Genomic DNA, 115343 nt, shown 5'->3' on the forward strand with positions numbered 1-115343 from the left:
GTCATGGGTTTCTGCACAGAATCTCAGCACGCGGAGTTCTTGCGAGAGGTTCCTATGCTGGAGAACATGATCCTGGGCTCCGGTATCTCCTTGACTAAGTTCTGGTTCTCTGTCACCCGCAAAGAGCAGCGCACTCGCTTTGCGATTCGTCAGGTAGACCCAGTTCGTCAGTGGAAGCTTTCCCCAATGGATTTGGCGTCTCTGGACCGTTGGGAAGACTATACCCGTGCGAAGGAAGAGTCTTTCCGTTACACGGATACCAACGAGTCTCCTTGGATCACCATCAAATCCAATGACAAAAAGCGCGCCCGTATCAACGCGATGCGTTACATTCTTTCTAAGTTCGAATACACCGGCAAAGACCATGAGGTTGTGGGTGAGCCTGATCCTAAGTTGGTCAAGCGCGGTCGCGACCAGATCGGTGACTAAGAATCGGTTGATGCAGAGCGGTTTCTCGCTGTGGTGAGAGCGACTGTATCTAGGACGAAAAGCTCGAGCATTGTGGTGCTCGAGCTTTTCGTCTTTTTCGTCTTGTGCAGCGTTATTCCAGAAGACATGGGGCTCCCTCCCCACATGTCGAAGGTGTGTGGCTGCGTCTGTTTTTCGAAGATGGTTGGCCCCGCCGAGATCTTGAAAATGTGTCTACGTCCAAATCTCGATGGGATTACCTTGCCAGCGGCTGGATGGTGGAACGTGGTCTCCGCGCATCACCAAGGAGGCCGGTCCTACCGTGGCGTCCTTTGCGAGCCGGGAGGCCGGCAGTGCCACGGAGTGTGGTCCTAAGGTGGAACCTTCATCGAGGGTGACTGTGTCGAGGCTCATCACGCGATCTTGGAAGAGATGCGTTTGGACCACACAGCCCGGACCGACGGTTGCACCGCGACCAATGGTTACTAGATCGGCCTCAGGTAACCAGTAGGTGTCCAGCCAAGCACCTGTACCGACTGTGGCACCCAATGCGCGGAGGAATACGTTGAGGCTTCCAGTTCCCAGGGTGTGCGCTAAAAACCAGGGTCCAGCAACTGTTTCGACGAACTGATCCTGCAGTTCATTCAGCCATACGAACCAGCTCCACAGAACGTGGTCTCCGGGGGTGATGCGTTGCACGCACAGCCATTTCATGCACACGGTGATCGCAGCAGCGACAAAGCCAGCGGCAATGAGTACAAAACCGGAGAGGCAGAACACAGCCCACGGGCCCCAGTGCATCAGAATCCATTGCAGAGCTACTAGCACTCCAGCCATGATGGCTGCGGACACCATCGGAGCCAGTAGCCGGAGTGTCTCCACCAGGCCGCGCGCGCATTTGAGGGCGAAGGTGGGGTTGTATGTGCGAGAGTCGCCTTCGGCCTCCACCTCGACTCGACGCAACCTCTCCGGAGGAGAACCAATCCAATTGCTGCCGGCTTTTGTCTTCTTTGGGGTGGAGGACAGCACCGCAACCAGGGAGTTTTTCTTCAGAGTCCGGCTCGGACCGGCGATGCCGGAATTGCCTAAGAAGCTGCGTTTGCCCACGCGCGTATGGCCGGAAAGCATCCACCCGCCCCCGCCCAATTCATAGCCGCCGACCATGGTGTCATCTGCGAGGAAAGCTCCCGCTTTGACTTCCGCGAAGGCAGGGACCATCACTGCCGTGGAAATTTCCGCATCTTTGCCGATGCGAGCGCCAAGACTGCGGAACCACAGTGGAGTCAGCTGAGCCGCATACATAGGGAAAAGGTAGGTGCGAGCTGCGTCCATGAGACGTTCAATAGCCCAGATGCGCCAGCCGGTCGCGGAGCGTACAGGGACCACACCTGGTTTGATCCCGATGGATAGTATACGCACCGATATCCAGGTCAGGGCTGTGTAGATGGCAAAGCCGATGAGACCTCCTGGCAAAGCCCAGGCTATGGAGGTCAGGAGGATAGAGAGGAAACTTGTGACGTCGGGAGACAGGGTGGATATACCCCATGCGACGAACGCTGCGGCGGATCCTATAGCGATCAGTGGCAGCAGGGAAAGTAGCAGAGAGCTTAGACCGTATACCGCAATCCATAGCGGACGGCGTGCGGGAGCCTCAGATGGCCAGCGGGAACGTACCTTTCCCACTTTGACCGCGGGAGAACCTGCCCAGCGAGAACCACTCTTCACTTTCTTCTCGCCTCTGACGGCAGAACCTGCCTCAACGGAAGCCTTGGATCCGATACGTGCGCCGGGTAGCACTGTAGAACGAGCGCCGATGGATGCTCCCTTGCCGATGTCGATGCGTCCCACATGCAGTCGGTCGCGTTCTATCCAATAGCCGGACAGATCCACTTCTGGTTCTACGGAGCATTGGTCTGCGAGGGTCAGCAGGCCAGTGACGGGTGGCAGCGTATGTAGCTGCACGTCTGTGCCTACATCCGCACCGAGCCAACGGGCGTATGTGGTGATCCATGTGGCGCCAGAAATGTCTCGGGCACCACATGTGTCTGCGATGCGTTCGGCCGCCCAGATACGCAAGTGAACGGCACCACCGCGGGGATAATTTCCCTCTGTGATACCTGCGGTGACCGCTCGGATGAGAATGGCAGATAAGGGCAAGCGCCCCAGTGGGGTAGCGAAGATCAGTAGTGCAAGCGCGGCCCATAGCCATGACAGCCGGCCGAGATCCACTGGGGCGAAACCGGCGACGATCTCCACGCCGGATGCACTGAGTAGCCAGTTAGCGACCAATAGCCAGGCCACCCACTGAGCGCCGGCGAGGGTCATCGCTGGAATTTGAATGAGTGCTTGTACGACGCGGGTGGTTGCACTCACCGGAGTGATGCCAGGAAGCTCTGGCTGCATGGCTGCGTTATTGGCTATAGCTGAAGTGCCGCCGCGGCAAGAATCTATGTACTCTGCAAAAGCTCCGAGCCGAGAGTGGTCGTAGAGGTCACGGACGGAAATTTCCGGTACGCGTTCGCGCACGCGCGCGACCAGCGTAGCAGCTGCCAGTGAGGTACCACCAAGCGAGAAAAAATCCACGTCTGGGCCTAGAACAGTGGTGCCCAGAGCGTCGGAGAATAGTTCTGCGATCCAGCTCTGGGTGGGGGTGTCGAAATGCGACTCACCGCGAGAGGGCAAAGGCCAGGGCAGGGCTCTCTTGTCGACTTTTCCCGACGTGGTCACGGGCAAGCTATCCACAGCGCAGAGCCGTGGAACCATCGCGGAAGGGAGGTCTTCCTGGAGCTGGGCACGTGCGGTCTCGATATCGAAGTCATCGGCCGTGCCATGTTCGGGGGAGATGTAGCCGACGAGGACTTTGTCACCTCCACCCGTTGTTTGCACGACGACGGAAGAACTGCGGACGTTACTGAGGCGGGAGAGGCAGGCATCGACCTCGCCCAATTCGATCCGGCGACCGCCGATCTTGACCTGGTCATCGACGCGACCAACGAAATACAGGCCGTCTTCCTCCAAGCGCACATGATCACCGGACCGGTAGGCTCGGCCCCACCCCAGCTCCGGCATAGGGGCAAATTTCTCCGCGTCCTTTTGCGGGTCGAGATAACGCGCTAACCCGACGCCACCAATGATAAGTTCGCCCGTCTCTCCCATTGCGACGGGTTGATTGTCGGAATCCACAACTGCGAGATCCCAACCAGCCAGAGGAAGCCCAATGGAAACGGGCTTGATTCCATCCATGGTTGTGCCGCAGGCGACGACCGTGGCTTCAGTCGGGCCATAGGTATTCCACAGCTCTCGGGAACCGTTGGACAGCCTGGCGGCTAATTCCGGAGGACAGGCTTCACCACCGAAGATTAGTAAACGGACGGCATCGAGTGCTTCGTCCGGCCAGAGAGAAGCGAGTGTTGGCACGGTGGAGACGACCGTCACCGATTTGGAGATCAGCCAGGGGCCGAGGTCCACGCCGGAACGTACGAGGGAGCGGGGAGCAGGAACCAGGCATGCCCCATGACGCCAGGCTAGCCACATCTCTTCGCAAGAGGCGTCGAAGGCAACGGAGAGCCCAGCGAGGACACGATCTTCGGGGCCTAGTAGGTCCTCTTGAAGAAACATGTGCGCTTCAGCATCGACGAAGGCAGCGGCACTACGGTGAGACACTGCTACGCCCTTGGGCGTGCCGGTAGACCCCGAGGTGAAAATTATCCATGCATCGCAGTCCAGGGTGGGGCCGGTGTCATCGGTGCGGTCTGAGCGTGTGTGTTCAGTGAAACAGAGTCCGTCCGCCGTGTAGATAGCCTGCACCTCCGCTTCACCAAAAACGAGGGCTGCACGCTCATCTGGATCATCCGCGTCGACAGGGACGTAGGCAGCGCCCGCTGCGAGGGTGGAAAGGATGGCGATGTATAGATTGCGCTCGCCGGAGGGCATACGGATGCCGATGCGGTCGCCGCGGCGAATTCCGCGTGTGGTTAACCACTCGGCTGTCGTGAGTACTTCCTGCAGTAATTCGCTATAGGTGATCACGCCGTGGCCGTCATCGATCGCCGGCGCATCAGGATAGGTGTCAGCGGTGGTTCGAAGGATGTCGAGCAGTGTGCGGGCTGCAGGGGCCTGAGCGGATCGAAGATACTGCGAGGGAATAGGCACCGGGAATCATCGCCTTGGGGAAGAAGCCTTGCGGAACTAGTGGAGGAGTCCTCGTGGAAGGAGAGTGTGTGAGTGGGGCTGAGATAAGCGAACAGCCGCGCTCGGTATAGCGCGGCTCAGATCAGCTAGGAGGATTCTGGAGAATCGGCGGCAATGATGGACTTTGCTAGCTTTCGCAAGTGCTTGAGCTGCTTAGAAGTGGAATCATCGAGGGCTTTGTCTTCTGCCGCTGTGACTAACGGGCGCAAGTTCGCGTAGGCCTTGGAGCCTTTCTTAGTCACTGAGATGATTTGGCGACGACGGTCTTTCGGATCTTTAACCCTCTTCGCCAGGTTGCGTTTCTCTAGGGAATCGACGAGGCGAACCATGTCAGAACGGTCCACGCCGAGAATCTCGCCAAGAGTAGCTTGGGATGCTGCGTCACCAGCGACGAGACAGGATAAAACCCAATACTCACGGAGATTGAAACCTTCGGCCGACAGAGCTGCTTCCACGAATTCACGAGTGCGGCGCCGCAATCTTTCCAATTGGAAAGAAGGGGAGCTGAGAAGATCTGCCGGCAGTGCGAAAGTGTCTGACATAGGTCAAAACTTTACTCGCGGAATATGGGGGCTGTCTAATTGTAGGTGACACCCATTAATGAGGTTATTCTTGGGCTGGAGGAGCTTGATAGAGCGCTTCAATAAAGCACGTCAACGGGGTGGAGGCAACACTAACAAGGTTGGAGACAACACCAGAGGGTACTCCACCCACAGGAGTGCGTTCAGCTCATAAGCGCAGTGCTTAACTATCGCCCTCGACGATCGGCAGCCCCGCATCGCGCCACCCAGCAGAACCATTGGAGACATTGATGGAGTCGATGCCATTCATTTCGAGCCACTGGCATGCTCGAGCCGAGCGACCGCCCGATAGGCAGATCACATAGATATCCCTATCGAGATCAAGCTCGCCGTAGCGGGTTTGTAGCTCGGTTAGTGGGAGGTTAGTTGCACCCTTGGCGTGCCATTGTGCAAACTCATCAGCTTCACGCACATCGATGAGCTGAGCATCTTCGGGGACTTCGTTAGGCAATACGGATTCAAAATTACTCATGCTTGCACAGTGTAGTAGTCCCGAAATTCCACGTCTTAGGTCTCCTAGTAGAAAGTCCGGGAACAGTCTCCGTAGATAGTTTGGGAACAGTCCCCTCCCCCCGTGGGGGACTGTGGCCGACCCTGGATGGTGGGGCTGAGGGGTGTTACTTATAACGCTCGATGGAATCGTTGAGGATTTTCAGAGCTTCATCCTTATTCCCCCAGCCTGAGCCATTAACTTCCTTGCCGGGCTCCAGATCCTTGTAGTGAACAAAGAAGTGCTCGATTTCATTGCGGGTGAACTGATCGATGTCTTCGATGTCCTGGAAGTGGTCGAAGCGAACGTCATCGAGGACACACAGTAGCTTGTCGTCGCCACCGGCTTCGTCGGTCATTTTGAATACGCCGACTGGACGAGCTTTCACAATAACACCTGGGAAAACTGGTTCGGGCATGATGACCAGGGCGTCCATCGGATCGCCGTCCTCGCCCAGAGTGTGATCAATGAAGCCGTAGTCAGCTGGGTAAGCCATTGGGGTGAACAGGTAGCGATCCAAGTAGACCTTGCCAGTCTCATGGTCGACTTCGTATTTGTTGCGCGAGCCCTTGGGGATTTCGATTGTTACTTCGATGCTGTTGGTGCTCATGGGGTGGGCGCCATCCTTTTTCGCATTGGCTAGACAAACGTTGGACGTGACCATCTTATATGCACTCGGATGAAGTTGGTGAAGGGCGTTGTCAAAGGTCATACAGGAAGCGTTGTCAAAGGTCATACAGGAAGCGTTGTCGTAGGGGGAGAGGTGCTATGTCTCACGTACCGCTAGAGTGCTTAGTGTGAGTGAGAACAAAGCGTCGAAGAAGAAGTCGTTGACCTGGTGGCTGCTGTCTATCTGTGCGTTCATCCTGGTGGTCGTAGTCATTGCGGTTGGTGCTTTGTGGTGGAACTCCACCCAGAACTTCGATGTGAAACCTGCACAAACAGCGGAAGCTGTGGAACCAGTATTGGGGCCAGCTGAAGGTGGGGATGGTGCACCGAATGTTGTGGCCGCAGTTGCACGTACCTCGAAAGACAAGGATCTGGGCAAGCTATCCGCGGAAGTAACCGATGTGCTGACCGGGCAGGTTGTGTGGACTTCCGATGAGAACCGCCCTCTGGTTCCCGCTAGTTCCACCAAACTGTTTACCGCTGCGGCCGCACTGTTGGCTTTGCCGGCAGACGATCGCCAAGAAACCTACGTGGTTCAGCAAAAACCGGGTGAGTTGATTGTCGCTGGAGAAGGGGATGTAACGTTATCGAACACCCCCGGTGATGGTTTCTTTACAGATGCAGCCAGCGTTAAAGAATTGGCTGATTCAGTGAAAAAGAACCTGGGAGACCAGAAAATTACCCGCATTGTGGTGGATAATTCCGTGCGAGGTGGGGCGACTTTCAACCGAGCCTGGGATCGAGCTGATATCGCCGGTGGAAATGTGACGGATGTGGATTCTGTCATGCTCAACGCTGGTCGAATCCAACCGTTACAAGCCGATTCCGCACGTTCTACCACCCCGGCGGAAGACGTAGCAGCTTCTTTGGCCAACTTCTTAGGCGCCACCAATGCGGAGATCTCCGTGCAGGATAAGACCCCCGCCAGCGACATGCTTTTGGATACAACGGGTAGCGCTGTAGACCACCTGCCTGACGGCTTAACCTGGTTGGGAGGGGTGGAGTCCGCTCCGTTAAAGACACGGCTGCGAGACATGTTGATTAATTCTGACAACATCCTGGCCGAGGCCACAGGCCGTGAAATTGCCGAGAGCCAGGGAGCAGCCCGAGATTTCACAGGCGCCACTGAATCCACTCTCAAGGTATTGGCGGACAATGGTCTGGATGTAGGCAACGCAGTATTGACCGATAATTCTGGAATGTCTAACCGAAACCGCCTGACAGCGCATGACCTAGACGGAGTGCTATCGAACGAGAAACTGCGGGCATTGCTGGATATGTTGCCTGTTGCGTCGGCTGAAGGCACGTTACGTTCCCGGTACAATGATGGTTCTGGTGCGGAAGCATCTGCTGGCTGGGTACGCGCGAAAACAGGAACCTTGGATGGAGTCAATGCCCTCGCTGGCACAGTGACTACTAAGGAAGGTCGTCCATTGACCTTTGCTTTTCTGTCCAACGACGCGGAGACCACCCTGGGGCGAGCTGCTTTGGATCGTCTGGCTAACTCTCTGCGGAATGCTCAGTAGAAAACGTACGCGAAGTTGACTCACCGATCATCTCGCTCCGCAGTGTCCGCGGCGTCACATGTGCGCCGATGGATGGATCACTTGCGCGCAAATTATCCATCGGCTTATCGGGATCTGGCTACACCCAGCTGGGAGCCCCGCAGGGGGACAAATTCCGGCAGCGGCAACGCCGAGCAGGACATGAGCGGCATCAAGAGTGTGGTGGTGGGGCTTTCCGGCGGTGCTGATTCCCTTGCTTTGACCATTGGAGCTGTACGCGCCGGTCTTAGCGTCCACGCGGTGGTGGTAGACCATGGCCTCCAGGAGGGCTCAGATCGTGTTGCCCACAACGCTGCTGAGCAGGCCTGTAAAATTGGCGTGGCCGAGGCGGATGTCGTGCGGGTGCACGTGCCGGGTGCGGGGGAGGGGCCAGCGAGAGAGGCACGTTATAAAGCACTGGGCAGCATTGCTGCTGGCCGTCCGTTGTTGGTTGCTCATACGGCCAATGATGATGCAGAGGGTTTCCTCGTAGCCCTATCTCGAGGCTCGGGTACTCAGTCTCTGGCTGGAATGCGCTCCGTATCTCTACGTCACCCGGCCGTCACCTGTGGCGCCGCCTGGGTAGGTAGGCCGTTGCTGGCTGCATCGCGCGCAGATACGGAGGCCGAGTGCCTACGCAGCGGGTTGACATGGTGGGAGGATCCACATAACTACTCGCAGCAGTATCTGCGTTCTCGCGTGCGCCAAGAACTACTTCCTGTTATGGAGGAGATTCTGGGTTCTTCCGTTCGTGGCAATCTTGCTCGTTCTGCTCGGATGCTGCGCGAGGATGCCGACGCACTAGATGCGTGGGCTGTCGAGGCCCTCTCAGCGTGCACCATTGAAGATGAAGACCATCCTGATAACTCGGGTGAGGACGGGGCAATGCGGTTGAAGGACACGGTGGCGCAACCGCAGGGCAAAGCAATGCCACTGGATGAGGTGGCACGACTGGATGAAGGAACAAAAGCACAAGCGAGGATGCTGGCGGTGGAACGGTTAGCTACTTACCATTCCGCTGTGAGATACCGCGTGTACAAGCACTGGTTGAGCAAGCTGGCCGGTCCTCTCACCGCTTCGCATATTCATGCCATCGATGCGCTCGTTGTGCGATGGCGAGGTCAAGGGGCAGTCTCTGTCCCTTGGGCGCAGCACTGTCCTACAATGAACGAAGATCGGCGCGCCTCGCATCATTTGGTTGTGCGCCGTGTTGGCAAGACCCTGATTATTGACCATCTACTGCGACAGCCATACTCCGAGGGACGGTAACCACGAGATGTCGAACGACAATATGCACAGTGCGAAGAACTTCGAAGTTCCAGTCAATCGCTACGGCGATGACCTGGAAAGCGTCCTCATCACTGAGGATGAGCTGCGCACCCGTATCCAGGAATTGGCGGACGCCACATCAAAGCGCTTTCATGATGAAGAAGATGACCTGATTCTGGTGTGCGTGCTCAAGGGCGCTGCCTTCTTCATCACGGACTTTGCTCGAGCCATGTCAGTGCCAACACAACTGGAGTTCATGGCAGTATCTTCCTACGGAAACTCCACCAGTTCTTCAGGTGTGGTTCGTATCCTTAAGGACTTGGATCGCGATATTAAGGATCGAAACGTGGTCATTGTCGAGGACATCATTGACTCCGGTTTAACACTGTCTTGGTTGCTGAAGAATCTCCAAAACCGTGGTCCGCGCAGTTTGTCCGTTGTGACTCTGCTGCGTAAACCGGAGGCAGTCAAGGTGCAGATCGACCTTGCAGAGATCGGCTTCGATATTCCCAATGAATTCGTCGTGGGATACGGTTTGGACTTTGCGGAGCGCTATCGCGATCTACCATTCGTCGGTACGTTGCACCCACGGGTCTACGAATAAGAACGACATCTTGTCTGGGAAGGATTAACACCCAGATAGGCCTACACACATTTAAAAACGACAGGAACTATGGATAAGAAGAAAGTGCTGAGGATCGCCGCTATTGTGGCGGCCGTTCTCATTGCCATCTACACCTTTTCTGTTCTCACCGATAAGACGCGCGGCTACGAGGAAGTTCCCACCTCTGTAGCGATGCAGCAGCTGAACGACAAGAACGTCGATAAGGTGCAGATCAACGATCGTGAACAGCAAATCCAAGCTACGCTGAAGAACCCGATCGAGGTCGATGGCAAGGAAGGCATCGAGCAGATCATCGCCAGCTATCCGAACCGCGCCAGCGGTGACATTTTCAACGCGGTTAAGGCCAGCGATGCTACAGACTTTGATACCAAGGTCACGCACGACTCCATCCTGGGTTCTCTGCTCGTGAGCCTCGTGCCGATGCTCTTGATCTTCGGCTTGCTCATGTTCCTCCTCAGCCGGATGCAGGGCGGCGGGGGCATGAACGCCTTCGGCATGGGCAAGTCCCGCCATAAGGAGCTCAACAAAGATAACCCGGAGAACACCTTCGATGATGTTGCCGGTGCTGACGAGGCAGTTGAGGAACTTGATGAAATCCGGGATTTTCTGTCGGACCCTTCCCGGTACGAGAAACTAGGTGCGAAGATCCCTCGAGGCGTGTTGCTCTATGGCCCTCCGGGTACGGGCAAAACTTTATTAGCACGCGCCGTCGCGGGTGAGGCCGGTGTACCGTTCTACTCCATCTCGGGTTCCGATTTTGTGGAAATGTTCGTCGGCGTGGGTGCATCCCGTGTGCGTGACCTGTTTAAACAAGCGAAGGAGAACTCTCCGTGCATCATCTTCGTCGATGAGATTGATGCGGTGGGGCGTCAGCGCGGTTCCGGCATGGGCGGCGGTCATGATGAGCGCGAACAAACTCTCAACCAACTGCTTGTGGAAATGGATGGCTTCGGCGACCGCGAAGGCGTGATCCTCATGGCTGCGACTAACCGTCCCGACATTTTGGATCCAGCTTTGTTGCGCCCGGGCCGTTTTGACCGTCAGATCCCGGTGACGAACCCGGATTTGACTGGGCGCGAGCAGATCTTGCGAGTGCATGCCAAGGGCAAGCCGTTGGCCGATGATGTGGATCTCAAATCTTTGGCTAAGCGCACCGCAGGAATGTCTGGTGCGGATCTGGAAAACGTGCTCAATGAGGCAGCTCTCTTGACTGCCCGTGTGGACGGCAACGTTATTACCGGCGACGCACTGGAGGAAGCCACCGATCGCGTGATTGGCGGGCCGCGCCGATCCACCAAGATCATCTCCGAGACGGAGAAGAAGATTACTGCCTATCACGAAGGCGGTCACACCTTGGCGGCATGGGCTCTGAAGGATATTGATCGGGTCTACAAGGTCACTATTTTGGCTCGTGGCCGTACGGGCGGTCATGCGATGACTGCTCCGGAAGATGATAAAGGGATGTATAACCGCTCTGAGCTGTTTGCACGCTTGGTCTTCGCGATGGGTGGTCGTGCCGCTGAGGAGTTGGTTTTTGGTAACCCGACCACGGGCGCTTCTGCTGATATTGAGATGGCCACCAATACGGCTCGTTCCATGGTGATGGAACTGGGCATGAGCCCAAAGATCGGTGCTGTGAAGTATGGCATTGATAACGGTGACCCGTTCCGTTCCCAAGGCAGCAGTGGCTCCGAGTCCAAACCTTCGCCTGAAGTAGCTGCGGTTATCGACAATGAAGTACGCATGCTCATGGATAAGGCACAGACCATCGCTTATGAGATTTTGCGCGATAACCGGGAATACCTGGATAAGTTGGCGGAGAAACTGCTGGAGAAGGAGACGCTGCGTCGTCCGGACCTGGAAGCCATTTTTGATGGAATTGAGATCCGTGAAATCACTGACATCTTCCCAATGCAGGATGTGGCTCGTCCGAAGGACTTCCGTGAACCTGTGAAAACCCCGAATGAGCTAGCGAAAGAGCGTGGGGAGGAGCCTCCGAAGCGTAACGACTTTTTCTCTGCTGCGCGCAAAGCTCGTATTGAGCGACGCAAAGCTGCGCAGGAAAAGCAACTCCGTGAAGCCCGTGAGAAGGACAAGCAGCATGTGGGTGCGCATGCCGGTGCACAGAATACTCTTCCGGATAAGCCGGGCCATGACCATTTATGGGGTGGACGTGACTACGGAACCGGCTCTCCGAACAAGAGTGGCACTCCGAGCAGGGGTGGTGCACCAGGCAGCGACGCCCCACACCACAATGTGTCGCCCAATGGTGGCATAAAGCAAGAGGAACAGCGCGGTTTCCGTCTGCCAGATCACGAACAACCGGATCACCCGTGGACCACTGACGATGCGCCGACACGGCAGATCCCTAGCGTTCCCGATAAGCCCGCTGAGCAGCCTGAGAACCATCGCGGTACGGCGGACAATGATCACGGTAAGCATGCTAAGAACCCGCAGCAGAGTTTCCCCTGGGAACAGCCAGTGGATAAGCCTGCAGGTGATGAGTCCGCGTCATCTCTAAAAACAGAGGGAGGCGAAATCGGACAAGAACGCGGGGCTTCCCGTGGTGATAGTGGTGACGGTACCTACCGTGGTAGCTTGCGCAGTGGCCAGGCCATCAATGAAGGCGGCAAGCACACCGAGGGGCGTGGCCAGAGCATTGATGAACACACCAATCACAACGAGGGCGAGCAGAAGTGACCGACCGGCGAGAATTTGACCAGCAGCGCGCAGAAGCCGCCGTTCGCGAGCTCCTCCTGGCTGTTGGAGAGGACCCCGACCGCGAAGGGTTGGTGGAGACTCCGGCACGTGTGGCACGCGCGTACAAAGAGATGTTCTCCGGCTTGCACACAGATCCTACCGAGGTGCTGAGTAAAACCTTCAATGAGGATCATCGCGAATTGGTTCTCGTCCGCGACATCCAATTTTACTCCACCTGTGAGCATCACCTCGTGCCATTTTTCGGCACCGCGCACATCGGTTATATTCCTGGACGGGATGGAAAAGTGACCGGACTTTCCAAGTTGGCGCGCCTGATCGACGGGTTGGCAAAACGTCCGCAGGTGCAAGAACGCCTTACCAGCCAGGTGGCCGATGCGCTGATGGAACGCCTGGAGCCAGCTGGGGCGATCGTCGTGGTTGAAGCTGAACACATGTGCATGGCCATGCGAGGGATCCGTAAGCCGGGCGCTAACACTGTGACGTCGGCTGTACGCGGAATCTTCCAGACAAATGCTTCCTCCCGTGCAGAGGCCATGGCACTCATCCGCGGGAAATAGTCTGGAATCTAAATCTATGCAGAATCCACAGCCACGCGCCCAGCAGCCCACACAGGTGATGGGAATCCTCAACGTCACTGATGATTCCTTCTCTGACGGGGGAAAATACCCGGATACCCCCACTGCTGTGGCTCATGCCGTGACAATGGTGGGCGAGGGGGCGGACATCATCGATATCGGTGGGGAATCAACTCGTCCGGGTGCAACTCGTGTAGAGGTGGAGCAGGAGATGGCACGCGTAGTGCCGGTGATTCACGAGCTCAATAGCCGGGGGATCGTGACGAGTGTGGACACCATGCGAGCTTCCACCGCCGCGGCGGGAATTGATGCCGGTGCCAGCATTATCAACGACGTGTCTGGCGGTCTTGCGGATAATAGGATGCTTGCCGTTGCGGCTGATACTGGGGCGAAACTGTGCCTGATGCACTGGAATGCCAAACAGTTTCAAGGTGCAGAGGGATATCGGGATCATGGCCAGAATATTGTGGCGCATGTGAAGGAATGGTTACTGCGTCGAGTGGATGCAGCCCTCAGCGCCGGCGTGGAACATGGCAAAATCATCCTGGACCCGGGCATCGGTTTTGCTAAGTCCCCGCAGGACAATTGGGCACTGCTGCACGCCACAGGCGAGTTCGTGGAACTGGGATTACCGGTTCTCATTGGCGTTTCGCGCAAGCGTTTTCTTACAGCATTGCGGCCCAATCCTGATGGAACACCAGGTATTCCAGAGTCTGCTGATGATGCCACAGCCGCCGTATCTGCTCTCTCTGCTGCGGCGGGTGCATGGGGCGTACGAGTGCATAGTGTGGCTCCTTCACGGGCGGCAGTGGATGTCGCTTATTCTTGGGCAATGGGCACGGGTCCGGATGTGCCGGAAAGTTGGCGGGCGCGGCGTCGGGGTAATGCGACGGTGACTGGACACACCGGTGGTGATTCGCCAACAGACACCGCATCCTAGCCAGCGGATGACAAGGCGTGAGCAACAGGCGCCAAAACAGAGCCAACACATGCCAACACACAACGAGGAGTAGTACCGTGGCAGATCGCATCGAGCTCATTGGTTTGGAGGCCTACGGCTATCACGGGGTCTATGAGCACGAGAAGAAGGCCGGCCAGAAGTTCTTGGTCGATATGGTCGTCTGGACTGATTTTTCCGCGGCTGCAGCCTCCGATTCCATCGCGGACACCATCAGCTACGTAGATTTGGCTGACATCGCCGTTGAGTTGGTCAAAGGGCCGGGCAACGATCTGATCGAAACACTTGCCGCGAGCATTGCAGATCGGATTGTTGAGCTTAATGGAGTTCTCGCCACTGAAATCACTGTGCACAAACCCCAGGCTCCCATTGAGTATCCGTTTGCCGACGTGCGCGTGGTGGCTCGTCGCTCGTCGAAGGGGTGAAAGCCGATGACCCCTAGGTATCTTGCCGTCGTTGGTTTGGGGAGCAACATGGCCGGCAGCGCGGGGTGTGTTGAAGGACAGCTAGTCCGCGCATGTGAACAGATGGAGGCCGAAGGCACGGGACGTATTGTTCAACGCTCCCGCATGTTTGCTACCCCTCCGTGGGGTGGGGTGGAGCAGGAAGATTTCCGCAATGCGGTCATCGCCGTGGAGACCGCCTTGGATCCCTTGGCTTTCCTCCATGCTTGCCAGTCTATTGAACAGGCTGCTGAGCGGGTGCGTGAGCTACGTTGGGGGCCGAGGACTCTGGATGTGGATGTGCTTGCGATGTACCGTCTGTCTGAGTCAAGCGACGCCACGAGTGACCCCATCCCGGTGATCAGTGACGGACAATGGGGAGACGAGCTTATTATCCCCCACCCATATGCTCATCAGCGGGCCTTCGTGTTGGTGCCGTGGATGGACTTGGACTGTGCGAGCGATGCACGCTTCCCGCTTCATGGCCAGAGTGTGTCGTATTGGTTGGACACCGTACGGGAGGCCGATCCGAAGGAAGTTGAGGATGTCACTGCCGTGGAGGCATTGGCACTAGGCTGGGGAACACGATCATGAGGACTGGGGTACACGATCATGAGGACTCGCGATGAATGAAATGAAACCCACCCCTGTGGCTTCCCTGTGTTGGGCGGCTGTCATTGCTATGCCCATAGCGTGGATGGTGGTCTGGCGCTTTTATGGGGTGTTTCCGCGGATAGGAGTGGCTGGGAGCGTCTTGCTGTTCGTTGTGGCGATTGTGTGCGCGGTCGCTGGCGTCGTGATCAAGAAGAAGATAAACGATGGAGATATCGGCCATGATCGCAGCCAAATGAGCCCGGTGACTGTTGCGCAATGGATGGTGTTTGGGCAGTCAGTGGCATGGATCGGAGCGGTGCTGGGGGGAGTGTACGCGGGGATTGGTATCCACGTCATGCTTCATGTCGCGGAACTCAGTGCCGCTCAGGACGATGTGCCAGGTGTGCTGGCTGGGATCATTAGTGGAGTCAGTGCGGCAATAGCAGGGGCGTGGCTGGAACGTTCGTGTGTTGCTCCGCCTCTCGACCCGCCAATGGATGCTGTGGCGGGCTAGGAATGTAACGACGAGCTAGAGTCTGTTGTGTCTCTTGTTTCGGTGAACGTAAAGCACTGCGCCAGGTGAACGCGAGGGACTGTGCTCAAGGTGCAATTTCGAAATACTGAGCGGCATGAAGGGATGTTTCACTTCTCTCTTTTAACGGGGTAACAGGTAGGGTAGTGAGCATGAGTTTTCAGCCTCAACCGCAGCAATCGAAGTCCCGCCACAAGGATATGTCTCGGACTAATACCTCTAAGGAAGGTGGAATGTCCAAGCTGCTAATGGGCGGCCTCATTGTTTTGGCGTTGATCGCCAGCGTTTTGATGTTGTTCTTGGACTCTGAAGTGTGGCTGAAAATCGCCGTGATCGCTGCGCTATGGGCTGCTTTCCTAGGGGCTGTGCTGGTTAATCGCTACTCCAGCGCACTATCCGCAGAACGCGACCGCTCCCGCCAGCTGCAACGCACACATTCCGCAGAGCTGGCACGCGAAAAATCTCAGGCAAAAGAACGTGAGGCGCAGCTGAAATCCAGTTATGAGCAGCGTTTCCGGGATCAGCGGGACGAGCACATTGAGGCCTTACAGCAGGAGCTAGCCGCCATGCGGCAGCAATTATCCCTGTTGTCCGGTGGTAAATACGGTACCGAGGAGCAGACTTCGGTGCATGCCCGAGCGGAGCGCGTGCGTGAAATCGGCGGAGGTTCTGCGCGGAGCGCTCAACCAGCGGGTGCCACGGTGACTCCAAAGTCTGAGGCGCGGAAAGAAGAATCCCGTCAAGCGGGTGCGTCTTCATCCCAGCCAGCGGGTCGCAGTTCCGGCGGTCGCGCTCCCTCCTTCTCCACTGGTAGTTTCTCGGCCATCAAGTGGGATGGGCAGAACAAGGATGAAACCACAGAGCTGCCACTCGTCGTGGATACCACTGCGTTAGATGAGGATTCCTCTCGTCCAGCTTCTGAGCAGTCATCTCAGCAATCGTCTCAGCCTGCAGCTCGGTCTGGAGGATCTGCAAAGTCCAAAGGTGAGCGGCCCGCGTACACCCAGTTCGTTCCAGGTGGACAGCGGTCTAAGGAGGCTGCTGTGAACCATCACTCTGCACATCAGACTAAGGATGCGGCGAGTGGATATGTGGGCGGGCATCGCCGCAAGGATGAGGCGCACGAGGCTGATCAGCGCCGTGGTCGTCGTCGTGCAGACGAGGCTAATAACGGCCTGACCGTGGCAGAACTCATGGCTCGTTTCAAAAGGGGAGAGTAGGTGGGGAGACCCCGGGAATTGATCCACGCGAATTGGTCATGACTTTCCCGGGCTCAGCGCGCTACACCCCCGCGCCGGCTTTGATTTCCACACCTGAATTCGGTCTTTTTGTATGTTGGGGGAACTATGGATGTTATGCAGCAGCCACGATTGTCCGTGGGAATTATCAGCGCAGGTGCTGTGGGGACAGCTCTAGCCGAGAAATTTCTCCAGGCGGGGCATGTGGTGCATGGTGTGGTGGCGCCAAGCGATAGGTCGCGTAGACGCGCGGCGGAGCGTATTCCGCGGGTACCGGTCGTTTCTTTAGAGGACGCTGCTCAGGCCGCCCTCGTGATCATCGCGGTGCCGGATCCGCAGTTGGTAGAGGTCATTGATCAAGTGGCAGAGGTGACTCGGGATGGGCAGATTGTTGCCCATACGTCGGGAGCACACGGTTGTGCCGTGCTTCAACCGGTCACGGACACGGGAGCTATTCCATTGGCGCTGCATCCAGTCATGACCTTCGGAGGTTCCGAGGAGGACTGTGTCAATCTCACAGGGTGTGCCTGGGGTATCACCAGTGATTCGGAAGTAGGGCAGGCCGTTGCGGAGCTGTTGGTGGCCTCCCTGGACGGGGTGGCCATTTCTATTCCTGAGGATAAACGGGCTGCCTATCATGCCGCCGTGGCTTACGCAGCGAACTATGTGGTGACCTTGTTGTCCGACGCCCAGAGGATGCTCGATTACGTCCTCGCGGAGGGTACGGAAGGTGATGGAAAGAATTGTGGTAGCAGTTTTCCTCCTCCAATGAATAACCCGCATTCGGCCAGGTTGCTGCGTACGATTGTTCCTGCGGCAGTGAACAAAGCATTTGATCAGCGGATGTGTGGGATGACGGGGCCGGTTGCGCGCGATGATGCCCCAGCGGTCCTGAGGCATATCGATGCCTTGCGCGAGTTGGAGGACAACACTCACGGGATGAATTTCTCTGCGGCATACATTCCGATGGCGGAGCGTACGGCGCAGTTACTCCACTCTCTTGAGGTGGAGCGGGTGCTGGCAGAGTATACGAGGCGACTACGCTAACCCACATGGGAATCTCAGAATCTGGAACGTTCACCCGCGGTCAGGCCACAGTTTTTACGTCGATCGAGGAATTGGGTCAGCTGACCCGAGCAATGCGTAAGGCTGGCCGCCCCGTTGCGTTGGTCCCCACCATGGGGGCTTTACACGAAGGGCATCTTGCCTTGGTTAAGGCCGCGCATTCTATCCCAGGTGCACTGGTGGTAGTCAGTATTTTCGTCAATCCGTTGCAGTTCGCGGAGGGGGAAGATCTCGATGCTTATCCGCGCACGCTGGATGCTGATGTGGAGAAGTTGAAATCGGTCGGCGCAGATGCCGTTTTTGCCCCGAGCCCGCGCGAGATGTACCCGAATGGACCGCGAACCACTATTCATCCCGGTGAAGTTGGGCGCATTCTGGAAGGGGAGCACCGCCCTACGCATTTTGCGGGTGTGCTCACCGTGGTTAATAAACTTTTCCAAATTAGTCATTGTGATCATGCGTTTTTCGGCGAGAAGGACTACCAGCAGCTAATACTCATTCAGCAGATGGTGACGGATCTCAACATGGGCATCACTATTCATGGGGTGCCGATCGTCCGTCTACAGGATGGTTTGGCGCTGAGCTCGCGTAATCAGTACCTCTCCGATCAGGAGCGTGAAATTTCCTTAACGCTGTCCGCTGCATTAACCGCTGGGGCATTTGTGGCGGAGGAAGGCGCGGATAAGGTGCTGTCCATTGCCCGTGAGATCTTGGCGGCGTCGCCGGAGATTGAGGTGGATTATCTGGAGCTTAAGGGCGCTGATCTGGGTGAGGCACCGGAACGAGGTGAGGCGCGTTTGTTGGTGGCTGCGCGTGTGGGCTCTACCCGTTTGATTGACAATGTGTCCTTGCCATTGGGCATTGGATTTAAGAATATTGACGGGGAAGGTAACTCTGCCTCTCCTGTTCAATAGCAAAGAGGTGTCGCTATGATCGTCCCGGCCGGTGTGGAAAACACGCATGATTTCGTGGAATTGAGTGCCGGAGATTATCGCGCGAGTGTGTCTACGTTCGGCGGTGGTACGCGGATGTTGACGTACCGTGGCAGGTCTTTGCTCACTGGTTTTGAGGTAGGGCAGTTTCCACCTTTGTCTTCGGGGACGTTGTTAGCGCCTTGGCCGAACCGCACGGCTGAAGGTGTATTTTCCCATGATGGTGAGCTGTACAGCTTGGAGATCACCGAGCCTGGTCGAGCCACGGCGATTCACGGTTTTGTGGCGACGTCTGTGTGGGAAGTTGAGCAGCGTTCCGGCTCTGCTGTGGTTCTACGACTTAACTCCGAACGACGCCAGGGCTGGCCCTGGCCGTTGGAGATGCGCGTGCGGTGGTCTTTGGATGCTGCTACTGGTTTGCGTGCGGAGTTTTCTGTGGTGAATAGGGCGGATTCCAGTTGCCCCTTTGGATTGGGGTGGCACCCTTATCTTTCTGCCCATGGTGCTGCTTTGGAGGAATGCACTGTGTTTTTGCCAGTACGCACGAATCTCCCGTTGGATGGTGTGCGTAATCTTCCGGCTGGTCCGGAGATCCCGGCGGTGAAGATTCTGCCCACCGTAGACCAGGGTGTGCAGATGGCTGGGGTATGGCTGGATCATTGTTTTGGTGAAGTGGAGAGGACAGAGGGGAAGAGCGAGAAAAAGGGCTGTGAGGTGGCAAAGGGAGTCGATACAAATACAGGGGAGAGGCTCGGCGATGTTCCTCGTAGCACGGTGGTATTGACAAATGCTCAGGGGGATGGTGTGCAGTTGTGGGCTGATGAGCAGTTCGGTTGGTACCAGGTGTTTACGGCTGATCCGGCGCGGCGCGAAGGGTATCCCGGAGTTGGCCGTGCCTTGGCGGTGGAGCCTATGACATGTCCACCAAACGCTCTGCGCTCAGGTGTTGATTTATTGCGTCTCGACGCGGAAGAAGAGAGATATTTCACCTTCGGGGTTAGTAATTATTCAGCCTGAGCTGGAACGATAAAGAAGAAAAGGTGAAGCCGTCACCCCTGATAAGGCTTTGTTACTGTCTCAAACACATTTACAGGTTTAAGCTAAAATCTGAAAAGTTTTCCATGATAAGGAAAAATAGAGTTTCCCTCGGGACGACTCTCCCGAGAGATGTGTTTTGGGAGGTACCCAGTCATGACTGGTTTGCGCCTGGACGCGTCGTGGGTTGACTATGCATTGGTTGCCATCTACTTCGCGTTCGTCTTGGGAATCGGTTGGGCGGCAAAGTCCAAAGTTTCCAGTTCTATTGACTTCTTCCTGTCCGGCCGTTCGTTGCCTGCATGGGTTACCGGCTTGGCATTTATCTCAGCCAACCTGGGCGCGGTAGAGATTGTTGGCCACTCGGCAAATGGTGTGCAGTACGGATTTGAGACCATGCACTATTTCTGGATCGGTGCGATCCCAGCCATGGTCTTCCTCGGCATCGTGATGATGCCTTTCTACTACGGCTCTAAAGTGCGTTCCGTGCCCGAGTTCATGCGTCGACGCTTCGGCAACGGAGCGCACCTCGTCAACGGTGTGTCCTTCGCTGTGGCTCAGCTGCTCATCGCAGGTGTCAACCTATTGCTCCTTGCTAAAGTGGTGAACTCCCTTCTAGGGTGGCCGCTTTGGGTCACCTTGATTGTCGCCGCTGTGATCGTGCTGTCCTATATCACTCTCGGCGGTTTATCCGCCGCGATCTACAACGAGGTATTGCAGTTCTTCGTGATCATCGCGGCATTGCTTCCTCTCACCATGATCGGCCTGCACAATGTAGGTGGTTGGGCAGGACTCAAGACACAGGTTGTGGAGAGTCACTTCCATACCTGGCCGGGGACGGAGATCTCTGGTTTCGAAAATCCGGTAGTGTCTGCCGTCGGGCTTGTATTCGGACTCGGCTTTGTTCTCTCCTTCGGTTACTGGACCACCAACTTCGTGGAGGTTCAGCGCTCTATGGCTGCAGACTCGTTGTCTTCAGCCCGGAAGACCCCAATCATTGGCGCTTTCCCGAAGATGTTTATTCCATTCTTGGTCGTCATCCCGGGCATGGTAGCGGGTGCCACTGTTACCCCAATCATGGATGGCTCCGCTGAGCCAAACGACGCCATTCTCTACCTCATGCGTGACTTGCTCCCTAATGGTCTGCTCGGTGTGGCTATCGCTGGCCTCCTGGCTGCGTTTATGGCTGGCATGGCTGCGAATATTTCCGCCTTCAACACCGTGTTCTCCTATGACATTTGGGAGGCATATGTTGTGAAGAACCGCGAAGACGAGTACTACCTGAAGGTCGGTCGCTTGGCCACCATCGTTGCCACCGTCATCGCTGTATTTACTGCGTTGCTTGCCTCGAACTTCGGCAACGTCATGGACTACCTCCAAACACTGTTCGGTTTCTTCAACGCTCCACTGTTCGCCACGTTCATTCTGGGCATGTTCTGGAAGCGTATGACCCCAACTGCCGGTTGGACAGGCTTGGTCGCGGGTACCGGCGTGGCGATCATCTACTGGGTGATCGCTACTTTCGGTGGTACGGACATTGGGTTCTTCAACCTTCCTGGTCAGGGCACGGCCTTCGTTGCAGCATTCCCTGGCCTTCGTGGTGGACATCATCGTTTCCATCATCGTTTCCCTGGTCACCAAGCCAAAGCCAGATCATGAGCTGGTGGGCTTTGTGAAGTCCGTGACCCCGAAGGAAAACCTCACCGATCAAGCAGAGGCATCCCTGCCATGGTTCCGCCGAACTGTTCCACTTGGCCTTTTGTGCCTGGCCATGGTTCTGGTTCTCAACATCGTGTTCGCCTAACTATTCGCCACTAGAAGGAGTGACCAACAATGAGCAAGAACACTCACGCACATACGGCGAATAATTCCGCCGCTCCTGCAAACGCCGCAGAAATCGCGGACAAGATGACCGAGAACAAGGAAGTCGGACATCGCTCCCACATGGCCGGAGCCTTCGATATTCGCAATGTTATCGGCGCGCTGATGGGCCTTTATGGGGTTGTGTTGTTGATCAGCTATCTCTTCCTTGACCCGGGGCAATCGTGGGAAGGTCTGCCCAAGCAAGCCTCGTATAACTTGTGGGCGGGGATCGCCATGGTTGTTGTGGCTGCCGTGTTCTTCATCTGGAGCAAGTTGGCTCCGGTGAAGATTGATGAAGACTAACGCGGCATACCGCTGCGTGACAGAATAACGCGGCATACCGCAGCGTGATCTGGGTTGACATTACCAACTGACAACAAGTGCCCCCGTTATTTCCATCCGGAGGCACTGAAGCGACGGTTCTTTGTTGTGCAACGCGCCGTCACCCTCAAGGAGCGATGAAAAGTGTCCGAGCATGCATTTCGTGTTACATCGACCACCCTCGCCGATGGTCGCGAGTTGCTCTATTTCGACGATGAGCCAGCTTACGTTTCGGGTGATTGCATCCGTGAGCTGCATGATTCGCGCAGGTTGCCGGAGGCCACGACTGAGTCTGAGATGCGTCAGGATCCTTTAACCGGTCAGTGGTATGTCTACGCTGCGCACCGGATGAACCGCACGTTTATGCCACCGGCTAATGAGAATCCACTGGCTCCGACAAAACCCGGTGAACTCCCCACCGAGATCCCAGCGGATGACTACAACGTGGTTGTTTTTGAAAACCGCTTCCCGTCGCTATCCATGCATATGGAGGTACCGGAGGGTTATGCCCGTGAAGTGGATGGGGAACCATTGTTCGGCCGTCGGCCTGCGCTGGGACGCTGCGAAGTGGTGTGCTTTACGCCGGATGTCACGCACTCTTTCAAGGATCTTCCTTATGAGCGCGCTCGTACGGTGGTTGAGGCGTGGGCGCATCGTACAGAGGCTCTGTCTGCACTGCCGGGCATTCGATATGTTTATCCTTTTGAGAACCGAGGTAAGGAAATTGGCGTCACACTGCAGCATCCGCACGGTCAGATCTATTCCTATCCTTTTCTCCCGCCGCGCGCCGCTGAGGTAGCTGAGCGCGCCGCGGCGTTTCGTGAAATGACGTCGAAGGACTTATTCGACGCCATCCTTGCCGCAGAGAAGGCTTCTGGTCGTCGCGTGTTGGTCGAGGGTGAGCATTTCACTGCCTTCGTGCCGGCGGCGGCGAAGTGGCCTGTGGAGGTCATGCTCATGGCTAATCGTGCGGTTCCAGATTTTGCCGCGCTCACCGATGAAGAAAAAGATGAGTTGACCCGCATTTATCTAGATTTGCTTGGTCGTATGGATCGTTTCTTTGACGGAGTTGAGCGTACGCCGTATATCGCGTCATGGAACCAAGCTCCGGTAGGTGAGGGGCGCGAGAATGGCCGTCTTTACCTGCAGTTATATTCCATGATGCGCAGTCCCGGCCGGATGAAGTTCCTTGCCGGCTCGGAGTCTGGCCAGGAGGCATGGATTTCCGATACCACTCCGGAGCGCATTGCTGATCGATTCCGGGAGATCGCCCCGTAGGGGCGAACAGCGTTATAGCACTCTAAGTGGACAGAGACGACAGAGAGGAGAGTAGTACGTACAGGGCGTAGCGAAGCGGATAGTACGCAGGGAAACGGCAGAAGAGGATACGGAAGGTAGGCCAGTAACGAATGACTGAGAATTCCCGCGAGAACGTCTCCCGCCCGGAGGTCGGCGACACAAAAGGTTCCCCACTAGGTAAACAGAATGCCACCACAGATGCTCCCGATTCTGCATCCGTGATAGTGGAACCCCAATGGATCAACACTCGTTCTGAAGAGCAGGGCGAGGCTGATGCGCGTGCGTTATTCGAGGAAGAGTTCGGGGACACCCCCGCCGGTGTCTGGTCGGCGCCAGGCCGCGTGAACCTCATTGGAGAACATGTTGACTACGCCTTGGGCATTTCTATCCCATTTGCGCTTACTCAGCGTACCTATGTCGCGGCTCGCTTGAATGGGACGGATACATACCGGGTGGTGTCGCGTTATGCCCCACATACGGGTGAACCGGCGCAGAATGTCCGTGTGGAGATCCCTACTGGCGATGTGGGTGTGGATGATGAAGGTAAAGGTCACCCGTCACATTGGGCTGGCTATGCGCTCGGCGCCATTTGGGCGGCAAGGGAGGCCGGAGTGATTCCTCCCCTCTCGGCGCCTGCGGTTACAGAGGTTGACGCATCCGCACATACTCGTACAGACAGTGCGTGCGCCACCGATACCGAGGGCGCCCCGGCTGAAGCTTCCGGTGTTGTTTCCGAAAGGAGCGCATTCTCCGCAGGGATAGATCTTGCCATCGTCTCCGATGTCCCAGTTGGTGCTGGCCTATCCAGTTCTGCGGCTCTGGAGTGTTCGTCGGCATTAGCAGCCTACGACTTGTGTGCCTCCACCTTTGCTCATGGTGCCACGGCCGAATTATCGGATGAGGTTCGTAAGGGTTTGATGGCGGCGTCGATTAGGGCGGAAAACGAGGTTGTTGGAGCCTCAACAGGTGGACTCGACCAGCGTATTTCATTGTTTGGCCGGGCGGGGCATGCGTTAGCTATAGATTTCCTCACCGATGAAGCAACCCACGTTCCATTTGATATTGCAGCCAGCGGCAAGGCGATTCTGATCATCAACACCAATGCCCCGCATCAGCTTAATGACGGACAATATGCGTCGCGTCGCGCGGTGATTGACGGAGTGACAGAGCACCTGGGTGTGCGATCTTTGCGTCAAGCAGAGGATGCCGTGGCGCGCAGTGCCGCATGGGCTGAGGCGAACGTGCCAGGCGGTGTGAACGCTACCGAGGCAGAGGTCTCAGCATGGACAGATACCGTTGCAAAGCGGGTGCGCCACGTCGTCACCGAGATTGAACGCACCGCCCGGGCTGCCGACATGCTGCGCCAAGGTGATCTGGGAGCCTTTGGGCGAGCAATGTGTGCTAGCCACGAGTCTCTGCGCGATGATTATGAAGTCACAGTCCCTGAACTTGACCTTGCGGTTGATACCGCGATGGCATGTGGAGCCATTGGTGCGCGGATGACCGGTGGTGGTTTTGGCGGTTCGGCAATTGCTCTGCTCGACGTAGCCCTGGTGGAACAAACCGCACAGGCTATTGCGCAGGCCTTCGCGCAGGCCGATTTCAACGCTCCTGAGTTTGTGGTGGCGACGCCAAGCGATGGAGCACACCGCCACTAGAACAGTAGGTTCACTAGAGCGCTAGAGAAGTGAGAGGAGCACGAGAGAAATAGGAGTGCTCAAACCCTAGATTAGGAGTGCTCAAACCCTAAAAACAGTAGGAGCTGGAGGAGTACTCGGAACCGAGCGTGAGTTTGCCCCGCCAAGATTTACTCCCGGTGACCAGCCACTTCGTTCACGGGAGTGGTTAGGCGCTCCTGCTGAAGTGTGCTTTGTATGTATTCAGCAGAGGTTGTGTGCTCGTACTGACGAGTGTTTTCACTGAATGGAATTTTATCGAAGGCGGGGGTAAGGTTTCTGTCCGTGTTGCGCACCATGCTGAAATCCAAGATCCACCGAGCCACCGTCACGCAGGCGGACCTGCACTACGTGGGCTCGTGCACTATTGACGCGGACCTGATGGAAGCTGCGGACATCCTCGAGGGGGAGCAGATTGACATCGTGGACATTAACAACGGCAACCGCCTGACCACCTACGCCATTACAGGTGATCGAGGTACCGGCGTCATCGGTATCAATGGTGCTGCTGCCCGGCTCATTAACCCAGGGGATCTGGTGATCATCATTGGATATGCCCACTACTCCGAAGAAGACCTCCGGGACTATCATCCGCGCGTTGTTTTTGTTGACGAGCACAACAAGAAACTCGAAGAAGGTGAAGACCCAGCTCATGCGCCGGCTGGTTCTGGTTTGCTCGACCCTCGGCACGTCGATCATTCCGTAGATCGAACTTCGGAGAGTTAGCCTCGGACCCTAGGCGTTGGTGGCTAGTTGGGGGAGATGCTCCCAACGTCCGTCTGCCGCGAGTGGTGATGACTATTCTGGCAGAACTACTTGGTGGTGACTCGGCCTTTGCACAGCAGTTGTCGGATTAGCCTTTTTGCCCTGGGGGATGACCCGAAAGCTTGTACGTCAATTTTGATGAGCTAGTTAGCTAAGGGGTCTCGGTGATGTTATTGAAGGAAGGACAGGTCTACGCGAAGGATTCGACGCCGGTGGCAAAGTTTGTGCTCGGGCTGTTGGGCTCGGTGGCAGAGTTTGGGCGTTTCACTATTTGCGAGCACCAGATTGCAGGAATTGTACGAGTAAAAACACGGCGGCTACAAGGAGTGTGAGAAAGCGCTGACGGCAGAGCGGGGAATAAACATGGGAATTGTTGAAATCCTATTGATTATCTTGAGCTTGTTCTGTGTGGTTGTTGTTCCTAGATTGCTTATTGCAATCATCTACATGCTTCGAGGTGACAGGAAGTATGACAATGGCGGCTTAGGAGAAAAAGGTCCAAGACGTCACTGAGTGTCTTGCAGTTTTCGAGAGATTGAGGTGCATTTTGTTCTCTGTCTCTCTACGCCCTAGCATCGGTAGAATAGGGACGTGAATTGGTGATCCCGGCAGGCTCCTTGGCTTGGCGGGGTTTTCCTTTTTCGAGCCGAAAAGTGAGGGGCATGATGGCGTCAAAAGACTACCGAACGGAAGATCAGAAAGTCGCCGCTGTGCGCGCATCAATGAGCATGGCCGGCTATACGATGACGCCTGAGGATGAGGAGCGAGGGCGACACATCCTGCGGAGCGAAATCAGCGGTGATGAAGCAGCCCTGCAGATCCTGGAGAAGCGAAGACTAGGAAACAGTGAACGTGCCCAGTTCCTCCGCGAGCGGATTGAGAACAGCTGTCGGGATCCTAGGCGTGGGTAGATACTGCCAGCTTGACTACTGCTTGCGCCCTTTGCTCTCCCTGACCTTCAATCCTTTCTTTTCCTTGGTCTGCTTGTAGTAGTCATCGAGGCGACACTCGTGAACTTTGACTCTGCGGAATTGACGTAGCTGTGTGGTAACTCCGTCCACTGGCTTTTGGTAGCCGAACGCGCATTTCTTTTTTGGTTGAGCGCCGCAACTGCGGCACTCGATCTTGGCTTGTGCTGACTTGTAAAAGTCCGAGAGTTGGGTGGCTTCTTTTTCTGAAATGTGCCAATGGCAGGACAGGTCTGAGGTTCTTTTCCCTGGCCAGTAGACGACCTTTGCTTTGCATTGACGGTCTTGCCCTCTGGCGCATGAGGCCTGTTTGTGCTGTTCTTTTTGGCTAGTTTCTCATTGAGGCGATTTGAGGTAGACCTCTTGGTTAATTGCCGCCTGTTCGGAGAAGGGTAAGCATTCTTGGTCGAATTCTCGTGCGATGCGCACGGTTGAGAGGAATGAAAGGGGGATTGTTGGGCCTCGCCAGAGTTTTCCCTTACGCGTTGTGGCGCTGACGGGCGGGTTATCCTTAACCTTCACCATCTGCTTTGCAGAGGAATCGATTGCTGGCGGAAATTCTTCTTGCATATTTTTAAGGATTAGCTCGTCATGGGGGACGACAACGAATTCTGGTTCCTCTCTGTTGTATGTGGCTAGTGCTGCGTTGGCTCTCTGGAGAGCGTCAACGAGAACGCACAGAGACTCCAATAGCCCAAGCTCTGCAATGGTGAGTTTGTGGAGATCCTTTCATCCTTCACTCGATGGGTTGGAGAGGATCTCGATAAGAATCTCCCTATCTTCGGGAGAGTACTGCATTTGTCCGCTGTAGGGGTTGACTGTGCCGGTCATGTGGTGCGCCGTTCTTCTATCCGATGATACTTATAGTCTGTAGTCTTATAGTCATCGTCATCTAACGATGAAGATGAAGAGGTGAAGAAAGACAACGCCCTTGCTCTGCAGGCAGAATTTGGAAGAAGGCTCAGACAGGCGAGGATGGCAAGGGGGGTTCTCGCAGGAGTCTTCGGCAGAAGCTGCCGGCTTGCATCGCACCTAAATTGGGTCAGCAGAGCGAGGCGAACGTAATGTTTCACTGCTGAATATCGTGCTCCTTGGATCGGTGTTGGAGGTTGATCCAGGAAGTTTTCTGACTGGCCTGCGCATAGAGCAGTAGGAGGCGCGGAGGGGGCTGCCGCGCGAATCTTCGATTCACTGGCCCGTAAATAGGTGATGACTCCTGCGGAGCCGCCATAGGGTTCGGGGGATCGGCGCTCAACGCTAGGAGTCATCGGTGAGGGGAGCATCAGAGGGCGGGGATCACGCCATGCCCCCTCCTGAAGCAGGATAAACGATAGCCTGTATCCACGCAGCGTAAAGATCACGCTCCATTGAGCAAAGCTTTCACAGCCGCATCCAGTTTTACTGAAACGTTAGCTAGAGACAGCTCATTTCGCACGATGGCGCGAACTTTTTTGAATTTGTAGTCTTTTGTATCTACTTGTGACGCGATCAGCTCAGCCTCTTCGGCTAAGGCAACGATCTCCTGATGAAGAGCATTTTTCGGCGAGTACTTCGGGATGGGTAAACGCCAAACATTTTTATCGAAGTCTCGAGTACCGAAGAGCCCTCTTGATTGATATATAGAGACCATTTTTGTGGTCACTGGAGCATTGAGAATAGCTGACAGAAAACGGGCTTCACTAATGCCGTTGGCGGGCATCCAATACAGCTTGTGATCAATAATCGTGTGCGGGGTGGAGATTCTGGCTGCGGCTAGAGTGTTTCCTGATTTTGAGTAAACAACACGATGTTTCACTGCGTTTAACTGCTTGGATAGCGTGTTTTGATAATCCAGCCTCTCCATGAGGGAGAGCTTGCTTTGCTTCGTTTTATTCTTTTCCCACAGGTCTGTTGCTTGCGACCACCAGGAGCGTAGGCCATCGTCGGCGTTATCAATCTGTTCATCAGTGAGAATCCGCTGATCATTGATAGGAAGCACAGCACGCCAAGGCTTAAGAAGCCGAAACGGGACAACTGTTGAGCCAAGGTGTACGTCGAAGATATAACGAGAAGGGAGCGTGGCGGACAGGCTGGAGAGATTCTTCCAAGGTTTCTTCTCGTCTCCCGTGCGGTACGAAACCACCGTGGAAGTCCCCTGTTTCTTTCCGAGTTTGGACTGCGGCTCAGCGTTTTCCGTTACGAAGAAAAGCACGCGAGGAACGATAGTAGCTCCTTGCGTAACAGAACCGTGGTAGATAGACCGGTCGACGTCCTCGTTGCTCACGACGATGTTCTTCTCCTCAGCGATGGTGAGCGCTTCCTTCGTTTCAGACCAACCAGATGTGTTTCGGAGACCAGAGAAGACCTTTTGGTCGACGGGAATCCATGAAGTGGCTGATCATCCAGATCGAGCGTGTATTTCGTATGCCTGGTGCCGAACACAACAGCAGAAGGAACGGGGAAGAACCCACGCGGACGCATGTTATCGAGATCCCATAGCTCAGTGAACTCGCCGCGCAGATTAGATCCCCACAGGCCCTTGCGGAACCCGTGATAAGCCTTACGGCTTAACACCGTCAGCGGTGTGACAAAACCAAATGTTCCACCATCCTCGAGGAATTTTGCGACGCTTCGTGCAATAAATAGTGCGACAAGATCTTGGTGGGTGGCGACTTCTCTGCCTTCCCACAGGTTGTATTTCTGCGCGAATGCCTTGTACTTCTGCTGAAGATCAAAAGTCATGTAGCGATAGGCAACCCATGGAGGATTGCCGATCAAGACATCTACACGGCGTCCTGGCATGGATAGCCATAGTGGGCGGACTTGGTTGCGGGCGTAAAAGCCCCAGATAGAGTCGCGTCCTTCGGCGTTGAGATCACACAGCACATTGAATGTCTCTTCCAGCATGGCGTATTCACTGTGTTGGGTGGTGATACCGAAACGTTTCAAGATTGGCTCGGCATCTGGGCGAGTTGCGGTTGGATCTGTGTGTTCCTTCGCCCTATCGGTCATTGCACTGACAAGCTGATCGAAGGTGTCTGTATCGTCCATTGAGTCAAGAGGAAACGCCAATGTGCGTGCGATAGAGAACAACGCTCCCTCATGTTCGATCGCAGCTAGATCGACACCATCGGTTTCAATTTTGATAACGCTGTTCTCGTGGTCACCTGGCTGATACCACTGCATTGAGTCACCTAGGTGAACAGGAACCCATAGGTCATCACGGTTTTGGAGATGTTTGCCGAGGGCGAGTAGGTAGGTCACCCTTGCGAGCATGACGGAGACCGGGTGAATATCGAGCCCAAAGACATGGTTCTGGACGTGTTCGACGATACGAGGGGAATCCCGGCCGGCTTCTTCGGCGGCATTCGTAATCCGTCGGATGGCTTGGAAGATGAATGTTCCTGAGCCGCAAGAGGGGTCAAGTGCGGACTGGGACAGAGGGTCGGTGAGAACTTGTTGTGTGATGCCTTCAGCGAGCCAGTCTGGCGTGTAGTACTCACCCATGCCCTTGCGCACATCGGCGTTGATGACAGACTCGTAGAGGATCTTTAATGCGTCATGTTCAATGTCCGTCCAAGAGAACATTCCGATTCGTCGCACTGTACGGGTGAGTAGTTTTCGCCCCTCATCTGTCAGGAGAATCCAGTCGAAAAACCTGACTCGATGACGTTGTAGATGCCAGCCCATCGGAATTCTTCACCGTTTAGTAGCCATTCGGGATCCTGCAGAAGATCTTCCAGAGACAGTCCCATGACCGCGTGGCCAATGGCTGAGGCTTCCAACACAAGGAGTGTGTGATCGATGAACAACTTGTCGTCGTCGAACCCGGTGCCAAGCACGCTGCGCAGAAGTCGTGCCCATAGGTCGCGCTTCAAAGCCACCATAGGCTCATTGCGTACTTGTTTGTAGAGAGATAGAAGATAGGCAACATCTTGTTCATAGGCGGGAGACGAAGCGCCGAGTAGATTCTCGATGTTGCGCTGGGTTGGCTTTACATTATGGCGTGTAGCAAGCACAGCCTGGAGCCACTCGATGAGATCAATTCCTTTGCTAAGTGTGGTGAGCTCAAAGCTCGATCGCCGGGTGAACTGATTATCGGAGGGGGAAGTTTCAAAGAGCCACCAGTTGCGTCCATCGGTGAGGATGCCGTTGTAGCGTGAGCCGTCTTGCTGCATGCGTGTGTGGACATAACCGGCAAGTTGATTGATGTACTCAGCGTCTGCCTGCTCGTTAGTGAGTCTCTTCTTTACTTCAATAACAGTCGCGCCAGCCGCAATGTCGATGCGTCGACGGGAACCATCGGCAAGCTGTTCCTCCAAGCGAGGCGCTTCAAGGTTGAAGTCGTCCGAGGTAAGCAACAGCTTGATGTCGGATTGAATGTCTGCTTCGGTACGTCCTGTTTCTCCAGGGGTGGAGAGCCGCGTTAACAGTGCATTGTCTGCTTTTATAGTGATTCCCTTCCGAAATTTTATTGGTTATCCCATTGATCTAGCCATGAAGACAGGCGAAACGCTCCGCAAAGAATGGTCTCTCACTAAAGTGAGAAACACACATCGCTTCGCCCAGCGCTGGCCCGAGTAGCACGACAGATGCAAGCAGCAAAAACACTGGCGCCAGTATGCGACAGAACGCCGTGTGTCGAAGTGGTTGCGTGATGGTGATGTGGTGCTGACCCGTCGTAATGATTATGAGTTGGTCACTGCTACCGGTGAGCCGGTGCGTAATGGTCAGCGTTGGGTATTGCTCGTGAAGAGTTGGTCACGGCTGAGCAGTGGAAGCAGCAGATCGATTAGTATGAGCAGGTGCAGGGGGCAGAAGGATGCCATCGAGCAACAGGATCGTATCAAATCCGGCTATCACGGCCTGTCGGATCCCGAGCGTGAGCAGGCGGCGCCGGTGTTCGCTGAGTTGGAGGGTGCCGGTGTGTGGATTGACTTTGCTGAGCGGCGGCAGGGCAGGGTGTCCTCCCCACTGCCCCACCATCGGCGGCCGATGTGTACGCGGGTGCTCCGTATGGACAGTCCGCTGGTGCTGGTGTCTTCCCGCACGGGATAGAGGAACAACTCGGAGCTGTAGCTGACAAACGCGGAGCGGAGACCAACTCCCCTATCCCAGATGTCGGTCAGGCCAACTGCCTGGAACAGAGTACGGATGACGGTCTGGGGTTGTAGCCCTAAGTATCGAATCGGAACCACAGAAGGCTTGCTCAGAAGTCACCAAGCTGGGTAACAATAGACTAGTTTCATCAACCTGTCCACTAGGTATGGATAGTCAATATCGTTACTGATTAGCGTTACGCGGTGTAATCGCTAGGAGTATTAGGAACTCGGGTATCGCGTTCGTCAGGAAGAAGGTACGACGTAACGAGCGCGATAGTTTGGAAACCAATAAAGAAGAATATTGCCCAAGCGCCATCCTTCAGCCCTTCATCGAAGATGACAAGAAGTACAGACAAAGCGAGCGTAGTCAAAATGGATACCCTCAAAAAGTTCTTCGGCGATATGCGCTTACTATCGCGGCTAAACCTAACGAGAGCATAGTTTATTGCTACGAGCACGAAAGAAAAAATGACTCCGAGTGCAATTCCAGGAAAAGCTGTCATTGCTTTCTAACCTCAAACTTCAATCTAAACTTTGCCGCACCCACAGGTTATAGCTTTTCTTTTAGTGTTTCGTCGACAATATGCTGAGGGATGATGTTCGGCACATTTTTACCATCAAGCGGAATCAATGGAACTGACGTTGGTACCCAAGCCAACTCTTCATCCGAGAGATTGACAACAGGTGAATCTAGACCTATATCGTCGTTAAGTATCATAGACCTCGTTTGTGCAGCTCCTACAGATTTATCTGCTGTGAGATAATCTGTCCCTGCGTTGTTGAGTCGTGAATTTAAATTGCGAGAGAACTTTCCCCAAGAATAGCGAGCCAAAGTTTCTGAGTTAAGAGGTCCGGTCATGCTTGCTCCCGTTGCTGGTCCCCAAGCTGTAACGATTAGATAAACATTATTTTTTGTCGGGTCGCTAGTCCCTGGGCGAGACACAAAACGAAAACTAATTGTTCGTCCAGCACCTTCGGGATGCCCTTCCAGTGATTTAAAGCTGAATCCATCGGCTGCAATCGACGTGACCTCTATCGGCGCAGAGCCTATCGCGGGATTAGCGATGGTATTAAGACCACAGTAATCTCCGACTCGGATTTTCTGCCCGCATCCTTTGAACGTAAAGTAAGCATCAAAATGTTCAGTGACCTCGCGGGCTACAGATTGGGGGGTCCACCGCTCATCCTGAGCAATAACAGGAAATTGCATCTGGTATCCATCCCAATCGGTGTGGTCACCGGTTGGAAGGCGCTGCGATGTAGGCTCCACCCATTGGATGTCTAGGTTCTGAAAATCTTGATGTATGCCACCATCCACAGCATATTCCTCATTTATTGGGTATCCATGCGAGCCGGTTTCCCATCCTCTTGATGCCCAATAGTCACGAATGCGGCCTTTCACAACCTGCGGACCGGTATTAGGAGTCCAATAGATGGATCCATTCTGGAAGTGATTGAACCTTCCCACGCCGTCTGGAGTAGAAGACTCGCTTGTCGTCGGATAACCTAGCTTGCCAGTTTCCCAACCTTGGTTGGCCCACCGATCCTTAATTCGCCCCTTTACTACTTGGGCATCGGTGCTTGGAGTCCAATAGATTGATCCCTCCTCGAAATGATTGAACCGTCCAATCTGGTCAGGTGTGGTGAGCTCATCAGTTGTCGGGTATCGCAGGGAACCATTTTCCCAACCCCAATCACGCCACCGATCACGGATACTTCCTTTGACTTGGCGCGCGACACCATTGCTGACGTTAGGGTGCCAGTAGATCGAGGATGCCTGTTCGAAGACTTGGAACTTTCCTCCTCGGCCTGCGTTGCTTTCCGGTGTGATCGCATTGCCAAAAGTTCGGTATCCACCTAGTCGTTTATAGGTTTCCAGGATGCGGCCTTGCACGGTCTCGCCGTGCCGTTCAGATGCAGCTGAAGCCGATGAGACTAAGGCTGGGGTGGTGGTGAGTACTGTGCATGTGCTGATGGTCGCTGCAACGCGACGAAAAAAAGGCTTCATTTTGAAGTTCCTCGAGTGGTGAATGGTGTGGTTGGCTCCGATTCTTTCAGAAGTGAAACTCTTTTTCAAGATTTTGGAAAGTAATATAGGTCGTACCCTTCGTGCCTGACGTCTTGGTCGACGGCAGAGTTAATCCCTCTCCTTCCCTATGCTGACCTCGTGGGGATCTTGCCTCTTCGAGAGGAGGCAAGTGTATCGGGGTTGGTACGACTAGCCATATGGTCATATAGCCGTATGGCCTTATTTGAAGTGGAGTTCATCGCTGTGACCCGCTTCCTCCTGTAACCATTTCGTCGCCCATTCTTTAAATAGTTTCGAAATGCTCGTCTTCTGAAGGAACGCTTATTCCTTCAGAGGTTCCACAAAGCGTTCGTCATCAACGTAAAGCCTGAGTATTGTGGCCTTAGGCTCGGCGGAAGGAAACATCTTGTTGGATGGTGTGGTGGTTTCCTGAGAGGAAGACTCCATTGCGGGAGCGTTTTTCGACGTAAGTGCTTTTAATTTGGTATGAGAATGAGGGACGCTATGGAGATGGCCGCGTCGATGATGTCGTTGTCCCCCAGGTGGTATGTCGATAAGGATGAAGTCGGCCTTGGCGTCTGGTTTAGCTTGCAGACCATCCGAACCAACGAGAACGTCCGTCAACAACTCAGTCACCAAGCTCGCCGTGCGGAAATCTCGCTAACGTTAATCGGGTTCAGCCGCCCTGTTTACACTGAGAACGTCAGCTCGTGAGTTGTCGCTGGGATGCAGTAGGCTGTGTAACCGTGACCGACGCAGCTAATAATCAGAATCAGAACTCTCCTACGAACCACTCTTTCTCCGAACAGGAGCTTATCCGTCGCGATAAGCGTCAGAGGCTGCTGGATGAGGGCAAGCAGGCATATCCGGTGGAAGTGCCACGCACTCACACCCTGGCTCAAATTCGCGATCAGTATGTTGCGCTGCCTAAGGGCGAGGGTGAGGGTGAGGCTGCTGGCATCGAAAGAAAAGAGGGCGTTACCTACCTGGAAGCAGGGGAAGAAACGCAAGATGTTGTGGGCATCGCAGGCCGTGTGATGTTCATTCGCAACACCGGAAAACTCGCGTTCGCCACACTCCAGGATGGTGATGGTACCAAACTGCAACTCATGCTTTCGCTTGCTGAAGTCGGCGAAGAAGCACTCGCTGAGTGGAAGTCCCTGGTGGATCTAGGTGACATGGTGTTTGCCGAAGGCCGCGTGATCTCATCTCGCCGGGGTGAGCTATCCATTTTGGCGAGCCGGTGGTTCATGGCGGCGAAAGCTCTGCGCCCGCTGCCAGTGGCGCATAAGGACATGTCTGAAGACACCCGCATTCGTGCTCGCTACACGGATTTGATTATGCGCGACGCCGCACGTGAAACCGCTATGATCCGCATCAAAGTGATGCGCGCCCTGCGCCACGCCATGGAGCGCCGCGGCTTTCTAGAACTGGAAACCCCAATGTTGCAAACCCTCCACGGAGGGGCAGCGGCACGCCCATTCGTCACCCACTCCAACGCGTTGGACATTGATCTGTACTTGCGCATTGCCCCAGAATTGTTCCTCAAGCGTGCGGTTGTTGGCGGTTTGGACAAGGTATTTGAGATCAATCGCAATTTCCGTAATGAGGGTGTGGATTCCACCCACAGTCCCGAATTCGCCATGATGGAGACCTACTCCGCGTATGGAACATATGACGACGCAGCCAGAACCACCCGCGAAGTCATCCAAGAAGTAGCTGAAGAAGTCTTCGGATCCACAAAGGTCACATTGGCTGATGGCACGGAGTATGACTTTGGAGGGGAATGGGAATCCATTGAGATGTACCCATCCTTAAATGAGGCACTGCAGAAGAAATATCCTGGCCAGCCTGAAGTCACGGTTGACTCCACTGTCGAAGAGTTGAAAGAACTGGCGCAGCTCATAGGCCTTGACGTTCCGGCTAAGGGAGGCTGGGGTCACGGAAAACTCGTCGAAGAAATCTGGGAAGTGTTGTGCGAAGACCAGCTGCATGGGCCAATCTTTGTGCGTAACTTCCCTGTGGAAACATCGCCTCTGGTACGTCAGCACCGTTCCCAGCGCGGTGTCACCGAAAAATGGGATTTGTACGTACGTGGCTTTGAACTCGCGACGGGATATTCCGAGTTGGTTGATCCGGTGATTCAGCGGGAACGTTTCGAGGATCAAGCTCGTCTGGCTGCCGGTGGCGATGATGAGGCGATGGTACTGGATGAGGACTTCCTGGCAGCGATGGAGCAGGGTATGCCGCCGACGGCCGGCACCGGCATGGGGATGGATCGCCTGTTGATGGCCTACACCGGTTTGGGCATCCGTGAAACTGTGCTCTTCCCGCTGGTAAAGCCTGAGCGGGACAGCTAACAGCGCAGCGCATAGCTATCTGACCATGTGAATGGGAAGACATGGCGCGCCCCATAATCTGGTCAGGCCGAGATTTGTGACCAGCGGATCAGGCGATGGTGAATCATGTGAATTTCCTGTATGGGGGGACACTATTCCTTGGAAAGTGTGATGGAGGCCATGCCTGTGCTTTATGCTAAGGACATATCTATTTGGACAGTCGTAGTTGGGCTGCCCATTACCGGCCGATGCGTCGGATAGACTGCTCGACTCTGCTCGACAAAAGCACCTCGAACAACCTAGAGAAGAACCATTGAAAGGTGGCCACACAGCATGAGCGACCGTAATCGACACGATTCGACTCCTGGCCTGAACCGCATCAAGCGTGATGCAATTGGCACTGCGATGCGTTACCTCACTCGTTTCACCGGCTCCGAGCTGGCCGACAAGTACGGCCTTGGACCAAAGGTGGATCGTGTGGCGTACGAATCAACCAAGACTGGCATGCGCACCTTGGGGAAGGTCAACCGTCAGTTCAAGAAGGTGAAGGGTTCCGGTAAGCCAGTTCGTCTGCCGTCTCAGACCACTGATGAGAATAACCAGCCAGTTCCAACCGAGGCACCTGCTAAGGGCAAGGCCCCATTCGATCTGAACCCTACTGAGGATCAGCAGATGATTGTCACGGCTGTGCGCGAGTTTGCTGAGGAGCAGCTCCGACCAGTCGCGTCCGAGTGCAATGAGGAGTCCAAGCCTGCGGACGGCCTGTTGGATACCGCTGCTGAGCTCGGCGTTGCGCTTATTAACCTTCCGGAGGAGTTCGATGGTATTGCGTCTGCCTCCGGTGCTACTACTAATGCCTTGATCGCTGAGGCTTTGGCATTCGGCGACATGGGGCTGGCTACGGCTATTTTGGCTCCCGCTGCCGTGGCCAATGTCATTACCAACTACGGTGATGATTCTCAGCAGAAGACTTACCTGCCAGCTTTCGCTGGTGAGACCGTTCCAGCCGCTGCTGTGATTGTCTCCGAAGCACGCCCATTGTTCGATCCTTTCGAGTTACAGACCTCCGCTGTGCGCGATGGTGACTCCCTGGTTTTGAACGGTGTGAAGACTTTGGTTCCTAACGCCGGCGAGGCTGAGCTGTTCATCGTCGGTGTGAACCTGGATGGCGTGAACACCTTTGTGATTGTTGAGTCCGATACGGAAGGGCTCGTCATTGAAGCTGATCCTTCCATGGGTCTGCGTGGCGCTGCGCTGGGCCGTGTGTTGCTCAAGGATGTTCGAGTTCCTGTCGCGAACCTTCTGGGTGGCTCTGATCTCGACGCAGAAAAGCGCGAAGAAGACTATGCCGAGATCATTCGCCGTGCTCGTCTGGGCTGGGCTGCGTTGGCTGCCGGTACTGGTGAGGCCGTGCTGGAGTACACCAAGAAGTACGTGAATGAGCGCGAGGCGTTTGGTGAGCCAATTTCCTACCGTCAGTCCGTTGCTTTCATGGTTGCCAATATCCGCATTGAACTTGATGCGCTGCGCATGATCGTTTTGCGCGGTGTGTCCCGCTTGGATCAGGGCCTGAGTTACCACCGTGAGGCTGGTCTGGCGAAGCGTTTTGCCTCTGATAAGGGCATGGTCTTTGGTCTCGATGGTGTGCAGCTGCTCGGTGGCCATGGCTTCACGAAGGAACATCCTGTTGAGCGCTGGTACCGCGATTTACGCGCCGTCGGAATCGCCGAGGGCGTTGTGGTCCTGTAATCAACCCGCATTCAAAACTAAGACCCAAGAATTTAGAGGAATCACATCATGATTAATCTGGAACTCCCGAAGCGTCTGAAGGCGGGCTACAACCAGGCTCACCAAGCTGCCGCTGAGATTTTCCGTCCGATTTCCCGTAAATATGACCTGGCTGAGCACACTCGTCCGGTTGAGCTGGACACCATGGCTTCACTGGTGGAAGGCATGTCCGACGCCGGTGCATCCATGGCTGGTGCGGCTGGTGGCCGCGGCGATGCGAAGAAGCCATCCAAGCCAGGTGTGAAGAATGGTGGCAACATGGCGGCCATTCTGAATGTCATGGAGCTGTGCTGGGGCGACGTAGGTTTGCTGCTGTCCATGCCTTATCAGGGCTTGGGTAACTCTGCGATCGCGGCTGTCGCTACCGACGAGCAGTTGGAGCGTTTCGGCAAGATCTGGGCTTCCATGGCTATTACGGAGCCACAGTTCGGTTCTGACTCCGCAGCTGTCGCTACGACTGCGAAATTGGATGGCGACGAGTATGTCCTGAATGGCGAGAAGATCTTCGTCACCGCTGGTGAGCGTTGCACTCACGTAGTGGTGTGGGCTTCTGTAGACAAGTCCGCTGGCCGTGCCGCTATTAAGTCCTTCGTGGTGCCGCGTGACACCCCAGGTTTTGAGTTGGTGCGTTTGGAGCACAAGCTGGGTATTCGTGCATCCGATACCGCTCATTTCATCTTGGATAACGTGCGCGTTCCAAAGGAGAACCTGCTGGGTTCTCCTGAGGTGGACACCAAGAAGGGCTTCGGCGGTGTCATGGCCACCTTCGACAACACTCGTCCTCTGGTGGCGGGCATGGCCGTCGGTGTTGCCCGTGCATCTCTGGAGAAGCTCCGTGAGATCTTGACCGACGCCGGCGTGGTTATTGACTACGATGCTCCTGCTTGGGCTCAGTCTGCTGCTGCTTCTGAGTACATTCGTTTGGAATCCGATTGGGAAGCTGCCTACCTGCTGACCTTGCGTGCAGGTTGGATGGCTGACAACAAGATCCCGAACTCCAAGGAAGCCTCCGAGTCCAAAGCAAAGGCTGGCCGCATGGCTACAGATTTGACTCTGCGAGCAGTAGAGCTGGCCGGTGCCTATGGTTACTCTGAGCGCGACTTGCTGGAGAAGTGGGCACGTGACTCCAAGATTCTGGACATCTTTGAGGGCACTCAGCAGATCCAGCAGCTGATCGTGGCTCGCCGCGAGCTGGGACTCAATTCTTCCCAGCTCAAGTAGAGTATTTATTTCACCGGATGGTGACTGTAACTTCAGTGGGGTGTCAACCTCAATGAGTTGCAGCTGCGACCCAAGTGGAGTGTCACTGCCTCGGGCTATAGACCCGAGGGAAACTTCTTCCCCGCGCTAGGTTAGTGAATGAACCTAGCGCGGGGCTTTTCGTTATGTTGTGATCCTATAGTGCTCGCACGGGAGGGGAACAGTCTGTGGCGAAGGATCGGTATGTTCAGAGGTTTGTACCGGTATGTCCAGAGGGGTGTAAACACACTGTGGGATGGGGTGCATCATGGGTAATTAGCTTTGAGCACTGTTGTTTGGGAGGGGCATCATGGTTAATTAGCTTTGTGCACTGTTGTTTGGGAGGGGCACATCAGTTGATCTGTTAAAAATGCTGTGTGTTTTGAAGGGATCCGTCACTCATGCACCAGTCGGGGCGCTGTGTAGTGCTGAGCGATGCGCTGAATGTACTACTTAGTCTGCTTTGAGGTGAATTTATACCTCATTTTGTACCGATCTGTCTATTAGGTGCTATGGTTGAATGTATTCAATGCAGACTGATCGGTCTATTCTGACTCTAGAAACGAGAGCCCACCATGACGAAAGCTCGCGATGGAGCCACAGGTTCACACCCATCCCGCGATAACACGAAGTGGACTGCAGGAAACTCGAGTGCAAGAAAATTGACGAGCATAATTGGTGCCCTGGCCGTCATATGTCTGCTCATTGCGATTTTTACAGCTCCGGGAGGTAGTACAGATAACCCTGATGGAGAAGACTTCTCTACAGGTGACCACCACCTCAATGTTGTCGCATATGCAGTTCCCAAAGTCGGGTTTGACCGAGTAATTCCTGCATTCCGAGCCACCGAAGCCGGACACAGCGTAGGCTTCGCGGAATCCTACGGAGCCTCCGGGGATCAATCCCGCAAGGTAGTCCGTCATGTTCCCACTGATGTAGTTAACTTCTCCGTCGAACCGGATATCACCAGGTTGGTGAAAGCTGGCGTCGTTGATGAAAATTGGCGTAACGACATTCCCGGTGACGCTTCCCACAAAGCGGTACCTTTTGGTTCGGTCGTGACTTTCGTGACTCGTAAAGGAAACCCGAAGGGTATCAAGACATGGGACGACCTTCTACGGCCTGGCCTTGAAGTGATCAGTCCCAATCCAGCATCGTCTGGATCAGCTAAGTGGAACATCCTCGCGCCATATGCGTACTGGTTCTTTCAAAAGCTTGATAGCGATGCGAAGGCATTGGGGATGCGCGGTAATAACCTAGGAGGATCGAGTTCCGGCACGCCACACGCCACCCAAGACGTCGCCCAAGGAGCTGAGCAATACTCCGCGCGAAGTGACGCACAACGCCCCCTCCAAGACACTGCGCAACCCATCGCGCGAGATACTACCGAAACGAATCCCCACGATCCGAACCATGCGGACTATGTAGCCGCCCACGAATATGCAACGGCCAAAGTCAAGCAGCTGGTTCATAATGCGTTCAAAATTCGTCCAAAGTCGGGACGAGAGGCCACGTCCGCGTTTGAACAGGGACAAGGGGACGTGCTGCTGAGCTACGAAAATGAGGCGATCATGCTGGATAAAATGTCTGGCGGTAGGTATGACTACCTCAACCCAGACGTCACTTTTCGCATCGAAAACCCAGTGGCCGTCATAAATGACAGCAAAAATCTCGAACAAGCTGAGGCATTCCGCAACTTCCTATTCACACCAGAGGCGGCAAGACTCTGGGCGGAAGAAGGCTTCCGTCCAGCAGTGGATCTCTTCGCGGAAAATCGATTCGGTGCTTCTCATGCGACGCCGAGTAGCTCTCTCACTGATCCTCACACCACATACGGCGACGCCACCGTCCGCACCTCGAGCGCCTCCGCGCAAGCGCCGGCTGGTGCAGAACACTCGGTTATTGACTCTTTACCGCGGGAGGCACGTGAAAGGTTCCGTCCTGTTGAAACTATCCACACTATTGACCAGCTCGCCGATGCCTGTGCTCAGCTGGCAAAGCAATCACCCACACTCGCACAGCATCACAAATTGTGGGATCCGAATAGTGGGAAAGACACTCCAAAGAAAGGCTGGGCCATGGTTGATGCCCTGCTCTTCAATCAAGCTAAACCCGGCGAAGACAGCGCGGACGGCGTAATCACCACTATCTATAAAGAAGCCTGATATGAAAAAACCTATAAAGAGGTCTGATATGAAACAACAATCGACCTCCACTGGCATTAATGATGACGGAGTTTTTGCTACTACTGCGAATTCTGTGGACTTGGATGTGAACCAGGCAGGACCGGGGTTGGATGTGAACCAGGCAGGACCGGGGTTGAATGTGAAACCTCATTCTTCGGTGGGCAGAATTATCAACAAAAGCGGATCGCCACAAATCCCAAATTTCGGGAATTGGGGATTAGGCCTAAGCATGCTGTGGCTTTCCATAATTGTGCTTCTCCCACTCGCAGCGTTGACGACTGACGCTTTCTCTGCTGGGGGAATCGCCGGATTCATCAAAGCCGCTACTGCTCCCGCTGCCTTAGCCGCATTCCGTGTGACAATTTGGGTAAGCTTCGCCGTCGCCTTAATTAACGCAGTATGCGGTCTACTCCTGGCCTGGGTTTTGGTGCGTGACGATTTTCCAGGCAAGAAAATTGTCAACGCACTCATCGATCTGCCATTCGCACTACCGACAATCGTCGCATCTCTCGTTCTGCTATCTCTCTATGGTCCGGACAGTCCAGTAGGGATAACAATCAACGCAACTCAGCCGGCGCTTGTACTAGCTCTCGCTTTTGTCACTCTTCCTTTTGTCGTACGAGCAGTTCAGCCGGTTCTCCTTGAACTTGATCGTGATGTGGAAGAAGCAGCGGCCAGCCTCGGTGCCAAAAACTTCACCATCTTCACCAAAATCATCCTTCCCGTATTATTTCCGCCGCTGCTTTCTGGATCAGGACTGGCATTTGCTCGAGCTATCGGCGAATATGGGTCAGTAGTTCTCATAGGTGGGTCGATTCCGGGGCAGACGCAAATGGCGTCGCAGTACATCCAAGAACAAATTGAATCCGACGTCCCATCCGCCGCCGCTGCCGTCTCCGTGACACTCCTCATCCTTACATTCCTCGTGCTACTCGGGCTGAGATTCATCGGACAACGGAATGAGCGCCGAATTAGTGGCAAGGCTGCTGGCTCAGTCCGCAGAACGCCCACTCAGCCGGTAGAGCGCGGAGGAAAAGGAGGAAAAGGACTGAAAGATGCAACTTAAAAAGAGTACAGTCCTCGCATTGCGGACACTCGCGCTCGGATACATATTCGTTTTGGTAGTAGTTCCAATTGCCACAATTTTATTCCGCACTTTCGAGCCAGGCTTGGGGCAGTTCTGGAAATGGATCACCACTCCGGCGGCTATTTCCGCGCTGCAGACGTCATTGATTATCGTCGCCATAACTGTGCCAGTAAATATCGTGTTCGGAATAGTCGTGTCACTGGCGCAAGCCCGCGGAAACCACCGAGGCAAAGGAATCATCCACTCCCTGGTAGACCTGCCATTTGCTGTATCGCCAATAATCGTGGGCACCTCCCTCGTGATGCTATGGGGAGCTGAAGGCTGGTTTGGGGGCCTTGAAAACTATGGGATTCGCATTATCTACGCGCTACCAGGAATGATCCTTGCGACCATATTTGGCACCATGCCATTTATCGTGCGCGAAGTTGAACCCGTACTTCGCGAAATGGGTACTGAACAAGAACAAGCAGCGGCAACGCTGGGCGCCTCCCCATGGCAGACATTCTTTCTTATTACCCTCCCCACGATTCGATGGGGACTGACCTACGGCGTAGTCCTCACAGTCGCCAGAGCCCTAGGAGAATTTGGTGCGGTGATAATGGTGGCGTCGAACTTTGCCGGCGGTGGTCAGACACTCACACTCCTCGTCCATTCCCGCTACATAGACGACCACAACGAATACGGTGCCTACGCCGCAGCCACACTACTCATGGCTGTATCGGTTCTTGTGCTCGTAGTCATGACCGCCATTCAGAATCGACAGGATAAAAAGCAAAATGGAAATCTTAGCTAAAAATCTTAAAAAGAACTATGGCGAATTTGCGGCGCTAGATAACGTATCCCTAAGCATTGAAAAAGGATCTCTAACAGCTCTCATCGGCCCGTCTGGCTCCGGAAAATCGACGCTACTACGGGCGATAGCCGGGCTGGACCAACCAGATTCGGGCCAGATCATCATTGACGGGGATGACGTCACGAATGTGCCACCACAGCAGCGGGGCATCGGATTTGTGTTCCAACACTACGCGGCATTCAGGCACCTTAACGTGAGGGAGAACATCGGTTTTGGATTGAAAATCCGTAAACGCCCCGCGCGGGAAATCGATAAGACAGTCGATGAACTACTCGACATTGTGGGACTGACTGGTTTTCAACACCGGTACCCGAACCAACTTTCGGGTGGCCAACGCCAACGGTTAGCGCTAGCGAGGGCCCTGGCAGTGAACCCGAAAGTGCTGTTGCTGGATGAGCCCTTCGGTGCATTGGATGCCAAGGTACGCGAAGACTTACGTTCCTGGTTGCGCAACATGCATGAAGAATTCGACATCACGACGGTGCTCGTTACGCACGATCAGCAGGAAGCACTAGACGTGGCGGACAAACTTGTGGTTTTGAATAAGGGGCGTATTGAACAAGTTGGTACTCCGACGCAACTCTATGACCAACCAGCTAATGACTTTGTGTTGTCATTTCTGGGGCAGGTGTCACTGTTTGCGGGAAAAAAGGTGCGTCCGCACGATATCCGCCTGGGGCATTCTCCAGCGCTCGCTGTAGACAGTCATGAGATAGCGCAGACCAATGTGATTCCTGTGATTGTGGATCGTGTGACTTTCCTGGGCTTTCAGGTTCGGGTTGATTGCCGTGAGAAGGCTAATGACAACCCGTTTAGTGCAGAAATTACTCGTGGCGATGCCCTAGCACTCAGGCTGAGACCCGGTGATGAAATTTACGCCCGCGCCACCCGATCTGCGGCATTGCAAGAATGGCTGGGCTTGTGAGCTGGGGAGTGGGCTTGCGGAAGAGTGCTGAATGGGGTGCACTGGGCGAGGGCTGGGCGAGACAGGAATGCTGAATGGGGTGCACTGGGCGAGGGCTGTTCGCGGATGTTAGGCGAGGGGTGTTAGAGGTAAATGTGCTGAGTGAATGGGGGTACTTGGGTTTGTAGGGTGCTTTATGACCAAGCTGGGGGAGTTCAGATCGAAGTATTAAAGCTGAGCGAGATATCGAAGGCAAAAATAAAAATATCCCCACAGAACGGGTTCCGATAGCAAACGCCCCAGTTCGGAAATCCTTTTTCATGGTCTGTGGGGATATTTTTGCGTTTTCTGCGAATATGGCGCGTTAGTGGTGTTGGTGGGGTGTGTGAACTGGAGTGGTTAGGGCGCGGGTGCTCCTGCGGTGGTGTTGGTGGGGTGTGTGAACTGGAGTGGTTAGGGCGCGGGTGCTCCTGCGCCCTGTGTATCAAGGCTGGGGCAGATGGCGCGGAACGATCTTCCCAACGGCGTTTCTCGGTAGCTTGTCCAAGAATACGAAGTAGCGCGGCACGTTATGACGAGCCAGCTTGTTCTTCACCTTTACCTTTACGTCAGCGATGAACTGCTCTTTTTCCTCATCGCTTAGCGATTCTGCTTCCCGGTCTTTCAGTACAATCCACGCGCATAGAGCTTGTCCGAATTCCTCGTCATCGACACCGCGCACGGCGGATTCCAGAACTTCATCCATCTGATTGACGATGTCTTCGGTCTCTTGTGGGTAGACATTTTCTCCGCCAGAGACAACCATGTCGTCGGAACGTCCTGAAATGAAGAGCAGTCCGTCCTTGTAGTAGCCCAAATCGCCGGTAGCGACCATGCCATCGATGACTTCTTTATCGGTGCCGGGCCGAGTGTAGCCTTCGAACAGCATGTCGTTCTTGACGAAAACGCGGCCTATTTCCTCTTCTGGCAGTTCTTGCCCGTTATCGTCGAGGATCTTCAGGGTTGTAGCCATCGGTGGCTTCCCCGCCGTGCGCGGGTACTTTTTCATTTCTTCCGGTTTGGCGATGGATGCCCATGAGACTTCGGTTGAGCCATAAAGGTTGTAGAGCACATCTCCGAATTTGCGGAATGTGTCTTCGATGACGCGGGGAGGCAGTGCTTCGCCGGATGTTGCGATGACTTTCACTCCGGAATCGAAGCCTTCCGGCACCACCTCTAGCAAGCGACGCAGCATCGTCGGCACCATGGCAATTGCGTACGGCCGGTTCTTTTCAATGACCTTAAGTGCTGCATCTGGGGAGAATTTGCGTTGCATGATCATAGTGTTACGCAGTGCAAGTGCGAGCTGGATTTGGGCGAATCCCCAGGTGTGGAACATCGGTGCTGAAAGGAATACTGGGCGGTGGTGCTTGAGCGGAATGCGGCTCATGATTGAAGAGGCTGGCATGTAGGTCTTCGGTTCTGGTCGCCGTGCCCCCTTGGGCGTGCCGGTAGTGCCAGAGGTGAGGATGATTGTGCGTCCCATGCGTGGGATCGCGGGGATGGACTGGTCTGTTGGAGTGGTGCGTATGACCTCGTGTAGGCTGGCCCATTCCCTGTGACGCTCCGCGTAATCGCCGCTGTCGATCGCGTCTTGAATGTTTGATGCGGGTTTTAGTTGTGTTTCTTGTTCACGAGATAAGCCAATGGTGTCGCCATGTTCCCAGGCGATGATTACTGGGCATTCGGAGAAGTCGCGCGGTAGAAGTGGCAGGAACTCCTCGTCGATGAAGAGGAGATCGATTTTTTGTTCTTTGAGTACTGCTCGGGTTTGATCCGCTGATGCGCCCGTGTTGAAGAAAACGATGTCGGTGCCCAGACGCCCGTGGGCACATAGTGCCATGATCAGCCCGCGGTGGTTTCTGCACAGCACGCCGATGCGATCACGTTGGCGGATTCCCGTTCGGAACAGTGCTTTGGCGAGTGCGGATGTTTGCTCGTGGAGTTCTTTGTAGGTCATGGAACCGCCATCGTCGACGATGGCGGTGTGATATGGGTCGCGAGCTGCGCCGATGGCGAGTAGTCCAGCTGGTAGAAGTTTCCACTGTACGATGCCTTTAAGTGCGCCACCGATTGCGCCTGGGCCCATGGGGCCCAACACGCCCGAGCGGAATAGAGGAATGGTGCCTTTTGCGAGTGTTCCTATTTGGCTCGCTTGTTGCAAAGCGGAGATAGATGGTGCGGGGGTCATGGGTCTCCTGTGATTTGTGTCGGGGAGTGAGCGTTCGGTGCGTGCTGGGAGTAGTTCTGTGATGCAGCACCACTAACTACGCAGTTGTCCGGAAATGCTGACTGCACAGTTATGTAGAGTTGCTGACTATGTAGTGCTACCAACAAAACTATGTTATGTGCATCACATTAGCGAGTAGCTGTTACGTGTGTGGCCTTTTCGTCAACAAAATCGAAATAACTCCCAGCGAAAGGGGGAGGGTACCGAGGAAGTGCTTGCGGAGGGTATCGAGGAAGTGCTTGCGGAGGGGTGTGTGGATGGCGGCCCCGGCACGGAAGAGGTGGCGAAAGAGGAAGGGTATCGATAGCGCTCATAGTGAAGTTGGCATGGCAGTCCAGGAACGTATTCGAGGTAGAGGGGTGCAGCGGATCCCAGGGGTTATGAGGTGTGTATCGGAAGAACGTGCGCGGGAAGAAAAAGACCCCTGTTCGCTGACGGCGTACAGGGGGAGATGGAAGCTAAAAAATGGGCTTTGAACTGTATAGATGCCGATTATAGAGGGAGGGGTGGCGTCGGAAATAAGGAGAACATCACGGTGGTTACAACAAAGAGCATGATTGAAATCGCGCCCCACCACTAAGGTGGGCAACACACCTATAAATAAAAGGAAGAGGGAGAGCAGCATGTTCGAGAGGTTCACTGACCGTGCGCGCCGGGTCGTTGTTTTGGCGCAGGAGGAAGCACGCGCTCTTAACCACAACTACATCGGCACGGAGCATATCCTGCTCGGCCTCATCCAAGAGGGAGAAGGTGTCGCCGCCAAGGCACTAGAGTCCATGGGGATTTCGTTGGACGCCGTGCGCACCGAGGTGAAAGAGATCATCGGTTCCGGTGGGCATCCGCCGAGTGGTTACATTCCTTTCACCCCACGTGCCAAGAAGGTACTGGAGCTGGCGCTACGCGAGGCGCTGCAACTCGGGCATAAATATATTGGCACCGAGCATATTCTGCTTGGCCTTATCCGTGAGGGTGAGGGCGTGGCCGCACAGGTGCTGGTGAAACTTGGCGCGGATCTCTCCCGCGTGCGCCAGCAGGTCATTCAGCTTCTGTCTGGTTACGAGGGCGGCGAGAGTGAATCCGTCAACGATGAACCGGCTACCGCCGGTGTGGGTTCGGGCACTTCTGAGCCGAGCAGTTCCAAGATGGGGCAGAAGTCTAACTCTCTTGTGCTGGATCAGTTTGGTCGCAATCTGACCCAGGCGGCGAAAGACGGAAAGTTGGATCCAGTTGTTGGGCGTGAGACGGAGATCGAGCGCGTGATGCAGGTGCTCTCGCGCCGTACCAAGAACAACCCTGTGCTCATCGGTGAGCCTGGTGTGGGTAAGACTGCGGTTGTGGAGGGGCTTGCTCTGGATATCGTGAACGGCCGCGTACCGGAGACACTCAAGGACAAGCAATTGTATTCCTTGGACTTGGGTTCCCTGGTTGCTGGTTCTCGTTATCGCGGTGACTTTGAGGAACGCCTGAAGAAGGTGCTGAAGGAGATTAACCAACGCGGTGACATCATCCTGTTCATCGACGAGATTCACACCTTGGTCGGTGCGGGTGCGGCTGAGGGTGCCATCGACGCCGCATCGATCCTGAAGCCAAAACTGGCTCGCGGTGAGCTACAAACTATCGGTGCTACCACCTTGGATGAGTACCGTAAGCACATCGAAAAGGATGCGGCTTTGGAGCGTCGTTTCCAGCCGGTACAGGTGGCTGAGCCATCTGTGGCTCACACTATTGAGATCCTTAAGGGGCTCCGCGACCGTTATGAGGCACACCACCGTGTGTCGATCACTGATGGTGCGTTGGAGGCTGCTGCTCGTCTCGCTGATCGCTATATCAATGACAGGTTCCTGCCAGATAAGGCCGTGGACCTCATTGATGAGGCTGGAGCTCGCATGCGTATCAAGCGTATGACTGCCCCGAAATCCATCCAGGAAGTGGATGAAAAGATTGCCGAGGTTCGTCGTAAGAAAGAGGCAGCCATTGATGATCAAGATTTTGAGAAGGCAGCGGCACTGCGTGATGACGAGCGCAAACTGACGGATGAACGTGCAGAAAAAGAAAAGGCGTGGCGCGCTGGAGAACTAGACGAAGTTGCGGAGGTTGGTGAGGAGCAGATTGCCGAAGTGCTGGGCAATTGGACTGGTATTCCGGTCTTTAAGCTCACCGAGGAAGAGTCTCAGCGCTTGCTCCGTATGGAGGATGAGCTGCATAAGCGCATCATTGGCCAGGATGATGCTGTTAAGGCGGTGTCCCGTGCCATCCGCCGCACTCGGGCTGGTCTGAAGGATCCTAAGCGCCCGTCGGGTTCCTTTATTTTCGCAGGTCCATCCGGTGTGGGTAAGACGGAATTGTCGAAGGCTTTGGCTGAGTTCCTCTTTGGTGACGACGACGCGCTGATTCAGATCGATATGGGTGAATTCCATGATCGCTTCACCGCCTCCCGTCTGTTTGGTGCACCTCCTGGATACGTGGGCTATGACGAGGGAGGTCAGCTCACGGAGAAGGTTCGTCGCAAGCCTTTCTCTGTGGTGTTGTTCGATGAGATCGAGAAGGCTCACAAGGAGATCTACAACACTCTGCTGCAGGTTCTGGAGGATGGGCGTCTTACCGATGGTCAAGGTCGCCAGGTGGATTTCAAGAACACCGTTTTGATCTTCACCTCTAACTTGGGCACGAGGGATATTTCCAAGGCTGTGGGTATGGGCTTCTCCTCCTCAGGTGAGGCTGATGAAGAGACGCAATATGAGCGAATGAAGCTTAAGGTGCAGGATGAGTTGAAGAAGCATTTCCGCCCTGAGTTCTTGAACCGTATTGATGACATCGTTGTATTCCACCAGCTCACTCGTGAACAGATTGTCCAGATGGTCGATCTTTTGCTGGGCCGAGTGACATCCGCTTTGGCCTCGAAGGATATGGGTATTGAGGTCTCGGAGAAAGCGAAGAATCTGCTGGCAAAGCGAGGTTTCGATCCGGTCTTGGGTGCACGTCCACTGCGTCGTACCATTCAGCGTGAGATTGAGGACCAGCTTTCGGAGAAGATCCTGTTCGGCGAGTTCGGTGCAGGTGAGATCGTCACTGTTGATGTGGAGAACTGGGATGGCGAGTCGAAGGGTGAGGATGCGAAGTTCGTCTTCGGGTCCAAGGTTAAGCCGCTGCCTAGCGTAGATGCAGAAGAGGATACTCGGGCAGAAGATGCTATCCATGCTGTGCAGGACGCTGCAGATAAGCCAGTTCCAGAAAATGACGGTTTTGATCCAGATAAGGACGAAGGTCCCGACGGTGAGGCGAAGGACTTAGCGACGGCTGATGTGTCTTCTGCTTTGTCTGATTCTGAGTCCGACGCCACCAGCTCCCATGGGGACTCATCCCCTGAAGATGACCGCAAGAATCCTCCGCCGGCAGGAGCAGGTGCTCCCGGGCAGTAAGCGAATCGAATCGGGGGTCTGAAACTGGGGTCTGCCCAGTAGATGTCTCAAGGTAGACGGTTTACGCCGGGTGATCTGAGGCAGATGCTTGTCTGTTACGCGTCTGGCTGTGGAAGACTCGAGCTGGATGAACCAAAGAGCCAACGGGGTTGGTGGAATTCCACCAACCCCGTTGGCTCTTTATTACCCGTAAAGCTGGGGTAAATGCACTATAAAAACCGGGCTGGAAAGCCCGGGTTTTTATACAATGGTGAGCGCGCGTAGTGCACTGAGGAACTTTTGTTCTCAGTGCCGCACCGGATATTCAGCGCGGTGCTCAGCCTGCTTAGCGCTTTGTTACAGGACCAGCAGATGAACCATAAGCCTTCGATTCGAGGGATCCTGGCACGCCATCGGAGGACGTCTGACCAGCTCCTTCCACGCTTCCTGGGGTGATGAAGTCAGCATTACCATCAGGAGCGTTGTCTGCAGGGATCTCACCACAAGGGGTCGTTGGGTAGTCAGCTCCGTTAATGACCTTCTCTAACCATTCCATTGCTGGAGTGAGGTGAGACAGCATTGGGACCATGTGATTAACCAGAGGTGCCACGGATGGGATCCGTTGCTCCTGGTAGTACACGGGTACGCCCTTTGAGCACCAGGTACGGGCCAGGTGGCGTGCCTGGCGGACTGGAATCACGTCATCGTGCGTGCCGTGGCCAATGTAAACAGGCACCTTTGGTTTAAGGTGTCCGATTTCCTGCTTACGTACTGCGGACGCAATAGGTTCGCTCTTCAAAATCTCACTGAGAGACCGGCCGTCCTTGGTGAGCTCGCGGGAGTCTCGGAAAGACTGTCGCAGCAGGGACTGCACTATGCATTCGTCCTTGGTTTGATTGAGCACTTCACGGCCCTTGTCATTGAGCTGCTTGTCCAATTCAGGGCGAAGCTCAGGATAAGCGTAGAGCATACCGTTGATTGTGTAACCCATGGCTCCTGCAAGAACCATGCCGTCGACACCTTCGGCAGTTACTGCGAGGTCAGCTGGCACGCCGCCGGCATACCCGGTGACGAGATTAAGGTCCGGGGCGTAGGTCGGTTGAAGTTCTAGTGCAGATGCGGAAGCGCCACCACCCTGGGAGTAACCCCAGGTTGCGACCGGTGAGTTCGCAGGGATGTTCTTATTCTTCAGGTTCAGCGTAGCGCGAGCCATGTCCAAGGTGGCGTGTCCCTGGTCCTCGCGATTCATGTAAGTGTGCTGGGGCTTAGTGCCCAGACCCATCAGATCCGTGAGGGCCACGTTCCAGCCTCGTGCCAGAGCGGCAGCGATTGGTGCGCCTTCATAGTCCAAGCCATATGGAGTGGTGATGCCAGGAGAGCATGCGTCGCCCGCTCCCTGAGTTCCAGGTGCGATGGTGAGGAGGGGGCGAGGACCTTTGCCCTTCCACGGTGCCGATGAGGTGAAGACTGTGCCGGTGACGGGAACGGTCTTGCCCTGGGAGTTGGTGGAAACGTAGGCGATGCGGGTGGCCTCGGTGTTGGTCCAGTCAATCTTCGGTATGCCGAGGGCGAAGTTGGATGGTTGGGACTTGAGAACCTGTCCCGGCTTGCCGTCGATGAAGCGTGGCAGGCTGGTATAGAAGTCGTCTTCCTGCAGGTTCACGGATCCGATTGCACCGATCGTTTCGCCGGAGCCTAAGTCGGAGGCGCCACGCATAGAGCCGTCGACGGTGTCATAGGCGGGGTTACTGTTGTTGACTCCGCTGTTTTCTTCGGCTCCGGCGACGCCAGTCATGCCAGTAGCTGCTAACAGCACAGAAGTAGTGGCCGCTACTGCTGCGGTGCTGAGACGGGCGGAGATTCGATGGTAAGAGCGTGAATGAAGCGTCATAGCGTCAGACTATATACAGGTTGTTCTCCCAAATGTTTAGTTATTGAAAAATTAACTGAAGAGATTCAGAAGGAGGGTGAGAGAGGGGGTACTGCTGGGTGTTGGTCAGTCCAGCTTGCAGTGCATTCGGTCAACAGGGAAGCGGGCTGGCAGTGAGTCAGGAAGGAATATCGCTACAGCTGGTGAGGCTGTAACCCTTGCCGTGGAAACCTGCGTCGAGCCAATCCATCGCTGGTTGTAGGCTCGCGATCATCGGAGTGCCGTGGTCAATCAAAGGTCCTAACCGTGGGAGATCGAATTCCTGGTAGTGAATTTTTGCCCCGGCTCGGCACCATTTTTGAGCCATGATGCGCCCTTGTTCGACGGGAATTGTGTCGTCATGTGTCCCGTGAGCAACAAAGACGGGAACCTGTGGAGTGAGGTTACCGATTTCCTGCCTCTGAATGGCTGCCTTGATCACTGGGTTGTTGCGCATGATCTCACCCAGGGGTTTGCCGGATTTTGTAAGGGTTCGGGAGTCCGTGTAGCCGAGCTTTAGCATTGTTTCTTCGGCGCATTGGTCTGCTGACTCCTTCAATAGGGCTTTGCCCTTGGCATTCATTTCCTTTTCAATTTCCGGGCGAATCTCTGGGTATGCCTGAAGAAGACCATTAGTGGTGTAGCCGATGGCGCCCGCCAGTGGGGCATTATCGATCGCGTTGGCAGTGGTAAAGAGATTTGCGGGTACTCCACCAGCCATTCCTGCGACGAGGTTCAACTCGGGAGCGTACTGAGGTTGGAGTTCGAGTGCTGCAGCGGAAGCGCCACCTCCTTGCGAGTAGCCCCAGGTTGCGATGGGATTCTTCGGCGACAGCCCTTTGAGCCCCATCCTGCCGGCCGCACGAGCCATGTCGAGCGTAGCGCGCCCTTGCTCTACACGGTTCATGTAGGTGTGCTGAATGGCGGGATTTCCTAATCCCGGAAGATCGGTGAGTGCTACATGCCAGCCGCGGTTCAGTGCCGTAGAAATGGTGATGCCCTCTGATCCGAGGCCTTGATCCATTTTCTTGCCCGGTGCGCAGGAGTCGCCGGCACCTTGGGTTCCTGGCGCGATTGCTAGGAGTGGTCGTTTCCCAGGCCCGTTCCATTTCACTGGTGATCTGAGAACGGTGCCTGTCACCGGGATGGTGTGGCCGGAGACGTTAGTGGAGACATAAGCAACGCGAGTAGCAAGGGACTTCTTCCAACCGGGAACCGTGAACCCTAGTGAGAAATCTGAGGGAGCGGTTTTCAACACATCGCCTGGGTTACCTTTGGCTGTGGCGGTGAGGGAACCATAGAAGTTGTTGGGGTCGTGATCGGGACTGAGTTTCTTCAAGAGGTCGGCTGTCGCATCGCTACTGCCCATGCCCACACCATCGCGCATGAGACTGTCGGTGGAACCGAAAATCGGAGATTCTGATTCCAGTGAGCCTCCTGAACTGGTGTGAGTTGAGCCCGTGGCGGTGGCAGACATACTGGCCTGAGGCTTTACTCTCGCCCCATGAGGTGAGGTGGTGGAAGATCCTTGCGCTAGGGCAGGTGCGGTGAAACCAAAGGTGGAAATAGCGAGGCAGGAAGATAGTGCCAGGGCGATGCGTGCAGGCTGAATCCGGCGGCTAATACTACGTTTTTTCATAATAGTTATGCTATCTGTAACAAAACTATTGACGGTGAAAGAAACGGCAATTTGCTACTCGTTTTTCCTGTTTGCTACCCCTGTTTTCCTTTCGCTGCTTTCAGATTCCGTCATCGATTTTTCCTCTCCTCTCGGCTGAGAGAGGAGAGGAGTGCCTTAAAGGGGGAGATGGTATGACCTGGCGCCGTCAGACTCGGTCTTTTCGATTAAACCGTCAACGAGGAGCGAATCGAGACAGCGTGAAAGCTGGAGCTTGTCATCCCATAGAGACATAATGTCGCTCTCACCTAAAGCGGATACGGCAGTAGGAGCAGTTTCACCAGAAATTCCCCGCAGAGCCGCCAGAATTTTTCCTCGAACCTGTCGATCAGTGCCTGCGAATTTTTGTACACGTTTTTTAGCAGCCGCCTGTTGCTCCTCGTTAGGGCGGGGCTTGCCGAGCGCTAACCATCGGCAGTGCGTAGCGATCGGGCATCGTTCACAAGCAGGGTTGGTTGCTGTGCAAATGAGAGCACCTAGCTCCATGAGAGAGGCACACATGAGGTTGGCAGCATCCTTGAACTTTGGATCTCCGAGGGGTAGAGGAGGAAAGTCGGGCAGTCCGCGGTGGCGTCGCGACAGGGAGGGGTCATTATCCACATATGGCAGCAAGCGAGCTACGTCGCGAACATCACGACTGCGCGCCGGGCCTTGGAGAAATTCGCCGTCGACGACGCGGCGGTATACCCGGCGCACATTCGTATCCACCACCGGGACAGCCTGGCCAAAGGCAAAGGCAGCCACAGCGCGCGCGGTGTAGCTTCCCACCCCAGGAAGAGCTTCGAGATCAGAGATTGCAATGGGTATGTCTCCATTATGTTTTTCGACGCACACCTGCGCGCATTCCTGCAGCCGTAGTGCACGGCGGGGGTAGCCAAGATTTGCCCATTGGCGGATGACATCAGCTGGGGTGGCGGCAGCTAAATCCGTGGGCGTAGGCCAGCGTGTCATCCAGGCTTGCCACATTGGTTCCACGCGTCGAACGGGCGTTTGTTGACTCATTATTTCGCTGACCAGTACTCCATATGGGGTGGTATCCGGATGTCGCCAGAGGAGATCACGGCCGTGTACCCCAAACCAAGCGTTGAGTTCCTGGGCAAGAAAATGGGGGTCGGGGATCTGGGCAGCTGGAGTGTCAGTCATCGTGAGCTCATTGTGCCCGACGAGGCGTGGAAAGTGGGGGAAGAAGAGCTCTGCGGGGGTGAGTGTGTGTTGGCATGCGGATCATGCGCGGTTGCACAATAGAGCCCATGAGCATCACTGCAGACACCGATTCCAACCATGGTTCGTGCGACCATGGCCAGGGTGAGCCCACTCAGCTGACACCACGCCAAGCGTGGGAGGCCTTGGAAGCGGGTAACCGGCGCTTTGTGGAACATCAGGTGGATCATCCACGCCAGGACGGTGCGACCCGTGACGCATTGAATAAGGGGCAGAACCCGCACGCGGTGGTGCTGGCGTGTAGTGATTCGCGTGTGCCAGTGGAGATCGTTTTTGATCAGGGCTTGGGAGATGTGTTTGTCATCCGCACTGCGGGTGAAATCACGGATTTATCCGTGCTGGCATCCTTGGAGTTTGCAGTCGACTCCTTAGGGGTGCCGTTGGTTGTGGTACTTGGGCATGAGAAATGCGGTGCCGTTGCTGCCTCGGAACGCGCACTGAACGAAGGCGTGATGCCGAACGGATTCCAGCGTGTATTGGTGGAGAAGGTCACACCATCCCTGTTGAGTGCTCGAGCTAAAGGGCTGACGGGAATCGAGAATTTTGAGCGTAACCACGTCGCGGAGATTGCGAATCACATTGTGGATCGCTCTCCGGAGATTCGCGAGCGCATCGTGGATGGACGAGTGGCTGTGGTGGGGCTGCGGTATCGGTTGGAGGATGGCCAGGCCGAACCGTTGGTGAGCTATGGTCTGGATATCGGCGGTGAAACCATGACGGTAGATCAGCGTTAGCGCTGTGTTGTTACACCTTGCCGATCTGTTTCGCCGGTAAAATTCTGACCTGTGAGTGAGAACAATCGAAACAGGAAGTTGCCGCGCGAAGTGTATATGCGCCGTCGCATCGCTGCGGTGGTCGCTCTGATTCTGGTTGTTTTGCTTATTGCGTGGATCATCAGCGCGCTGAGTGGTGGTGATGAGAGCAATACCACGCAGTCCACAGATGCTGCTGCTACCTCTTCGACGACGCCAAATGTGACTTCTCCTAATGAGCCACCTAATTCTGGCAAGAATGCTAAGAAGTCTGAGGACAAGACAGATACCTCGGCATCGCAGACGTCCAAGAATAACGGCAAAGAGACGTGTTCTGTGGAAGACCTCCAGATCACTGCGCGTCCTGGTGCAGTGACCTTTGGGGCGGATCAGCAGCCAAATTTCTTCGCCACTGTGAAAAACCCCACGAATGCTGATTGCGTGATTGACATGGATGACAATCAGCTGAAGTTCGAGGTCTTCACGCTAAATAATTACGAGCGCGTTTGGGCTGACCTAGATTGCAACCGGCCAGATGTGACGGGTGAAGTGAAGATTGCCCCGGGGAAGTCGGTGAACTACGAGTTGGGAGCTTGGTCTAAGACCACGTCCGCCCCCAATCAGTGTGATAATCGCCAGCCTGTGGGGCCAGGTTCTTATCTCCTCTATGCGCACGTCGGCGATAACGTGTCGGAACCTGCCACCTTCAATTTGAGTTAGTGCTTGCTCTGGGCTAGTGCCTGTTGTCCGTGAATTCGGCATTATCTATTTCGTGCTTGCCGTGAATGCGGATGATCGCAGACGTGGGCAGAAAATGTGACGTGCGAAGCGTAATCCAATGCTATGCCTACTATGTAGCGAAGTGCCCAGCAAATCATCAGACATAGAGCACAACAAAAGCCGTCTGGGGTACAACCAGACGGCTTCAGTAAGACGATGCGAGCTCGTTCGGTGCCCGAGCCCTTCAGTAAAGTAAAAACTAGTGATGAGCGCCTTCGCTCGCATCTTTTTCAAACTGCTTTTGATTAATGATGCTCTGATCCTTGTCGCGGAAAGTATCGCCGGACTTTGGCTGTTCCTTAACGATAGAAACAGGGATGGTGATCTTTCCCTTATCGAAGGTGAACACGGCATCTTTAGATCCGCCAGGGAAAAAGCCCTCGGAAGAGGCCAGCTTCGGGGAGCCGTATTCATTCTTTAGGTTGGTTCCGCCTCGCTGGATTTCCTTCACAAGGTCAGGGGTATCAGTAACAATGCTGCCACCAGGCTTGATCTCAGAAAGGCCATTCAGATCTACGTTCTTACCGTCAACCTTGATGGACTCTAACTTCACAGAAGCAGCGTTATCTTCTACGTTCGAAGCGGTGAACTTCAGGTAGGCCTCGCCGTCCTTGGCGATGACTACGGAAGCGTCGCGCACAGTTACATTCTTTACCGCACCGCTGGTGCCGTTAACAGCTGGAACCTGGTTAGCGGTCTGGGAAATCTGGCCGGCGCCACAGGCGGTCAGGGCCATTGCGGAACCGGCGGCAACCAGTGCGAGTGCGCCGCGAGCGGCAATCGACTTCTGGGACTTCACGATGTGATCCTCCATCTGAGGCGTCATTAGGCTAAATCTTCTCGGACACTAGCCTAACCTTTGGCTTGCTCTTTTTCCTAGTCAAAGAACCCACAAAGAACCCAATTGTGGGGAGAAAAACAAGCTGTGCAGACCCGCCGGCATGTTCGAGGCGGCGGTGCGGTAGAATTGCTCGGTATTAACGGCATTAAGTGCGTCAATTGAGTCCACGGTTGAGTCCACGGTCGATTGAGTACATGCAGGTGTGGTGAAGGGTGTACCCGCCCCGCCGTGTGCCGGAACTAACGACGTGAACAGAACAACACAATAGACGCCGTCAATTATCAATCCGAAGGGCAGGCTTAGCACGCTGATGGAATTCAAGGTCGGAGATACTGTGGTTTACCCACACCACGGCGCCGCAGTAATCGAGGGGATTGAGCAGCGCGAATTCAAAGGCGAGACCGTAGATTACCTGGTTCTTCGCATCAACCAGGGTGATTTGTCTGTGCGCGTTCCAGCTGCCAACGCAGAAAAAGTCGGCGTACGGGACGTCGTCGGGGAAGAGGGATTGCGCAAAGTTTTTTCCGTTCTTCGGGAAACTGATGTGGAGGAAGCTGGTAACTGGTCTCGCCGTTATAAGGCGAACCAGGAACGTCTTACGTCGGGTGATGTAAATAAGGTTGCCGAAGTTGTGCGTGACCTGTGGCGTCGTGACCAAGATCGCGGTCTGTCCGCCGGTGAAAAACGCATGTTGGCGAAGGCTCGGCAAATTCTCGTGGGAGAACTTGCTTTAGCTGAAGGTGTGGATGACGAGAAGACAGACAAGCTACTTGCGGAGATGCAAGAGACGATTAAGCGCCACCGTGAGGCCGCCGAGGCAGCGCGTGCAGCTGGACAAGAAGATGAGGATAGCAAGGGGCTCATTGATCTTGACGAGGAATTGGACGGCGACGAGGTCTAGACATGCAATAGGCGCGTGACCCAATACAGTCATGATTGTTAATGCTTTGGTTGCTGCGGCTGGCAGTGGAACTCGTTTGGGGTTTGATACTCCCAAGGCCTTTGTGCAGCTCGCTGGGCGCACGTTGCTAGAGCGCTCTTTGGATGCGTTGGCTGATTCCGAGCGCATCGATCGTGCCGTTGTGCTGGTGAGCCCGGATATGCGGGAGGCTGCGGAGGGGCTGGTTGCTGACCCCATTAACCGTGCATCCTGGGCAGGAATGTCCGTGAGCGTTGCGTTAGGCGGCGGGGAGCGCATGGACTCTGTATTTGCTGGTTTGGAGGAATTGAGACGCCGAGGGGTGACTGGCTCAAGTTTGGTTGCGATACACGACGCAGCCAGGTGCCTAGTTCCACCGGCCTTGATCCGTGAGGTAGTGGATAAAGCGGCTGAAGGTGTGGAGCGTCAGGCATGGTGGGGAGCTGTGCCCGTTATGCCGGTGACAGACACTATCAAGATTGTTGATGAGGCCACCTCAGGGCCAGCTGACGGCGAGACGCTTTTGGAACAGACTCCTAACAGGGACACTCTGCGAGCTGCTCAGACGCCGCAGGTGTGTGAGCTCGATGCCCTGTATGAGGCCAACCTTGCGTATATGAGGACTACGGAAATTAGTTCCGCACACGCGTCGAGACAAGCAGGTAACCAGCCACTGCAGTTGGCCACTGATGACGCTTCTCTACTGGAAATGTCTGGTAAACGGGTGGTGGCCGTTAACGGTGATTTGATGGCAATGAAAATCACGACTCCGCTGGATTATCGCATTGCGGAGATGTTGCTGAACAGCGATAGCAAGGATGTGAATCGAGGGCTCTGTGATGGCACACCACGGTGATGTGGCGGGTCGTAGCTAGCACTAATTAATTAAAGGTCACAGGCCATCGATGGAAGAAATGGCACCAACTATTAGCTAACAACGGAAGGTAACCAATGGAGATTAAAAAGGATGGTGTGATTCCACGAGTTGGCATAGCAACAGATGCACATCAGGTTGAACCAGGCAAAGAATGTTGGATGGCCTGCCTGTTATTTGAGGACGAAGATGGTTGCGAGGGGCACAGTGACGGCGATGTGGTTGCGCATGCCGTGGTTGATGCTCTGCTTAGTGCAGCTGGATTAGGCGATTTGGGCAGTTTCGTGGGTGTCGGTCAGAAGGAATATGACAACGTATCCGGCGCCAGGTTATTGCGCGAATGTCGTGCGCTCCTAGAGTCCAAAGGTTTTGTTATTGGAAACGCGGCGGTGCAGATGGTTGGTAACCGTCCAAAAATGGGGCCGAGGCGCACCGAAGCTGAACGGGTGATGAGCGAGCTTATTGGTGCACCGGTGTCAGTGTCTGCGACAACAACTGATCATCTGGGTTTCACCGGGCGTGGAGAAGGTGTGGCAGCAGTGGCTACTGCGGTGGTGTGGCAGACTCAAGGATAAATAATTTGCGAAAAATGTTGACAACATTTCAGGCTTTGCCTAGCATTGTTGAAAATACAAACCATTCGCAAGATTAAAAAATACCAAATGCAACGACATCGTGCAGTGGTGATGACGGGCACGTCAAAGGCTCAACACGGATGACGTGGAATGATCAAAATGATGTCCTAAACATTCCTCAAGGCTCATACGCGAAATTATTGACCAGTAGGTGATGTAAAACGCTCGGTGTCCCATGAGAAATGGGTTGACTCTTGACCAAGTATTATGAATTTTCGTATCGGTATCCGCGTTCTCAGGAGGGGGTTAACGTTAGAATAGCGGGGAACTTCGGGCAGCCCACAGTGCTTCTAGGGGTCAATGGTTCCGGTAAGACGACGTTAATGAAAGTGCTCGCGGGTCAGCTGAAAACTGCGGATGGTGCTATACCCGAACTAGGGAATGTGGTGTACGTACCGCAGAAATTTGAAAGTATCCGTGGATTCAAGGTGCGCGACTACGTATCGTATGTTGCATGGCTCAATGGTGCCGGATGGAAGCAAAGCAACAAAGATGCTTCGCGGTGGATAGAATTTGTGGGTTTGACCGAGCATGAAACAAAAGATTGCGAAAAATTATCGGGAGGACAGCAGGCTCGGGTACAAATTGCAACGGCCTTGAACTCACAAGCTGACTACATCCTTTTAGACGAGCCGAGTGCGGCGCTTGACCCGCTAGCTAAAAGAGATTTGCAGAATTTATACCGGTCGATCGCTGCGTCTGGCGTGGGATTGTGGGTATCTAGCCATCAACCTCTTGAGATCGAGGCGCCGTTTGAACAAGTAGTTGTTCTAAATAGAGGTATTGTCGATTTTCAAGGATCAGTCCAAGAATTTCTGGCTATTAATAAAAACGTTCCAGATCACAAGAATGCAGTTGATTATTCTGAATACGTTAGGGCGCTGTCTGCGGCTTTTAACGGAGGATTAGAGCGGAACTCGGATGGGAGCGGGCATGAATAAAGCGGCGTCCCAGAATATCGCTATTGTATTAATCGCGTCATTCTTAGGCCTGTGGGTTATTGGCTATAGTCAACACTCGGTGAAGACGGGTTCGAATATCGTAGCCAATAATTTGGCCATATTTTACACTCTAGGGCCAGCTCTCTCCTTCATAGGGGCTAAAGAGATGTGGAGGTTCCGAAAAATCCTAGAGTCCCGGAATTCCCTCCCCCTTTTATTGAAAGTATGGATGAGATCGCTTGGGGCTCCATCCGCTGTGGCGTGCATGATGCCCATTGTATTCATGCTTTATGAGCTGTTGAGTATTGGTCATGTGGACTCGGTATCTACGGTGCTTCTGGGTGTTGCCTTTACTGTTGTGCATGCTGTGACTTGGATGGCCTTCGGGATGGCGCTTGGTCTCTACCTGCCATTTGCTATAGCTGTTGCTGCCGGTTTATTTATCCCTTTCGTTCTCACTGCCTACCCGCTGTCTTCCTCTGATGTAGCATGGCGCCAAATGTTCGGTCAGCCCTACGGTAGCTGCTGTTCAGTTTCTCAATTCATAGATCCAGTATTGTGGATTCCTTCGGCGATGGTGCTTGGTTCTATCTTTGTGTGGTCTCTTCTCTTTATATGTTCTTACCGGGGCATTAAGTTTAGGGATTGGATTATAAGAGCAAGTTCCGTGGTAGTGCTTCTACTCTTTGTAGTAACTGGATACTTCTATGGTTCTACAGGAAACTATGATTCCGCTATTTCTCGCCCGACAAGCGCTATGATTTGCGAACAAAATATTTGTTTTTGGCCAGAAACTCCAGAACAAGAGGTGAAGGCAAATAAAAACGTGTGGAATTCCTTGGGGGTGCAGGGATATCGTTTAGAAGACGCTGATCTTGAATCAAATCAAGTTATAAAATTTAGTCGTTCTTCCGATGAGCAAGTGGTAAAGAGCGACCTTATGATGGATTTGCTCCGCCACGAGCCGGCGCTGCAAAAAATTGAATCATGTTGGGCTGTGGAAACGGACGACTATTCTTTGGCTGAGTCCTTACCTCAGTTGTCATTGGAAGTGATGGAATCTATCGCTTTAGATTCCTCTGGAAAATGGCGCGGTAGAAATGGAACAAATGAAGCAATAGACCTTGAGAAAATCCTCCTTCAAGCGCAAAAAGAATGTCAGGCTGGGTAATGAGGAACTTCATAACCCAGGATTCTCCGAAATTCGTGCTCTATCTTCGCGGCCACGCTTTTTCTATTGTTAGTGTAATTCACGCAGTATGTGTAATTGGAGCTATCCTATTAGGCACCACTACTATACAGATTCCGTGGGCAGACTCATACTCTCAGGGTGTTATTCCGTTTAATTTTGCATTCGGGGTTGCCTTGGTGAGTTCTTGTGTAGTGTATTGGGATAATACATTGTCACAGCTAGAGGAAGTTACCTCTCGTCGTTGGTTGCTCTATGATTGGGCATTCCTTGGACTGTGCTTGTTGGAATGCGGGATTGTCGCTCTTTTGGGTAACCCCGGGATGTTGCAATATACGCTCTTCGCTTTTTCCGTTTTCTTCTTAGTATGCTTGATATCCCCGCTGAGGACGGCCTATTACGCAGTTCTGTTGATAACCGCACTACAGTGCGTTCTCGTGGCCGTGATTCCCACGAAATTTCTCCCCGTATTCTGGGATTTTGTGCCTATAGCTTGTGGGATGTTTTTTATAGTGGTTCTCCTGCTCTTTGCTGTGACAAGAACACATATGAAGAAGGGGATAGCGGTAGTGAACTTGTTCTCGATGTTCCTATAGTGCTCAACAGGCATCGGCGGAGGATTGTCATTAAGCAGCGGTGCTGAACCTGTACTTGAGAGCGGTGCTGAACCTGTACTTGAGAGCGATACTGAGCTTGCAACAGCCAACGGTTCGAATTTGCTCCAGATAGCGGGGTTACCTAGCCGCTAGGCAGAATCGATGCGAATCCTGTTGCAAATCTCTCCAACACCCTCAATAGCAATCTTCACTTCATCTCCATCCTCAAGATACTGCGGGGGTTGCGTTCCGTGTCCCACACCTTCCGGGGTACCCGTGACGATCACATCGCCCGCGCGTAATGGCGTAAAAATTCCGATGTAGTCGATCAACTTCCGCGGTGGAAAAACTAAGTCCCCTACCGAATGTTCCTGACGTAGTTCCCCATTAACCCATGTGCGTAACATAGCGCCTTCGGCAACAGGATCGCACTCATCCGCAGTAACCATCCAGGGACCGAAGCCGCTGGAGTGTTCCAAATTTTTTCCTTGAAGCCACTGCTGTGTCCGGTACTGCCAATCGCGTTGCGATAGGTCATTCATTACCGCATATCCTGCGATCTCACCACCGTGTCCAATCACCACCGCTAGCTCCCCTTCGTAATCAAGAGCGTGACTCATTGCCTCGTCCACCGTGATCTCATCGAATGGTCCAGTGATAGACGACGCAAACTTGCCAAACAACGTTGGGTGGTCGGGCACCGGATGTCCCATTTCTAGAATGTGTTCACGGTAATTCAATCCCACACAAAAGATTCTCTCTGGGTGAGGGACCACCGGTGCCAACTGCTGCGCAGTAAACTCAATTTTTTGAGCATTTCCCAGGTCAGCTGGGTTGGCGTCGAATAAAGAGGAAACAACAGCACCGACCCCACGGCCCGACTCGAAGTGCTCCACAGCGACATGAACAAGTTCATTCGCACTAACACGGACGGTAGCGATTTTCATGGCGCCTCCTGACCTACAATGAAGAACGTGACTCTGCGAATTTACGATACAGCTACCCGCCAACTCCGCGATTTCACACCATTGCGCGAAGGACACGCCAGTATTTATCTCTGCGGTGCCACTGTCCAATCCATCCCGCATATTGGGCACGTGCGTTCCGGTGTGGCATTCGACATTCTTCGTAACTGGCTGGAGGCTAAAGGCCTTGACGTGGCGTTTGTTCGCAATGTCACTGATATCGATGACAAAATCCTCACAAAGGCTAAAGAAAATGGTCGCCCCTGGTGGGAATGGGCCGCCACTCACGAACGCGCTTTCGCCTGGGCCTATGACACATTGGGGGTAACTCCACCATCCATTGAGCCACGTGCGACGGGGCACATACCGCAGATGATCGAATACATGCAGCGCATTATCGACAATGGCCACGGCTACGCGGCCGAAGGTAATGTGTATGCTTCACCGGCCACCATCGAAAACTACGGCTTCTTATCCGGACAGAAGCTTGAGGAGATGGACCAGGGAGAATCCGCTGGTAAGGGTAAGCGAGATCCCCGCGATTTCACTATGTGGAAAGCCGCCAAACCGGGCGAACCAGCATGGGATACACCGTGGGGCCGAGGCCGTCCAGGGTGGCACATCGAATGCTCCGCGATGGCCACCACATACCTTGGAGGCGAGTTCGATATCCACTGTGGAGGATTGGACTTGCAATTCCCTCACCATGAAAACGAGGCTGCCCAAGCCTGCGCGGCAGGTGATGGCTTTGCCCGCTACTGGATGCACAATGGCTGGGTAACCATGAGTGGTGAAAAGATGTCCAAGTCACTGGGCAACGTGTTGAGTATTCCCAATGTGCTGAAATTGGTGCGTCCAGTCGAACTGCGATATTACCTGGGTAGCGCGCACTATCGCTCGATGCTGGAGTATTCCGAGAGTGCGCTCGCAGAAGCCGCCGCCGGGTATAGGCGCCTAGAGAAATTCGTGGTGCGAGCCGCTAGTGCCGCGAAGGCATCAGCAGCCAGCACAGCAGCCACTACAGCACTGGCGGCAGATGCGCCGGACAGTGCTTCAGCGGATATTCACCCCCTGGCAGCAGCTTTGCCCGTAGGTACCGTCCCGGAAGTATTTGCGGAAAAACTTGACGATGATCTGGCAGTACCTCAGGCTCTGGCCATTATTCACGAGACCATTCGTGCCGGTAACAAGATTCTTGATAAGGCAGAAGCCGGAGATCGATCTGCACAAGCAGAGGTGATCGAACTGGCCGGCCGCGTCCGCGCTATGGCTGCAGTATTAGGTGTTGATCCTCTGTCAGCTACGTGGTTAGAGTCATCTTTGGCTTCACTCGGCGGTTCCGACGCAGCAATGGGGGCTCTCGACATCCTCGTGAAAGCCGAGTTGGAGCGCCGGGCAGAGGCTCGCGCTGAGAAGAACTGGGCGGTAGCCGATGAAGTCCGAGACCGACTCAAGGCTGCCGGTATCGAGGTGACGGATACCGCCGAGGGGGCTAAGTGGTCGTTGAAGGACGAGCGGGCATAACCGACGGCTGTTCATAATAGCCCTCGTTCTTCTTGACCCATGCGATCACGGCATAGGTGATTGGCATGACGCAGAATTCCACGAAGGTTTTCCAGAAGAAGCCAACAACGACGTAGTTAATGAATGCGCCCCAGCTGTCGATCCCGATTGCCGTCGCAGCGATGGAACAGAAGATGAGTGTGTCGACAAATTCGCCGACAATGGTCGAACCCATGAGACGTGCCCATAGAGCTTTTTCACCGGTGTGCTTCTTGATGACATTCAGCGACCATGCGTTCAGCAATTGGCCGAAGATATATCCCGCCAACCCAGCTAGAACTAGTTGAGGCACAGTGCCCAGGACGGTTTCGAACGCCGCTTGGTTGTCATAGAACTCAGCCGGAGGCAGCTTAATGGCGATGAAGAAGCAGAGCATTGCTAGTGCCAGTATGGCGAAACCAGCCCATACAGCATTGCGCGTCGCCTTATAGCCGTAGCATTCGGATAGTACGTCACCGATCACGTAGGACAGGGGGAAGAGGAAGAACGCGCCGTCAGTAACCAGCGGGCCGATTGCTACACCCTTAGTAGCAGTGATGTTGGAGACGATGAGTACGCCGATGAACACGGCGACAAAAATCGGATAGAGCGTACGCGGAACGTGAATATGCCGCGGGGTGCTATCGGTGGGTTGAGCAGCTGCACCTGTGGCATTAGAAACTGTGGAGTTCTTGGCTGCGTTGTTGGGAGCTGCAGCGGATGATTCTGTGTGTGCGGGCGCGTGCGAAGCGTGTGCAGCTGCCGCTTCGGCGTTGCCCGGCCCAGACAGGGGCAGGTTTTTTCCAGTAGTCATGCGAGAAATACTACCGGTGCGCGTCGTCTGGCCTGAATACCGCCTATCCGTGCAGCCCATGGGTATACCTGGGGCTCGGTTAGTCAGTGCCCGATTGCTCTAGGCGATGAGCTTTACGTGGCGCGGTGCATGCAAGGCACCGGGGTGGAATATAAACAGACGCGGTATATAAACTTGGGCGAGTTCGAAATACTAGGGAGAATAATGGCCGGTAATTCACAGCGCAGGGGCGCTATCCGTAAGACCAATAAGAAGGGCTCTGTGAAGGGGTCCGGTGGTCAGCGCCGCAAGGGCCTTGCGGGAAAGAAAGCGACTCCGAAGGCTGAAGATCGCACTTATCACGCAGCGTATAAACGCAAGAGGCAGCAGCAGCGGCGTGCGTCGGGCGCACACGATAACCGCGCCGCAGCCCGGAAGCAGCATGGGGTTGGGGATCAGGCTGAACTTGTGGTTGGACGTAACCCAGTGATTGAGTGTTTACATGCCCGAGTCCCGGCGACGGCATTGTTCGTTTCTGAAGGCGCCAAGGGGGATGAGCGTCTTTCAGAAGCTGTTCATACATGTGCGGATCGCGGTATTGCGGTGATGGAGGTATCCAAACAAGAACTGGACCGCATGATAGGCAATGGTATGCACCAGGGGATTGGTTTGCAGGTATCGCCTTATCAGTACCGCGAGGTTGAGGATGTTATCGAGCGCGCGAGTGCTTCTGATCAACCCGGTTTGATCGTGGCGTTGGATAACATCACTGACCCTCGTAATCTGGGTGCCGTGATCCGCTCCGTTGCGGCATTTGGTGGGCACGGCGTGGTTATTCCCGAGCGACGTAGCGCTTCCGTCACTGCGGTTGCCTGGCGTACTTCCGCCGGTACTGCAGCTCGGCTGCCTGTAGCGAAGGCTACGAATATGGTTCGAGCTTTGAAACAGTTCCAGCACGCCGGCTACCAGGTGATTGGTTTGGATGCTGGAGGAGAGCACACGTTGGATACTTATGACGGCACTACTCCGGTAGTCATCGTCGTTGGCTCAGAAGGCAAAGGCCTCTCTCGCTTGGTGAGGGAGACATGCGACAGCATTGTGTCCATCCCGATGGCGGGCAAGGTTGAGTCTCTGAACGCCTCTGTTGCTGCGGGGGTTGTGCTTTCTGAGTTTGCCCGCCAGCGTCGCACCGAAAGATAAGGAGCCACGCGGCAGTTGTTCAACGAGGCATGCTGCAACTATTCGTTGAACTGCGCGCTAGTCACTCGACGCTGCATCCCGTAGACACTCGGGGTGGCATGCCGTAGTTGCTCGACGCTGCGCCACCATAGGCACTCGGGGCGGCATGCCGTAGTCGCTCGGTGCGCCATGCCGTGGTACCTCGACGCAGCACCGTGGGACTTAGCGGTGGAATAACCAGGCCTTGGCAGTTCCAGACCACCATTAGATCCCTTCGGTGACGTCGCCGGACTCTCTAGGGGACGATAGGGTTCTGATGATGGTGCCCGGTCGAATTATCATTGGGGTCTAGCGTGGAGGTAGATTTCGCATATTCCCGGGCGCGTACTTCGTCGGCATTCATGCGTCGGGAACGAAGATAAGCCAGGCCACGACAGATGAGATAGATCAGAAACGAGATAGTGGTCACAAACACAGAAACCGGCAGGCCGGGGGCAAGGGAAAGCACTAAGCCTCCCACAGCAGAAATCACGGAAAAAAGACCGGATAGTACCACAGCCACCATCGGATTAGCGGTGACCTTCACCGCAGCAGCCCCTGGAGTGATCAACAGCGCAATCAGCAGCAACGCGCCGACGATCTGCACACCTTGGCTAGCAACCACACCTATGAGCACCGCAAAAACAACTGCAAGAGCTTTTACCTTAACCCCCGACGCCGCAGCGACCACCGGATCAACCGTAGCGAAAAGCATTGGGCGCCATAACAGGGCCATGATCACAACCACAGCAACTGCGAGTATGAGCAGCACCCCCAAGCTAGCCGTGGACACGCCCACAATCTGGCCGGTCAGCAAACTAAAAGCTGCTGAAGAACGCCCCGGATACAGATAAATAAACAGCACCGACAGTCCCATGCCGAAGCTGAGGACGACAGCGACAATACTGTCCTGCTCACGAGCCCCCAACAGAGTTAATACAACGGAGGCTATCACTGCCCCAAGTAATGCTCCCCAGGTGACCCCAAAGCCAAACAAGAGAGCGGCGGCAGCACCCATGAGCGCTAATTCTCCGGTGGAATGCGCGGCGAAGCTCATGTTGCGCATCACGATGAGCGGTGCCATAGCTCCAGAGACGATACCCAGGAGGAGAGCAGCGAGGATCGCATTCTGAACGAAGTCTACGTTGAGCAGAGTTACGGTGTCTGCGAGCCAATTACCGGTGTGGAAATCACTCATACGACGACCAACCTTCCATCGACATTCAACACTTTTACGTCTGTGCGGTATAGCTCGGAGAGCGTTTCGGAAGTCATCACTTCATCTACAGTGCCGATGACATGACCATGTGGCGTGATGTAGAGAACTCGATCGGTGACCTCCAAGATTGGGTTGATGCCGTGCGTGACGAATACAACCGCAGTGTTGTGCTCACGACGCCGCGAGTCGAGAAGCTCCACTGTGCGTTTCTGTGCGCGAAGATCCATGGAAAGCAGAGGCTCATCGCACAACAAAAGCTTCGGGTTGTTGGCGAGTGCTTGTGCTTGGCGGATGAGTTGTTGCTGACCACCGGAGAGCTCGCCGACGCGAAGATCCGCCAGTCCTGTTGCCCCTACTTCCGCTAGGGCATCTAATACTTGAGATTTTTTGGGTCGGCGATTGGTGAATACGCCATTGGCCACCGCGAGACCCACCAGATCTTTCGCGCGTAGAGGGGTGTTTGGATCGAACATGCGCTGCTGGGGGATGTAGCCGATGGGGCCGTCGACGCTAACGGTGCCGGATGATAGGCGCCGAGTACCGAGAGCGACGTTGAGCAGCGTGGACTTGCCCACGCCGTTGGAACCGAGAACAGCCAGAAACTCACCAGGCGCGACCTCAAGGTTGAGATCGCGCCAGAGTGGTTCCACAGCAGCGTTGTGGAATTGAAGGGGCATGTTAGTGATGTTGGTATCTGTCTGTGTATTATGTGCCGGGTCCTGCTCGGAGGGGCATTTTGTCCCCGGGTCCTGCTCGGAGGAAGCCGATGTTTAGGGGGCGAGCAAGTGTGCTCTTTGTGCACCCGGCACGCGAATGGACTACTTGGTTGCGTCTTCCAAAGAGGAGAGGAAAGCGTCCACGTAGTCGAAGTAGGACTGGTTAGGCTCAGGAGTTTCGTTGATGTTGACTACGCTGACATTCTTTTCCTTCGCAGCAGAGATGAGCTCCTGAGAAGCAGGTGACTGGGACTGCTGGTTAGTGATCACCACGTTGACACCGCCATCTTTGATGACTTTCTGAGCTGCAGCGATATCGGCAGCAGATGGTTCGGATTCGGAGGCGATGGACTTCGCAAAACCAGATGGGGTGACATCATGGAAAGCGGAGTGCGCGATCAAGTGGTAAGCGACTGGCTCCGTGAGGATGTAATCAGCCTGCTTGAGCTTCTGTACACGCTTCTCCAACTCGTCGGTTTTCTGCTCTACAGGCTTAGCAGAATCTTCAGGGATGCTGTTGTCCATCTCATGAAGTTTCTTAGCCAGGTGCTCTGCGAACTCGTCTACCTTCTCTAGATCCATCCAAACATGAGGATCGTTTACGAAGGCTGCGCCGTGGTTGTGACCGCTGTGGTCGTGGCCGTGGGCGTGGGCGTCTTCGCCTTCGGCACCGTGGTCGTGATCGTGGGCGTCTTCACCTTCGGCACCGTGGTCGTGGCCGTGGGCGTCTTCACCTTCGGCACCGTGGTCGTGATCACCATGGTGGTGGTGATGCGCTTCCGCGAGAGGCGCAGCAGTGATCAACTCAGTTCCGTCTTTAACGTGGTCGGTCAACCAGTTGTCGTATCCGCCACCATTGCCGACGACAATATCTGCGTCGTCCAATTCGGCGAGATCCTTAGCAGTTGCCTCGTATTCATGCGGATCGTCATCGGTGGAGCTAAGAATGCTCACAACCTTAACTTTGTCGGAATCACCAGCAACAGTCTTTGCAATGTCGCCCCAAATGGAGGTTGATGCGACGATCTTGATGGTGCCGTTATCAGCGGCTGGGTCTTTGGAACCACCGTCTGCACAGGCTGTCACACCCATGGTCAACGTGGCAATACCTAGGAGGGAGGCAAGCTTCTTTTTCATGACGACAAAGTTATTGTTCTTGATAACGGTTGTCAATGTAAAACAAGTAATCAGTGATGACGGGCGCTGGAGCCGTACCTCCCCGCTTAGTAGATCATGCAATTGTCCCTGCCATAGTGGGTCAGTTAGCTTCTATCTCGCCCTTCTGGGTTGGTCAGCTTCTATCTCGCCCTTCTGGGTTGGTCAGCTTCTATCTCGCCCTTCTGGGTTGGTCAGCTTCTATCTCGCCCTTCTGGGTTGGTCAGCTTCGCTCCCGTCATGGTGGATTGCTCAGTGGTGTTTCCGTCACGACTGAATCGTGAAGCTATGCCCCCATCATCGCTGAATCGTGCATTCATCTTTCCCGATCAAGCAGCACCCCATACACTGAACCCCATGAGTCGATCCGCCCGCCGAGGAACCCTTGCATCCATTGCTGCAGAACTCGGCGTCTCCCGTACCACCGTATCCAACGCTTATAATCGCCCAGACCAACTCTCACCTGAGCTCCGCGAAAAAATCCTCCGAACTGCACAGCATCTCGGATATCCCGGCCCTGACCCCACCGCGCGTTCCCTTCGCACACGCCGAGCTGGTGCGATTGGTGTGCTTCTCACCGAAGAACTCACCTACGCCTTCGAAGACCAAGCATCCTTAGAATTCATGTCCGGCGTATCAGTCGCGTGTGGGAATATGGGCGTTTCGATGCTACTGATCCCAGCAGGAGCTGGCGAGCTGGCGTCGGAGAAAAAAGAGACAACTTACCCCGAGGCAACAGAACCGGGCACAACAGAACCAACCCCAAAAGGATCGGACACAAAGGAACCGACTGTAAAAGAGACTGCGAATCAAAAAAAGATCGAGGCTACAAACCCGGTCAAGAAAGAAACCACAAGTAAGGCCACCACGCTAATCAACCAAGCTAGCGTTGACGGCTTCATAGTGTATTCCGTGGCCAAAGACGACCCATACCTCGCAGCAGTAACCAATCGCAACCTGCCGACCGTCATCTGCGATCAGCCAACTGACCAGCCAGAATTGAACTACGTAGGAATCGACGACAAACAAGCAATACAACCAGTAGTTCGAAAACTAACAGACGCCGGGCACAGAAAAATAGGCATCCTATGCATCCGCCTAGACCGCCAACCCAACAATGGCCCTGTCAGCGCCGAACGCCTAAATAATGCTGCAATGCACGTACAACGCTCCCGGATCGAAGGTGTACTCGAAGTACTTGCAGAGGTTGAGGTTGAACGCGCAGACGTGCCAATAGTCGAACGGCACATCAACGATGCCACCAACAACCGCAGTGCAGCCAAAGAACTACTGGACAAGCACCCGGAGATAACAGCCGTAGTATGCACAGTCGACAACATGGCTCTGGCAGTAGCAGAACTAGCAGCTGACCGGGGTTGGAATATTCCGGAGCAACTATCAGTAACGGGATTTGACGGCATTCCCAAAGCTGTGGAACTCGGCATCACAACAGTGAGACAGCCGTCAAAGGATAAGGGCCTGACCAGCGGCAGTGTGCTGGCGGCGTTGATTGCACACGGATCTGGCAGGGATGCCCCTAGGCGCATTTTGCTCGAAACCACAGTTATCGAAGGCAACTCTGTTGGAGCCCCGCGGGTAGGCGCGTTGTAGTACCTCTAATGGTCATTTTGTTTGGAAGTCCACGCCTGGAATAGCTCTTTTCGTGCAGCCTGAATGAAGAAAACGAAAAATTATCCCCACAGATGGTTTTGTTGGTGTCAAAAGCCCAGGTGAGTCGACTTGAGGATTCCGCTTGTGGGGATATTTTTACGTTTTTTCTTCCGCCGTTTTCTCTTATAATTCGTACTGGGGTGACGCACTACTAACGCGCTAGCGCCAGCGATGCGAAGAGGGCGCTGCAAGCACAGAGGGCAGCAGTTTTTATGAGTGGAGGCTGCTGATCATGGAGCTGCGAATAGAAGCGAGGCGAACAAGGAAGTCCCGCACTGCAACACAGTCATCCAAACGGCGGTTACCTTGAGATGAACCCTCGCCGACTTTAATGCTTATATCCCGCTCCTTGTGCAGGATAGCCATGACGGTTTCGTCGGTTGTGTCGTCTCCCGCGAAAACTACGGCATCGACTGGCGGGGACATCCGTTCAAGGAGTTCCGACATGTAGCTTCCCTTGGTCGCCTGGCTCACAGCAACTTCAAAGATGTCCTTTCCTAACGTGATTTTGCTCCCAGGGGTGCGCTGTGCAAATCTCTGAAACTCGGAAACCGCTGCTGACGCGATGGTTTTGTCCTCAGCTGTGCGCACGTGCAGGCTGACGGAAAATGGTTTGTATTCGACCCACATGCCTGGGGTTCGTTTGGCTTGGTCTTCGGCGAACTGTTTGAGTTTTGTTAATTGTGTACGTTGAGTCTCGCTTAAGTCACTAGTTGGCTGGTCGGCTGCCTCTGCTCCGTGGCTGCCGACCATGCGTATGATGCCGTCACCAGGAGAGGAAGCCTCCGACGCGCGTTGTGGGTCGAGTCCTGTTACATCGGACAATTGAGTCAGGTTGCGCCCGGAAATCACAACAACAGTGGTACCAGGTATTTGCGACAGTTCGGTTAGAGCTTCTATCGCTCCGTCTTCTGCGCGGCATGCGGATGGGTCGTCGGAGAAGGGGGCGAGGGTACCATCAAAGTCCATTGCGACAACGAGCTGGGGCGCTCCACCCAAATATTTCAGGTCGTGTTCAGTCACCGGCGCAGTCGGTTCTTTCGTGTTCCCGGCCACCCCATGTGATTTTGTCACCTCTTCTTGTGGGGGTGCGGAGTGCCCCTGTGGGTTTGTCGCGTCCTCTTGTGGGCCCCGGGTGGAAGTCTTGCTTATATCGAGCGACGCAGCATCGTTTTTCATGATGCTTTCGCCTTCGACGTCACACTTGTGTGAAGCGTTTTCTGGGGAAGTATTGTATCCGGATTGATTGGTCATTGGCCGTAGGCCTCTCTTTCGAAAGATTTTTATGGTGGCAGGTGAGGTGGGCAAGTCATGCTGTACCAGGCCGTTCAATCCTGGCTAACCACGCGCCGGGGTTATCTAACCTGCACGGACCACGCGCCGCGGTTATCTAACCTGTGCTGTCCGCATTACCGGGCTTGTCACCAGCACTGCATCACGCTGTATAACTCGCACTAGCCGTGCTAGGGCTGAGCCGTGCTGGTCACGCTGTATGGAGCAATTGGATCAGCCCCCGCTAGTCCCCACTGAAGAATTCCACACTAGGCGCAGTTTGCCAGTCCTCTAGTCCGTCGAGAACCTGTTGGAGTTTTAATGTGTCTGACTCCGGGCGGCTGACAGAGAGAGTGTGGCCATCCATTACATCCTTCATTCGTGCGGCGGTATCTTCATCACCTGGAAGACACTGTGCATCTTTATCCAATGGCTCCGACGTAAACCCACTAATACTCAGTTCGTCTTGTTCATAATTCCATTCCACATTTCCTCGGAGGGAGAGACAGCCGCTGGCACCCGTAAGCGAGTCCTCGCCGATTACTACGTAGGCACGGCCTTGCAGGTTATCTGGAAGGTAATTGGCACGGGAGGAATCATCGTAGATTTCGGTTACCTGCCATTGCGTGTTTCCCACTGGGGAATCTGAATTACCACATGCTGTCAGGAGTCCGAGACTCACGAAGGCTAAAGCGCTGGCTCCTATGCAGCGCCGTCTGAGTGACGCGTTTGTTGTGGACGGTGCGGATGCATCTGGTGTCGCTGGGGAACCGGGATGTTCCGGCATGGTCGAGGCAGGGTAGCTGCTGGCGTCGGTCGAAGCCAGAGGCAGAGGGCGATTAGAACCTGGTGACGAGGCAGAGCGGGTGAGGTCGCTGCGGTAGGTCACTTTGTCTCCTTGAGTTCGGCGAGGAAGCTTGCGGCCCAGCTGTCCACGTCGTTATTCTGCACCTGATTCCACATATCGAGCATCCGCTGGCGTTGGGCGGTGGGGTCCTCGGAGGTGGCGGAGAGTATTGCTTCGCAGATCGATTCGCCGTCGTGTGGATTGCACATGTAGGCCTGTGTCAGCTGGGTGGCAGCGCCGGTGAATTCGGATAGCACGAGCGCTCCGGATCCGTCGGAGTGGCTGGCTACGTATTCTTTCGCCACGAGGTTCATTCCGTCTTTGAGTGCTGTCACCAGCATGATGTCCGTGGTGGCGTACAGCGCAACGATTTCCTCGAATGGCAACCCGTGGTGAATGTAGTGCACGAGGGGCCGCCCCAGCTGGCCGTAGTTGCCGTTGATTCGGGATACGACGCGCTCCACCTCTTCGCGCGTCGCACGATACTCTTCCAAGCGTTCACGGGACGGTGTGGCGACCTGCACCACCACTACGTCTTCCGCCTTAAGCCTCCCACTGTCTAACAATTGTTCTACTGCGAGCAGCCTATGGAGGATCCCCTTGGTGTAGTCCATTCGATCGACACCACTGAGCAACCATTTCGGAGATCCCAAACGCGCACGGAGCTGATGAGCTTCTGCCATTGTTTCGGGGGCGAGTGCCTGGGCTTGGACTTGAGCGGAATCGATTGAAATGGGGAACACACCGACGCGGACGGTACGGGTTGAGCCGGCCTCGGAGTGCTGAGCATTGGGCACGGCGACGCGCCCCACAATCAAACTTTCTTCCGGAAGACGGCTTCCATTGATGAATTCGGCGGCATCTTCATCGTCATCGGTGGAAACGTCGTATCCGAGGGCACGTAATGTGTCGAGGAAGTTGCGGGCACTGTCCTGTGTGTGGAATCCCACGACGTCTGCGCCTAGTGTTCCCTGCAATACTTCTTCTCGCCAGGGCAGTTGACGGAATAGTTCTGCGTTGGGGAAGGGGATGTGGAGGAAGAAACCTATGCATATGTCGCCACGTTGTTTGCGTAGGAGTCCGGGGACGAGGTGGAGTTGATAGTCCTGAACCCAGACGGTCGCTCCTTCGGAGGCAATCGCCGCGGTCGTGTCTGCGAAGCGCTGATTGACCTGCTCATAGCGCTGCCACCACGTGCGTTCGTAGCGTGGTGGGACGATGAGGTCATGGTATAGGGGCCAGAGTGTCGCGTTGGAAAAGCCTTCGTAGAACTGTTCGAAGTCTTCGTCGTCCAAATTCACCGGGATGGTGTGAAGGCCGGATTCCTCGGCGCTGGGCATGTCTTCCAGCGTGACGGGACTCGTACTTCCGGGCCAGCCGATCCACGCGCCGTCATTGGCCTGCAAGACGGGGCGCAAGGCTGTGACTAGTCCGCCGGGTGAGGGAGTCCAGCTCACTTCGCCTGTTGTGGGGTCTGTATTCCTGTCGACTGGCAGCCTATTGGCGACTACGACGAAATCTGCGGACACATCGCCGCTCTGAATTGTTTGGTTGGTGAGGGGCGCATTAGTCACGTGAGTATTTGCCTACTCTGCGGCTTTCTTAGCCGCCTTTTTGGTGGTCTTCTTGGCAGATTTTTTGGCCGTCTTTTTTGCGGCCTTTTTGGTGGTCTTCTTGGTTGTTTTCTTAGCCGCCTTCTTTGAAGCTTTCTTGGTTGTCTTGCGTGTTGCTTTCTTAGTCTCGGCTTCTTTGGCTTCAATCTCGGCGAGAACCTTGCGGTGGATGAGGCCTTCTGGTTCCACTCCTAGCATGGACATGAGCGTTACCGCATCCAGGAAGTCCTCGGAGTATGTAGCGACAATTCGCTGGGCTGCTTCCGCGGTCTCGGCTTCAACGGCGTGGAGAGATTCTGCGTTTGCGGAGCGGTTGTCGGTGACCTTCGGCGGCACTGTTCATCCCCTTGATTCGTGGTCTGTTTTCCTAACCACTCTACTCTAGCGCTTCGTTCATGCTTGTTCCCCTTCGCCTTCTGGAGCGGTACCGCTACGCTGTTCCTCCGTGGCACCAGCTGCAGTCGGTTTCGTTTCTTCATGTCCGCTGGGATGGCTCCCAGAATGCTCTTTGTACCTGGGGGAGACGCGGTGTGAGGTGCCATGATCGTGGTCTGAGGTGTCATGGTTCAGCAGTGGAGCTTCGCGGTCTGCTACCTGTGTATCGAGTTGCCATAGAGAGCGCACGCTAGATTTCTGCTGACGGCGCCAGTGCAGAGGTTGGCGGATGCGGCCGGTTGAGGTCATTCGTGGCGTCGGGACGGTACCACGCATGCGCGGTAAAGCAGGGCGGCGAATACGGCGAGCAATCCACTCACCGAGAACAACACTCGCGGCCAGCGCAGTGGCGGTTCCTAGCGCGAGCGCTAAGTTGGATAGGCCTGTGACGAAGTTGTCGTTAAGAATATTGCTCATGCCGCGGTAGAGCGCTAGCCCCGGTAGGAATGGGGTGATGCCGGCGGCCGCAGTGATTTGCGGTGGGATTTGAAAACGCCGGGAGAGAACACCGCCAGCAAATCCCACGATAAGCCCTGCAACAGCAGCAGCTGCCAGCACACCCAAGTCGAGGGTATTGAGGATGAAATAGTACGCCACGCTGGCTACCAGGGCGGTCGTCGACGCCACAAGCATTGACTGCCGTTCTGTGAAACAGGCGATGCAAAAGAACATCGTGGCGATCGCGCCCGAGATGATTCGCACTGAGGTGGAACCAAGCAGACCAACAGCCTGGTTCTGATCCAGAGGTGGCAGGGTCAGGCCAACGAAGGTGGTGAATTGGATGCCGACTGCTATTCCAGCGATGATCGCGCCAGTGCTGAGGATGGTTTCAAAGAACCTGGCAGATGATGTAACAGGGGCGCCAGTGACTCCGTCTTGGAGCGCCTGAACCAAAGTCAAACCCGCCAGAAGCGCGACGATACACGATGCGACGACAAGGGATGGGGGAAGATAAAAGCCGAAATCATCTGCGAGTCGATAGGCGAGACCCGCTGGAAACACAGCGACGAACCCGCCAATAACGTTTTGGAAGAAAAGTGGCAAAGACTTCGACGCCAACCAGGCGTTGGCGAAGATGGTGAAGATGGTAGTGATGGTGGCTACGCACGCTACGGCCCAACCACCGCCTAAAAGCAGTGCCACAGCGCCGGCAAAGAATCCCCATGCCAAGAGGGCATAACGGTTGCGATAAGGCAGGGGAGACGTCTCAATCTTAAAAAGAATCCGTTGAGCTTCCTCGAGGCTGACCGCACCTCGGCAAATGGAGCGGATCAGCTGATCCACCTCCACCAAGCGAGAAAAATCCGTGGTGAGGGAGTGAACGACACGGAAGGCCGACGCAGGATTTTTCTTCTGGTCATAGTAGGCATAGACCGTGATGGTGTTGAGAGTGATGTCCACATGCGTGTAGTGGAGACCATAAGCGTGGGTGATTGCACGGATCTGCGCTTTCGCATCGGAATTACCAGTGCCGGCAGATAGGAGAAGATCACCGATACGACCCGCGAGATTCAGTACAGCGTGGATCTTGGCAGTGTCGGTGAAATCAATCGGAGCCAGAGGAGATGGCGGTGGTGCCATGCGGATGGCGTCGATCGTTGCCCTGTTTCCTGAAAACAACAGGTCAGCGCCTTTTCGAAGCGCATTCTTTAGTGTGATACGCACGCTGACAACCGTACCTTCCTGAGAGGACGTGCAGCTAATTTTTTGGGGCGATTGTGGGGGTCATTTGGCGTTAAGGGGTGGTGCACTGATAGTCTTTGACTGCTTGAGGGGTTCAAGTTGAAGGCAAAACCCCGAGGGCGACGCTGGAGTGGCGCAATTGGCAGCGCAACGCACTTGTAATGCGTAGGTTGCGAGTTCAAGTCTCGTCTCCAGCTCTAGAACCCCAGTGAGGTCGCTATTCTGCGATCAAACTGGGGTTTAGTTTCCCTTGAAGGCGTTCAAGACTGTCCACAATTAGCTGTCGTGGGTAATGGAGCCGAGGACGTTTGTCTGGTTGTTGTGGTCTTGAAAGTCGTACAGCATTACGTGGCAGTCTGTGTCATGGTTGTAGTCGACTTCCTTGAATCCCAAGGTCTCATATACGTGGTAGGCGCGGTCGTTACCCTTATCGACTGCGAGGCTGACACCCGGCTTTCCTTTGTCGAGTGCCACCTCTAAAGCTGTCTTGAGTAACATTCGGCCTAGCCCATGGCCAGTTTTGCCACGAACCATAGAAATAGCGAGTTCGGGGATGTCTTCACTGATGTAACCGGAGCCGCATCGTTCCTGTGGAAGCTCGAGAAGCCAGGTGGCTCCGACGCGCTGACCATTGAGTTCCGCGATGACTCCCCCCATACTTTCTTCCCACTGACCCACGTATTTTTCGCGATCATTGTGGAAGTTTTCAGATAACGGACGATCCTCGCCCCAGGTATCGATCTCGTGGAAGAGCTCCTCTAAAAAGGGACGATCTGCTTCCAAGGCCGGGCGGAAACTGACCTGGTTCTTTTCGCCTGGATTTCCAAAATCGTTAGTGGAATTGCCATCCTGTGAGGTACTCATGTTTTCCACCGTACCAAGCGAGAAGTGAGCTGGGGCGCTTCGTTTTTTAGCGGTAGCTCGCACGCGCATGCGTGGCGGGGTTTTCGATGGCTCCGATCGCAGGGAGGTGGGACTGTTCATCCTCGGCTAATCGTGCATCCACCAACTCAGCCACCCCTGTCTCTTAGTTTCGAGTGCCCCAAGCCACTCACTCCGACTAGAACACTAATCAAGCACTTCCTTCAAGGTTCGCGCTTGCCATTTCCATATGTAAGCAGAATAGATACCTCAATAAATCAGGCTCCCCTATGGCTTCTTGCAGCAATTCCTACAAGAGTTGTTCAACAGTTTCCCTGGGATTTTGCAAGTTTTTCCAACTATTCAGTCATTTTTCATTCCCGAGATACGTTTCTCACACTAAGCTCTTTTCTCACGGTCCACTACAGCGAAAGATGCCCCACCATGGCCAGACCATCGCGCATTATCACCACTTTCCTATTCGCCATCACCCCTGGCATGGGGTTCACCCCTGCCGTGCAGGCTCAACCCACACAACCACCAACAACTGCCAGTACACCAGCAGACAACCACGCTGATCAGGTTGCACCCGGGCGAGAAAACCTAGAACCAGCAGAACCGGGGTTCGATGACAACAACGTTGATAACCAAACAGGTAGGAACTAGCACCCCACCACCAACCCCAAAAGCAAAATCACTCCAGGGAAGATGCGTTCCGATAAAGAACAAATTCCCGGTGGATTCACGAAAGAACAAGCTAACCAAGCTGAAATTCAAGAGGTTAAAGAACAAGCCACGCAAACACGCTCTGGAGTACAGACGTTTGCCGCCGTTGATAACTGTCGGACGTACTGGCCTAGTCCTTTTAAGGTGTGCGGAAAGATCCGGGAAAAGTACGATTCTCTCGGTGGACCAAAAAGTTTCCTCACTTGGCCGAAGACCAATGAACTCGGCGTTCCTGATGGTGTCGGACGTCGCAATGAGTTCGTGGCTGGAGACAGGTGCCGAACAAGGACAAATGCTCAGCTACCCAATCGAGGATGAGACATCAACTCCAGATGGAGTTGGAAAATTCAGCAAGTTTGGCTGGGGTTTTATCTACTGGTCTCCAGCAACCGGAGCCCATCCTATCTATGGTCCAGTTCTGTATGAATGGGCAAATAGCGGTTTCGAAAAAGGAAAATACGGGTATCCGACTGCAGACATCAAACCGACTAAAGACGGAGGGGATTTGCAGTATTTTCAGCGAGGGCTTATCCGTTCTCCTAATTTTCCTCTTCCGGCATACCAAGAAATATCAGCCTTCGGAGCCAACCGACCAGCCAGTAGATCAACCGATGCAGAGGAAGTTATCGGAGACAATTTTGATAGAATGCATGAGTGCATTGGCGGATATGACAACGGAAAACTTACCGTTTTTCACCACTCTGGCGTGAGTCTATACTGCAGGGATCTTTGGCATATTGCCGATAACCACATGCCCCCTCAAGAGGAGATAACGAGACAGGTTTGGGAAGACCTTCAGACCTGCGTAGCACATACGCTCCTATCACAAGAGTTCACCAATAAAACAAGCAGGCCTGGGACATACATTAAAGTAAGGTATAACACTTACTCTAAAGTCAGAAGCTACGCCATTGTATGGAGTAGCTCTTCTACCCTGCACAATGCCTACACCAATGACGACCGAGGCGGAAGGGATTGGGGAGGATGCCGAAAGTACCTACTCCGATAATCACACTGTTTCCTGAAGAAGGGATGGATTGGGGACTATGGTCAGAAAGGGATGACATACAGCGCGAACGTGAAGACGATTCCCTTCAACCATCTGACCTACACCTCAGCATTGCCCTAACCGAAATCTTAAAACGCTGGAACCGCACTTGGATCGAAAACTATGGATATGGTGTTGGAGCTTCGTTTGTTTCTTGGTGGAGAGAGGGCTTTGACCTCAACAGCTGGCTACAAGAAGGGCTGTGGATTGCAAGACAGATAGAAGCAGAGGCTGATGTAACTGTCGATAGAAGATTCGCGAACTATCTACACCGACCCATCCCCCTAGCCCCTGCAAATAAAACCGTTTCATGAAACACACCTACGTAATAATTTACCCCGACAATGCAAGACCCTCAGCAGTCTGGGGAGTAGATGAAGCAGAAGAGAACGCATTCTGTTCTGCAGCCCACCAAGCTTTAAGAAACTCACCCCATTCCTTCGATGGATGGATCAGAGAATGGCGGGAAAATTTTCAAAGCGAGGGCAGAGTTGGCGTCGCTCAGCGATGGAACAGCAGTTTTGATCCTCTCCAATGGATTGCTGACGGAGAAGAGCTTTCCTCTGTAATTGAAGCCAACACGAACTACCGAATAGTGCGAGCTTTTAAGGCCTACGCCCGTAATCCTAAAACGGTTAGATCAGAATAGAGATAAGAAACCTCGTGTTTCTGGCTCTGTCTTACTATTACCCTTTTAACTAAATAACTCTATGCGCCTTTCTTTAAACGAGTGATTGCACGAACTTTTTCCCTCCCTCTTTACATAGTGCTTCTGTAACTGATCTCCAATGACCACCACAGTGTTCTCTACCTCGACAACGACGAACCAGAACAGTTCACACTTATCGCGAAAACCTTCACCGACTTCCCCCCCCCAAACATGCTCGCCCACTCCGAAATACACAAGGCCACCCTAATGCCCGGGAATGCTTGCCATTTAAAAGTGTTCCTTTGAGGTAGAGTTGTGCCACACATGTGTGGTGAGGGTTACAGCTGTTGCCATCGGATTGGTGTTCTAACTGGCTCAGCAGGTCGATGTTGAGTCGGTGCCTTGCAGTATTGGGTCCGAGAGCAGTAGAAGAGTATCTTGGAAAACTCATCGAGTCACATCAGGCTTTGACCAAGTTTGTTGCTATCGGCGCCATCTGCTCTCGGCACTACTGATAAGACTGAAATTGCCCGAGTGGGTCGAGGATTCCGCTTGTTTGTACGTCAGCATCGTGATCAGAACGCTCGACTCGCACATCTTCAAAATGCTATTAGAAGAACGTGAATCAGACCGGATCAGGAGAGCAAATAAGACGCAAAAGTGCGTCACATCATTGCCAGATTAATCCCGGCAAGAGCGAACAACTTTGCCGTCTGGGGAGCCTCGCGGCACGTCGTTCGCGTGGCTTCCATGTTCACGCTGCCGTCTTCATTAGCCGAGTTTACTTCTTCTGTTCATGTCCACGAGCGTCGCGCGCTTTGACCCGCCTACTCGACTCGCTTCCGGAGATATGTTTGGAGTTGTTGGTCAGCACTGTTACGCCGCAAGTAGGCTCTCGGCGGCCGAGCTGTAATGCTTTCTCAGCGCTGAAGTGACATCACACCATATGAACTCTTAAGGCTTGAGTTTGATGTAAATCCTCAATACTGGAAAACAATGTTGTCTAACTTTGAACACATGGAAGCAAAATGTTTTTCTTAATGATAGTTAATTCGAGGTGACGCTTACCATTAAAGTACGCAATTAATCGACAAGCGAACGAGCTATTTCTACCAGTATTTATGCATACTCCTCATGCCCAATTGTTTATGGTTAGGTAATTAATATTAGCGTTTTGCTAATACAATGCTATCGCTAAACCTTGGAAATGGGCGCTTTTGAACAAAAAATGAAGTCTAGTAAAAGTCGGAAAATATTTGAAACAATCGTGCTTCAATTTAAACCAATTTGTATGCAGTAGCACCAGTGAAAATAATCGGCATTTTACATTAATTGCCAGCCAGAACGGAGTCGATCGAAAGATTCAACCATAAAGCACTTGACCATATTCCCTGCCGTGGTATTGTCAAGAGTCAAAGCATTGTGCCTTGGGTCAAGACTGAGCTGAAATAATTAAGTAAAGGGTGATTAAAATTAGCGTAGCCTCCACCAAGCGGAAAATATCCGGATTTGGACGGCGCATGCCAGCTATTTCGGAAGTTTATAATATTAAAAAAGTCGACGAAATTAAGAAAGTCCTTGAGTTAACAGTAGATCAGAGGGTCAAGAAAAAATAGGGGAATAATTGCCCGCAGCTTGAGTCGATCATATGGCGATCCGGCTCAAAATTGCGGGGGTGCAGTATTAGACCTATCAAATTTCAATCAAATATATTCTATTGATAGGGATACGGGGGTGATTGTTATGGATTCTGGCGTTAACTTAGATCTTCTTATGCGAGTGGCCTTGCCCTTCGGTTTGTGGGTTCCTGTTCTTCCTTGTACCAGGGAAGTAACAGTTGGCGGCGCAATTGCGTGTGATATCCACGGAAAGAATCATCACTCGTCTGAATCATTTGGAGAACATGTTGTTCGTATGGAGCTCCTGATAGCTGATGGATCTGTGATAACACTTGAGCTGAGGGGAACTAAAGACGATCCATCTGGCGATATTTTTTGGGCCGCGGTTGGTGGAATCGGGATGACGGGAATTATTCTTCGCGTCTGGCTTCGGATGACCAAAATTGAAACTGCATATTTTATTGTTGATACAGATGGTACTCGTAACGTAGACGAAACTGTAGAGATACACACTGATGTGTCTGAGTCTTCCTATACCTATTCTTCAGCATGGTTTGACTCTATGATTGGTGAGCCTCACCTCGGAAAAGCAGCTCTTGCGAGAGGATCGCTAGCCACACTAGCGCAGTTGGAAGATCTTGCCCCAAAAAAAGAATAATAAACCCTTAGCATTCGATGCTCCTAAGCTATTTGATGTTCCTGATATTTTCCAAATGGCCTAGCGAGCTGGTTTGATTTTACTCTAGTATCTCGAGCCTACTACTATAAAACTATTCCACGCGGAAAGAATATGGTTCAGAATTTAACTCAGTTTTATCACCCGCTTGATTTAGTAGGATAATGTAATAGGCTTTATGGTTCGTCAGGTTTCTGCCAGTACCAATTTTTGGTTCCGCCTGACGCTCTTGATGAGTTTAAAAAATATACGAGACATCCAATCCCCAGGTCATTGGTCAGCGCTGAACGTATTTAAGTTTTTCGGCCCCGGAAATAAAGCTTTGCTAAATTTTTCTATGCAAGGTAGGAATGTAGCGCTGGATTTTCCACCCAAAGCAGGATTAGGTGATTTTCTTAATTTACTTGATAAAAGGATAATAGAGTTCGGGGGACACGTATACACGGAAAGGATTTTAGAGTTTCTGCCGACGACTTTCATAAAATGTATCTGGAAATCGAAAAATGGAAAAGCGTGCGTAAAAAAGTCGATCCTGATGGCGTTTTATTTCAGATATGGCTAGGCGCTTGGGACTAAATTAGGCTAGCGGCAGTATAGTGCCTGTGTAGTAAATTCAATGATAGGCTGTCGTTGCCTTTCATGTGATCGGTTAGGCATCCATGTTTGTACTGGTTTAATTTTCTTTCGTTTTATTGAGTTACGCTCGATTTAAGATTCGAACGGCGGCGAGAACATTTTTTCGTCAGTTGGGTGTCTTTTCGCATGTGTGATGTTGACTAATTACACTATGTTTGAGTTAGTTTGGGTAGCATAAAAGTTATCAAGATGCTTTTCTCGTTAGGTGTCTAGTGGGTATAATTGCAAGGTTTCCAGCAGTTCGGTAGCTGCTATCGTAATTCTGTGGTGGGAGTTTATCGATGTTTAGCCACCGTAGGATGTGAATGATCCTCGACATATAATTTCGTTACGGCTTGGATCGTTATTATCTAGCTTTTCTGAAGTGGGAAATGGAATGGTTTAGTTTTGACATATATTACGTGCAACCGAATTTGCTTGGCTTCGATTTCTTATGATTGCGATTGATTTTACTCTATAAGCTAGTTGAAGTGCGATTTCGATAATGGCCGGTTTTCGGACGGGCAGTCGATGATGGAAAATTCGGTGTTGTCTTGGCGTGCATTGATAGAGCGAGCATTGATTGCATGGACGGCGAATTGGAGGGCATGGCCATTTTCTTTGGCGATAAGGGCCTGGGTTAAGCGGTTGTAGAGGCAACGCGTTAATGCGCTTTGAGTCAGATAACACCCACCTCAGGCGACCCTGCGGGAGTCCACGTCGGTGACAACAGCGCTGTACACGAATCCTTTCCTGGCATGCACATACGTCATGTCAGCCACCCACAACCGATCGAGGTGCTGGAGGTTGAAATTCATGGCGCACCAAGTAAGGGCGAGTATCCGACCTTTTGGGCTTATGTATCGTCACAGCAGACCGGCTTTTACCCATGCCAGGTATATCCGCAAGGCGCATCAGACGCGCAGTGCGTTCACGCCCAATGTCCATTCCTCCAACGGCGCAGCCTGATCCTCATACATACGCGCAACTGCCAAAAACGGCGCCTTGAACATCTCCCCGCTGATGAGCAGCGCCAACTCTACTGTCCGATCCCCACCTCACTGACATGTCACGTTGAACCAACGTCTGCAAGGCTGCGCGTGTGTGGCGGGGTCACCGCGACGTGAGGATCACCAAATGTATACTTCGTCGCCTACCTGCAGATCGTTGTAGTAACGAATGGCATCAGGGCGTTCTAGGCGTACACAGCCGGATGATGGGTAGGCAGTGTTGCCTTGGTGGAATGCGTGGCCATTGTTGGTGAAGTAGACGGCGTAGGGCATCGGCGCATTGTTGAATTCGCGGGATACCTCATCCTTGACTTTGCGGGTGACATAGAAGGTGCCTCGAGGAGTTTCCTCGCCCTTCTTGCCCTTGTTCATGGTGACAGGGCCGTAGGTGATTTTGCCGTCTTTTTGCAGCCATGTTTTGTTATTGGCTAAGTCAACACACGCGCGAGCGGTAGCTGGGCAGGGGTTATTGCGTGCGGCGCTGGCGCGAGCGGCCTCGGCCTGCGCTTCCGCAGCGGCCTTCTCCGCGGCGGCTTTTTCTTCCGCTGCCTTTTTCTCGGCGGCGACGCGTGCAGCGTCGCGTTCTTGCAGTGCGCCCGGTGCTACAGAGTTAGTGAAGCTGTCGACGCCTTGCGTGATCTGGTTGCGTAGTGCTGGATCGAGGTTCTGGGTACCGTTGATAATGTCATCGCGAGCTTGGAGAGCTCCAGTGTTCCATTGTGTGCGCAGTTGCTCGGAAGACCCTGAGACGTTGGTTGCTGCGTTGTTGACCCCTGCAGCGTTGGAGTTTGTAGCGTTGGGGGCCGGGGTGGCCGGTGCAGGAGCTGCACTGGCGACACCTGCGCCAAGGGTGGATGCAGTGACGACAGCTAGGCCGACGGTGGCCGCACGATGGATAGCGGTGTGTGTACGCGCGTGGCGCTTAGAGTGGGAAGTCATGGGGGATACTTTATGACTGTGATAGGCCATAAATCCATTTGTGTTGCATGTTCTGCAGACTCCGTTATGGATAAGTAATGGAATCTTTATCGAATTTTTATGCTCTTTCGATCGTTTATTGATCTTCGCTCCGTGGGTCACCGTGGGCTAGGTCATGGTCGGAGAGTGGATGAGTGTGGAAATCTATTCACAGTAAATGTTCAGCTAACATTCAGAGTAAAAGCACTACGACGGTTCACAATGAGGAGCATGACAATGCCGAATAGTCAACCAGTGAAGGTTCTCGTCGTTGATGATGAGGCCAATATCTCCGATCTCATTAAAGTCAGCCTCAAGTTCCAAGGCTTCGACGTGGAGACCGCTGACAACGGTCAGGATGCGCTGGCGTTGGCGGAAACCTATCAGCCAGATGCTTTCATTCTTGACGTGATGATGCCTGGCATGGACGGCTTCACTCTACTGAATAAGTTGCGCAGCGCTGGGCATGAAGCCCCCGTGCTCTTCCTCACTGCCAAAGACGGTGTGGAAGACCGCATCCACGGATTGACCATTGGTGCGGATGACTATGTCACAAAACCATTTTCTTTAGAGGAAGTGATCACCCGTCTGCGCGTGATTTTGCGTCGTGTAGCTCCGGAAGAAGAATCGGAATCCAGCGTTATCACCTACGAAGACCTCGCGCTCGATGATGACATGCATGAGGTCACCAAGGGCGGAAAAGTCGTGGATCTTTCTCCGACCGAGTTCAAACTATTGCGCTACTTCATGGTTAATGCAGAGGTGGTGCTGTCCAAGTCTAAGATCCTGGATCACGTATGGAACTATGATTTCGGCGGCGATGGCAATGTGGTGGAAAGCTATGTGTCCTATCTGCGCCGCAAAATCGATACCGAAGAACCGCGCCTCATTCACACCGTCCGAGGCGTGGGCTACGTACTACGCAAACCAAGGGCCTAAAAATCTGTGAGCTTTTCCCAGCCATCCAACCCGCGCGGAGACGTCGGTGACAAGGAAACCAGTAGCGACTTAGTTAGCGAGGGCCAGAACTACGGAAGTTTCATCGCTCAGCCGAAGAAACGTCAGCGCCACTTTCTGAGCCGTTACCCACTGCGTATTTCCCTTGTCATGGTGATTACTACGCTCGCTGCGCTCGGGCTCACCGGTTTCTCTGCTGTGATCACCACTAACCTGCAACGCATCCTGGTGGAACAGGTGGACAATCAGCTGGACTCCGCCACGCAGACCTGGGCGCATGAAACAGCCGTTCCAGATGAGTCGAATGGGTGGGAGCGATCTCCCAATGTGCAGGGCTCGGTGCCGGGCAATAGTGGTGTGTCGCGGCCTCCCAGTGAGTTTTACGTCTGCGTGGTTGATGGAGATACCGCAGTTGAAACCTTCAACTCGGTATTCGACTCTCTACCGGATGTCTCCTCTCTCACGACCCCAAGTGCACCTCAGACAGTGAATGCCCGTGCGGGGTCGGCATCGCCCGCGTCCTGGAGGGCGGCGTCGGTAAAGAACTCAGATGGAACCGTAACTATTGTGGCGCTGTCGCTAGAAAGCGAAGAGCACACGATTGCCCGTATCGTCTTCTTCCAAGTAGTGGTGGGCATTATCGTCTTGACGCTGCTGATGGCGGCATCGATGTACATCGTGCGCCGAGCGTTACGTCCTCTCAATGAGGTCGAGGTGACCGCATCGCTGATTTCCCGCGGACAGTTGGGACAGCGCGTACCTCCGGGTAATCCGCGCACAGAAGTGGGCCGACTATCCGACGCACTTAACCGCATGTTGCAGCAAATTCAAGGCGCATTCGTGGCGGTTGCGGCCTCGGAGCGTCAGGCGCGTAAGTCGGAAGCCTCGATGCGCCGTTTTATCGGCGATGCCTCGCATGAACTCCGTACCCCGCTCACCTCCGTGCGCGGTTATGCGGAGCTCTACACGTCGGGCGCAACCGACGACGCTAACCTGGTCATCGACAAAATCTCCGAAGAAGCCGGCAGGATGAGCCTGTTGGTTGAAGACCTCCTAGCGCTCGTACGCATGGACGAAGGGCGTCCAATGCGACAAGACCGCGTGGACATGCTCGAGTTGGTTCTGGCAACCGCCGAATCCACACGTGCGGCATTCCCAGGCCGCACCATCAACGTGTCCAACCAATGCGGATGCATCCCCGTGGTCATTGGTGACTCCGCGCGTTTGCACCAAGTGATGGGTAACTTGCTGACCAACTCCATGCGTCACGCAGGTGAGGATGCGGAAACTGAAGTGATCCTCAAAGTTGACCAGAAAGTCGCGCCGAATAGTGTTGTCATCGAGGTCAACGACAACGGTGTAGGTATTCCGGAGAAGGACCTGCCCCACCTTTTCGACCGCTTTTACCGCCCCGATGTGTCACGCTCACGCCACTCCGGTGGGTCTGGGCTAGGCCTGTCCATTGTGAAGGGGTTGGTTGAGAAACACGGAGGCTCGATCTCCGTACGGTCCACACTGGGTGACGGTACAAGTTTTCGTATCTTGCTCCCACGGGCTCCCGAGGCAGATCGTAGCGTGGAGATTGTCGATGCCGAGGGGCATGGAGACAGCGGAGCCAATGGCGCATCCGAACATGCGCCGACTAGCGCCCATGGCTCGACTCAGCGCGGACAAGCGACAGCCCAGGACAACGCTGCGCACACTAGGGGAACTGTTCCGTCACAATCCACTTCGGGGGACTCTGGCCGAGATGATACGTCCCAGGGCAGAGGAGGCGGGCCAGCGGTGAGGGGCCAAGGTTCCGGCGGAGAGCAGGGTTCTGTGGAGAACTGTGGTTCTGATACTGCGGACAGCGGTGTTCAGAGTGCGGCTGACCGACATGGGGAACTGACTCCCTCGGAACGTAACGTAGCAGGTAGCGCGACGCAGAACGGAAAGAACGGCGGCCGTTTTAGTCCCCGCAGAGTAGGCCACACTGTGAGCCGCATTGTGAACAACACCAAGCGCAAAGCAGAAAGCCGTAAACACAAAAGGGACTAGGTTACAGGTTTGGGTGGATAAGTTACAGGTTGTCGGTTTCTACACCGGTATCCACACCCTGTGCTTCAAGTGCGGCGCGAATCTTTTCGGCAGCCGCATCCATCTGTGCAGGGTCAGTTTCATCCATCTTCATAACGGTTGCCAGGCTGTACCCGGACATGTCGTTCGCGGGAAAGACATGGATATGAGCGTGGGGAACTTCAAAACCCGCAATCAGATAGCCGGCACGCTCGGAACCAAAAGACGCAATGATCGCTGAACCGACCTTCTGCGCCACATCATTGCACTGCGCCCATAACTCGGGTTCGATGTCAGTCCATTTATCGATCTCCTTAATAGGAACCACCAACGTGTGGCCGTAGGCCACTGGCTCGATGGTGAGAAAAGCGGCGACCTTGTCGTCGCGATACACGAAGCGACCAGGTAGCTCTCCATTAATGATCTTGGTGAATACGGTAGCCATAGGTCACATGCTAGTAGGTCATGGCGTTTCGGGAGTTTGAGTTCGGGGGATGGAGGTAAGGGAGGAGTCTGCGCTAACACGGCGGACGCTAGACTGTAGGGCATGCGCATTTTAGTCATCGGCAATGGTGCCCGTGAGCACGCACTGGCCTACTCACTTTCCCGCGACCCCGAAGTCACCGAAGTTCATGTCAGCCCCGGAAATGCAGGAATGGCGGCCATCGCCACTGTGCACCCGGATGGTGATCCCGTTGACCTGGCTGAAAAAGTGAAGGCCGACCTTGTTGTGATCGGTCCGGAAATCCCGCTGGTTGCTGGGCTGGCTGACCAACTTCGCGACGCCGGCTTCCCCGTCTTCGGCCCCTCCGCTAGCGCTGCGCAGATTGAAGGATCGAAGAAATTTGCCAAGGATGTCATGGAACGTGCGGGGGTTAAAACCGCTCGTGCCGAGCACATTCCGGTAGGGGCATCCGAGGCGGAAATCGATGCGGCGTTGGCCAACTTCGGACCAATGTACGTGGTGAAAGACGATGGTCTGGCAGGAGGCAAGGGCGTGGTCGTGACCGACGACTTGGCTAAGGCAAAGGAGCATGTCGCAACTGTCCATGCCGGCAATAACCCCGTGCTGCTGGAGAGCTTCTTAGACGGGCCGGAAGTGTCCTTATTCTGCTTAGTGGATGGAGAAACCGTCGTTCCTCTACAGCCAGCCCAGGATCATAAGCGCGTCGGAAATAATGATCAAGGACCCAACACAGGCGGCATGGGTGCATATACACCGCTGCCATGGCTGCCGGCCGATGGGGTACAACGCATCGTGGACGAAGTGGTGCAACCAGTTGCCTCCCAAATGGTCGCCGACGGTGTGCCTTTCAGCGGCCTGCTATACGCGGGGCTTGCGTGGGGTGCCGACGGACCAGCAGTGGTTGAGTTCAACTGCCGGTTCGGTGATCCAGAAACTCAGGCTGTACTGGAGATGCTCAACAGCCCGCTGGGGCAAGCACTCTATGCAACGGCAACGGGTAACCTCGACAAGCTACCACCATTGGAATGGAAAGATGGCTACGCACTGACTGTTGTGCTGGCAGCGGAGGGATACCCTGAGTCTCCAAAGCTGGGAGCCCCGATTATCGGAGCGGGAGTTGGCGCAGAACAGCGAGGGATTCGCACTGCGGGTGTGAAAGTAGCCGAAGATGGATCCGGCTTAGTGAGCGCAGGTGGGCGCGTACTGAACGTTGTCGCAACCGGCGCGACTTTGGAGGAAGCTCGGGATAAGGCATATCGCGAGCTGGAGCAGATCGATATGCCGGGAGGACATTACCGCACCGACATTGCTCTTCCTGCTGTCGAAGGACGAATTACCGTGTGACGCCGCAAGGTCACGTTACTCACTGATGACAAAAGGTCACGTTATTCACTGATGCCAGAAGGTCACGTTATTCACTACTTGGCTCGGCAATTGAATCAGGCTTTTGCCGGTCACGTATTGCGAGTTACCTCCCCGCAAGGTCGCTTCAAGGAGGAAGCGAGCATCCTCAACAGCACTCGCTTTAGGAGGGCTGAGGCGTGGGGAAAACATCTCTTCCTAGACTTCGACGTGCCGGACTACTCAGCGGGAGCGCGGTCGGGAGCCCGGCTAGCGCGGCACATCGTGCACATTCACCTCGGGCTGATCGGATCGCTGAGAATCGAACCGTATCGACCGGGGCCCCCGGTGGGGCAGGTGCGTTTACACCTGCATAGGATCGACGCCGAAGGGGGAGAGGACATGTGCATGTGGGGTGATGCTGTCGCAGCGAATCTCCGAGGTCCACAGTGGTGCCGTTTAATCACCGACCATGAAATGGATGATGTGATCTCGCGAGCCGGAGCGGATCCGATCCGAGCTGGTGAGGATACGAACCGGGAGAAATATCGGGAAGTCGAAGCCAAGGTTCAGCGCTCCGGGAAAGCTATCGGAACCCTTCTCATGGATCAGAAGCTCTTCGCCGGTGTGGGCAACATATACCGAGCCGAAACCCTATTTCGTTTAGGCATCGACCCCCAACGCAAAGGGCGCGATATGTCATCAGACGTTCTGCAGAATATCTGGTCTGACCTGGTTTATCTGATGAGAGAGGGGGAGAAAACTTGTCGCATCGATACGGTGCGTGAGGAACACACGCCGGAAGTGATGGGCAGGTTACCGCGCAAAGATGATCATGGTGGTGAAGTGTATGTATATCGCCGCGCCGGGCAACCATGCTACGTGTGCGGTACGCCTATCGAGATGAAGGTTGTGGAGGGGCGGAACCTGTTTTGGTGTCCCGGTTGCCAACAATAGGTAGGCCTGAACTGCTCGCCCCGCGAGTGTGCGTGACCTGGTCGGCCTTGAGTTGTATGGCCTACTCGCCCGGCGAATTGCCTGCTCCGCCCCGTGGGTTGCACGAACCCTTTCCACCCATGGGACACGCGATTTGTTCCACCTATGGGATAATGACGGGGTGCCTGCAAAGAAGAAGATTTCCAATGTCCTTGCTAACCGTTACGCGTCGCCAGAGATGACCACCATCTGGTCTCCTGAAGACAAGATCGTCATGGAACGCCAACTGTGGATTTCTGTGATGAAAGCTCAGCGCGAGTTGGGCGTTGATGTTCCTCAGGAAGCTATCGATGCGTATGAATCTGTGATCGACCAGGTTGATCTGGAGTCGATCGCTCAGCGCGAAAAGATCACGCGCCATGATGTTAAGGCGCGTATCGAAGAGTTTAATGATCTCGCTGGTCATGAGCACATTCACAAGGGGATGACTTCTCGCGACCTCACGGAGAATGTGGAGCAGCTTCAGATTTATCGCTCTCTGCAGTTGGCGCGAGACAAGGCTATTGCGGTGCTGAATCGCGTCGCTAAACGCGCCGGGGAGTATCAGTCTCTGGTGATGGCTGGCCGTTCGCACAATGTTGCTGCTCAGGCAACCACTTTGGGGAAGCGTTTTGCTTCTGCCGCAGACGAACTGATGTTGGGGTTGGATCGCATTCAGGATCTGCTTGGCCGCTATCCCCTTCGAGGCATTAAGGGACCGATGGGTACTGCCCAGGACATGTTGGATCTAGTGGGTGGCAATGAGGACAAGCTCGCCAGCTTGGAGCGTTCGATCGCGGACAATCTGGGCTTTAACCATGTTTTCGATTCTGTCGGCCAGGTGTATCCTCGTTCCCTTGATTTCGACGCCATCTCCGCCCTCGTTGAGGTGGGTGCCGCTATGTCTTCGTTGTCGATGACTATCCGTTTGATGGCTGGCAATGAGACCGTGACTGAGGGGTTCAAGGAGGGGCAGGTTGGATCATCGGCCATGCCTCATAAGATGAATGCACGTTCCTGCGAGCGCGTTGGGGGTATGCAAGTCGTGCTGCGCGGTTACTTGACTATGGTGGCTGACTTGTCTGGAGCCCAGTGGAACGAGGGGGATGTGTTTTGTTCCGTGGTTCGTCGGGTGGCGCTACCGGATGCTTTCTTTACCTTCGATGGCATGTGCGAGACGTTCCTGACTGTCCTGGATGAGTTCGGCGCTTTCCCTGCGATGATTGAACGCGAGCTGGATCGCTATCTGCCGTTTTTGGCTACGACTCGTATCCTGATGGCGGCAGTTCGTGCAGGAGTGGGGCGTGAGACCGCTCATGAGGTGATCAAGGAGAACGCTGTTGCTGTGGCTTTGAATATGCGTGAAAACGGAGGGGACCAGGATCTTATCCAGCGTTTGGCTGCAGATGAGCGGTTGCCTATGGATGAAAATGATCTGAATGCTGCTCTGGAGGATCGTCATGCCTTCATTGGTGCTGCCGAATCCCAAGTTTCCCGCGTATTGTCGCGTGTGAATGATTACGTGAAGCGTTACCCGAAAGCGGCAGCGTATACGCCAGGGGAAATTCTTTAGGCACACGAGTGATTTTTGGAATAGTCAATGGCGGTTGACGGGGCTAATATGTCTATCCATGCGTCCAGAATTGTCTGACTACGAGCACATTTCCGCTGGAAAAGTCCGTGAAATCTACGAAATTGATGAGCAGCATCTGCTCATGGTGGTCACTGATCGCATCAGTGCCTATGACTTTGTTTTGGAAACGGAGATCCCTGATAAGGGTCGCGTACTGACCGCGATGAGTGAGTTCTTCTTTGAGGAAATTGACTTCCCGAATCATCTGGCTGGTCCTCTTGATGATGAACGGATTCCAGAGTCGGTGTTGGGGCGCGCGATGGTCGTGAAAAAGTTGGAGATGCTCCCATTTGAGTGCGTAGCGCGCGGTTATCTGACGGGATCTGGATTGAAGGAATACAAGGAATCCGGAACGGTCTGTGGCATCGAGTTGCCGGATGGTTTGCGGGAAGCATCGAAGTTGCCGGAGCCAATCTTCACCCCAGCAACGAAGGCTGACATTGGCGATCATGATGAGAACGTATCTTTTGCCCGCGTAGTCAAGGATTTGGGCGAACAGCGTGCGAATGAATTGCGCGAAGCCACTGTGAAGATTTACTCCGACGCAGCGAAGCTAGCTGAAGAACGTGGAGTCATTTTGGCGGACACGAAATTTGAGTTCGGTGTGGATCATGAGGGCAAGTTGGTGTTGGCAGACGAAGTGCTGACGCCAGATTCCTCCCGCTATTGGCCGGCGGATAGTTACGAAGAGGGGAAGGTGCAGCCTTCTTTCGATAAGCAGTATGTGAGAAATTGGCTGACGGGGCCGAAGTCGGGCTGGAATCCAGAGGACGGTACTCCACCCCCAGCACTGCCTGGATCTATCGTGGAGGCCACGCGTTCTCGCTACGTGGAGGCTTACGAGAAAATCTCTGGCAAACGTTTCTCGGAATGGATTGGATCCTGCGTATAGGACTTCGGGGGTCTTTCCCTATGGGTGAGGCGCTCGTAGCGTCCCTTCTTGTTCAAAAGGGGATGTCTCATCTTCTAGTGAGAAGATGATGCGTGATGGAGGACGGCCCCGCAGGTGGATTGAGATGAACGTTCCTCCGCCATAGCAAGTCACGCGGCGGAACGTGCCCTTCTCGCTCCGTGAGAGCGAGGAGGGAGGTAGCATCAGCGGTTATGAATCCAGTTGTATCGACCACGACTACTCCCGCCCCTCCCGTTGCTCGAAAAGTACCTTTCACACGCACCTTCCACGGCATCGATTTCCATGATGATTATGAATGGCTGAGGGAGAAAGATAATCCTGAAGTTCGCGCTTACCTCGAAGCAGAGAATGCCTATACCTCTGCTCGGACAGCGCATCTGCGCAGTGTAGAAAATGCCATTTTTCGTGAGGTGAAAGCGCGCGTTCAGGAGACAGACATGTCCCTGCCTGTCCGCGTCGGAGGGTACTGGTATTACGCACGCACGCAAGAAGGTAAGTCTTACTCACAAAGTTGCCGTCTGCCGCTGGAGGATTCACACTCATGGGAGCCTCCTGTCATAGATCCCCAGGTTCCCCACGACAATGAGCACGTATTCCTTGATTCCAATGTGGAAGCAGAAGGACACGATTTCTTTGCGCTGGGAGCTGCCAGCGTAACCCTCGATGGGACACGTCTGGCGTATTCAACCGACACAACTGGTAACGAACGCTTTACCCTTCGGTTCCGTAATGTGGAGACGGGTGAGGATTTTGATGATGTCATCGAAAATGTCTCCTACGGGGCGACATGGGTGGGGAATGACACCGTCTATTACCAGCGGGTGGATGAGGCATGGCGCCCGCATGAAGTCTGGAAACACGTGTTGGGTACCCCAGTAGAACAGGATCAACTGGTTTTTCGTGAAGACGATGGCCGGTTCTGGACGGGAGTGGGAACTACACGATCAGAGCGCTATCTTCTGATCTTCAGCGGTTCCAAAGTGACCAGTGAAGTCTGGTACCTCGATGTAGAGAACCCGTCATCTGAACTGACATGCGTGTTGCCGCGAGAGGCTGGCGTCGAATATGGAGTCGATCACGCTCAAGTGGACGGCAAAGATTATTGGATGGTCGTCCACAACAAGTTCGGAGTGAATTCCGAGGTCGGCTATTGCCCAGTCGGCCAAATCTCCTCGCTCGAGGAGATCACCTCGTTAGTTCCGCATCGAGATGACGTGCGAGTGGAAGGTGTGGAGATCTTTAGCGACCACATTCTTCTGGAACAACGCGAAAATGCGGTGGAATCCTTGTACATCATGAAATTGGTGCCAGGGGAAGGGTTTGGTGACTTTCAACCCATTACCTTTGACGAGGAGCTAGTCGGCGTCACTGCAGCAGGAAACAACGAGTGGGACACGCCAATCCTGCGCGTAGCTGTATCGTCATTCAGCCACCCAGCGCAAGTATTCGACATTGATCTGCGCACAGACCAACGCCACCTGCGAAAGGAGCAAATCGTTCTACCCGCACCAGACGGTACACCCTTCCGGGCTGAAGACTACACTGCGTCACGTCTGTGGGTCACAGCTCGAGACGGAGCACGCATTCCCGTATCCCTCATACACCGCACCGACGTCCCGCTAGACCGAGAAAACCCGGTTCTTCTATACGGTTACGGCTCTTATGAAGCCAGCATGGATCCGGGCTTTTCCATCTTCCGCCTATCGATGCTGGACCGAGGTGTTGTGTATGCCATCGCCCACGTGCGAGGTGGTGGCGAGATGGGACGCATCTGGTACGACAACGGTAAAGGAATGTCCAAGATGAACACCTTTACCGACTTTGTCGATGTGGCGGACCATCTGATCAAGACTGGTATGACGAGCCCGCAGAAAATGGTTGCGGAAGGAGGGTCTGCTGGTGGATTGCTCATGGGAGCTGTGGCGAACCTCGCTGGAGATCGTTTCGCCGGGATCGAGGCAGTGGTTCCTTTCGTGGACCCATTGACCTCCATCCTCAAACCAGAGCTCCCGCTAACCGTCACCGAGTGGGATGAATGGGGTGATCCCTACCACGACCCTGAGGTGTATAGGTATATGGCCGCTTATGCGCCTTATGAAAACATCACTGCAGACAAGACCTATCCTCCAATTCTGGCGATAACCAGCCTCAACGACACACGCGTTCTCTACGTAGAACCGGCCAAATGGGTAGCGAAATTGCGCGATGTTGCGGGAGCGGATGTCCTGTTGAAGACGGAGATGGAAGCCGGTCATGGAGGCGTTTCTGGGCGCTATGAAAAGTGGAAGCAGTCTGCCTTTGAGACCGCGTGGGAACTCGACAGGATGGGAGCTACAGAACTTATCCGCTAAACCTTGCTGAGAAGCCGTGAATCTACGGACCGTGGAGATTGCCTCGCCGGGGCGTCGAACAACCTGCAGTCGAGCAACTCCACAGACAAAGGCCGATGAGTGGTGCGTCGACGGGGTGGTTATTTCATTCGTAAAATAGCTGCTCTTGCTGCGTATTTATGGCTGTGCAGGCTGGGGTGATGTTGGGGTTGGGGCTCGGTGGGAGGCAATGAGTTTGCCTGCCTGGGGTAAAGCGCAGGTGGAGAGCCGAAAACTTGCAGGGGTGACTTGTCTCCGCTGGGTGTTAGTATGGGCGGGTATTTAACCATCAAAATGGAAATATCCTCACAGCTGGGAGAAAAGCCCAATGGCCCGTGTTGTTGTCAATGTCATGCCTAAGCAGGAAATCCTGGACCCCCAAGGTCAGGCTATCGTGCGAGCACTGGGACGAATCGGCGTAGAAGGTGTCGCTGATGTTCGCCAGGGTAAGCGTTTTGAACTCGAGGTGGACGGGAACGTTAGCCGCGAAGATCTGGAACAGGTCGCAGCCAAGCTGCTGGCTAATACCGTTATCGAAGACTACGACGTAGTTATTGAGGGGGAGTAACTCGTGACCACACGCATTGGCGTGATTACCTTCCCCGGTACTCTTGATGATGTAGACGCGTCTCGTGCCGTCCGTTTGGCAGGCGCTGAAGCCGTGGAACTGTGGCACGCAGATTCGGATCTTAAAAATGTTGACGCAGTAGTGGTTCCAGGGGGCTTCTCCTATGGCGATTACTTACGTGCTGGGGCCATCGCCTCAATAGCACCAGCGATGCGATCTGTGATCGACGCAGCTGAGCGTGGCACACCAGTGTTGGGAATCTGCAATGGGTTCCAGATCTTGCAGGAAGCTGGCTTGCTACCCGGCGCTTTGACGAGGAATGAAGGTTTGCACTTCATTTGCCGTGACATGTATCTGGATGTGGAGAACACCAACACCGCATGGACTTCCGGCTTCGAGTCTGGAGCCTCCATTTATATTCCGACGAAACACGGCGAAGGCCGTTTCCAAGCGGACGAAGAAACACTAAAGATGCTGGAAGATGATGGCCGCGTGGTGTTCCGCTACCAGGTCAATCACAACGGTTCTCGTAATGCCATCGCCGGAGTGTGCAGTGAAAACGGCCGTGTAGTTGGCCTCATGCCGCACCCTGAGCACGCTGTGGAGGAACTGACCGGTCCATCCACGGATGGTCTGGGCTTGTTCACCTCTGTTCTCTCGACCCTGGTCTCTTAAGGCACAAGGAGCACAATTTTCATGGTTCACAATGACACTGTTGCTGATGCCCAGAAGGATCCGAATGCGCAGCAGCCATACCTCGAGCTGGGTCTGAAGGACGAGGAATACGGCCGCATCTGCGACATTCTTGGTCGCCGACCCACCGACGCAGAACTGGCGATGTACTCGGTGATGTGGTCTGAGCACTGCTCATACAAGTCGTCCAAAGTACATCTGCGTTATTTCGGAGAGACCACTACCGATGAAATGAAACGCAAGATGCTGGCAGGCATCGGCGAAAACGCAGGTGTGATCGACATCGGAGACGGTCATGCTGTGACATTCAAGGTGGAGTCACACAACCACCCTTCCTACGTAGAGCCCTATCAAGGTGCCGCGACCGGCGTGGGCGGTATCGTTCGCGACATCATGGCCATGGGGGCACGGCCTGTTGCCGTGATGGACCAGCTCCGTTTCGGAGCTGCGGATGCCCCTGACACCCAGCGGGTACTACCCGGCGTCGTGGCTGGTGTCGGCGGTTACGGAAACTCTCTGGGACTGCCAAATATCGGCGGTGAGACTGTTTTTGATCCCACATACGCTGGCAACCCTTTGGTTAACGCGCTGTGCGTAGGCACGTTGAAGGTGGAAGACCTCAAGTTGGCTTTTGCCTCTGGCACAGGCAACCGAGTGATTTTGTTCGGATCTCGTACAGGGCTTGATGGCATTGGCGGCGTCTCCGTTCTCGCATCCGACACCTTTGAAGAAGGTGCAGAACGCAAACTTCCTGCTGTCCAGGTAGGTGACCCATTTGCAGAGAAGGTCCTCATCGAGTGCTGTCTTGAGCTGTACCAATCCGGGGTTGTTGTGGGTATCCAAGATCTCGGCGGTGCCGGTCTTTCCTGCGCAACCTCAGAGCTGGCTGCCGCTGGCGACGGCGGTATGCACATCGACTTGGATAAAGTACATTTGCGCGCTGAGAATATGACTGCCGCAGAGATTCTCAGCTCAGAGTCTCAAGAACGCATGATGGCTGTGGTCACCCCGGACAACGTGGATGCTTTCATGGCCATATGCGAAAAATGGGATGTTCTTGCCAGTGATGTTGGATATGTGTCGGACACCGGCCGCCTCACCATTGAGCATCAGGGTGAAATTGTTGTGGATGCGCCGCCGCGCACACTTGCCGATGAAGGCCCGATCTATAACCGCCCGATTGCCCGTCCCGCGGATCAAGACGCGATCCAGCGTGATCCCCAGCTGAAATATCCAGACACCACCCAAGGGCTCCGCAATCAGTGGTTAAAGCTCGTAGCCTCACCAGCTCTGTGCTCTCGAGAGTTCATCACTGAGCAGTATGACCGGTATGTCCGCGGCAATACCGTGCTAGCGAAAGATTCTGATTCTGGTGTTCTGCGCATTGATGAAGAAACCGGCCGCGGCATTGCGGTGGCAACGGATGCTTCCGGTCGCTACACCCGTCTCGACCCCTACCGGGGGGCTCAACTGGCGCTCGCAGAGGCTTACCGTAACGTCTGCGTCTCTGGTGCTACACCTGTTGCAGTATCCAACTGCTTGAATTTCGGTTCCCCCGAAGATCCAGGCGTCATGTGGCAGTTCCAGCAGGCAGTGCATGGTCTAGCCGATGGATGCAAGATCATGGAGACCCCAGTTACCGGCGGTAACGTTTCCTTCTACAACCAGACTGGCCATGTGCCGATTCTGCCCACACCAGTGATCGCAGTCTTGGGCACCATTGATGATGTCTCCACGCTCATCCCGTCTCAACTGTCTCAGGGCGATGCTGAAGATTATCACTTGATCCTCGCGGGTGCGGAAACCAAGGATGAACTCGGTGGCTCAATCTGGCAGCAAGTTATCCATGACCAGCTTGCAGGACTGCCTCCAGAGGTTGATTTGGAGTTTGAGAAGAAGCTCGGCGCCGTCATCGCGGAGCAACGTGACTCTATCGCTGCTGCGCACGATTTGTCTGAGGGTGGCCTATCGCAGGCAATCGCTGAGTTTGCGATCCAGTCCAACACCGGCGTGACGGTGAATCCACTTCTGGGGCTGCACTACAGCGCACTGCTGCAGACGGATGAGGGCATTGAGGCAATGGACGAACTCGTTGCTGAGGAAAATGGCACATCCGAAAAACCGCTGTCAGCTGAGCGTCGCACTGAGTTGGAGAACGTGGTGAAGACTTCCGGCCTGCGTAGCAGTGTGCAGGCAGCTGCCGTCTCACTTTTCTCCGAAACTGCTTCTCGCGTATTGCTGGCGGTTAAGGCTGAGCATTATGGCGACGTGATGGTTGCATTGTCTGATGCAGGCCTCACCGGAACTTGGTTGGGTGTCGCCGGACCTCACGCCGGTGCCTCTGATGATGAGGGGAAACCACTCGTTTGCCTGTCCACGGAAGCCATGCCAAAGCAACCAATGAGCCAGTTCACTGAGATTGCTCATGATAGGAAGCAAGCCTCCACCGAAGGAGACACTGTTCACAGCGTGAATCTCACTGTTTCTGTAGCTGAGTTGCGGGAGGCCTGGACCAATACCCTGCCCGCATTGTTCGCCCATGCTGCTGGTGCAAACTCCGTGGTGAAGTAGGGTCAGCAGCCCCGTAGCGTCGTGTTGCGGCCAGCTGCAACCCTAGAGCTGCAGCTGAGCCGCTAACTGGTGATTTTGTAGTCCTCGCGCAGAGGCCGCACCAGTGGGTGAGGCTGGTACTCGGCGCGTAGCTCGCGCAGTTTGGTCGCGTGAGCTTCGAGGCGCTTGTCCTCGTTGGTAACTGGCTTAAACTGCCGGGCATTCAACGGATTGCCATCAAGATCCGTTGCGACATAGGTAAAGGACGCGTGGATAGCCACGGGAAGGTTGTCTTTACCTTCACGCGGGTCACCCGCTCGAAGATGAACCATCACGGACATGGAGCGCTGGTCCGTGCGGACAAGCCTGGCGTCGACTTCCACCAGATCACCAATATGAACAGGGCGGTAGAAGCGGATACCACCTGCATACACTGCCACGGTACGCTCCCCAGTCCACTGCATAGTGCAAGCGGTAGCAGCTTCATCGATCCATTCCATGGCGGTACCGCCATGGACGTTACCGCCCCAGTTGACATCAGTAGGTTTCGCGAGAAAACGGTTGGTCAACTGTGGAGCAGTGGAGTCATCCGAGTACACCTGCTTCAGCATTTCCTCTTCGATCGCCTTGCGCAGCTGTACGCGAGAAAGCGCCGCTTCAGCTACGCGCTTTTCCTCGTCAGTTTGGGGTTGATACTTGGGGACACGCTTAGGCTTACGGTCCTCACTCATCGCCACGAAAATCACCAGGCAATCGCATGCACGGGTGAAAACTCCCTCACGCGGGTCGGCGGAGAAAACCTCGTTGACGATGTGCATAGAAGAACTGCCGGTGTAAGTAATCCGTGAACGAACTTCAACCATGTGACCGGAAGGGATGGGTCGGTTGAAATGGATGTGCCCAACGTAGGCGGTGACACAATAGGACTGCGACCATCCCACGGCACAGGCGTATGCGGCCTTGTCGATCCACTCCAGGACGCGCCCGCCGTGCACACCATTGGCTCCCGCCATGAGAATGTCGGTTGGTGCTGCGAGGAAGCGAAGGGTTACTTCGGGGCTGCGTTCGGTGATGAAGTCTGCTCCGGTAGTGGTTACTTCACCGGTGTTTTTGGAGGCGGTGTTCTCTGCCACTGCTTTTCTATCTTTCTGTAGTCCGATCCTTATAGATCTATGTGGAACTTTTTAATCCTAACGCGATGGGTAGCCTAGTGTGCATGAAGAGAGGTTTAAAGGGGCCGGAGCTATCTGCCGCAGCGCGGCAAGCGGTGGAACATGTTCTTCCCTGGGTGAGAGATGAGTCGGCACCTCACCCGTCGCGCCTGGCACTGGCTGAGGCTGTGCGCTTGAGCGTTCAGGTGCTGGAAGAGCTCGCTCCGGGACATGCGGTGGAGGTGAGGGTTCCGCCGTTTGTTGCGGTTCAGTGTGTACAAGGGCCTGCTCATCGACGCGGTACCCCTCCCAATGTGGTGGAGTGTGCGCCGCGTGAGTGGTTGCGGGTGGCCGTGGGGGATGTTTCTTTCGCCGACGCCACACTCGACGCTTCCGGCACTCGAGCAGTTGAGGTAGCGTCATTTATGCCGCTTTTCCGCTTCGATTTTTCGTCTATCCCGCGTTGCGAGAATGTTGATGAGCACAGCAGCGATGATGAATGGGGTGGGCTTGGGTGAGATGAGGATTGTCCGAACTGTTGGGTTTGTCCTGCTGGGGTAGTAAGGTGTGCTTCGTGGCAAACACGAATAGCCAGGATAATTCGCGGGCGCATCAGGTGGTAACTCAGCCAGATGTGGCCCTACGTTCTACCCAACGTTTTTCGTATGACGATCAAGGGGAGACGAGCCCGCGTGAGGAATGTGGTGTCTTCGGAGTATGGGCCCCAGGCGAAGACGTTTCAAAGCTAACGTATTACGGACTTTATGCTTTGCAGCATCGCGGTCAGGAGGCCGCCGGCATTGCTGTGGGTAATGGGGGCCAGATCGTAGTGTTCAAGGATCTGGGTCTGGTGAGCCAGGTATTTGACGAGCAGTCACTGGACTCCCTGAAGGGGCATGTTGCCATTGGCCACACACGTTATTCCACAGCTGGTGGGGCAAGTTGGGACAATGCGCAACCGATGTTCCGCATGAGCCCCGATGGTACCGATGTGGCTTTGGGTCATAACGGCAACTTGGTGAATCACATTCAGCTCACGGATGAGGCTGCTGAACTGGGACTGGTTGATCCAAAAGCTCACCCGTCAGATTCTGATGTGATGTGCGCATTGCTTGCTCATAGCACCACGGATGAGCACCCTTTGGAAGAAGCTGCTATTGAACTTTTCCCACGCGTTAATGGTGCCTTCTGTGTGACGTTCACCGATGGGCAGAATCTTTTTGCGGTGCGCGATCCTAAGGGCATTAGGCCTCTGTCTCTAGGACAGTTGGAGAATGGTGGTTGGGTAGTAGCCTCAGAGACCTGCGCGCTGGATATAGTCGGCGCGCAGTTTATCCGCGATGTTGAACCAGGGGAAATGGTCATCATCAATGAGGATGGGGTGCGTTCCAGAGTCTTCGCGGAGGCCGAGCGCAAGAGCTGCGTTTTCGAATACGTTTATTTGGCTCGCCCGGATGCAGTGATCAAGGGTCAGTCGGTGCATGCCGCGCGCGTGGAAATTGGTCGACGCCTCGCGTTAGAGTCCCCGGCCGATGGCGACATGGTCATTCCTGTCCCTGATTCCGGTACACCGGCAGCAGTGGGTTTTGCCCAGGGGTCTGGTTTGCCGTTTTCCCAGGGGCTGGTGAAGAACGCTTATGTAGGGCGCACCTTCATTCAGCCATCCCAGACTATTCGACAGCTGGGAATCCGCTTGAAGCTGAACCCACTGCGTCAAGTTATTGAGGGCAAGCGTCTTGTGGTTGTGGATGATTCGATCGTTCGAGGAAACACCCAGCGTGCTTTGGTGAAGATGCTGCGCGATGCTGGTGCTGCTGAGGTGCATGTGCGCATCGCGTCACCACCTGTGAAGTGGCCGTGTTTCTACGGTATTGATTTTGCCTCGCCGGAGGAACTCATCGCTAATACCGTTGAACAAGATGACCCAGTTGCCCGCATTTGTGAAGAGATCGGTGCGGACTCCTTGGCTTATGTTTCTACGGAAGCAATGGTCGCGGCATCTGAGCAGCCGTATAACGAACTATGCGCTGCATGCTTTGACGGCAAGTACCCATTGGGTATGCCGGAAGGTAACCCGAACACCGAGCTGGTTCGGTACATGCAGGCACAGCAGAGTTGCGAAACCGCGGATCCGCTTGAACAGTTCGTTCAGGATGCTGAGGATGTTGAAAGCGTCACGTCGGAGCAGTGAGGTCAAAGATCACCGTGGCGACGTGCGGTGAGGACCGTCATCTTTTTCTTTTCCCATTAACTTTAAGGTCTAACGGAAACCAACAACATGACTGATAACCGAAACAACACCGGAGCCTCCTACGCTGCTGCGGGCGTGGACATCGAGGCTGGCGACCGCGCTGTGGAGCTTTTTGCTCCTTTGGCAAAGAAGGCCACCCGTCCAGAGGTGCGAGGAGGACTCGGCGGTTTTGCTGGCCTGTTTGCCTTGGGGGAGTATGAGAAGCCCTTGCTGGCCGCAGCGTCAGATGGTGTAGGAACCAAACTGGCGGTTGCTCAAGCAATGGATAAGCATGACACTATCGGGCAAGATTTGGTCGCGATGTGTGTGGACGATCTGGTTGTCTGCGGTGCTGAGCCATTGTTCTTGCAGGACTACATCGCCATCGGCAAGGTTATTCCTGAACACGTTGCCTCCATCGTGAAGGGTATCGCCGAGGGGTGTGAACTCGCCGGCTGTGCCCTGCTGGGCGGTGAGACCGCCGAGCACCCTGGCCTGATGAAGGAGGGTGAGTATGACGTCTCTGCTACGGCTGTGGGAGTGGTAGAAGAGGCGAAGCTGCTCGGGCCGGATCGTGTTCGCCCGGGCGACGTGGTTATTGCTATGGCCTCTTCCGGCTTACACTCCAATGGATACTCTCTCGCGCGCCATGTCTTGTTGGAGATGAATTCTTTGCCGTTGGATGGTCATGTGCAGGATTTTGGCCGCACCCTGGGTGAAGAGTTGTTGGAGCCTACACGCATCTACGCCAAGGATTGCCTCGATTTAGCGAGTGAGTGTGAGGTCCACACGTATGCTCATGTCACCGGCGGAGGCTTGGCCGCGAATCTAGCCCGTGTCATCCCGCAGGGGATGATTGCAGAGCTGCATCGTTCCACGTGGACTCCGGGACCTGTTTTCCGCACCATTGCTCGTCTGGGACAGGTGGAACAAGCAGAGATGGAAAAGACGTTCAACATGGGTGTGGGGATGGTGGCCGTCGTTGCCGAAGATGACGCCGAGCGTGCCCTGGCTATGCTGACCGCACGCCACATTGAGGCCTGGCGTTTGGGGGAGGTTCGCCCCGCTGCTGAAGTTGGCTCCGAAGGTGCGGTGTTGACGGGCGAATATAAGCGGGGATAAGTAATAGCGGGTTCAGGTGCTCTCAAGGAGGCATTCCTGAACCCGCTATTTATTTCTATCTGTCGGCATGATCTAGATAGGGCTAAGTCGAGCGTTAAGGCTTGCGCCACATTGCTCGACTATGAGACCTCGACTATAAGACAGTGTCTGAGATAGCCCGTCGTTCTAGTACCCGAGAAGAGCGGTCCAGGCTTTCTGGGAGTGCGAAGTATCAGTTCTTGCTAGCCCAGCTGTCCCAGTCATCATCGTCGTCGTACGACTCGTATGACTGGTCGCTGCGCTCAGTATCTCCAGAAAGCTCGCGTTGGAGCCTCTCTAGATCCATTTCTGGAGTGTTGTACTTCAATTGACGGGCAACCTTAGCCTGCTTAGCCTTTGCACGGCCGCGACCCATGGCTTGACCCCCTTGCGGTGTCGAGGTGGCGCGGGGAAGCAACCACCCTTTTCTTACGTATTAGTTTCTTCCTGTCCTACACCATAGCGGTTTGACTCTGAGATTTCCGAAACGGGCATGGCTAAGAAGCGAATATCGACCACATTTTGTGGGTAGAGGCGGCGTTTACCTGGAATTATGGGATAATTGTCACAGATTAATTATTTTTTCGCAGGGTGCGGATTGCGGCACGTCCGGGTCTCGCTGCATCATCGGCACGGATATCGTCCGGGTCGATCGCTGCGTCGACACCGTCGCACATCAGATTCGGTACGGCGGCAGGGTTTTTGGCCATTTTTTCTACGACGCCACGTTTTACCAATGCCAGGGCGATAGGCCCGTAGTCTGCATCGTGGACGGAGGAGCCCACTCTGCCGATGTCGCGTCCGCCCGCGTTCAGGGCACATCCGACTTTTGGCAAATGGTCTGCTGATCCATCCAGGTGCAACTGAACCAGGACTCGTGGGGACTTGCCTAGGTTGTGCACTCGTGAGACAGTCTCCTGCCCGCGATAGCACCCCTTATTCAGATGAACAGCAGATTCAGTGGGGCCTTCCTCTCTCACTTCTTTTTGGGTGGCTCCTTGGATACCAGATCCGATAAACGCCGGGACCTCGTGAGGGATCGTACGCTCATCCAGATCCAGGTTTATATCTGGTTCGCGCGCTTGAATGCGTAGTGCTGTGTATGCCATCAGTCCAGTGGGAGTGGCCTTATGTGCTAGGTCGTCCCAATGGGAGGTTATTTCTTCTCGGGGAAGGAAGATATCAGTCACGGGGACATCTCCTAGACGGCGGGAGCGCCGGAATGTGTGGGCATCGCCCTGCGCCTGGTTGGGGCCTTCCAACTGAAAGTCGCCGTATTCCGCTCCCACTATGGCCAGCTGTGCGAGGGGAGGGCGAGTGATCTCCACCTGAGACCAGAAGACCATCCTGTGTAGGTACTCTTCCAGTAAATCGGCGTGAGCGGAGTCTACGTCGAGCATCAAGCCGTTTTCTAGCGCAGAGATACCGAAGTAATGCTCAACGTGCCCATGCACGTCCAGTATCAGTCCCCACGTGGCCTGCCCTTCTTGGATGGCATTCACTTTCTGGGAAATAAGGTTGTTGAGCCACGTGGTGGCCTCTGGCCCGCTTACTAGCAGCGTGGTGCGATCCCACAGGTCAACGAGCCCGGGAGAGGAGGGGCCGAGACGAGATTGCTCCGTGAGTGGGTTGCCGTAGTGCCAGGCAACGGGAAGTGTGCGTCCGTCCGCTTCATTGAAGGCTGAGGGGACGTGAGAAAGAATCGGGCTCAACTTTTCAGCATTATCCACATCCTTACTTGTACCAGCGAATGGAGTAATCGGGGAGGTGCTATTGACTGCTGCGGAGAAAAGCGACGCTTGCTAGGGGATACCGCTTGCCGTGGAGAAGGGTGACACTGGCCACGAGGAATGGATCATTGACGGCAACAGTGAGGGCAGAAGAAGATCCGCTGACGGGTAGCGACTACGCTGGCACACATGAACAGCAGTGACTCAAGGCAGTTGACTACCCCGGCTCCTAGCCCACATGACTACGTGGGAACACCAGCTCTCGCCACACCAGCACAGGTGATCGTCGACGTATTGGGCGCGCCGGAGCCACAACTTTGTGATCCTGCAGAACCAATGATCTTCGCGGATGATTTGGCTGCTGTGCGCGGAGACGGAGTATTTGAGACACTGATGCTCCGCAACGGCGAAGTTCATAACCTGCAACGGCATGCCACTCGTTTTGTCACTAGCGCCGCAATGCTGGACTTAGGTGAGCCCGATCTGGATCGATGGCTGGCTGCCACGGAATTAGCTGCAGAGGCTTTCGGCGCATCCGTCGGTGCTCCTGAAGCGGCGCTGCGCTGGGTCTACTCCCGGGGGCGCGAGTCTACGGGGCAAGCTACCGGCTGGGTGACCGTGGCTCCCATTGCGGCGGATGTCCTGACAGCCCGTCAATCTGGGGTGAAGGTGATGACTGCTGAGCGTGGTTTTCGTATAGACCTCTCCGAGCGCTCTCCCTGGGCTCTGATCGGCGCTAAAACGCTATCCTACGCGGCTAACATGGCAGCTTTGCGCTACGCGAAAGCTCATGGTCTCCAGGATGTTATTTTTGTCTCTGATGAAGGGCACGTCTTGGAGGGACCAACTTCTAGCGTGGTTGTGCTGCGGGATAACACTCTTGTGACGCCACCTATCGAAGCCGGTGTGCTTCCCGGAACTACCCAGGCAGCCCTGTTCCGAGTTGCTGAGGAACAGGGCTGGGAGACGGCATATGAGGTGTTGAGTGTCCAGGATCTCATCGAGTCCGATGGGGTGTGGCTTGTATCTTCTGTGCGCGTCCAGGCGCGCGTGACTGAGCTGGATGGCCATGAGATGCCTCGGGCGGAGTGCGCCGATGAGATCGAGCAGATGATGTGGGAAGCTGTGGCGCACTGAGATGCGGCGTCGTAAATCCGTGGTTTGGCTGGAACCTTCCGCGCGGAAGAATCCAGAAGGCCCCGGGGGTCTCTTACTTCGGATCAGGTACGGCAACGTACCGCAACCTTTGCCAAACTACGACGCCGTAGTGCAGAATCCGCGAGGCAGAGGTAGCCAGCGCAGCCGCATTAAGTGGACGACACTACCCCACGACGCGACGAAGCTGAGCGGACAGCCATGGCCTCATTTCACCGTCGATGAGGCGCTCATCTACCCAACCCAGGTCATTGTTAGGCATGAGGCCATACAAACGCTTACCTGGTCCCATACCCTCACGACCACTTTCCGTGACCATCGTGGATGCGGATTCTAGTTGCCAGGCGCGCTCGGTGAGGGGCTTGCCGTACATGATTTCCACCATGCCGTCTGAGTGGGTCAGTGTCATTTCGATGTTGTCGTCATTGTCGATGCTCAGCCATCCAGCCTCGCGCCGATCAGGGGTGTCTACAGGCTTGCCGTCGTCGTCCATACGCCACGTGCGTGATTCGTAGCGAATGCGATTCTCGCCATCGTGGGTGAAAACAATCTGCTGCCCGAAAGTGAATTCCTCTTCACCGGGGTGAGCGGCTTGACCCTGACCTCGCCACACACCGATTAATGGCAGGAGGGCTAGGAGACCATCGTGCAGGTTGGGACCCATGCGCAGATTGGCGGTGTCCTCGGGAATGGGGAGATCATCAAAATCAGGCACGTTTTTATGGCTGGTGGTCTTAGCGGCTTCTTCAGCACGCGCTACGGCCTCATTGGGGTCAACCTTGCCGGAGTTCGCTGGGTCGATGTTGGGAGTAGCGTACTCTGCAGAGCTTTGGTTGTTGTCAGTCATGGCAACTACTGTACAGACGCCGAGTGGAATACCCGTAGATCAGCCAGGAGTTACTTGACCGTGAGGAGCTCTATAGTCCGGGCTTTTCTTCCTTGCTGAGCGGGCGGCTATACGGTGCGAGGTCTTCGATGCTCACCGAGGTGTAGTATTGCTCGGATTCGATGAACACTCCTCCACCGGCTACATAGACGCGGACCGGTTTTCCCCGCATAGGAAGATCCTCAGAGGGGATGTCCATAGAAAAAGTCTTGAGGAGATCCGCGCGAACATTGTGGGAGAGTTTATCGCCATCGACAACCTTCGCGCCGGAACCCTTCGAGTTTGGTCCTTTGATGACGTCGACTGCTGAGATATGCACCGACCCCTGTTTGATACGGAGCTGCATTTCGATTGCAGCGGGCTGGGAGTAACCGTCCGGGGTTCCTTCGAAGATGGCTTCGGATTCCCAACCCCCGCGAGGAGAAATATCGTCCTTATTCTGAATAAGAAGGTCGCTGACGTTCATCTTCTTACCGAGGGAAACGCCGTCTAGCTGTATGCGGTAGAAAACCTTTCGGGCGGGAGCGTCGTGAATGTTTCCGGTGAAAACGTCGTCCCTACTCACAGTGACGTATTGCGCTGAGGAGGTGACGCTTGTGAGCCCCCAGCCAGGAACGTCGACATCGCGGGCTCCCACGGTGATGGTCTGGATCTCGTGGGTGAAGGCAGCGGCCGTATAGGGCAGACCAGTGACCTCGACGGACGGCGGAGTGGCGAGGTTGCTCCCCTCGTACAGGGTATTTGAGATTCGGCGTTCCGTCCGAGCAGCCACGAGGCTGTCGGCTAAAACCAGAATCAGGAAGGTGACAACCAGGCCAATCGTGATGCGAATGAGGGTGCGTTGCCACGGTTTGGAAGTGCTCATCATCCCTATATTTACCTTAGTTCCACAGGCCATTAGGTATTGTGGTCAGTACACATGTGGTGCACAGCGTTTATGCCACGTGTCTTAACTACTTGGAGAAAGCAGGATCCGTCGTGAAAGTAGCAGTTGTTTCTCGCGCTACTGATATCTCCGACGTGCTGCCCACCCTGCCTCTGTTGAACCATGAGATCCAGCTCTTGAAGGCTGAAACCAATTCCATCCGTTTGCTGGCGGATTGCAACGTGGTGATCATCGATGTCACGGGTAATGATCTGCTGGCTGCGCGTGATTTTTGCCGTACGGTATCTGCTTCTCATCCGGATTTGCCGGTTGTGGCTGCTATCGCGGAGTCGTCTCTTATCGCACTGGATGGTTCGTGGGCGGTAGATGATTTTATGCTGCCAACGTCCACGCCCGTGGAGATTGATGCACGGCTTCGTCTTCTGTTGATGCGTCGGCCGGTGCCGGTAGAGCAGGCCGACGACTCTCACGTGGCCGCAATTGGTGGACTCGTCGTGGACGATATCACCTATGTTGCTCGCGTGGATGGCAAGCCTTTGGATCTTACGTACAAGGAATTCGAGCTGCTGCACTTCCTGGTGAAGAATGCCGGCCGGGTGTTTTCTCGTGAGCAGTTGTTGCAGGATGTGTGGGGCTACGATTATTTCGGCGGAGCGCGGACGGTCGATGTTCATGTTCGTCGTCTCCGCGCCAAGCTGGGGCGCGACTATGAGGGTGTGATCGCAACTGTGCGTAATGTGGGGTACAAGGCCATAGACCCCGAGGAAATGGATTGACCCATGACGAACGCCATGATTTTCACGCCATTCGAGGATCTCCATGCGCATCCTGCCGTGGTGGAGAAAGTCATGGGGCTCCTCGCTGAAGTGCGCGACTACGATGACGTGGCCGCGCTAGGGGAGGCCTTTGTGCGAGGAATTGAAGAGGATCACGATTATCGTCACGTGATTGCTTCGGAGGGGGAGATCGATTCCGGTGAGGTGGTCGGAATCATTGCTCTGGATACTAATCGTACGCTGGAGCTCGCTGTTTCTCCTTCTCGACGCCACCATGGAATCGGCCGGGCGCTTTTTGAAGAAATCGCTCGCGCCTTCGACCTGGAGGGTGCGGTCGATGTGTGGGCTCATGGGGATTCCCCCTCTGCTCAGAAATTAGTAGAGGTGATGGGCGGTCGGCGTACTCGCGAATTACTGAAAATGGCCGTGAAATGCGCTCCGGGGTCGGGCCATAGCGAGCACTTCCTGAAAGAAGAGGCTCATGCTTGGCGTGAGGTGGAGGATCAGGACATCGAGGTGCTCACCTATCCACAAGCTGTAGAGAAATACGGCGAGGAGTTCGTGGATGAAGAGTGGGTTCGTGTGAATAACGAGGCGTTTGCTTGGCATCCGGAGCAGGGGGGATGGGATATCGAGCGCTTAGTGAGTGCTCGCGATACCAGCTGGTACAGGCCTGACGGGGTGTGGATGCTATGGACTACGGATGAGATCAATGGTGAATCTCGGTGCATGGGGGTGCATTGGACGAAGCTTCCGCTTGAGGAACGTGAGAAGCCCTCGGGGGAGAGAACCGGTGAGGTATACGTGGTGTGCTTGGCGAACGAGGCGAGGGGTAAAGGGCTGGGCGGGCCAATGACCCTGATTGGTATGGGTTCCCTGCTTCATGAAGGGGTGGGAGTTATTGAGCTTTACGTCGAGGGGGACAATGCTCCAGCGGTAGCTACCTATCGTCGACTTGGTTTTGAGGTGGTGCACACAGACGTGGTTTATCGCGGATTGCTTGCACCACACAAATGAGTGTTGGGTGAGATGAGACGGGTGAACGAAGAGTTAATTGAGGTCGGGTTTTAGGTTAAAAGGGGGGATTTTTCCCCTTCGGGGGTAGGGGATAATGTCTGTGAATATGAAATTTTTTGGGGGTTCTGAACTGCGAGGTACCGGGCGTTAATGCCTCGTTCATTTTCCGGGTGCTTTCCGTCAACCCGCAACGCATAAGTTTCTAGGCGATGCACGGAAACATCGTGCCTTTCTGATCTACACACCACGTCTGAGGACGTTGACTTTTCCCTGGAGGAAACCTCGTGAAGTCCAACATGAAGCACATCGGCGCAGCTGCCGGTGTACTGTTTGCCAGTTCGCTGGTATTGACTGCCTGCTCTAATGCTGACAATGCTGCCGGTGGAGGCAAAGGTGATTCGACATCTAACTACGATATGGCTGACGTCACCGGCGAACTGACCGGTGAGGGTGCATCCTCGCAGCAGAATGCTATGGAAAATGTCTTTGCACCAGCCTTCTCCGCAGCGGGTTCTTCCCTGGCTTACAACTCCACTGGTTCCGGTTCCGGACAGACCCAGTTTGTCGCCGGCCAGGTGGACTTCGCTGGTTCGGATTCCCCTCTCAAGGACGACCAGATTGCAGCTGCACAGAAGCGCTGTGATGACCATCCTGCATGGCATTTGCCAATGGTCATTGGTCCGGTAGCTATTGCATACAACCTCGATGGCGTGGATTCGCTGAACCTTGATACCAAGACCATTGCCAAGATTTTCAAGGGTGAGATTAAAAAGTGGAACGATAAGGCCATTGCCGCACAAAATAAGGGCGTCGAGCTGCCGGACCAGGATATTTCTGTGGTGTATCGTTCCGATGAATCTGGTACGTCCGATAACTTCCAAAAGTTCCTCAGTGCTTCCTCCGGTGAGTGGAATTCAGAAGGTAAGGCCTTCCCATCGAAAGTCGGTTCGGGAGCGAATGGTTCCACTGGAGTCGCAGACCAGGTTGCAGCCACCCCTGGAGCTATCACTTACGTGGAGTCCGGCTTCGCGAAGGAACGCAAGGAGCTGGGTATCGCCAACATTGACTTCGGTTCCGGCCCCGTGGAACTATCCAAAGAAACCGTGAACAACGCTCTATCCGCGGCACAGTTCTCTGGCAAAGGCAACGACCTCATCGTCGATTCCAAGGCTCTGTACTCCGAAAAAGGTAAGAACCAGTACCCATTGGTGCTCACTACCTATGAAATCGTATGTTCTGCTGGTTATGACCAAGAGACTGCTGGGTTAGTTAAGAACTTCCTCTACACGATTTTGGATAATCAGAACCAGTCCCTTGAAGATGCTGGTTACATTCCAGTCGATGGCCAGTTCAAGTCCAAGCTAGAGCACGCTGTTAAAGCTCTTTCCTAAGGGTTCATTCCATGTCAACAGCCAATAACACTGAGCTGGTTCGTGAGCGTAGCGTCGAGGTTGAAGACAAGCCCGACCTACAGGCCGGGGGAACATCAACGACGCATCGGCCGCCTGCATTGGGCGGTGGCAAAACACAAGGCCGTAGGGTGAGACGGCCAGGCAATGTGATCTTCGAATCTTTGGCTAAAGGTTCGGCTATCCTCATCACCGTCATTATCGCGCTGATTGCCTTGTTCTTGTTGGTGCGAGCCGTGCCGGCGATGAATACATTGCAGGATGGCTTCCTCAGCTTCTTCACCTATGCGGAGCGCTGGAACACCAATCACGCCACCAATGGCGGCAAGATGCAGTTCGGTATTCCGAATCTCTTCTTCACAACCGTTTTGGTATCGCTTCTTGCCCTGCTGCTCGCTATGCCGGTCGCGTTAGGAGTGGCGATCTTCCTGTCTAACTACTGTCCGAAGCGTCTAGTGAAACCGTTAGGTTTCATGGTGGATTTGCTGGCAGCGGTGCCGTCGATTGTTTTCGGCATCTGGGGTATCCAGGTTCTCGGACCGGCGATCGGTCCCTTCCTACAATGGCTATCCAGTTGGGCGGGCGGAATTTTCCTCTTCAATTTTGAACAGGGGACTTCCCCTGCATTTTCGACGGCTCGCAATATCTTCACTGGTGGAGTGGTGCTGGCTATCATGATCCTTCCCGTTATCGCGGCCACTACTCGTGAGGTATTCGTCCAAACCCCTCAAGGACAGATAGAGGCAGCCCTTGCGTTGGGAGCCACCCGCTGGGAAGTTGTTCGTATGACCGTGCTTCCTTTCGGCATGTCCGGCTTTGTCTCTGGCAGCATGTTGGGACTCGGACGTGCGCTTGGAGAGACGATGGCTCTGTACATGGTCATTGCTTCTTCTCCGGGGTTCCGCGGTTCCCTCATGGATGGCGGTACCACCTTTGCTACTGCGATCGCGAATGCAGCACCAGAATTCAATGACGATCTCAAAGCTGGCGCGTATATTGCAGCAGGTTTGGTGCTCTTCGTCCTGACTTTCGTGGTGAATGCTGCAGCTCGTTCTGCTATCACCAAGAAGAGTTAAGGGGACAACCGACATGACTAATGCTGTCACGCAAGAAGATATGACTAATGCTGTAGCGCACAAAGACCAGCAGACGGACTCTCTGTTTACGACGATTTCCTCTTCACGCAAGTACAAGGATAAGGCTGCTCACGGCATTATCTACCTGGCGATGGCTGTCGCGGTAGCGCCACTGCTGTGGGTGCTGGTCACCGTAGTGATCAATGGGATCCCAAGCCTGTTGTCTGTACATTGGTGGGCTTTCGATATGGCGGGGCAGGCTAACAATGCCCCTGGTGGTGGCATTGTCCATGCCATCATTGGCACACTCGTGCAGGTATTGGTGACTTCGTTGATTTCTGTGCCAATCGGTGTGCTAACCGGGATCTATTTGGTGGAGTATGCTCGTGGAGGTTTCCTTGCCCGTATCACCACTTTTATGGTGGATATTCTCACGGGCGTTCCTTCTATCGTTGCTGCATTGTTCGTGTATGCCATGTGGATCACCATGTTCGGCTTCGACCGTTCTGGATTCGCAGTGTCTATCGCTCTGGTTTTGCTGATGGTTCCAATTATCGTTCGCAATACGGAGGAGATGCTGCGCATCGTTCCTATGGATTTGCGCGAAGCGTCGTATGCGCTGGGAGTGCCGAAATGGAAGACCATCTTGAAAATCGTGTTGCCCACCGCCTTATCTGGCATTGTGACGGGCGTGATGCTTGCCGTTGCCCGTGTGATGGGGGAGTCCGCTCCTGTGTTGATCCTGGTGGGGTCCACTTCAGCGATCAACTGGAACGTCTTCGATGGCAATCAAAATTCCCTGCCACTATTCATGCTGCAGATGTACCGCGCGGGTAGCAATCCGTTCGTGCTTGAGCGTATGTGGGGAGCGGCTTTGACCCTTGTGTTTTTGGTGGCTGCCTTGATGTTGGGAGCACGTTTTATTTCCAAGCGCTTCTCAGCCAAGGTCTAGTAACCCGCCATTCTTTGGCTCCATCGGCATCCCTTTGCCACCATCGCTATTCTATGCCGCCATCGGCATCCCTTTTACTGACCATCGACATCACCTCAACAAGGAAGAAAGAAAACTCATGGCTAAGCGCCTTGATCTCAACAACGTCGATATCTACTACGGTGATTTCCAGGCCGTACAGGACGTTAACCTGCGGATACCTCCGAAAGCGGTGACTGCATTTATCGGGCCATCTGGGTGTGGAAAATCTACAGTTCTACGCACTTTAAACCGGATGCACGAGGTTGTCCCCGGTGCTCGTGTGGAGGGAGAAATCCTTCTGGACGGTGAAAATATCTACGGCTCAAAGATCGATCCCGTTGCGGTGCGAAACACCATTGGCATGGTGTTTCAAAAAGCTAACCCGTTTCCCACCATGTCTATTGAAGAAAATGTCGTTGCTGGTTTGAAGCTGGCCGGAGAGAAGAACAAGAAAAAACTGCGGACTGTTGCTGAGAAAGCGCTTCGTGGCGCAAACCTGTGGGAGGAAGTGAAGGATCGCCTGGATAGGCCGGGTGGAGGTTTGTCAGGCGGTCAGCAGCAGCGTCTTTGCATCGCTCGAGCTATCGCAATGGAACCCGAGGTGCTGCTCATGGACGAACCATGTTCAGCATTAGATCCTATTTCCACTCTCGCGGTGGAAGACCTCATCCATGAGCTCAAGGAAAAGTTCACCATCGTCATCGTGACGCACAACATGCAGCAAGCGGCACGCGTATCTGATCAGACTGCTTTCTTCTCTTTGGAGGCTACGGGTCGGCCTGGCCAGTTGGTCGAGGTCGGCCCAACCGCCAAGATTTTTGAGAATCCAGA

Annotated in this window: 93 protein-coding genes, 1 tRNA gene and 2 pseudogenes (2 of these 96 cut by a window edge); 62 read left to right on the forward strand and 34 right to left on the reverse strand. The window is 54.5% G+C overall.

Features of this window, described 5'->3' with window-relative positions; all coding sequences use genetic code 11:
• Nucleotides 1-429: the 3' portion of a polyphosphate kinase 2 gene (ppk2, locus tag GP473_RS01335; RefSeq protein WP_185769496.1), read on the forward strand. It extends 471 nt beyond the left edge of the window; 429 of the gene's 900 nt are visible here — the last part of the coding sequence; its start codon lies off the left edge, out of view; the stop codon is at nucleotides 427-429.
• Nucleotides 430-642: 213 nt separating this feature from the next.
• Here ppk2 and GP473_RS01340 read toward each other — a convergent pair whose 3' ends face one another.
• The 4 genes from GP473_RS01340 to GP473_RS01355 form a co-directional block, all read right to left on the reverse strand.
• Nucleotides 643-4560, reverse strand: a complete 3918-nt coding sequence (locus GP473_RS01340) for a Pls/PosA family non-ribosomal peptide synthetase (RefSeq protein ID WP_186277018.1) — start codon at nucleotides 4558-4560, stop codon at nucleotides 643-645.
• 125 nt (nucleotides 4561-4685) lie between these two features.
• Nucleotides 4686-5141: a MarR family winged helix-turn-helix transcriptional regulator gene (locus tag GP473_RS01345; protein ID WP_185769494.1), complete on the reverse strand. Its 456-nt coding sequence runs from the start codon at nucleotides 5139-5141 to the stop codon at nucleotides 4686-4688.
• A gap of 202 nt (nucleotides 5142-5343) precedes the next feature.
• Nucleotides 5344-5652, reverse strand: a complete 309-nt coding sequence (locus tag GP473_RS01350) for a rhodanese-like domain-containing protein (protein ID WP_185769493.1) — start codon at nucleotides 5650-5652, stop codon at nucleotides 5344-5346.
• A gap of 145 nt (nucleotides 5653-5797) precedes the next feature.
• Nucleotides 5798-6280, reverse strand: a complete 483-nt coding sequence (locus tag GP473_RS01355) for an inorganic diphosphatase (RefSeq protein WP_186277019.1) — start codon at nucleotides 6278-6280, stop codon at nucleotides 5798-5800.
• Between the two features lie 187 nt (nucleotides 6281-6467).
• On the opposite strand from GP473_RS01355, the gene dacB reads away from it, so the two are divergent.
• From dacB to panD, 18 genes and pseudogenes are all read left to right on the forward strand, one after another.
• On the forward strand, nucleotides 6468-7865 hold the full coding sequence (gene dacB, locus GP473_RS01360; RefSeq protein ID WP_246394832.1) for a D-alanyl-D-alanine carboxypeptidase/D-alanyl-D-alanine endopeptidase: 1398 nt from the start codon (nucleotides 6468-6470) through the stop codon (nucleotides 7863-7865).
• Nucleotides 7866-7880: 15 nt separating this feature from the next.
• Nucleotides 7881-9152 (forward strand): tRNA lysidine(34) synthetase TilS, encoded by a 1272-nt coding sequence (tilS, locus tag GP473_RS01365; RefSeq protein ID WP_246394833.1) that lies wholly within the window; start codon nucleotides 7881-7883, stop codon nucleotides 9150-9152.
• 22 nt (nucleotides 9153-9174) lie between these two features.
• The gene (hpt, locus tag GP473_RS01370) at nucleotides 9175-9756 is read left to right on the forward strand and encodes a hypoxanthine phosphoribosyltransferase (protein ID WP_185769554.1); all 582 of its coding nucleotides are present in this window, start codon (nucleotides 9175-9177) and stop codon (nucleotides 9754-9756) included.
• Nucleotides 9757-9825: 69 nt separating this feature from the next.
• A complete protein-coding gene (gene ftsH / locus GP473_RS01375) occupies nucleotides 9826-12477 on the forward strand; it encodes an ATP-dependent zinc metalloprotease FtsH (protein WP_186277020.1) in 2652 nt (883 codons plus the stop codon).
• Nucleotides 12474-13055, forward strand: coding sequence for a GTP cyclohydrolase I FolE (gene folE / locus GP473_RS01380; protein WP_185769489.1), 582 nt, complete (start codon nucleotides 12474-12476; stop codon nucleotides 13053-13055). The genes ftsH and folE overlap by 4 nt, the downstream gene beginning before the upstream one ends.
• A gap of 16 nt (nucleotides 13056-13071) precedes the next feature.
• The gene (gene folP, locus GP473_RS01385) at nucleotides 13072-14013 is read left to right on the forward strand and encodes a dihydropteroate synthase (protein ID WP_246394834.1); all 942 of its coding nucleotides are present in this window, start codon (nucleotides 13072-13074) and stop codon (nucleotides 14011-14013) included.
• A 77-nt stretch (nucleotides 14014-14090) separates the two neighbouring features.
• Entirely contained in the window at nucleotides 14091-14456 is a 366-nt protein-coding gene (folB, locus tag GP473_RS01390; RefSeq protein ID WP_185769488.1) for a dihydroneopterin aldolase, read from the forward strand.
• Between the two features lie 6 nt (nucleotides 14457-14462).
• Complete coding sequence (folK, locus tag GP473_RS01395) at nucleotides 14463-15068, forward strand: 2-amino-4-hydroxy-6-hydroxymethyldihydropteridine diphosphokinase (protein WP_185769487.1); 606 nt, start codon at nucleotides 14463-14465, stop codon at nucleotides 15066-15068.
• 31 nt (nucleotides 15069-15099) lie between these two features.
• Nucleotides 15100-15582, forward strand: a complete 483-nt coding sequence (locus GP473_RS01400; RefSeq protein ID WP_186277021.1) for a DUF3180 domain-containing protein — start codon at nucleotides 15100-15102, stop codon at nucleotides 15580-15582.
• A 170-nt stretch (nucleotides 15583-15752) separates the two neighbouring features.
• A complete protein-coding gene (locus GP473_RS01405; RefSeq protein WP_185769485.1) occupies nucleotides 15753-16820 on the forward strand; it encodes a DUF6779 domain-containing protein in 1068 nt (355 codons plus the stop codon).
• A 135-nt stretch (nucleotides 16821-16955) separates the two neighbouring features.
• Nucleotides 16956-17885 carry a Rossmann-like and DUF2520 domain-containing protein gene (locus tag GP473_RS01410; RefSeq protein WP_313770401.1) on the forward strand — a complete coding sequence of 310 codons (930 nt, stop codon included), beginning with the start codon at nucleotides 16956-16958 and terminating at the stop codon, nucleotides 17883-17885.
• 5 nt (nucleotides 17886-17890) lie between these two features.
• A complete protein-coding gene (panC, locus tag GP473_RS01415; protein ID WP_185769483.1) occupies nucleotides 17891-18817 on the forward strand; it encodes a pantoate--beta-alanine ligase in 927 nt (308 codons plus the stop codon).
• 15 nt (nucleotides 18818-18832) lie between these two features.
• Nucleotides 18833-19852 (forward strand): aldose 1-epimerase family protein, encoded by a 1020-nt coding sequence (locus GP473_RS01420; protein ID WP_185769482.1) that lies wholly within the window; start codon nucleotides 18833-18835, stop codon nucleotides 19850-19852.
• A 174-nt stretch (nucleotides 19853-20026) separates the two neighbouring features.
• Nucleotides 20027-21674: pseudogene (locus GP473_RS01425) on the forward strand (sodium:solute symporter family protein).
• 104 nt (nucleotides 21675-21778) lie between these two features.
• Nucleotides 21779-22036: a cell wall anchor protein gene (locus GP473_RS01430; protein ID WP_185769552.1), complete on the forward strand. Its 258-nt coding sequence runs from the start codon at nucleotides 21779-21781 to the stop codon at nucleotides 22034-22036.
• Nucleotides 22037-22198: 162 nt separating this feature from the next.
• Nucleotides 22199-23332 carry a galactose-1-phosphate uridylyltransferase gene (gene galT / locus GP473_RS01435; RefSeq protein WP_185769480.1) on the forward strand — a complete coding sequence of 378 codons (1134 nt, stop codon included), beginning with the start codon at nucleotides 22199-22201 and terminating at the stop codon, nucleotides 23330-23332.
• Nucleotides 23333-23463: 131 nt separating this feature from the next.
• Nucleotides 23464-25011 carry a galactokinase gene (gene galK, locus GP473_RS01440; RefSeq protein WP_185769479.1) on the forward strand — a complete coding sequence of 516 codons (1548 nt, stop codon included), beginning with the start codon at nucleotides 23464-23466 and terminating at the stop codon, nucleotides 25009-25011.
• Between the two features lie 303 nt (nucleotides 25012-25314).
• Entirely contained in the window at nucleotides 25315-25755 is a 441-nt protein-coding gene (gene panD, locus GP473_RS01445) for an aspartate 1-decarboxylase (RefSeq protein ID WP_186277022.1), read from the forward strand.
• Between the two features lie 2364 nt (nucleotides 25756-28119).
• Here the strand turns inward: panD and GP473_RS01460 are convergent.
• The 3 genes from GP473_RS01460 to GP473_RS01470 all read right to left on the reverse strand — a co-directional run bounded on the left by GP473_RS01460 (nucleotide 28120) and on the right by GP473_RS01470 (nucleotide 31063).
• Nucleotides 28120-28953 (reverse strand): hypothetical protein, encoded by an 834-nt coding sequence (locus GP473_RS01460; protein WP_186277024.1) that lies wholly within the window; start codon nucleotides 28951-28953, stop codon nucleotides 28120-28122.
• 68 nt (nucleotides 28954-29021) lie between these two features.
• Nucleotides 29022-30329, reverse strand: a complete 1308-nt coding sequence (locus GP473_RS01465; protein WP_186277025.1) for an Eco57I restriction-modification methylase domain-containing protein — start codon at nucleotides 30327-30329, stop codon at nucleotides 29022-29024.
• A 47-nt stretch (nucleotides 30330-30376) separates the two neighbouring features.
• Nucleotides 30377-31063 carry a hypothetical protein gene (locus GP473_RS01470; protein ID WP_222104958.1) on the reverse strand — a complete coding sequence of 229 codons (687 nt, stop codon included), beginning with the start codon at nucleotides 31061-31063 and terminating at the stop codon, nucleotides 30377-30379.
• Nucleotides 31064-31379: 316 nt separating this feature from the next.
• On the opposite strand from GP473_RS01470, the gene GP473_RS01475 reads away from it, so the two are divergent.
• Nucleotides 31380-31799, forward strand: coding sequence for a hypothetical protein (locus tag GP473_RS01475; protein ID WP_185769472.1), 420 nt, complete (start codon nucleotides 31380-31382; stop codon nucleotides 31797-31799).
• 238 nt (nucleotides 31800-32037) lie between these two features.
• On the opposite strand, the gene GP473_RS01480 is transcribed toward GP473_RS01475, so the two are convergent.
• The 3 genes from GP473_RS01480 to GP473_RS01490 form a co-directional block, all read right to left on the reverse strand.
• Nucleotides 32038-32214, reverse strand: a complete 177-nt coding sequence (locus GP473_RS01480) for a hypothetical protein (RefSeq protein WP_185769471.1) — start codon at nucleotides 32212-32214, stop codon at nucleotides 32038-32040.
• Between the two features lie 179 nt (nucleotides 32215-32393).
• Nucleotides 32394-33851, reverse strand: a complete 1458-nt coding sequence (locus GP473_RS01485; RefSeq protein ID WP_186277026.1) for an LGFP repeat-containing protein — start codon at nucleotides 33849-33851, stop codon at nucleotides 32394-32396.
• A 342-nt stretch (nucleotides 33852-34193) separates the two neighbouring features.
• Nucleotides 34194-34508: a hypothetical protein gene (locus GP473_RS01490; protein WP_185769469.1), complete on the reverse strand. Its 315-nt coding sequence runs from the start codon at nucleotides 34506-34508 to the stop codon at nucleotides 34194-34196.
• Between the two features lie 110 nt (nucleotides 34509-34618).
• On the opposite strand from GP473_RS01490, the gene lysS reads away from it, so the two are divergent.
• The 7 genes from lysS to GP473_RS01525 all read left to right on the forward strand — a co-directional run bounded on the left by lysS (nucleotide 34619) and on the right by GP473_RS01525 (nucleotide 44289).
• Nucleotides 34619-36232, forward strand: a complete 1614-nt coding sequence (lysS, locus tag GP473_RS01495) for a lysine--tRNA ligase (protein ID WP_186277027.1) — start codon at nucleotides 34619-34621, stop codon at nucleotides 36230-36232.
• Between the two features lie 312 nt (nucleotides 36233-36544).
• Complete coding sequence (locus tag GP473_RS01500) at nucleotides 36545-37960, forward strand: acyl-CoA dehydrogenase family protein (RefSeq protein WP_185769467.1); 1416 nt, start codon at nucleotides 36545-36547, stop codon at nucleotides 37958-37960.
• A gap of 48 nt (nucleotides 37961-38008) precedes the next feature.
• Nucleotides 38009-39220 carry an acyl-CoA dehydrogenase family protein gene (locus GP473_RS01505; protein ID WP_185769466.1) on the forward strand — a complete coding sequence of 404 codons (1212 nt, stop codon included), beginning with the start codon at nucleotides 38009-38011 and terminating at the stop codon, nucleotides 39218-39220.
• A gap of 593 nt (nucleotides 39221-39813) precedes the next feature.
• Complete coding sequence (locus GP473_RS09420) at nucleotides 39814-41403, forward strand: extracellular solute-binding protein (protein WP_246394835.1); 1590 nt, start codon at nucleotides 39814-39816, stop codon at nucleotides 41401-41403.
• A gap of 28 nt (nucleotides 41404-41431) precedes the next feature.
• Nucleotides 41432-42490: a sulfate ABC transporter permease subunit CysT gene (gene cysT / locus GP473_RS01515; protein ID WP_186277028.1), complete on the forward strand. Its 1059-nt coding sequence runs from the start codon at nucleotides 41432-41434 to the stop codon at nucleotides 42488-42490.
• Entirely contained in the window at nucleotides 42480-43304 is an 825-nt protein-coding gene (locus tag GP473_RS01520) for a sulfate ABC transporter permease (RefSeq protein ID WP_185769464.1), read from the forward strand. Before cysT ends, GP473_RS01520 begins: the two co-directional genes overlap by 11 nt.
• The gene (locus GP473_RS01525; RefSeq protein WP_185769463.1) at nucleotides 43288-44289 is read left to right on the forward strand and encodes a sulfate/molybdate ABC transporter ATP-binding protein; all 1002 of its coding nucleotides are present in this window, start codon (nucleotides 43288-43290) and stop codon (nucleotides 44287-44289) included. The genes GP473_RS01520 and GP473_RS01525 overlap by 17 nt, the downstream gene beginning before the upstream one ends.
• A 463-nt stretch (nucleotides 44290-44752) precedes the next feature.
• Here GP473_RS01525 and GP473_RS01530 read toward each other — a convergent pair whose 3' ends face one another.
• Nucleotides 44753-46498 (reverse strand): AMP-binding protein, encoded by a 1746-nt coding sequence (locus tag GP473_RS01530; protein ID WP_186277029.1) that lies wholly within the window; start codon nucleotides 46496-46498, stop codon nucleotides 44753-44755.
• Between the two features lie 662 nt (nucleotides 46499-47160).
• On the opposite strand from GP473_RS01530, the gene GP473_RS01535 reads away from it, so the two are divergent.
• Nucleotides 47161-49956 (forward strand): ATP-dependent Clp protease ATP-binding subunit, encoded by a 2796-nt coding sequence (locus GP473_RS01535; protein ID WP_185769461.1) that lies wholly within the window; start codon nucleotides 47161-47163, stop codon nucleotides 49954-49956.
• Nucleotides 49957-50281: 325 nt separating this feature from the next.
• On the opposite strand, the gene GP473_RS01540 is transcribed toward GP473_RS01535, so the two are convergent.
• From GP473_RS01540 to GP473_RS01550, 3 genes are all read right to left on the reverse strand, one after another.
• Complete coding sequence (locus tag GP473_RS01540; protein WP_186277030.1) at nucleotides 50282-51826, reverse strand: lipase family protein; 1545 nt, start codon at nucleotides 51824-51826, stop codon at nucleotides 50282-50284.
• A 157-nt stretch (nucleotides 51827-51983) separates the two neighbouring features.
• The gene (locus GP473_RS01545; RefSeq protein WP_246394836.1) at nucleotides 51984-53483 is read right to left on the reverse strand and encodes a lipase family protein; all 1500 of its coding nucleotides are present in this window, start codon (nucleotides 53481-53483) and stop codon (nucleotides 51984-51986) included.
• A 156-nt stretch (nucleotides 53484-53639) separates the two neighbouring features.
• Nucleotides 53640-54665, reverse strand: a complete 1026-nt coding sequence (locus GP473_RS01550) for an A/G-specific adenine glycosylase (RefSeq protein WP_185769460.1) — start codon at nucleotides 54663-54665, stop codon at nucleotides 53640-53642.
• 107 nt (nucleotides 54666-54772) lie between these two features.
• On the opposite strand from GP473_RS01550, the gene GP473_RS01555 reads away from it, so the two are divergent.
• Nucleotides 54773-55477, forward strand: a complete 705-nt coding sequence (locus GP473_RS01555; RefSeq protein ID WP_185769459.1) for a carbonic anhydrase — start codon at nucleotides 54773-54775, stop codon at nucleotides 55475-55477.
• 51 nt (nucleotides 55478-55528) lie between these two features.
• Nucleotides 55529-56215, forward strand: coding sequence for a hypothetical protein (locus tag GP473_RS01560; RefSeq protein WP_185769458.1), 687 nt, complete (start codon nucleotides 55529-55531; stop codon nucleotides 56213-56215).
• Between the two features lie 259 nt (nucleotides 56216-56474).
• On the opposite strand, the gene GP473_RS01565 is transcribed toward GP473_RS01560, so the two are convergent.
• Complete coding sequence (locus GP473_RS01565) at nucleotides 56475-57101, reverse strand: hypothetical protein (protein WP_185769457.1); 627 nt, start codon at nucleotides 57099-57101, stop codon at nucleotides 56475-56477.
• A gap of 325 nt (nucleotides 57102-57426) precedes the next feature.
• Between GP473_RS01565 and GP473_RS01570 the strand changes: the two genes are divergently transcribed.
• From GP473_RS01570 to GP473_RS01590, 5 genes are all read left to right on the forward strand, one after another.
• Nucleotides 57427-58017 (forward strand): CarD family transcriptional regulator, encoded by a 591-nt coding sequence (locus tag GP473_RS01570; RefSeq protein WP_185769456.1) that lies wholly within the window; start codon nucleotides 57427-57429, stop codon nucleotides 58015-58017.
• 31 nt (nucleotides 58018-58048) lie between these two features.
• Entirely contained in the window at nucleotides 58049-58891 is an 843-nt protein-coding gene (locus GP473_RS01575; RefSeq protein WP_185769455.1) for an IspD/TarI family cytidylyltransferase, read from the forward strand.
• A gap of 95 nt (nucleotides 58892-58986) precedes the next feature.
• On the forward strand, nucleotides 58987-59484 hold the full coding sequence (gene ispF, locus GP473_RS01580) for a 2-C-methyl-D-erythritol 2,4-cyclodiphosphate synthase (RefSeq protein WP_185769454.1): 498 nt from the start codon (nucleotides 58987-58989) through the stop codon (nucleotides 59482-59484).
• Between the two features lie 254 nt (nucleotides 59485-59738).
• Nucleotides 59739-60485, forward strand: a complete 747-nt coding sequence (locus tag GP473_RS01585) for an ATP-binding cassette domain-containing protein (RefSeq protein ID WP_185769453.1) — start codon at nucleotides 59739-59741, stop codon at nucleotides 60483-60485.
• Nucleotides 60478-61656 carry an ABC transporter permease gene (locus GP473_RS01590; protein ID WP_186277031.1) on the forward strand — a complete coding sequence of 393 codons (1179 nt, stop codon included), beginning with the start codon at nucleotides 60478-60480 and terminating at the stop codon, nucleotides 61654-61656. The genes GP473_RS01585 and GP473_RS01590 overlap by 8 nt, the downstream gene beginning before the upstream one ends.
• A 763-nt stretch (nucleotides 61657-62419) precedes the next feature.
• Here GP473_RS01590 and GP473_RS01595 read toward each other — a convergent pair.
• Nucleotides 62420-63217, reverse strand: a complete 798-nt coding sequence (locus GP473_RS01595) for a fumarylacetoacetate hydrolase family protein (RefSeq protein WP_186277032.1) — start codon at nucleotides 63215-63217, stop codon at nucleotides 62420-62422.
• A 27-nt stretch (nucleotides 63218-63244) separates the two neighbouring features.
• On the opposite strand from GP473_RS01595, the gene cysS reads away from it, so the two are divergent.
• On the forward strand, nucleotides 63245-64759 hold the full coding sequence (cysS, locus tag GP473_RS01600; RefSeq protein WP_185769450.1) for a cysteine--tRNA ligase: 1515 nt from the start codon (nucleotides 63245-63247) through the stop codon (nucleotides 64757-64759).
• Here cysS and GP473_RS01605 read toward each other — a convergent pair.
• Nucleotides 64728-65591, reverse strand: a complete 864-nt coding sequence (locus GP473_RS01605) for a queuosine precursor transporter (protein ID WP_185769449.1) — start codon at nucleotides 65589-65591, stop codon at nucleotides 64728-64730. The genes cysS and GP473_RS01605 overlap by 32 nt on opposite strands.
• Before the next feature lie 204 nt (nucleotides 65592-65795).
• On the opposite strand from GP473_RS01605, the gene rlmB reads away from it, so the two are divergent.
• Nucleotides 65796-66770 (forward strand): 23S rRNA (guanosine(2251)-2'-O)-methyltransferase RlmB, encoded by a 975-nt coding sequence (gene rlmB / locus GP473_RS01610; RefSeq protein ID WP_185769448.1) that lies wholly within the window; start codon nucleotides 65796-65798, stop codon nucleotides 66768-66770.
• A gap of 274 nt (nucleotides 66771-67044) precedes the next feature.
• Here the strand turns inward: rlmB and GP473_RS01620 are convergent, their stop codons facing one another.
• The 3 genes from GP473_RS01620 to GP473_RS01630 form a co-directional block, all read right to left on the reverse strand.
• Nucleotides 67045-67986, reverse strand: a complete 942-nt coding sequence (locus tag GP473_RS01620; RefSeq protein ID WP_185769446.1) for a metal ABC transporter permease — start codon at nucleotides 67984-67986, stop codon at nucleotides 67045-67047.
• Nucleotides 67983-68684 carry a metal ABC transporter ATP-binding protein gene (locus tag GP473_RS01625; protein WP_185769445.1) on the reverse strand — a complete coding sequence of 234 codons (702 nt, stop codon included), beginning with the start codon at nucleotides 68682-68684 and terminating at the stop codon, nucleotides 67983-67985. The genes GP473_RS01620 and GP473_RS01625 overlap by 4 nt, the downstream gene beginning before the upstream one ends.
• Nucleotides 68685-68825: 141 nt before the next feature.
• Complete coding sequence (locus GP473_RS01630; RefSeq protein ID WP_186277033.1) at nucleotides 68826-69860, reverse strand: metal ABC transporter solute-binding protein, Zn/Mn family; 1035 nt, start codon at nucleotides 69858-69860, stop codon at nucleotides 68826-68828.
• Between the two features lie 375 nt (nucleotides 69861-70235).
• On the opposite strand from GP473_RS01630, the gene GP473_RS01635 reads away from it, so the two are divergent.
• Entirely contained in the window at nucleotides 70236-71489 is a 1254-nt protein-coding gene (locus GP473_RS01635) for a LacI family DNA-binding transcriptional regulator (protein ID WP_246394840.1), read from the forward strand.
• 270 nt (nucleotides 71490-71759) lie between these two features.
• Here the strand turns inward: GP473_RS01635 and otsB are convergent, their stop codons facing one another.
• The 5 genes from otsB to thrE form a co-directional block, all read right to left on the reverse strand.
• Nucleotides 71760-72803 (reverse strand): trehalose-phosphatase, encoded by a 1044-nt coding sequence (gene otsB / locus GP473_RS01640; protein WP_185769443.1) that lies wholly within the window; start codon nucleotides 72801-72803, stop codon nucleotides 71760-71762.
• A 262-nt stretch (nucleotides 72804-73065) separates the two neighbouring features.
• Nucleotides 73066-73710, reverse strand: a complete 645-nt coding sequence (locus GP473_RS01645; RefSeq protein ID WP_246394842.1) for a hypothetical protein — start codon at nucleotides 73708-73710, stop codon at nucleotides 73066-73068.
• On the reverse strand, nucleotides 73707-75242 hold the full coding sequence (locus tag GP473_RS01650; RefSeq protein ID WP_246394844.1) for an alpha,alpha-trehalose-phosphate synthase (UDP-forming): 1536 nt from the start codon (nucleotides 75240-75242) through the stop codon (nucleotides 73707-73709). The genes GP473_RS01645 and GP473_RS01650 overlap by 4 nt, the downstream gene beginning before the upstream one ends.
• A 12-nt stretch (nucleotides 75243-75254) precedes the next feature.
• Nucleotides 75255-75617: a hypothetical protein gene (locus tag GP473_RS01655; protein WP_186277034.1), complete on the reverse strand. Its 363-nt coding sequence runs from the start codon at nucleotides 75615-75617 to the stop codon at nucleotides 75255-75257.
• A 57-nt stretch (nucleotides 75618-75674) separates the two neighbouring features.
• Nucleotides 75675-77381 (reverse strand): threonine/serine exporter ThrE, encoded by a 1707-nt coding sequence (gene thrE / locus GP473_RS01660; protein WP_313770397.1) that lies wholly within the window; start codon nucleotides 77379-77381, stop codon nucleotides 75675-75677.
• 142 nt (nucleotides 77382-77523) lie between these two features.
• On the opposite strand from thrE, the gene GP473_RS01665 reads away from it, so the two are divergent.
• Nucleotides 77524-77596, forward strand: a tRNA-Thr gene (locus GP473_RS01665).
• 79 nt (nucleotides 77597-77675) lie between these two features.
• On the opposite strand, the gene GP473_RS01670 is transcribed toward GP473_RS01665, so the two are convergent.
• The gene (locus tag GP473_RS01670) at nucleotides 77676-78263 is read right to left on the reverse strand and encodes a GNAT family N-acetyltransferase (RefSeq protein WP_185769441.1); all 588 of its coding nucleotides are present in this window, start codon (nucleotides 78261-78263) and stop codon (nucleotides 77676-77678) included.
• Nucleotides 78264-78704: 441 nt separating this feature from the next.
• Between GP473_RS01670 and GP473_RS09425 the strand changes: the two genes are divergently transcribed.
• The 3 genes and pseudogenes from GP473_RS09425 to dprE1 all read left to right on the forward strand — a co-directional run bounded on the left by GP473_RS09425 (nucleotide 78705) and on the right by dprE1 (nucleotide 83559).
• Nucleotides 78705-78926: a hypothetical protein gene (locus GP473_RS09425; RefSeq protein ID WP_246394846.1), complete on the forward strand. Its 222-nt coding sequence runs from the start codon at nucleotides 78705-78707 to the stop codon at nucleotides 78924-78926.
• Nucleotides 78889-79995, forward strand: a complete 1107-nt coding sequence (locus tag GP473_RS01675; protein ID WP_246394848.1) for an LGFP repeat-containing protein — start codon at nucleotides 78889-78891, stop codon at nucleotides 79993-79995. Before GP473_RS09425 ends, GP473_RS01675 begins: the two co-directional genes overlap by 38 nt.
• 2208 nt (nucleotides 79996-82203) lie before the next feature.
• A pseudogene (gene dprE1, locus GP473_RS01685) lies at nucleotides 82204-83559 on the forward strand (decaprenylphosphoryl-beta-D-ribose oxidase).
• A gap of 948 nt (nucleotides 83560-84507) precedes the next feature.
• On the opposite strand, the gene GP473_RS09545 reads toward dprE1, so the two are convergent.
• A complete protein-coding gene (locus GP473_RS09545) occupies nucleotides 84508-84630 on the reverse strand; it encodes a hypothetical protein (RefSeq protein WP_260619977.1) in 123 nt (40 codons plus the stop codon).
• Nucleotides 84631-84723: 93 nt separating this feature from the next.
• Entirely contained in the window at nucleotides 84724-85542 is an 819-nt protein-coding gene (locus GP473_RS01690) for a L,D-transpeptidase (protein ID WP_186277035.1), read from the reverse strand.
• 249 nt (nucleotides 85543-85791) lie between these two features.
• On the opposite strand from GP473_RS01690, the gene GP473_RS01695 reads away from it, so the two are divergent.
• On the forward strand, nucleotides 85792-86499 hold the full coding sequence (locus GP473_RS01695) for a response regulator transcription factor (protein ID WP_185769438.1): 708 nt from the start codon (nucleotides 85792-85794) through the stop codon (nucleotides 86497-86499).
• Nucleotides 86500-86505: 6 nt separating this feature from the next.
• Nucleotides 86506-88557, forward strand: coding sequence for a sensor histidine kinase (locus GP473_RS01700; protein WP_246394849.1), 2052 nt, complete (start codon nucleotides 86506-86508; stop codon nucleotides 88555-88557).
• Between the two features lie 22 nt (nucleotides 88558-88579).
• On the opposite strand, the gene GP473_RS01705 is transcribed toward GP473_RS01700, so the two are convergent.
• Complete coding sequence (locus GP473_RS01705) at nucleotides 88580-89020, reverse strand: HIT family protein (protein WP_185769437.1); 441 nt, start codon at nucleotides 89018-89020, stop codon at nucleotides 88580-88582.
• A gap of 102 nt (nucleotides 89021-89122) precedes the next feature.
• On the opposite strand from GP473_RS01705, the gene purD reads away from it, so the two are divergent.
• From purD to purL, 8 genes are all read left to right on the forward strand, one after another.
• Entirely contained in the window at nucleotides 89123-90385 is a 1263-nt protein-coding gene (gene purD, locus GP473_RS01710; protein ID WP_186277036.1) for a phosphoribosylamine--glycine ligase, read from the forward strand.
• A gap of 51 nt (nucleotides 90386-90436) precedes the next feature.
• A complete protein-coding gene (locus GP473_RS01715) occupies nucleotides 90437-91339 on the forward strand; it encodes an Fpg/Nei family DNA glycosylase (protein ID WP_186277037.1) in 903 nt (300 codons plus the stop codon).
• Between the two features lie 160 nt (nucleotides 91340-91499).
• On the forward strand, nucleotides 91500-92930 hold the full coding sequence (gene purB / locus GP473_RS01720; protein ID WP_185769434.1) for an adenylosuccinate lyase: 1431 nt from the start codon (nucleotides 91500-91502) through the stop codon (nucleotides 92928-92930).
• Nucleotides 92931-92988: 58 nt separating this feature from the next.
• Nucleotides 92989-93882, forward strand: coding sequence for a phosphoribosylaminoimidazolesuccinocarboxamide synthase (locus GP473_RS01725; RefSeq protein WP_186277038.1), 894 nt, complete (start codon nucleotides 92989-92991; stop codon nucleotides 93880-93882).
• Between the two features lie 212 nt (nucleotides 93883-94094).
• Nucleotides 94095-96254 (forward strand): S9 family peptidase, encoded by a 2160-nt coding sequence (locus GP473_RS01730; RefSeq protein WP_186277039.1) that lies wholly within the window; start codon nucleotides 94095-94097, stop codon nucleotides 96252-96254.
• Between the two features lie 346 nt (nucleotides 96255-96600).
• Complete coding sequence (gene purS, locus GP473_RS01735; RefSeq protein WP_185769431.1) at nucleotides 96601-96840, forward strand: phosphoribosylformylglycinamidine synthase subunit PurS; 240 nt, start codon at nucleotides 96601-96603, stop codon at nucleotides 96838-96840.
• Between the two features lie 3 nt (nucleotides 96841-96843).
• Nucleotides 96844-97515, forward strand: a complete 672-nt coding sequence (purQ, locus tag GP473_RS01740; protein WP_185769430.1) for a phosphoribosylformylglycinamidine synthase subunit PurQ — start codon at nucleotides 96844-96846, stop codon at nucleotides 97513-97515.
• A 21-nt stretch (nucleotides 97516-97536) separates the two neighbouring features.
• A complete protein-coding gene (purL, locus tag GP473_RS01745; RefSeq protein ID WP_246394850.1) occupies nucleotides 97537-100104 on the forward strand; it encodes a phosphoribosylformylglycinamidine synthase subunit PurL in 2568 nt (855 codons plus the stop codon).
• 62 nt (nucleotides 100105-100166) lie between these two features.
• On the opposite strand, the gene GP473_RS01750 is transcribed toward purL, so the two are convergent.
• Nucleotides 100167-101156, reverse strand: a complete 990-nt coding sequence (locus GP473_RS01750) for an acyl-CoA thioesterase (protein ID WP_246394926.1) — start codon at nucleotides 101154-101156, stop codon at nucleotides 100167-100169.
• Between the two features lie 143 nt (nucleotides 101157-101299).
• On the opposite strand from GP473_RS01750, the gene GP473_RS01755 reads away from it, so the two are divergent.
• The 3 genes from GP473_RS01755 (at nucleotide 101300) to purM (ending at nucleotide 104586) form a co-directional block, all read left to right on the forward strand.
• Nucleotides 101300-101752 (forward strand): sterol carrier family protein, encoded by a 453-nt coding sequence (locus GP473_RS01755; RefSeq protein ID WP_186277040.1) that lies wholly within the window; start codon nucleotides 101300-101302, stop codon nucleotides 101750-101752.
• Nucleotides 101753-101850: 98 nt separating this feature from the next.
• Nucleotides 101851-103425 carry an amidophosphoribosyltransferase gene (gene purF / locus GP473_RS01760; RefSeq protein WP_186277240.1) on the forward strand — a complete coding sequence of 525 codons (1575 nt, stop codon included), beginning with the start codon at nucleotides 101851-101853 and terminating at the stop codon, nucleotides 103423-103425.
• An 87-nt stretch (nucleotides 103426-103512) separates the two neighbouring features.
• Nucleotides 103513-104586, forward strand: a complete 1074-nt coding sequence (gene purM, locus GP473_RS01765) for a phosphoribosylformylglycinamidine cyclo-ligase (protein ID WP_186277041.1) — start codon at nucleotides 103513-103515, stop codon at nucleotides 104584-104586.
• A gap of 211 nt (nucleotides 104587-104797) precedes the next feature.
• Here the strand turns inward: purM and GP473_RS01770 are convergent, their stop codons facing one another.
• Both GP473_RS01770 and ygfZ read right to left on the reverse strand, forming a co-directional pair.
• On the reverse strand, nucleotides 104798-104980 hold the full coding sequence (locus GP473_RS01770) for a DUF3073 domain-containing protein (RefSeq protein WP_185769427.1): 183 nt from the start codon (nucleotides 104978-104980) through the stop codon (nucleotides 104798-104800).
• A 196-nt stretch (nucleotides 104981-105176) separates the two neighbouring features.
• On the reverse strand, nucleotides 105177-106334 hold the full coding sequence (gene ygfZ, locus GP473_RS01775) for a CAF17-like 4Fe-4S cluster assembly/insertion protein YgfZ (protein ID WP_186277042.1): 1158 nt from the start codon (nucleotides 106332-106334) through the stop codon (nucleotides 105177-105179).
• 189 nt (nucleotides 106335-106523) lie between these two features.
• On the opposite strand from ygfZ, the gene GP473_RS01780 reads away from it, so the two are divergent.
• Nucleotides 106524-107471, forward strand: a complete 948-nt coding sequence (locus GP473_RS01780) for an aminodeoxychorismate lyase (RefSeq protein ID WP_186277043.1) — start codon at nucleotides 106524-106526, stop codon at nucleotides 107469-107471.
• A gap of 184 nt (nucleotides 107472-107655) precedes the next feature.
• Here GP473_RS01780 and GP473_RS01785 read toward each other — a convergent pair whose 3' ends face one another.
• Together GP473_RS01785 and GP473_RS01790 are read right to left on the reverse strand one after the other, a co-directional pair.
• Nucleotides 107656-108336 (reverse strand): heme-binding beta-barrel domain-containing protein, encoded by a 681-nt coding sequence (locus tag GP473_RS01785; RefSeq protein ID WP_186277044.1) that lies wholly within the window; start codon nucleotides 108334-108336, stop codon nucleotides 107656-107658.
• Nucleotides 108337-108406: 70 nt separating this feature from the next.
• Nucleotides 108407-109240 carry an LmeA family phospholipid-binding protein gene (locus GP473_RS01790; RefSeq protein WP_185769423.1) on the reverse strand — a complete coding sequence of 278 codons (834 nt, stop codon included), beginning with the start codon at nucleotides 109238-109240 and terminating at the stop codon, nucleotides 108407-108409.
• Between the two features lie 113 nt (nucleotides 109241-109353).
• Between GP473_RS01790 and GP473_RS01795 the strand changes: the two genes are divergently transcribed.
• The 6 genes from GP473_RS01795 to pstB form a co-directional block, all read left to right on the forward strand.
• The gene (locus tag GP473_RS01795; protein ID WP_185769542.1) at nucleotides 109354-110037 is read left to right on the forward strand and encodes a winged helix family transcriptional regulator; all 684 of its coding nucleotides are present in this window, start codon (nucleotides 109354-109356) and stop codon (nucleotides 110035-110037) included.
• Nucleotides 110038-110040: 3 nt separating this feature from the next.
• A complete protein-coding gene (gene mshD, locus GP473_RS01800; protein WP_246394851.1) occupies nucleotides 110041-111054 on the forward strand; it encodes a mycothiol synthase in 1014 nt (337 codons plus the stop codon).
• 296 nt (nucleotides 111055-111350) lie between these two features.
• The gene (gene pstS, locus GP473_RS01805; protein WP_185769540.1) at nucleotides 111351-112445 is read left to right on the forward strand and encodes a phosphate ABC transporter substrate-binding protein PstS; all 1095 of its coding nucleotides are present in this window, start codon (nucleotides 111351-111353) and stop codon (nucleotides 112443-112445) included.
• 11 nt (nucleotides 112446-112456) lie between these two features.
• Nucleotides 112457-113539 (forward strand): phosphate ABC transporter permease subunit PstC, encoded by a 1083-nt coding sequence (gene pstC / locus GP473_RS01810; RefSeq protein ID WP_185769422.1) that lies wholly within the window; start codon nucleotides 112457-112459, stop codon nucleotides 113537-113539.
• Between the two features lie 40 nt (nucleotides 113540-113579).
• The gene (pstA, locus tag GP473_RS01815) at nucleotides 113580-114491 is read left to right on the forward strand and encodes a phosphate ABC transporter permease PstA (protein WP_185769539.1); all 912 of its coding nucleotides are present in this window, start codon (nucleotides 113580-113582) and stop codon (nucleotides 114489-114491) included.
• Nucleotides 114492-114609: 118 nt separating this feature from the next.
• Nucleotides 114610-115343, forward strand: partial view of a phosphate ABC transporter ATP-binding protein PstB gene (gene pstB / locus GP473_RS01820; RefSeq protein WP_185769421.1) — the 5' portion only. It continues 43 nt past the right edge of the window; the window shows 734 of its 777 coding nt (coding positions 1-734); the start codon lies at nucleotides 114610-114612; its stop codon lies beyond the right edge, outside the window.

The organism is Corynebacterium anserum (genome assembly GCF_014262665.1).
GTDB lineage: Bacteria > Actinomycetota > Actinomycetes > Mycobacteriales > Mycobacteriaceae > Corynebacterium > Corynebacterium anserum.

Excerpts from the sequence above, each read along its gene's own strand:
- GP473_RS01345 (WP_185769494.1), bottom strand. The coding sequence starts at position 5,141 with ATGTCAGACACTTTCGCACTGCCGGCAGATCTTCTCAGCTCCCCTTCT.
- GP473_RS01350 (WP_185769493.1), bottom strand. The coding sequence starts at position 5,652 with ATGAGTAATTTTGAATCCGTATTGCCTAACGAAGTCCCCGAAGATGCT.
- GP473_RS01355 (WP_186277019.1), bottom strand. The coding sequence starts at position 6,280 with ATGAGCACCAACAGCATCGAAGTAACAATCGAAATCCCCAAGGGCTCG.
- hpt (WP_185769554.1), top strand. The coding sequence starts at position 9,175 with ATGCACAGTGCGAAGAACTTCGAAGTTCCAGTCAATCGCTACGGCGAT.
- ftsH (WP_186277020.1), top strand. The coding sequence starts at position 9,826 with ATGGATAAGAAGAAAGTGCTGAGGATCGCCGCTATTGTGGCGGCCGTT.
- folP (WP_246394834.1), top strand. The coding sequence starts at position 13,072 with ATGCAGAATCCACAGCCACGCGCCCAGCAGCCCACACAGGTGATGGGA.
- folK (WP_185769487.1), top strand. The coding sequence starts at position 14,463 with ATGACCCCTAGGTATCTTGCCGTCGTTGGTTTGGGGAGCAACATGGCC.
- GP473_RS01400 (WP_186277021.1), top strand. The coding sequence starts at position 15,100 with ATGAATGAAATGAAACCCACCCCTGTGGCTTCCCTGTGTTGGGCGGCT.
- GP473_RS01405 (WP_185769485.1), top strand. The coding sequence starts at position 15,753 with ATGAGTTTTCAGCCTCAACCGCAGCAATCGAAGTCCCGCCACAAGGAT.
- GP473_RS01410 (WP_313770401.1), top strand. The coding sequence starts at position 16,956 with ATGCAGCAGCCACGATTGTCCGTGGGAATTATCAGCGCAGGTGCTGTG.
- panC (WP_185769483.1), top strand. The coding sequence starts at position 17,891 with ATGGGAATCTCAGAATCTGGAACGTTCACCCGCGGTCAGGCCACAGTT.
- GP473_RS01420 (WP_185769482.1), top strand. The coding sequence starts at position 18,833 with ATGATCGTCCCGGCCGGTGTGGAAAACACGCATGATTTCGTGGAATTG.
- GP473_RS01430 (WP_185769552.1), top strand. The coding sequence starts at position 21,779 with ATGACCGAGAACAAGGAAGTCGGACATCGCTCCCACATGGCCGGAGCC.
- galK (WP_185769479.1), top strand. The coding sequence starts at position 23,464 with ATGACTGAGAATTCCCGCGAGAACGTCTCCCGCCCGGAGGTCGGCGAC.
- GP473_RS01465 (WP_186277025.1), bottom strand. The coding sequence starts at position 30,329 with ATGTTCTCTTGGACGGACATTGAACATGACGCATTAAAGATCCTCTAC.
- GP473_RS01485 (WP_186277026.1), bottom strand. The coding sequence starts at position 33,851 with ATGAAGCCTTTTTTTCGTCGCGTTGCAGCGACCATCAGCACATGCACA.
- GP473_RS01500 (WP_185769467.1), top strand. The coding sequence starts at position 36,545 with ATGAGCGACCGTAATCGACACGATTCGACTCCTGGCCTGAACCGCATC.
- GP473_RS01505 (WP_185769466.1), top strand. The coding sequence starts at position 38,009 with ATGATTAATCTGGAACTCCCGAAGCGTCTGAAGGCGGGCTACAACCAG.
- GP473_RS09420 (WP_246394835.1), top strand. The coding sequence starts at position 39,814 with ATGACGAAAGCTCGCGATGGAGCCACAGGTTCACACCCATCCCGCGAT.
- cysT (WP_186277028.1), top strand. The coding sequence starts at position 41,432 with ATGAAACAACAATCGACCTCCACTGGCATTAATGATGACGGAGTTTTT.
- GP473_RS01520 (WP_185769464.1), top strand. The coding sequence starts at position 42,480 with ATGCAACTTAAAAAGAGTACAGTCCTCGCATTGCGGACACTCGCGCTC.
- GP473_RS01525 (WP_185769463.1), top strand. The coding sequence starts at position 43,288 with ATGGAAATCTTAGCTAAAAATCTTAAAAAGAACTATGGCGAATTTGCG.
- GP473_RS01530 (WP_186277029.1), bottom strand. The coding sequence starts at position 46,498 with ATGACCCCCGCACCATCTATCTCCGCTTTGCAACAAGCGAGCCAAATA.
- GP473_RS01535 (WP_185769461.1), top strand. The coding sequence starts at position 47,161 with ATGTTCGAGAGGTTCACTGACCGTGCGCGCCGGGTCGTTGTTTTGGCG.
- GP473_RS01540 (WP_186277030.1), bottom strand. The coding sequence starts at position 51,826 with ATGACGCTTCATTCACGCTCTTACCATCGAATCTCCGCCCGTCTCAGC.
- GP473_RS01545 (WP_246394836.1), bottom strand. The coding sequence starts at position 53,483 with ATGAAAAAACGTAGTATTAGCCGCCGGATTCAGCCTGCACGCATCGCC.
- GP473_RS01550 (WP_185769460.1), bottom strand. The coding sequence starts at position 54,665 with ATGACTGACACTCCAGCTGCCCAGATCCCCGACCCCCATTTTCTTGCC.
- GP473_RS01555 (WP_185769459.1), top strand. The coding sequence starts at position 54,773 with ATGAGCATCACTGCAGACACCGATTCCAACCATGGTTCGTGCGACCAT.
- GP473_RS01565 (WP_185769457.1), bottom strand. The coding sequence starts at position 57,101 with ATGACGCCTCAGATGGAGGATCACATCGTGAAGTCCCAGAAGTCGATT.
- GP473_RS01570 (WP_185769456.1), top strand. The coding sequence starts at position 57,427 with ATGGAATTCAAGGTCGGAGATACTGTGGTTTACCCACACCACGGCGCC.
- GP473_RS01575 (WP_185769455.1), top strand. The coding sequence starts at position 58,049 with ATGATTGTTAATGCTTTGGTTGCTGCGGCTGGCAGTGGAACTCGTTTG.
- ispF (WP_185769454.1), top strand. The coding sequence starts at position 58,987 with ATGGAGATTAAAAAGGATGGTGTGATTCCACGAGTTGGCATAGCAACA.
- GP473_RS01590 (WP_186277031.1), top strand. The coding sequence starts at position 60,478 with ATGAATAAAGCGGCGTCCCAGAATATCGCTATTGTATTAATCGCGTCA.
- GP473_RS01595 (WP_186277032.1), bottom strand. The coding sequence starts at position 63,217 with ATGAAAATCGCTACCGTCCGTGTTAGTGCGAATGAACTTGTTCATGTC.
- GP473_RS01605 (WP_185769449.1), bottom strand. The coding sequence starts at position 65,591 with ATGACTACTGGAAAAAACCTGCCCCTGTCTGGGCCGGGCAACGCCGAA.
- rlmB (WP_185769448.1), top strand. The coding sequence starts at position 65,796 with ATGGCCGGTAATTCACAGCGCAGGGGCGCTATCCGTAAGACCAATAAG.
- GP473_RS01620 (WP_185769446.1), bottom strand. The coding sequence starts at position 67,986 with ATGAGTGATTTCCACACCGGTAATTGGCTCGCAGACACCGTAACTCTG.
- GP473_RS01625 (WP_185769445.1), bottom strand. The coding sequence starts at position 68,684 with ATGCCCCTTCAATTCCACAACGCTGCTGTGGAACCACTCTGGCGCGAT.
- GP473_RS01630 (WP_186277033.1), bottom strand. The coding sequence starts at position 69,860 with ATGAAAAAGAAGCTTGCCTCCCTCCTAGGTATTGCCACGTTGACCATG.
- GP473_RS01635 (WP_246394840.1), top strand. The coding sequence starts at position 70,236 with ATGAGTCGATCCGCCCGCCGAGGAACCCTTGCATCCATTGCTGCAGAA.
- otsB (WP_185769443.1), bottom strand. The coding sequence starts at position 72,803 with ATGACCAATCAATCCGGATACAATACTTCCCCAGAAAACGCTTCACAC.
- GP473_RS01670 (WP_185769441.1), bottom strand. The coding sequence starts at position 78,263 with ATGAGTACCTCACAGGATGGCAATTCCACTAACGATTTTGGAAATCCA.
- GP473_RS09425 (WP_246394846.1), top strand. The coding sequence starts at position 78,705 with ATGGCCAGACCATCGCGCATTATCACCACTTTCCTATTCGCCATCACC.
- GP473_RS01675 (WP_246394848.1), top strand. The coding sequence starts at position 78,889 with ATGACAACAACGTTGATAACCAAACAGGTAGGAACTAGCACCCCACCA.
- GP473_RS01690 (WP_186277035.1), bottom strand. The coding sequence starts at position 85,542 with ATGACTTCCCACTCTAAGCGCCACGCGCGTACACACACCGCTATCCAT.
- GP473_RS01695 (WP_185769438.1), top strand. The coding sequence starts at position 85,792 with ATGACAATGCCGAATAGTCAACCAGTGAAGGTTCTCGTCGTTGATGAT.
- GP473_RS01705 (WP_185769437.1), bottom strand. The coding sequence starts at position 89,020 with ATGGCTACCGTATTCACCAAGATCATTAATGGAGAGCTACCTGGTCGC.
- purD (WP_186277036.1), top strand. The coding sequence starts at position 89,123 with ATGCGCATTTTAGTCATCGGCAATGGTGCCCGTGAGCACGCACTGGCC.
- GP473_RS01715 (WP_186277037.1), top strand. The coding sequence starts at position 90,437 with ATGCCAGAAGGTCACGTTATTCACTACTTGGCTCGGCAATTGAATCAG.
- GP473_RS01725 (WP_186277038.1), top strand. The coding sequence starts at position 92,989 with ATGCGTCCAGAATTGTCTGACTACGAGCACATTTCCGCTGGAAAAGTC.
- GP473_RS01730 (WP_186277039.1), top strand. The coding sequence starts at position 94,095 with ATGAATCCAGTTGTATCGACCACGACTACTCCCGCCCCTCCCGTTGCT.
- purS (WP_185769431.1), top strand. The coding sequence starts at position 96,601 with ATGGCCCGTGTTGTTGTCAATGTCATGCCTAAGCAGGAAATCCTGGAC.
- purL (WP_246394850.1), top strand. The coding sequence starts at position 97,537 with ATGGTTCACAATGACACTGTTGCTGATGCCCAGAAGGATCCGAATGCG.
- GP473_RS01755 (WP_186277040.1), top strand. The coding sequence starts at position 101,300 with ATGAAGAGAGGTTTAAAGGGGCCGGAGCTATCTGCCGCAGCGCGGCAA.
- purM (WP_186277041.1), top strand. The coding sequence starts at position 103,513 with ATGACTGATAACCGAAACAACACCGGAGCCTCCTACGCTGCTGCGGGC.
- GP473_RS01770 (WP_185769427.1), bottom strand. The coding sequence starts at position 104,980 with ATGGGTCGCGGCCGTGCAAAGGCTAAGCAGGCTAAGGTTGCCCGTCAA.
- GP473_RS01780 (WP_186277043.1), top strand. The coding sequence starts at position 106,524 with ATGAACAGCAGTGACTCAAGGCAGTTGACTACCCCGGCTCCTAGCCCA.
- GP473_RS01785 (WP_186277044.1), bottom strand. The coding sequence starts at position 108,336 with ATGACTGACAACAACCAAAGCTCTGCAGAGTACGCTACTCCCAACATC.
- GP473_RS01790 (WP_185769423.1), bottom strand. The coding sequence starts at position 109,240 with ATGAGCACTTCCAAACCGTGGCAACGCACCCTCATTCGCATCACGATT.
- mshD (WP_246394851.1), top strand. The coding sequence starts at position 110,041 with ATGACGAACGCCATGATTTTCACGCCATTCGAGGATCTCCATGCGCAT.
- pstS (WP_185769540.1), top strand. The coding sequence starts at position 111,351 with ATGAAGCACATCGGCGCAGCTGCCGGTGTACTGTTTGCCAGTTCGCTG.
- pstC (WP_185769422.1), top strand. The coding sequence starts at position 112,457 with ATGTCAACAGCCAATAACACTGAGCTGGTTCGTGAGCGTAGCGTCGAG.
- pstA (WP_185769539.1), top strand. The coding sequence starts at position 113,580 with ATGACTAATGCTGTAGCGCACAAAGACCAGCAGACGGACTCTCTGTTT.